Source organism: Ruegeria sp. HKCCD4884 (genome assembly GCF_013110855.1).
GTDB lineage: Bacteria > Pseudomonadota > Alphaproteobacteria > Rhodobacterales > Rhodobacteraceae > Ruegeria.
Window position 1 is genome coordinate 56,805 of sequence record NZ_WVRJ01000006.1, and the last position, 114,750, is coordinate 171,554.

A 114,750-nucleotide genomic window follows, 5' to 3' on the forward strand; every position below is an offset into this window, starting at 1 on the left:
AGATACCCAATCTAATTCGGAAGTTGATGGGACATACGGACATGGGTGTCTATGTCGAGGTGGCTAAAGGCGGAACGCTGAGCGTCGGCCAAACTGGGGAAATGTTAAGTTAAATGTTACTCACCCCGCCAAAGCGGCAGTCCCGGGCGGTTTGTCCCGCGTTCACTCAAATGATTTGTGTCCACTCTCTCGCCAGTTGTTTTCTTGCTCGCCCCGCGTAGCAAATGTAGCTCCTTCAAAAAACGATGCTCCAGTTGAAGCATGTTATTGACCGAACCTAGAAAATCTACCAACAACGTTGTTTGCGGATTTTTTAACCTCTTCTTGGGCTTGAGAAGAAAGATGAGCCTATGTGCACTGACTAAGCGATGGAAGGTCTTTGTGTCGTCAATGGCAGCTTTGTTGCGACCGAGTAAACTCAGTTGATGCAAAATCAATGACTTAGCCGTCATTGAAAGGCAACTCGACGCTGACCAAAGCGTCCTAACACAATATGCTGCGCTTGCTCCAAGGTCGGCTGTGAGCCCATTTTGACGAATTCTGCGCCTCGTACAAAAGGCCGTAGTCCGTGGAAACCAGAACTTCTACTACAAACGGTAAGAATGAACTTTGATTGTGATTGGCTCTGGGCTTTAAATTAGATCTCGAAATAATTTGTTAAATTTACAGAGCAACCGGAAACTTAAGCGTAATGCTCGCTCCTTTTTCGACTCGGTTGATTAAGACTGTTCCCCCGTGGCGCTGTGCAACTGCAGAGACGATAGACAGCCCTAATCCGCTACCTTCGGAATACTCCAACTGCGAAAACCGACTAAATGCTGCTTCGCTTTGGTCGGGCGAAAGGCCCGCTCCGTCATCGGCCACGGTCAAACTTACGTGTTCGTCGACACAGCGCAGCACAACTGAAATACGGCTCAACTTAGGGCCACCGTGTTTGACTGCGTTGTCCAACAGGTTCTTTATAGCCTCAATTAGGAATACCCGATCACCGGATACCGTGACCGCCGTCTCAGGTATCGTGACATCAAACTCGATACCTTTTGCAAGAATTTGAACGCCCATATCCATGCAGGCCTCTTCGACAACCGAGCGGAAATCAATATCAGCCATTTGATCTTGGTGCGTCGGCTGCCTGAGCCTTTCAAGTGACAACAGCTGTTCGGCCACTGTTGCTGAGTTTTTTGCCGCTACCACAAGCTCTGAGATGCGTTTTTCTCGATCGTCGTCCGTTTTCGCGTTCTGCAGCGCTTCGGCCATCGATTGCACGGCTGCCGCCGGATTTCGCAGCTGATGTGCTGCTTCGGATATAAACACCTGATGGGCATTTATACTTTTTTCAACCTGCCCAAACAGCCGGTTCAAGGTTCTGACAACACCTTGAACTTCGACCGGGACAGGTCGCTTGATTTCACTGAGATCATCCGGTGAACGCAGGTCGATCGCGTCCTGCAAATCCAACAAGGGCCTCAGGCCGCGAGCGACCCCGAACCATACCACAATGGCGAGAGTGGCCAGCAGAATTCCCATCAGAATTCCTGCGCGTAATGACAGTTCATTGGCGAACGCGTTGCGATCCGCCATTCGTTGCCAAACTGTGACCGTAGCATCTCCGATAAGATTTTCTAAAGTCACCCGTTCTGTCATTTTCAGAACGCGCACCGGTTCCTCACGGTAGAGTGCCTCGAAAAAAAACGGCTCGTACGCGTCTTGGACAAACGGGGTCGAGGACGCAGGAGGATACGCATAGCCTGTCACGTAGATGCCACCCGGACCCGTTACATGATAGAATATCTCCCCACCGGACGCATCGCGGATCAAGCTGCGTGTTGTGGGCGACAGAGCGTCACCGCCTGAGATCGCAACATCTCGCGAAATTGCAAGACCAGCAGATAGGAGGCTGTCGTCAAACAACTCCTGGGCTGTTTTCTGCGCGATCATGAAGCGCCAAAGTCCAAGCAGAACCGCAAGTAGCACCAAGGGGGTTAGGATAAGAATAAAAAGCCTTAGCCTGAGTGAGCCGTGATTGATCACTTCTGCACCTCAAGCAGGTATCCCAGGCCACGGGCTGTTTTTATTCTAATACCCAAATTCTGAAGACGTTTTCTCAGCCGCGACACATGAGGCTCGACGGCTGAGGCCTCGACATCGGCCCCTACGCCATAGACATAATCTGTAAGCTGGCCCTTGGGAACAATTCTGCCCCTGCGTTCCAACAAGCATTCAAGTACTGCAATTTCCCGCCGCGGAATATCCAAAACCTCGCCCTGTACACTGACCTGACGCGCAGCGCGGTCGAAATCTAACTTGCCAACGCTCTCTTTTGCTTCGTAGTCGAGATCTTTGCGTCGAGAAAGCGCTCGGATACGTGCTTCCAACTCGTCCATTTCGAATGGCTTAACCAGATAATCATCGGCTCCCATGTCCAACCCCGAAACCCGGTCGCTTGTTTCGGCACGCGCAGTAAGCAGGATCACTGGTACACCGTCGCCACGGTTGCGAAGAGATTTCAGGATCTCCAGCCCTGACTGTCCGGGTAAATTGATATCCAGAACAACCAAATCGGCGCCTTCTTGCGCAAGATACACGTCAGCCTCATCGCCATCCGCAAGCACTTCTGCTGCATGACCACGGTCACGCAGGCGGTAAGCGATGGCATTGGCGAGGGTCTCGTTGTCTTCGACGATGACGATCCGCATCGGGTCTCCTGCAAGTTTCGCGCAAGGTTGGCGCTCCATGATTGCCAGATGGGAGGGGGAATCAACCCCACAGTTCTATTTACGATCACGGTGGCGCAGAGGGCGCCGACGTGGTTGTCTGGTCTATAGGGAGGAACCAATGGCCATTTCCAACTTCACCCGTCGCGCCGTCGTGGGGCTGATCGCCGCCGCCGGAATCGCCGCACCTGCCGCTGCCGAGGTCGATTTCTCGGGCAAGACTGTTGAATGGGTGATCCCGTTCTCGGAAACGGGCGGGTCTGCCAAATGGGCCAACTTCTTTGCGCCGCTTCTTTCCGAAGCATTACCGGGTCAACCGACTGTTGTCGTGAAATTCATGCCGGGCGCTGGTTCGACCAAAGGCGCAAACTGGTTCCAAGAACAAAGTCACGACGATGGCACGCTGCTGTTTGGCACCTCTGGCTCTACCCAGTTCCCATATCTGCTAAGCGATCCACGCGTTCGCTATGAATACAATGACTGGATTCCGGTCATGGCGTCGGGAACAGGTGGTGTTGCCTATCTGAACGCCGAAGACGGAGCAAAGTTCGATGGCTCCGCCAACGCGCTGAAAGACACCAACTTCATCTACGGTTCGCAGGGTGCGACGCGTCTTGACCTTGTACCGCTGTTGGCCTGGCAAATGCTTGGCATGAATGTCGAGCCGGTCTTCGGCATCAAGGGTCGCGGAGACGGTCGTCTAATGTTCGAACGGGGCGAAGCTAATATCGATTATCAAACCTCGTCCGGCTATCTGGGTGGTTCCGCCCCGCTGGTTGAATCCGGTCAGGCTGTGCCGATGATGACATGGGGGGCACTGGACGCCGATGGCAACATCGTTCGTGACCCGACCTTCCCGGACATTCCGACCTTCAAAGAGGTCTGCGAGGCGACTGATGGCTGCGAAACAAGCGGTGAGGCATGGGATGCGTGGAAAGCGTTCTTTGTAGCCGGGTTCCCGGTCCAGAAGCTGGCCTTCCTGCCCGGTGATACACCTCAGGAAGTAGTCGACGCATACACCGCTGCGTTCCAGGCTGTGACCGAGCGCGGCGATTTTGCTGACATTTCCTCGAAGCGCGTGGGTAAGTATCCGGTGTTTGTAGGTGACGGCTCCAAGTCGGCGCTGCAAACCGCGACAAACGTCGACGACAACGCCAAGGCCTATGTCCTGAACTGGCTGAAAGAAGCCTACGGTGTCGAGCTGAACTAAGCCGACCATTCACAGCGCGTGCCTGCAGCAACGGGCGCGCGCTTTTTGAACCCTACCAAAATTGAATGAAAGGCGGCCGCTATGGAGGTTTTCGCCACCGCTCTTCCTGCGCTCAGTGACGCGTGGGGTCTGATCCTGCAACCCATTGTACTGGGATATCTTGTTCTCGGTGTCGTTATGGGTCTGGCTGTAGGTGTGTTCCCAGGGCTTGGCGGCATTGCTGGTTTATCCCTGTTGCTGCCATTCATGTTCGGCATGGACCCAATCCTTGGACTGGCGCTGATGATCGGGATGGTAGCCGTTGTTCCGACCTCTGACACCTTCGCGTCGGTTCTAATGGGCATCCCCGGCAGCTCTGCTTCGCAGGCCACCGTGCTGGACGGCTTCCCAATGGCTAAAAATGGCGAAGCAGCCCGCGCGTTGTCGGCCGCCTTCGCCTCATCGCTGTTTGGTGGGCTTGTCGGCGCAACTTTCCTGACCATGTTCATTCTGGTCGCCCGGCCCATCGTACTGGCATTCGGTTTGCCTGAGATGCTGATGATCACCATCCTGGGCCTGTCGATGGTTGCCATTCTGGCGGGGCGTATCCCATTGAAAGGTGTTGCTGCAGCCGGATTGGGGCTGATGGTCGGCACCATCGGAGAGGCCGACGCGGGCGGCTCTTTGCGTATGGCGACCTATGACATTCCCTATCTAACGGACGGTCTGAAACTGGTCATCGTGGGTTTGGGCATCTTTGCCGTTCCCGAAATCGTTTCACTGCTGCGGCAGGATCAATCTATCGCCAAAGGCGCCTCGCTGGGTGCCGGTTGGTTTGATGGGGTCAAAGACTGGGCTGCAAACATATGGCTTTCGGTTCGCTGTTCGATAATCGGGGTGGTCGTTGGCGTCATTCCCGGCCTCGGTGGCTCGGTCGTAGACTGGATTGCTTATGGCCACTCGGTGCAATCCACGAAAGACAAAAGCAAATTCGGCAAAGGCGAAGTGCGCGGTGTCATCGGGCCTGAAAGCTCGAACAACGCCAAGGAAGGCGGCGGGCTGGTGCCGACGCTGCTGTTCGGCATCCCGGGCTCCGGCTCGATGGCGATCTTCATCGGCGCGGTGGCTCTGTTGGGGTCGGGTGATATCGAAGTCGGTCCGAGCATGCTCAAGGACAATCTCGACATAACTTATTCGATCGTATGGCTGCTGGCATTGGCCAACGTGGTCGGCACCATCTTGTGCATCGCAGCCTCGGGCGGGATCGCTAAACTGACTACGATCCGTTTCACCTATCTGGCCCCGTTCCTGTTCATGTTGATCAGCTTCGCGGCCTTCCAGTCCGGTCAAAACTTCGAAGACCTTCTGGCCCTATTCGTGATTGGCCTGATCGGCATCTTTCTGCGCCGTTTCGACTGGTCGCGCCCGGCCTTTCTGATTGGGTTCGTTCTGTCGAACCCGGTTGAGAAATTCACCAACCAGGCTTTCCAGATCGCCTCATTCAGATTCCGAAAGAGCTTTGCTGAAGGCATGGAGTATGTCTTCAGCCCCATCGTAATTGTTCTAATCATCGTCACTGTGGTGTCCGTCATTCTTGGCATTCGGCAGGCCAAAATGATCATGTCCGAGGGTGAAGTCCAATCTGGTAGCAAGCGCGCGCCGCTGGTCTTCCTGCTGGTGATCATGGCTTATCTGATCGTGGCGTTGATCAATGCCAACATGATCCCTGACTACAATATGACTGATAAGATCATCCCACTGGTGATCGGCGGCGTGTCTTTGTTCTGCTGCGTGATCCTGTTGATCCAGATGATGCGGCGACCCGAGGGGGACGCGATCTTTGCTGACAAGGAGCTTGCTGGCGAGGACGCGAACGCGCCGCATGGACTTTGGTCAACGCTCGCGTGGTTTGCAAGTCTGATCGCGGCCACTTGGGTTGTGGGCTTCATCCTCGCCCTGATCGGGTTCCTGATCGCATTCTTCCGCATTCGCGCCGGGTCCAGCTGGCAGATGACCCTGATCCTGACCGCTTGCGGAGTCGGTTTCATGTGCTTCATGGCCGGGGCGTTGAACAGGGATTTCCCTCCGGGTCTGCTGCAAGACATGGTGACCCTGCCTTGGCCACTCAAGTAGGCGCACCACGATTACCCGGCCTGCCAATCTGGCGGTCCGGGCAGCGCTGAAATCAGAAATTTCAACGGTTCGTAAAGGAGGGTTCGAGATGACCCAGACAGCAATCCCGTATATTTTCATGCGCGGCGGCACTTCTCGCGGGCCTTACTTTCGTCGTTCTGATCTGCCAGAGGATTTAGAGACGTTGGCCGACGTGTTGGCTGCTGCCCTTGGGGCGGGTCAAGCGATTAACATCGATGGAATCGGTGGCGGTACAGCGGTGACGACTAAAGTTGCGATGCTTTCAGTCAGCGAGGATGACTGGGCCGATATCGATTATTTCTTCGCGCAGGTTTCGGTTGAGGAGAAATTGGTCGATTTTAAACCCACCTGTGGAAACATCCTTTCCGGAGTCGCTCCGGCTGCGATCGAGATGGGGTTGTTTAAGCCACAGGGCGATGAGACAGAAATTCGCATTCGCGCTGTAAACACGGGTGCGCGGGTCATCGCCCGAGTGCAGACCCCAGGTGGTGAACTGGCCTATGAGGGCGATGCGGAAATTGCTGGCGTTCCTGGCCAATCTGCGCCTGTGCAACTGAGTTTCATGGGTGTTGTAGGCTCGGCAACAGGCGCATTTCTACCTACTGGAAACCTGCGCGAAACAGTGCAGGGGATCGATTTGACCTGCATGGATGTTGCCATGCCAATGGTCATAGCGCAGGCCACAGAATTTGGCCTGACAGGGTATGAAAGCGCCGAAGAACTGGATGCCAACCGCGATTTCTTTGATCGTATGGAAGCGGTGCGGATCGAAGCCGGAAAGTTGATGGGTATGGGGGATGTATCAAAATCAGTGACCCCAAAATTCGGCCTCTTTGCGCCAGCCAAGGAAGGTGGAACCATTGCGGTTCGGTATTTTATGCCGTGGAAGACCCATCCAACAATGGCGGTCACCGGTGCGCAGTGTATGGCATCCTGCGCTTTGACGCCCGGCACGGTGGCTGACGGGCTATTGGATCGCCCCGATGCAAGCCCGGCGGAAGTTATATTGGAACACGCCTCAGGCAAGATCGACGTTTTGGTGGAATTCTCACATAATGGCGGGTTTAACGTAAACTCTGCCGGTTTGGTGCGGACGGCGCGAAAGCTGGCGGATGGACATGTCTATGTACCAGAATCTGTGTGGAACGGGAGTTGATATGGTAAACTCTGTTTAGTATACTATGGTATACATTATGAGGGTGCCACGATGGACGACTATTCTGAATGTCTTGATATCGCGCGTCAGGAACTCAGGCTGGCGTGGTCGGCTCTGCGGAGGGACATCGCAGACTACCCGACGCCGATTGCCGGATGTGATGAGCAATTCAACTATTTGCTGGATCAACGCGAAAGGGTTCGCAATGCGCTTGAAGCACTGGACACATGTCATTTCGTGCCGACGCCAAGAAAACTGAGCACCGAGCAGGGTATAGAAAGTCGATGAAAGTTCACGTTCTGGATGATTGGTTTGACACGCTGCAGTGCCTGCCCTGTTTTGAAAAGCTTTCTGACCACGACGTGAAGATCTGGACAGATCATGTCGAGGATACCGACGAGTTGGCCGCACGCTTGCAGGAGGCCGAGGCGCTGGTTTTGTTTCGCGAACGCACCAAGATCACCCGCGATCTAGTTGAAAAACTCCCAAACCTGAAATTGATCAGCCAGCGCAGTGTCTACCCGCATGTAGATGTGCAGGCATGCTCGGATAACGGAGTGCTGCTTTGTTCGAACATGCATGGCGGGACGCCCTCCTATGCCGCAGCCGAACTGACATGGGCGCTGATCATGGCCGGGATGCGTGATTTGCCGGCTCAAATGGCTTCGGTCAAAGCGGGGCATTGGCAGGCCGGAGTTGGCAAAACCCTTAGGGGGCGGCAACTGGGGCTGTATGGATATGGCCGTATCGCTCGTGCGGTTGCCGGCTATGCCGAGGCATTCGGAATGAATGTTGTCTGGTGGTCCTCGGATGAAGGCCGGGCGCGCGCGAAGGCAGATGGTGTTCAGGTCGCTGAAAGCCGCGAGGCATTCTTTGCGCTAAGCGATGTAGTCTCGGTTCATGTGCGTCTGAAGTCAGACACTCACGGTATTATCACAGCGTCTGATTTCGCGCAGATGCGATCGGGGGCGCTGTTTGTAAACACATCCCGTGCAGGTCTTATCGTGAAGGATGCATTGCTTGATGCTTTGAATGCCGGGCATCCCGGCAAGGCCGCAATTGATGTCTTTGACACAGAGCCACTTACCGACCCGAATGACCCGTTGCTTTCACATCCAAACCTGATTGCGACGCCGCATATTGGTTTTGTGACCGAGGATGAATTCGACCTGCAATTCTCTGACATTTTCGATCAGGTGAACGCCTATTCTGAAAACGCTCCCGTTCACATGATCAACCCCGAGGTTTGGACTAGCGCAAAATAAGGTTGGCGGCGATGGGCGCAAAGATGATTACCGGCAAAACTCTTGTCAGACTGTAAGTGATCACAAATCTAAGATTCGCCCCTGATACGTTGGTGATAATTCGCCTCAACAAATACCCACTTTGCCTAGCAAGCCGACATCGGTCCAATTGCAGAGAATGCTCGCGAAGTCCGCATTGCAGTCCTTCGCCGAACGGGTTTCGAATGGTACGATACTGCAAACACTTTATGATTAGTCAGATCAAAAGAAACTGCTAGCAGCGCTAAAGCGGTTTTATGCGAAGCGATCTCTGGTTGAGTTATGGCCGTTCTGTGAAACGATTATGAAAGGCTGCCTCGCGGACGAAGCAGACATCCGTTCTCCTGCGGCGACTACTAAATTTCTAGCCGTGAACGAAGTGCACGCTCGCAAAGTGACGGCGCCAGTCCGCCACTTTGGCGGCGATATCGTCGCCCTTAAGACCGCGCGCAATTAGAGAAGCCAGTCTGTCGGCGTGATGCGACGTCATACCCCATCTCACCAACTCGGGTGTACCGATGCGCAGTCCATTCATGTCACCTTCGATTTCCGGCACCGGCAGGCCAATACCGCACGCCAGGAACCCGGCTTTGCGCAGGGTCTTGGATGCAGCCTGTCCACCGCCAAACCTTTCTGCCAGAACGGCGAACTGGTGAGATGCAGTAAAGCCCTCGCGACCTGCAAAAACTGGAACACCTTGCGCATCGAGACTCTCGGCCATTGCGCGGGACATTGCGATCATCTCGGCAGCGTAGTCCCGTCCGTAGTCGCGCCAATCAAGCATTGTCACGGCAAGTGCGGCTGACTTTGCGGCATCGAAATTTGCCGTCATGCCTGGGAATGCAATGGCATCCAGAGCCTTTGCGATCTCCGCATCGTTTGTAACGATCAGACCACCGGCCGGGCCGCCGAGGCTCTTATACGTGCTCATCGTCATGAAATGTGCGCCCTCGACCAACGGGTTGCGCCAGGCTTTTCCTGCGATGATCCCGCATTGGTGCGCGGCGTCAAACATCACTTTGGCACCGACTTCATCTGCAACGGCACGTACTTCTTTGACCGGGTGCTCAAAAAGGTTGAGACTGCCGCCTATCGTGATCAATTTGGGACGCTCCTTGCGCGCAAGCGTGCGGAGTTGGTCGAGATCAACGGTGTAGCCATCGGCATCGGTTGGTGCATCTATGGTTCGCAAACCAAACAACCCGGCGCATCCTGCGATGTGATGCGTTACGTGCCCACCGATCGAGGCCGGTGGTGCGATGATCGTATCGCCAGCTTGGCAAGTGGTCATGAAACCATAGAGGTTCGCAATTGCACCGGAAGGTACGCGGATTTCTGCGAACTTTGCGTCGAAAATTTCCGCGCAAAGCTCCGCAGAGATGACCTCGATCTCTTCGATAGCTTCAAGACCCATCTCGTATTTTTCGCCCGGGTATCCAAGCGACGGGCGGGACCCAATTCCCGAAGACAGCAATGCTTCAGCTCTCGGGTTCATCACGTTGGTCGCAGGATTCAGGTTGAAGCATTCTTGCTCGTGGATTTCCCGGTTTCGGTGGGCTAAATGCTCAATCCGATCCAGCAGCGCCTTGGACGAGGTGCGTGACGTTTCGGTCGCGATCTTCTGGACCAGTGCTTCGCTGTCGGCTGGCACCCAGTTTCTCATTTCTATTGTCATCGCATTTCCCCTCTTGGCTGCACCCAGATTGGACAGATCGGAATGACAAGGCAAACCATTTTTGCTATTTCTGAGCGTAGAAAAACTAAGGCTGAGTTCTATGGCTGTTGCACCACGTCGTCCCAAGGGGCCACACCTTAATGCTCTGCGTGCCTTCGAGGCTGCGGCGAGGCTGGAAAGCTTCGTTTCCGCGGCCGAAGAGTTGGGCGTTACGGCCGGCGCGGTATCACAACATATAAAAGCTTTGGAAGTCTGGGCTGGCACTACCCTGTTTGAAAGAGGTGCCCACGGCGTTTCATTGTCCTCCTCTGGTCGCAAGCTAGCAGCAGAGTTCACACATGCCTTTGATCTTCTCGCGGCGGCGACGCAAAGTCTCCGAAACCTGGCACCCAACCCTGATATCCACATTGCGGCTTTGCCCTCAATCGCGCAGCTATGGTTACCATCGCGATTGGGCAAATTGCGCGAGAGGCGTCCCGACCTGAATATCTCGGTGACAGCATTGGAGAACCCTCCCAGCCTATCGAGAGAATTATATGATCTGTCGGTCTTCTTTTCCGTCCCGGCTGGAACACCGGATCAGATTGTGCTGGCGAAAGACGAAATCCTTCCCGTTTGTTCACCGAAAATGGCAGATGTTCTCGATCTAGAGGCCGTACAGTTGCTGCACGATCAGACTTGGGAAGATGACTGGTCTTTGTGGTCAGAGGCGACGGGTGTTTCAGTTGGTGATCCCCAAAAGGGGCCGCGATATTCGCTCTACGCCCTTGCCGTAGAAGAAGCGAAGTCCGGCGCGGGTGTGCTTATGGGGCACAGTTGTCTGGTTGAGCAGGCGCTTCATTCTGGGCAACTCAAAAAAGTTTCATCGGAGAGTATCGGAACAGGTCGGGTGTTGGCCCTCGAGCTTCCACATAGATCGAGACGCCATCCTGAGATTGATGAAGTCGTTAGTCTACTTCGAGAGGAAGGATGGCACTCAGACGGATGAGGCTTGCTGAGATGACGAGTGTGTCCGCGCTGGGCTTGAACCGCTCCACTGCTACGGTGCGATCTTGGGTCATATCTGGATTGGCGAACGGCAAGTACCGACCGCCAACATGGTTCAAACGTCGATTTGCTCGGCGATGCTCAACGCATCTTCAGGTTCGACACCAAGATATCTGATGGCGCTGTCAACCCTTGTGTGTCCGAGCGGCAGTTGAACAGCCCTGAGATTTACGGTTTTGATTTCGATCTCCGCCGCCTTGGTCCGGCGCGGCGAGTGGGTGCCGTAGCCGCCGGGTTCCCACCCAATCGCAGCGACTCTATCCCGCACAAGTCGGCCATATTGGCGAGTTGAGATATGTGGGCGGTCATGAAACCGCCAGGGAAAAGTGAAACTGCGGCCTATCCTTTCCGGCGACTTGGTCTGTGCGGCATTGGTGTCCCGCGTGTTGGGTGCATTTTGGTTCGAGGTTTCGGAGATAGTCCTTCCCCCAAAAAGAGCCCGGCAATAAGCCGGGCGAGATTGTGTCTGGGATCACCACACAGAAAGATCGTAGTTTAGGTGCAAGCTTAGACTTAGCTTAACGGGATATCTGCGATCAGCGTTTTACGTGTATCTGCCAGCCGGGTCTTCACCAGTTCGCGCACGGCATCGTAGATCGTTGTGCTCAGCGACAGGTTTTGCGCGGCCAGCCAGTAATCGAGCTCATTTTTACCCCAGGCAACAAAGAGAATATTCTGCTTTTGATCCTTGTAAGTGAAGTTGAAGGCCCCAAGCGCAATGTTGATCACATCTCCGGCTGCCTCAGCGGCACCAATCTGGAAATTGCCACCCTTCGTTTGCGAAGTTTCTAGGTCGAACAGTTTAATCTTTCCATCATCATTCGACAAACCGCGCAGGGCCTCGATCGCACTTTTGACAATCTCAAACTGATTTCCCGTTGCGACCTGGGCCAGAGTGGAAAGGATCACTTTGTCAAAGCTGCCACTCCCCTGCATTTTTTGACTGGTGGTAAAGGGTGCTTCTTCGCGGACCCAGCCAAGTAGGCTCAGTATCTCCATATACCGGGCAAACCATGCCTCGCGCTGATTGACCGGATCAAACTGACTGTCCGCAGCACGCTGCGCAAACAGCGTTGACAGCAGTACGTCCTCTTTCTGGCCCGGCGTCAGGTTTTCGACAAAAGAAATGACGCTGGACGCGCTGACAGCGGCCGCAAGGGTTTGCTGCTTTTCTGCAAGCTCAGAACTGGGGTCAAAGGCGTTAGAGGACCGGACAACCGGATCAGCAAATGCCGAGCTTGCGTTTTTGGACCGTCTTCCACGCATCGGGGCTAGTTCAAGGCTGTTCAGCATGGCCAGACGCTCGGTCAGGTTCCGCGGCCCTGCGGGTGCCATCGAGGTTGCGGCGGGCAAGGCGCTGTTGCGGAAGGCGGGCGGCCAGGTGGCATTGGTCCCGCGCGTGTCGACATGGGTAAAGCTGTTATAGCGCCCAATCCCGCCTTTGAACAAATGCTCACGGTCGCGCAACACACGCAGCGCCTGCGCCACATCCGGGGCCGACATGCCCCGAACCTGAAAATCAAGCGCGGTGAACTTCATGTGCTGGCTGCCGCTGGCGCCACCTATGCAGGCGTTATAGGCCGGTCCCCGATAGGCATTGGTTATCACGATGGGTTTGCCCAGACGTTCGCGCAGATGTTCCAGCACCCGGGCCGTTTCCGCGATATTTGTCCACAGCGCACGCGGCGGGTAGGTGTTCTTGCCCTGACAGTTACCGCCGGGTGTGCTGTGGGCGCCGCCCAAAATCAGAAACTCGTCAGTGGAAAAATGCCTGAGGCCAAGGGACCGTATGAAGGCGTCGAAGTCGGCATAGTCAGCCCAGGTCAGCGCCGCTTGCGAATCCCGGAACCCCGCGCCGCGATGTTTGGCGGACAGGATTGCGTCTGCCTGTGCCTGATCAATCTGATCCGCTTCTTCACCGTCGCCTTCGGTTTCATCCTCGACCATGGGGGCTGGTACGGTCGGGGTGTGTATGGCACTTGCGGCCCCTCCGGGACGCAGGGTAAAGGGTCTGTCGCCAGTAAAGTCTGGGTCGGATACCAGCTTTTCAAACAGTTGTGGCGTCTGGCTGGGGCTGTCGATTTCGGCGTCTATTTCGGCCCGGAATGCACGGTAATCCCCCGGGAATCGTCCGTTGTTCCAGACTTTTAACAAGGCACCGGTAAATGCGCCATATTGCGCGCCGTCCATTGCAAACTGCTCGTCCTTGCAGGCACCCAGATTGAGAACTGAGGCCTTGACTGGCGTCGACAGCGGATTTGTCATCACGCTTTCCTTGAGGGCCGAGTAAGATCGCGATGCCTCGCGATAGACAGCCTCATTCGCGCGCCAGACCCGGTCTTCGACGTTGAGAGGCATAGCGCGTACCCCAAGCGGTGCATCGATCTGACGTCCGAACAACATGGAGGGACCCGCCGGGCCGAACCTGACCATCGATCCCGAATGGCAGGTATCGGGCACCATCAGAACCCGCACGCCCACCCGGAATTCCGACCACAGCATGTAAAGCTCGTCATCGGCCAATTGGAAATCGTACAGGCACAGAGTTTCATCCATCTTGATGTCGCCATCATGATCTTCGTCTTGATTGAAATCGGGCAGGCGACCGCCGTGGCCCGAAACCGTCATCAGGAACATGTCGCCGCCTTTCAGGTCACGCGCCGCGCGGCGGATCTGTTCGATCACGTTTTCCCGCGTCGCATCCGAGGTCAGCAGGCGGGTCGGGGTAAAGCCTTCGGCGGTTGCAAGCGTCTCCATCGCTTGCGCATCGGCTTCGCAGGCGGTCAATCGGCCGTCCCACCCGTCATAGTGATCGGGATCGACCGTATTCAGCCCGACATGCAGCGACATACCGTTTGGCTGGCCTCCGGCAATGACCGGCGGAGCGGCCATTGCCCGTGACAGTTCCGACGCCCTGCCAAACGGGCCGCTGATGACCATTGACGGGCCGCTGCGGGAATTGGCAAGAACCTCGATCTCGCGGCGGAATTTCTTTGCCAAATCGCCATAGCCTTCGTCGGTCGGATGCAGGCCGTCATGCCAGCGGTGATCGCCCACTACGCCCCTGCAATCCAGATAGGTGACATGCGGCATCGCGTTTGCAAGCCGCCGCAGGCGGCGGTTGAAATTGTCCATCATCCGCGCCGCTATGGCTTTTTGCAAAGACCTGCTGCGGATGCCCCGGCTTTCCATCGGTTTGCCCAGCCAGCGGTCCTTGTTCGGCACCGGATAGTCGTAGCCGTGGCACAGTATCGAGACATGGGGGAATTTGGTCTGCACCTCACGGAACATGCGGCCGTAATGGTGCAGGGCATCGTCCAACAGGCGGTGGAAGGAAGGCAGCAGATAGTCTTCTGGCTGTAGTGCTGGATCGAACTCTTCCAGATGAGAGGCAAGCGCGCCACCGGCAACCAGATCGTTGCCACCGCCGGACAATAGCAGGATTTCCGCCCCTGTTGCCCGAAGGGCCGAGACATATTCACGTTTGTCCGCCATTCGCTTGAGCAAGTCGCCTGCTGCGCCCAGCGAAAACACGGCGTAGTCGTCCATAAGGTGATCAATCGTATCTTTCAGTAAAAGCGGGTACTGAAACCAGCTATCTCCTTCTGAAACGATGATCGGTCCGTCATACCCCTTTGACAGCGCCTTGCGGAACCGGGATTGCCGACGAAGGCGGGCGAACCAGTTGGCAGAATTCATCAAGGCCGCCGTGCGTTGGTCCGCATCGGCACCGCGCGGGGTCTGAACGGTGGACGGGTTGATCTTGAGCTGCGGCGCAAAAGCGCCCGAGGCATCCTGATCCACGGTGAAATACTGGGCCAGTTCGCTTTCTTCAATCGACGGGTCGGCCATTTTCGCCATAAGTTGTTCAACGGATATTTTTGCCATTCTCAGCGTCCTCCATGCTGATGCACCGGGTTACTTGCGTCGGTCCCGGATGGTTCTAAAAATGCTTTCAGTAATTGTGGGGTCCCGCATCAGGTCCGATTGCGTAACCGGATCACCGGATTCCGATTGCTTCGATATGCGGTTGAGTTGGAAAATTGCCGATTGGGCCGGAAAATCCCGATTGCCCGCAATGTCGGCCGCACCCAGAAAATCGCGATGCTGACCCCGCTGAACAGTACCGGTTTCCGACAGGACGTAGTTGGGATCTTCGAAGGCGTGCGCCACCAGATGCAGCAGCGGCTTGCTGTAACGGCCAAAGTGCAGGGTTTTCTCAAGGCTCGGGGCGGGCACGTAAATCCGACCCCGGATGCCTGACAGTTGCTTGTCCGACAAATCGACTCGCGGTGTGACGGTTGGGGTTTGCGACCGGCTGGGTGATCGGTCCTTCCCGGTTTGCTCGCCATTCATCGCCTCAAGGCAAGGTGTCAGGTACCGGCTGGCGCGCCGAAGGCCGATGACCGGGTGAACCAGATGCAACGTATCGAACAGGGTCGTGGCATCGTGGTTTGAAAGAAGCTGCCGTTTGGCCGGTCTTTTCTTGTCCTCGGCAATCAACAATAGCATCTCGTGCACGACCAACGCGCCAGCGCCTTCACAGACCAAATGAATTTCGCACTGCGTTTGGTCCTTCAATGCAATCAGATCGCGCAGAAAGCAGGTTACATAGCCCGGCCAGTCATCGTCGGTTTGCGGTGGCTCGGTCGGGTGTTCGGTTGGGCCGCGCAGGGTTTTCTTTGCGCTGGTTTCGATTTCGCGCCAAAAAGCCCGGCCAATGCCGCGCACGCGCTCTTCGATCAGCGCATCCAGATGCTGGGCGCGCTCCCCGGCCTGCTGCGCGCAATCGTCAAAGAGAACGTCAAAAACCTCTAGCGAGGTTTCCGCGAAGCTATTGCACCAGAAAACGGAATAAGGATACAGCTCAAGGTCCTTGATTGCGCGTTTGCGCGACACAGCGGCATCAAAGGCGGGTTTTATCCCCTCCAGACTGCCGGGTATCCAGACCAGCACACCCTTGTAGGGCTGTTCCGACTTCGCAAGCTTTTTTCGTTTGGATTTCAGCGTGTCTTTCAGATAGGCGCAGGTTTTCGCCCAGCCAGAAGGAAACGAGGGATAGGATCCTGTCGATACATGCAGACCATCGTCCAGATGCATGAAATGGCCGACCAGTTCGAAGCAGGGTGTCGAACCGGATTGAATGGGTTGGTACAGCCGGTTTAACCCTTGTTCGCCGATAGAGACGTCAAAGGCCTTTGGTGCAGGCACACCAAGCCGCAGAACCCAAGCGTCAATGATGTTTTTTGCCCAATCGGCATAAGACCAAAGTGCGATGCCCGCTTGTCCACGGTACCCGCCCCAGTCCGAACCCCAGGAATTCAAAACATGAAACCCGTTGCTGTCATATCCTGTCAGAACCACCGCATGATATCCAATCAGGCCTTCTTTGGGGGGCCAAGGGATGATGCCTCCGTTGGCTGCTGTCACATTCAGCCACCCGTCATGGATTTGGGTCGAGACCAATACAGCCTCGGCCTGGTTGAGCGCCGAATGATAGTGGTTGAGCGAAGATGCGAGGCGAAAATAGGCTCCTAACCCGATTTCACGCGCCTTTTTCGCCTGGGCGACAGACGGGTAGTAGGTTTGATTGTCTTTGCTTTGCGGGAAATAGCTTGTGCTTTGCCACCTGCTTTCTTCAGTGGCTTTAGTGTCCATGGGCCAGTCCAGACAGGCACCGTGATGGTAAAACCCCTTTATGGCAGAACGGAGCGAGCGTATGCCCGCGACTTCCTGCTGCTCGTTGTTGTCCGGGTAACGGTCATGGAAATAGGCCATCCTGTACAGCATGTCCGCGCTGGCGATATCCGTGCGAAGTGTATCCCTTTTCTGCTCCAACTTGGCCTGTCCGTCAGGGCGGCGCAGCAATTGCAAACAGCGTTGAATGTCGATCAGAGCGGCCAGCGAATATCCGACGCAACGCTGTGTGTGCTTTTGATTGCGGACGCCAAAGATCGGCTGCCTCAAATCCGTGCCGGGGATGGGATCCGTTAGTTTGTGGTCAAGTGACACACTGTCCAAAAGGATGGACAGGCCAGGCACAAACGGTTGATCCCTCAAATCGACCCAGTCCTTGCGGACACCGCGCGCTGTAATAAACTTTTTGTCTATACCACCAGACACAACTCTTTCTCCGGTCATCAGAATGCAGAACGAGGACCGTGGCGGTCCGGGAATATTCATTGTCCCTACGAGGCAGCAGGGTTTTTATTCAAAACAGCCTGATAGATAGCGATAAATTTGCCGTTCTATTCCTCGGGATTCACGTCGCCGGTTGGTATGCTGTTAATTCTGAACAATGTTTCAAGGTATTGAGATTGCCGTCTTTCCCCGAACCGCCCGTTGAACATCTGGGCAATCGTGCCGTCGGTGAACATGGAATATAGCGCCAGCGTGAAATCCTCGGGGAAGCCGCTGTTTTCGTTGGAAAGAACTAAGGCATAGGGTTCATAAGTTCCCTGGGAGGATCGCGTTTCATCTGCGGGGCAGTCATTGTCCGAGTTGTTGGCGCGATAGGCGTCGACCGACGCTCGAACCAGATCGACATCTCCGAAATAACGGTAAATCTTGCCGTTGCAGAACGCCTCGGTGGCCGAGGTATGGGATTCAAAAGCCTGTGTGCAAATGCCGATGGACGAAGGCGCCAATTCGGCGGCCTTGACAACTGACGGTCCGATGGTCGACCCGTCGAGGTATCCCCAAATCTCGAACTCAGGCTGTACCGGGTCCGGCTCCGGCCAAATTTGCGGAGGCCAAACTTTTCGCTTCTGATCTTCAGTAGAGTCTGGCAGCTCCAGATCAGTTGCCATGGCATTCAGGATAGCATCGCAGGCGGTTTTCCAGTCTATGCTTGGCTTTCTGCCAAACAACGACTTATCGGGTCTGCGAAGCCATTCCAAGCCGGTGGGGTTTTCACGCTTGTCACAAAAGACAGGGTCCAACCCCGGAAACTGAACGCATCGACGTTCCAGTTCTTTCGCAAGCTTTTCTCGAAAGACCCTTCTGGGATACCCCAGCTGAAAATACGACCCGTTTGCCAGATAAAGGATGGGTGAAAAAACAAACCGGTGCAAGCCTTCACCTGTTTGTTCGTCATCTATTTCCGTGAAAGTCTGCATCCGTTTCAGGTTTACGGTGGTCGGATCGCATAACAGATCCACTGTCCCAATCTCGGCGGTGCATGAATCGTAATTCTCGTTCTCATTTGTGCAGTAACTGCCATTGGACAAAAGGTCCGACCGCTGCCCGGCCGAGATTGGCACCGTGTCGAACGGGCGATCTGAACGCACGAGCGCCTCAACACAGATGTCCCAGAAAAGCCCGCGGTACTTTTGGCTCTTTTTGTCTTTCCAGATAAAGGGCGGTACATCGGTGCGCGCACCCATGATGATGCTTCGATCCTCGTTTACAATGGTCTCAGGCTGGGTATCTTGTCCGACTGCAAGCGCAGGCAAACAGATCAGGCTCAGCAGGGTGATCCGGGCAGTGGCTTTCATTTCTCAGCCCTCGCAACGTCAGAAGATATGCCGTCTGCGGTTTCTTTCGGGGCACGATAGAATGCACGACGGGTAAGAACCTCGGACAGGCAGAACATCACCAAAGCGGCCAGAACAACGGTATAAAGCGTCGCCCAGATCATCAGCCCAGCGTCAATATGGTCGAACGGTCGCGGATAATCCTGAGACGCAGCCAGAAACGACAGATAGCGCATGACAGGCGTTATGATCAGCATCATGATCACACCAATTGCGACCCAGGCTAGACTGTTCAGAAACGACAGTTCACGCCAGGTTTTGGCATTCGATTTCAGCTGGTCGCTAGAAGGAAGCCCCTTGCGCTGTCTCTGCTCGTACCGCCCGGCATCCGTCCACAATCGTTGCCTGGCATCCAAAAGCACGATCACAAGCACCGCCAGACAGGCAGCCCGGAAGGAAATCGGGCCCATGTATTCAAACCGCCAGCGGATCGAGGTCATGAACTCTTCGAATGTCATGCGCCAGGCTTCTGCTTCGGTGGTTCGGGTTTCTGTGAGCCATATCTGCACGGCGATGTTCAATGCCGTAGAAACCAGGAAAGAAATCAAAAATAGGCTCAAGGCCTGCGGCAGCCATCGCGTCCAGTGGTTGGGATAGCGCATGTTTTCCCACTTTCGCTGGCCGTCCTCAGCGACCGAGGTCATGCGGACCCAGCGAATGGTGATCGCAACGATTGTAGCGATGCAGTAGGTGTTGAATGCATTGATTGAATACAGCCTGATTCTCCAGTAGGTATCGCTGCTGAGCAAGCCCCAAGTCAGGTTGAATTCCGCCCGTCCCGGCCACAGTGCGGCCCATGCGACCGTCCAGATCAGCACAATTGTCAGCGTCCAGAACAGCGCCAGATTGTTACCACGACGCTGCATCAGTGGTTCGGTCTTGTTTTTGTAAAGGACGTCTACGAATTGCCTCAGTCTGGCCCTTGCGCGGCGCTGGCTTTCGGTCGGGGCAGGGCGCTGATCATAGGGTTGAATGACGTCCTGTTCGTCGTAAAGGGCGATCAGCACGCAGAAATCGCTGGCCAACTCATCAGCGGCGGTGGCCACGGCATCCCATCCTTCATGTGAAATATCGGGACTGTTCGCAGCACTGAACAACTCGTTCTTTCGGCGGCGCAGTTCATTTTCGATTTCTTCGAAGCGGTTTTTGTCACCAGCCCCGGTAATCCGCAGCTTTTCATCCAAAAACCAGGCTGACGCCACAAGGATGACTTCGATATTCAGAATGAAATCATCCAGATTGCCCAGAAAGGGCTTGGCCTTATTGTGCAGATCCATAACCCTTTTGCGTTCGGGTTCTGAAATCAGATATTCGCTGGAGTTGTCCTCTTCACCGTCCGTGAAAAACCGCAAAACCTTGGCGTTTGACCGCAATGCGTCTGAGGTATCGATGACCCAGGTCGGAATTCCTGCAACGCGATGCGCAAACATGCGCAACCATTCATCCACGCGAACCAGCGCCTTAATTGATGGTGCCAGCCCAACCATGACCAGGGCCAGCCCCATGGATACTTCGGGTGCGATATTAATGCCTGAACTAGTGTCCACAGGATCGGAGCTCACAGCGGGTTTAAGACTTTCTATCCAGAATTCGACGGCTGATGTTCCCATCGGCGCAAAACCCGTCGTCGGTTCGGCTGGGGTGTCTGACGCAGGCGACGTGCTTGTGGACGCCTCGGTTGGCAATGTGCTGGCCCCGATCTCGGGCAATAGGTTTTGACCGCCGATCAGAGGCAACAGGACCTCGGCATAGGCACACAGGATCAGATACAGGATGATCAGAGAAAGCGTGTAGATGAAATAGGCATATGTAACCTGCCGACGCGCGCGCAGTTTATCCGGCGTCAGGAACGAGACCAGCCGATCTAAGCGCTTGCCGGTCTCGTACGAAATCCGGTTAAAACGTTCATGGGAAAACGCGATAATTATGCCGACGCCAAAAATCAGCGCGACAATGTCGTGCATACCGTCCGTAGACATGATGTTACATCGCTATCTTATCGGCACGATTCGCGTGAAGGATCGCACCCCACCTGAGAATGCACCGCAGATGGGGATGCCGCAAACAGCGAAGCGAGCAAAACAACAAATACCAAAGTTAATTTCACAGCAGCAACTCCGTTAAGTCGGAGAAATAAATATTGTTTAATTTAGCTAATAATGCTGATTCTTTCAACTTTTGATTGCGTGTCGCGAATTAAAACCAGTGTGGAGTCAGTTTGTTTCACCTAGATCGGGTTTTATTTTATAGTGTTTTCAAATGGCTAAAAAGGCATACGCTTTGCGGCAATTGGGGTCGATTTGGCAATGGGATAGATCGCCCGGGTTATTTATCCCAGGAATCAATGCATCCGCATGGTGTAAATCCTGCTGATATGGTCGTCACTTATGGAGTTGAATTGGCTTGCGCATGGCGTTCGCAATTGCCTATCAGGTCAGACCATCGAAAAATAGCAGCAAATTGGCATCGTGGCGTTTCGTTTAACCTGATTTCCCGTTTTGGAAAATCAGGGCTGATTTGCAGACCAGAAAGCGCTTTACCCCTAACAGACAGGGGCGTTGGGCTTGTTGAAATCCCGCTGGCCCACAAACAGAAGCGGCTGGGCAATGCGCCGCCACCAATTGTAAACATTTAACTCTGTTGGGCGAAGTCTTACCAAGCGGGACAAACCAGCCCATCGCTGCGTGTGCAAAACCGGACCAGGTTGCCTGCAAGAGATTAGCCCAAAGATCGCATCGCTATCTTTATAACGAGCAATAAGGAGCTTTAGGAGGGAACACCGCTGCTGTCGCAGACATTCCTTTGAGAGACGTCCACGGTCGCGAGTCAACCCGTTCTAGTACGTCTTACTCTGGCAACCCAGCTTCACGCAGGTCGTTCAGCACGCGTTCCAGATCAGAAGCGACGACATATTTTCCTTCATAATTGTGAAGAACGTCCCGCAGGGAATATTCAGGATCGAAATTGATGAGTTGCCCGACCGCTTTTCTCGCCTCGTCTCGATCGCCCCGGCAAATCTGGATAATTGCCAGCACACGATAGGCCATTGGAGGTATCTCGGACATGCCGTTCATGGTCTCGAGCGCATCGTCGCAATTTCGTGTGTGCCATTGTACCCAGGCAAGGTTCCATTTGATCCAGTCCTCATGGAGTGGGTCCAGGCGGACGACGCGAAGCATTAGTTGTTCGGCCTCTTCTGCTCGCCCGCCATAGGTCAGAGCTTCGGCAAGTGCTGCCATCGCGCTTGTGTCGTTGGGATTTAGTTCCAGTGCCTTTCGAAAGCGCGCCACCGACTTGTCCAGCGCACCTTCCTGAATATGCATGTAGGCCATCGCCGTATGCGCGTCATAATACTCCGGCGCGACCTGAACGGCTTTGCGCGCGTAGCGCCGTGCGGCATCCAGTTCAACAATCGGGTCCTCGTCCGTCCAACTCCAGCGGTATCTGTTGATATGAACAAACGTCAACCCGACATACCCGTAGGGCTGCGTCGGATCAGCCTCGATCGCAGCCAGATTGGCCAGACGCGCTTTTTCATTGCCCTCAGGGGTAAAGGAAAAGAGATGTTGACGTGCCTTCCAATTCAAAAGCAAGGCGGTCAACTTCGCTTCGTCGGACTTGATCGCTTTCTGACCTTCGAAGTTGATAACTCTTTGTGCAACGGTCGCGACTGTTTTTTGCACGATCTCGTCCTGCATTGCAAAGACATCGCCAAGGTCGCTGTTGTAGACATTTGACCAAAGGCTGCGACCTTCGACAGCATCAATCAGCTGAACGGTGACGCGCAGCTGATCGCCACTCTTTTGCTGACTGCCCTCCAGCAGGTACCGAACGCCAAGCGCACGGGATATTTGGCTGACGTCAGAGGTGCTGTCGCGAAAGCTGAAGCTCGAGTTTCGGGCGATGACGAAGAGTTCGGAATAGCGGGACAAGTCCACGATGATGCCTTCAGCGATGGCATCGCTGAGGTAGTTGGCATCTGGGCCGACGCTAAGGTCTTGAAATGCCAGAACTGCAATGGATGGCTTGGAAGGCAAGGGCAGTTCTTCTGACGCAGTGTTCCGCCCCCACCCCAGACCCCAGACTGCACCAAGGGCCAGAACCATGACGCCAATGAGGCTGAAGACAGCAAGCCTAGGCCGATCGATGCGCGTGGCCGTTCGGCTCGCGGTTTCCGGCTGAAGCTCATCAGAAGAAACGGAAGTCGGAACCAGTCTGTAGCCTTTCTTGGGAATGGTCCGGACGATCCTGTGATCGGCATCGTTCAGGGTCCTGCGGATGTCAGCGATACACTGCGAAAGGCTGTCGTCCGTAACGGCGGTCTTGGCCCAGATGTTCTCAATCAAATCGTCCTTTGAAACCGTCTCGCTCATTCGATCAATGAGGTAGGCCAGAACTTCGGAACTTTGACGACGCAGGTGAACCGGGTTCCCGCGTCTATCCAGCAACTCCCGAGTCTCGACGGAAAACACAAAGGCTCCCAACTGTACCTTTCCTGATGATTTCAGATCTTTTTCAGGTCTTTCTCCAGACATTTCAGCCGCCTCCATGGCTCCATCAGCCTGCGAAGACTCTCACCCTGAGGCAAGAAATTTCTCATGCTTCTCAATTTTTCGAAAGGAAACACCATGACATCGATTGCCAGATTCTCAGTCACCGCCGCTGCCTTGCTTTGCGCGACGACAGCCTGGTCGGCGGATTTTCAGGTCAAACGGTCCCTTGAACTCCCGTCCTCAACACCTGAGGTTTGGCATATGATCGGCGACTTCTGCGATATTGATGATTGGCACCCCAATGTATCAGCATGTTCCCTGAAGGTCATGGATGGGTCGCTGGTTCGAGTCTTGAAGATGGATACCGGCGACCAGGTGACCCAAAAGCGCATCGCGCAAGAGGAAGGCCTTTCTTATACTTACGCGACGGTCAATTCCTCTTTGCCGATCGAGAGATATACGGCAACGTTGTCGATTCAGCCCGGGGAAAAGCTGCTCATTGAGTGGATTGCGAATTTCTCCTCCGATGATCCTGCGATGGAAAACGTTGTTGTAGACGAGGTCGAAACGGGATTGTCGGCGATAGGGAGCATGGTTGCGTCGCGCTGACATTGGAGGCGCAGGCTACAAGAGGAGTCAGGCGGAAGATGACAGAATTCCGACGCCTGACATTGCCAAGTGAATTTGTTCGACCGGATGGCAATTGTGGTCTGTTTCAAGAACTGTATTGAAGGTTTGCCGAAGTCCGGAAGCGATTTGGCCCGCAGCACGAAGTCTCAGTCCGTGAATTGATCCCCTCGGCTTGCTGCGCCCTGCACGAACGGTGCCTTTTCACATTGCGGCGCGGCGCGAATTTTCATGCGGTCGCAGAAAGATTTGTGCCGCTTGTGCACAGAGCAAAAGTCCAAGGCTTTTGCATTGGGTCCGAAACAGACGTTCTACGCGCGCAGGCTCAATGTTCGCGGCTTGTTGCAACACCTTCAATCATCCCGCGGCTGCGAAACCTGCTTTGCGAGGCTAGGCTCAGCGACAACCGCACTGCGGGTCAAAGCCAGCCTTCCCCATGCCTGCATCAATGGCCGATTTTGGTGTAGTTGATTGTCCAGATCGCGGATGCAAATTGGAAAGACCTGCGCCGTGATGCCAGTGGAATAGACAGTGCGCTATTCTCAGGTGGTAATATTCACCTCGCAAGCCAAACCACCTAATCTTCTGGAAGTTCCGAGTTCCAGCTTCCCACCATAGGCCGCCAATAAATCAACAGAAATTGACAGGCCCAAACCAGTTCCCATTACAGAGGTGTCTAAGCGGCTGCCAGAACGAATGGCTTCATCTCGGGCGCTCTCCGGAATACCGGGCCCGTCATCTTCAACGCAAAGTTCGATACCGTTGTCTGTACGCCTTGCAGTAATTTGGAAAGTCGTACGGCTCCACTTAAGGGCATTGTCGAGGAGGTTTCCGATCACTTCCTCAATATCCTGAGGGTCCATGCGGACGAGAAGACCACCCTCGCAATCCGAAACAAGCGTCTTCCCGTCGCGCTCTGCCATGACCGAGAACAGTCGGGACAGTCGTTCGACCGAATTCGACAAGTCTGTCCTCGAATGCGTTAGCTCTCCAGTGTTTGTTGCGCGCATACGCGCGAGTGAACGGCCAAGTTGCGCGTCAATTCGGGCAAGGGCTTCTTCCGCAGGCTCTGTATCTACGCCAGCATCTGACAATTCCGACAGCTCGTTTCGCAGGATGGTTGCCGGTGTTTTGAGGGCATGCGCCAAATCCGCAGCTTGCTTTCTTGAGCCGGAGACAATTGCGCGATTTCGATGCAGCAATTTGTTGAGATCTTCCACAAGAGGGGAAACCTCACTCGGATAGTCTTCAGGAACCAGATCATCGCCCTGATCCCAACGATGAGCTACATCGGCGCGCAATTTTCTGAGGGGACCGACAATAGCGGACATCAACAAAAGAGAACTGGCCACTCCGATCAAACCCACCAAACCGAAGACCGGTAACAAGTTTCTTTGTGCGGCGCTGCGTTCGTTGATCAACTCGCTTCTGCTTTCGGCGACAGTTACACCCCACTCCGTCCCGTCTTCGAACGTGATCTTTTGATAGGCGCTGCGTAGGGCTTCACCATCTGGACCCGAGGTGTTCCAAATGGTTGTTTCGCCACTTGCGTGCGGTGGTTCGGCGATCGTTTCATCGAAAAGCGAGGCAGATGTATAGATAGCCCCGTTACTGTCCGTTACCTGCCAATACCGTCCCGAGTAGGGCGTGCTATAGGCCGGGTCGAAGATCAACTCGCGCAAGGTTTCTGGGTCATCCGTCGCGACGCTGAGACCAACGACAAGCTGGGTATGGCGGTCCTGCAACGCTCCGTCGAACTGATCCAGAACGCGCGTATTGATGTAGGAAAATACCACCAGCGTGCCGACGCCTACTGACAAAGCACCCGAGGCGATACCTCCGAGTAAGGCCCGTTGGCGCAGCGATAGCATCAGGTAGGATCAATCATGTAACCGCGCCCTCTGACCGTGGTGATCAGATCGGAACCCAGTTTCTTTCGAAGGCGCGTGACGAATACGGCAATGGTGTTGGAATCCCTGTCACCATCATATTCGTAGATGTGTTCGGATAATTCTGTGCGCGACACCATGCGGCCAATGTTATGCGCCAGATAGGTCAGAACCGCGATTTCTTGCGCGGTCAGATCGACCGGTATGCCGCCAACACTAACCCGACCGTTTCGTGTATCCAATGATACATCCCCCATTTCTATCACGGGGTTCAACTGGCCGCTTTGTCGCCGCAAAATTGCGCGGACCCGTGCCGCCAATTCCGGCATGTGAAACGGCTTGGTCATATAATCATCCGCACCCGCATCCAGGCCGTCGACACGTTCGCTCCAGCCATCTCTGGCTGTCAGGATCAAGACCGGAGTTTTGACGCCAGAACTACGCCATTCACGTAATACCGATATACCGTCACGCTCAGGCAGGCCGATGTCGAGGATGATCATGTCGTAAGGCTCAGTTGCCCCCAAATGCAGGGCATCCGAACCATTGTTGGCTACGTCCACGACGTGGCCTTCCGCACCCAAAAGCTTTTTGACTTGCTCGCATAGATGGGGTTCGTCTTCAGCAAGTAGGATTCGCATATCAGAAGATTACAGCCAATTCGGGCTCAGCATCACTCTATTTTTTGCCGCCGCCGTTGCCGCCACTATTACCGCCGCCGTTGCCGCCACCATTACCGCCGCCGTTGCCGCCGCCATTACCACCGGCGTTGCCGCCACCGTTACCACCGCCGTTGCCGCCGCCATTACCACCGGCGTTGCCGCCACCGTTACCACCGCCGTTGCCGCCGCCATTACCACCGGCGTTGCCGCCACCGTTACCACCGCCGTTGCCGCCACCGTTACCACCGCCGTTGCCGCCACCGTTACCACCGCCGTTGCCGCCGCCACTACCACCACCGTTGCCGCCACCATTACCACCGCCGTTACCACCCGCGTTGCCACGGTTTCCGCTGTTGCCACGGTTGGAAGACGCGTTCTGACTAGTGTTGCTATTGGCATTGGTGGAATTAGAGCGCGCGGCCTTGGAAATCTCGCGCCCGACGCTGGAGCGGTTCGAGACGACAGTGCCAGTCCTCGCGTTTACAATGATACTCACGATCTTCCCGCCCGGCTTTTTGACCAGAATGCGGTAATATATTTCGTCCGTTTTAAAAGCACGTGCGTCGACCGGGGTTCCACCGAATGTTTTTTCCACGCCTTTTATGACACGCTTCAGCCGGATTGCGCTTCCAGACAACGTTGCCTTGCGCAGCTCAGCCTGTTTGAGTTCGCGTGCGTCTGCCTCCGCCTGTCCTGCGGACATTGCGGTCAAAAAAGCCGCAACCAACAAAAACACTTTGGCCTGCATAGGTCTCTCACACTCTTTCCAAGAAGACTACATGGCCGGAGGTGAACCGATGATGAACAATCAGTTAGCGCTGCGTTCAAGCCCCCTCAAGTCAAATGCTGGTAACGAGCGGCGATTCGAATTCGCTTCGACCCGATAGAACGCGACGGCCAGCTTCAGCGAACCGCTGTCGCAACGCCTGAGGAGATTGACATGAAAACAACCACTTGCGGACTAATCAGAGCCTCCACCATTGTGATTGCTTTGCTGGGATCAACGGCCATAGTTGCCACTGTCGCAACTCCTGATTTTGCTTATGCCAAGGAAGGTAAGGGAAATGGTGGTGGAAATGGCAATGGCGGCGGTAATGGAAACGGCGGCGGTAAAGGTGGCGGCAACGGCGGCGGCAATGGCGGCGGCAATGGAAACGGCGCCAAAGGGGACAGCGGAGATAGCAGCTCGGCCGGAAACAGTAGCCGCGGGAAAGGAGCCGACAAGAACCGCAGTGGTTCAAAGGCCGGGAAATCCGGGCATGGCACTTCAAAGTCTCAGTCGGCTCAGTCCGGTCAAAGAAAAGGTGGCGGATTTTCACTGAAAGGCCTGTTCAGTGGCAAGGGGAACGCGCGCAAATCGTCGTCCACTTCGAATAAAACCACAACAACCCGAACACAAAACAACAAGACTGCCCACCGGTCCAAGACTGTCGAAGAGTCTATACGTCCAGTTACCCGCCCTAGGGGCAATCGTATTGCGGAAGAACTTGAAGCGCATCCATCTGAACTCGGCGCGCTGAATGCAGCAAACGCAAGTCCAACTGCGCTGGCCAATGCCTCTCCGAATTCCCGAGTTGGTAAAATTGCCGCTTATCGGGATACGGTGCTAGCCGGGGAACCGCTGCGTGAGGACCTGGCAGAAGCGTGGGAGGAACTTGAAGGTTTGGAACCGCCGGAGCGGACCTTAACCGAGATCGAGAATGATCTGGAAGGCGCATTGCGTGATGTTCAGGACAATCGGGACAAAGTTGAAGAGCTTGAACAGGCACTGGAAGACGCTGGCGGCATGGACCCGGACATCGAAGCTGAGCTGGAAGAGGCAAAGGCTGACCTGGATAGCTCCATTGATGCCGCCGAAGAACTGAATGACGAGAAACAAGCGGCCATCGATTACAACGATGCCGTCGAAGACGTGGAAGATCTGACAGAACGCGTCGAAGAGCAAAACCTGGCTGAACGAGAAGCCCTGGAAGCTGCGGCGAACAAGCCCGTCACGGATACAGTTGAAGAGAAAGTCAAATCGCTTTTGGACCTGTAGTCCAAAGCGCGACAAGAACGCGATCACTGTGGGATGCAGTGAAAGACGGGTCAGGCGCTTTCGGGAATTCGAAGCGCCTGACCCAAGTTGGTTGGTCCATCAACGTTGGCTCCTGAACATCGTGGTGTTGAGCAAAAAGTAATCCCGCCCCAAGCCGGGGCGGGATGTAGATTACAATTCCCTATTTTAGGACAAATATCGAGAATTGTTCGTGGGTCTGCTTACTTGCCTTCAGACGTTGCTATGCGCCTCGGATAGCCGTTTGTTTTTTATGATCTCTGTCAGTGCATTTTCGATAGGAGGGAAGCGACCATTGCTCGATTTCATCGTGGTTTGCAGACGCTCTTCAGCAGATTTACCGGAGGTCCGCATCGCAGCTGTTGTGCTGCGGTCTTCAGTCACAAAGGCAGGCTTGATCATGCTATTCCCCATGTTTCCACCAAACGAATTGCGTTTCGTTTGATTTGACCTGATTACAATGACTCAGATTGGTTGAACGCACAGAGAATACATTGTTCATGTTCTGTTAATGTTGTTCACGAAACAAAAACAAAAGAGTTTTTATTGAGTGACATTTCTATTGCACGATTCCGATTTTGTGGTTTGGAAGGTCGGTTTATGAAAACATCGTGCCAAGTGAACCACCGTTTCGTAGTAAATGACGCTGGTCGTTGCCTATGCGCTAAAGCCCGACGGAGAGGTTAGCCGCGATATGAAGCTAAGGCTGGCAAGAAAAGGAAAACGCCTAAGGAATTATGGCGTCGTTATTCATCATGCTGACCGCACAGATTGCGAGTGTGAGTATTAACGCTTAACCTCATAAGCTTAGACAAGTTGTCGATACATACACAAAAATGCAGTCATTTCTTATGAAATCTAAATCCGGAAATAGCGCACCGCGATTGGCCAAGATATCAGTTCCACTCGTGCCGCGTGACCAAGCCAAACGATACCGGTTTGGGAATTACATTTGCGATGCGCATGTTCGTATCAACAATCCTAGCTGATATAGCTTGGGGAGAAACGGCTAATATGTGCTTGCCGGAGATTTTTTGCCAGGTGGGCAGAGAGACATACGAGCTTTTTGTGATACTGCGGTCTGTCACTAAAGTTGCAAGTGCCCTTAGCTTAAAGGGCACTCGAGTCACCAGCCATTTTCTCTTTGCCGTGCACCTTTTCCCTGAACCGCTGCGCAATGATGTAGAGGGACGGGATAACAAATATACCGACAAGGGCGGCGGTGATCATCCCTCCGAAAACCGGTGTACCGACGCCGCGACGGGCGAGCATCGAGGCTCCATCTGCCACCACAAGCGGATATAGCCCCGCGATGAAGGCAAAGCTGGTCATCATGACCGCACGGAAACGCGCGCGGGCACCCTGAATGGCAGCATCCACTGCGCTCAGACCTGTCCGATAACGGTCCATTGCAAATTCAACGATCAAAATTGCGTTCTTTGCAGCAAGCGCAATCAGAACAACCAGTCCGATTTGGGCATAAAGGTTGTTCTGGAGACCCAGCAACAACAGCGCGCCCAATGCGCCGCAGACCGCAAAGGTGACTGAGAACAGAACCGCAAGCGGTATCGTCCAGCTCTCGTACAGCGCGACAAGAAAGAGGTAGGCAAACAGCAATGCAAGCCCCAGAACGATGGGTGTTTTCCCGGCTGCCTCAATCTCTTGCTGCGCTGTGCCTGTCCAATCGTAACTATACCCCTCGGGCAGGGTTTTGGCGGCAATTTCCTCCATCGCGGCGATGGCCTCGCCCGTTGACGTACCAGGTGCTGGCCCGCCGTTGATGGTGACAGCCTGAAAGTTGTTGTAACGGGTCACCATTTGCGGACCCAATACAAGGTCTACATCGGCTACGGCGCGTACAGGTACCATATCTCCGTCGCTGTTTCGTACATGAATGCGGGCAATATCCCCGACATTCGCCCGATATTTCTCGTCAGCTTGCAGATTGACCTGCCACGTCCGGCCAAAGAGGTTCATGTCGTTCACATGATATCCGCCCAACGTAACCTGCAAGGCCCGGAACAGGTCATCCACATCCACACCAAGTGTCTGTAGCTTTTTACGATCGAGGTCGAGGTTCAGCTTTGGCGATTGTGCAGAGAATGTCGTGTAGACACCTGCCAATCGGGGGTCTGCGTTGGCGGTTGTGACCAGTCCCGTAGCCGCCGCGCTGAGATCCTGAACGCTGCCACCATGCAGGTCCAGAAGCTCGAATTCAAACCCGGCACCCGTACCAAGGCCAAGGATCGGCGGCAGGTTGAACGGAAAGGCGATGGCGTCTTCCAAACCAGCAAATTCACGCCGAACATGTCTGATCGAGGCTTTGACGGACAAAGCAGGATCAGTGCGGTCTTCGAACGGTTGCATGATTGCAATGCCAAATCCGCTGTTCGATTTGTTCAGGCCATCAACAAAGCTAAAGCCCGTGACCGTCATGACATCCTGCACCCCGGGCGCCGCTTTCATGATGGTTTCGACGTCTTCCATCACTTTGGTTGTACGGTTGATCGAAGACCCTTCGGGTAGCGCCACCTCAACAAAATAGGCCCCTTGGTCTTCGACCGGCAGAAAGCCTGAAGGTGCGGTTTTGAACAGCCAGCCTGCGCCGAAAAGGGCAAAGCCAAGCAGCAGCACAGCCAGAATTGCGCGACGGGCCAGAATTGTGACCACATAAGCATACCCGTCGCGCGCGTTGTCGATGCGGCGCGAGATCCAGGCGAGCGGGCCACGTTTGGGGCCGCTTTCCCGACGCAACAGTACTGCACACAAGGCGGGGCTCAGCGTCAGGGCGTTCAGTGCAGATATCAGCATCGAGAATGATACGGCAACCGCGAATTGCTGAAACATCGTTCCCGTAATGCCGGGTATGAAGGCAACGGGTACAAACACCGACAGCAGTACACAGGTTATCGCCAGAATAGGGGCGGTAATCTGTTTCATGGCTTCGCCGGTGGCGTCGGCCACGGACATCTCGGGGTTTTCACCCATAACCTTTTCGACGTTTTCGATCACGACGATCGCATCGTCTACAACGATGCCGATCGCAAGCACCAGCGCCAACAGTGAAACTGTATTGAGCGAGAACCCAAGTGCCAGAATGAATGCCAGGGCACCCACAAGCGAAACCGGTACGGCGATAAGCGGGATCAGGGCCATCCTCAGGCTGCCCAAAAACAAAAAGACAACGATAACGACCAGGCCAAACGCCTGTATCAGTGTTTTCACAACTTCATCGATACTCGCCCGGACAAAGGTAACCGAATTGTAGGGAACGCTCCATTTGACCCCATCGGGGAAGGCGCTTTGCAGCCCTGTCAGCGCATCGTTGATGCCCTTTGAAGTGTCCAAGGCATTTGCCCCCGGCTCAAGGTAGACACCGATCATCGCTGCTGGTTTGTTGTCAAAGGAGGCAAAGGAATCCCGTGTTTTTGCGCCAAGCTCGACCCGTGCGATATCGCTGACAAGAACGAAGGAACCGTCTGGAAGGGCGCGCACGACAACATTCTCGAATTCATCAATGCTGCTCAATCGACCCTGAGTCTGGATATTCAGCTGAAAGGTCGGATCATTTGCCATAGGCTGCGCGCCGACACGTCCCACCGCGGCCTGAACATTCTGGGCATCAAGCGCCGCGATCACATCGTCAACCGTCACGGAAAGACTGGTCATTTTGTCGATGTCGAGCCAGATCCGCATCGAATAATCCAACGCCCCGAAGAGGGTGGCATCCCCCACGCCGGGTGACCTTTTGATGCTGTCGAGCACGTTGATTGTCGCGAAATTCGATAGGAAAAGATCGTCATTCTTCGGATCGTCCGACGTTATGGCGACGACCTGCAGCAACGCCGACGACTTCTTTTTGGTGTTAACACCTGCGCGTGTTACTTCTTCGGGCAATGCGGACATCGCCAAACTGACACGGTTCTGCACGTTGACCGCGTTGATATCGGGGTCGGTCCCAGGCTCGAATGTGACTTGCAGGTTATAGCTGCCATCCGCACCGCTTGTGGATTTCATATAGAGCATGTCGCTGACGCCGATCACCTGTTCTTCGATGATCTGCGCAACCGTTGACTCGACAACTTCGGCTCCGGCTCCGGGGTAACTGGTTGTCACCTGAACCTGAGGCGGAACAATGTCGGGGAGTTGTTCTACCGGCAGCTGCGTAATTGAAATCAGACCAGCCATCGTAATCACGACCGAAATGACGATTGCAAACCGGGGGCGGCGGATAAACAGTTGTGAGATCATGAGATCAGTTTCCACCAGCCGTTGATGAGGTGTCTTTGGGCGTCGAAACACTCACCTCGACACCGGCGTGGACCTTCTGCAGCCCATCGGTGATGACCTGATCACCGTCGCTTAGACCACTTGAAACGACAGCTTCGGTCCCTTCGACCCGATCCAGTTGAATTTGCGTTTTCTTGGCTTTTGCGTCGCTTCCGACCGTGAACACAAAGTAACCAGACTGATCTTTTTGCAAGGCTTTGGCAGGGATCACCAGCGATTTTTCCTGTGAAGGATCGGTAACGACGACCCGCACCAGCTGGTTATCTATCAGTGCCCCATCCGGATTTGGAAAAGACCCACGGACCAGAACAGAATCCGTTCCAGACTGCACCTCGGAATCAATCACGTCGATGCTGCCCGTTTGTCCGTAGGTCGTGCCATCGGCAAGAACGAGCTGCAGGCTCAGAGGTTCGGAGGCCGACGCTTTGGCGCGGCGCGAGCGAAATTCAAGCAATTCCGCTTCGGTCACCGGAAAGGTTACATGAATGGGGTCGACACTGGACAGTGACAGCAGTGCTCCGCCTTCGGGGCTGACAAATGCTCCAACGGAAAGTTCTGTCAGTCCTACTCGGCCGTCAAAGGGTGCAGCTATCTTGGTGTAAGACAGGTTAAGCTGAGCGTTCTGCAGGCTGCCTTGCAATTCAAGAATTTGCCCGTCCGCCTGGCCTTGCTGCGCCTCTGCTTTCTGAACGACCGCTTGCGGTGTGTCACCTTTGGCAAAGAGCTTTTGTTGCCGATCAAGCTCGATATCGGCAAGCTTTTTTGCCGCTTGTGCAGCTTGGATCTGACCCTGAATTTCTGTGACGGCTGCCTTGTAAGAATCCGGTTCGATCTCGATCAGGACATCCGCTGCTTTGACGGCTGAGCCGTCCTTGAAATTGATGGATTTCACAAACCCTGGCACCCGCGCAATCAGGTCGACACGATTCACCGCTTCGACCCGGCCAGTGAAGATCTCGGTCAGTGATACAGGTTTCAATTGTGCCGCCGTCACAGAAACTTTGGGCTTCGTTTGGCTGTCCTGCGCAATCACATGAGAGGGATACAGACCGATGTGTAGAATCGTTGCGGCGGTTAACAGCCTTAATAACATGGATCATCCTATAGAAGAGTTGCGTCTGTGGGCTCGTTGAAGCCACGGTAACGAAATGCAGTAGAAAATCCAGCAATTGAAACAAAGCATTTTTCCTCGCAACTCAATCGCTTGGATGCCTTTACCAATTAAGCAAAGTGGCTGGGTTTCAAATTACTTTTGCTCATATGTCGAGAACGTTGAGCAACCTATGAGTTCAACAGGTCTTTGATCCTGCGGGTGTTGATCAAGTATTCTCTGAAGAGATTTACGAGAGCGCAGGTAAACCTTTGAGCATTTCCACGGCATGAAAGCCTGAAACAAGATGCCTCAACCAGATTGGTTTTTTTGATTTCAATCAGTTATATTTGAATATGATCACTTGAAGGTGGGGTGGGACGGGTGAACAGTTCTATTTCTGACGAGGCGATGGCGAGGCTCCCATTTTGGGTGACACCCCCGGGGGAGACAGACGGTTTTTTTATCGTTGTTGGGTTGGTTCTCGTCATGGTGCTGCTGGGATTTGGTGCACTCTACTTCACTGTGCAGGCCATTCCTGATCGCATGGCCGCCGGTGCTCACAAGGTACAAATGCAGTTGGTCGGCGTGCTTGGGTTGATCTCTCTCTTCACCCTAAACAACGCCTTTTGGATCGCGGCAATTCTGATCGCTGCCGTGCCGTTGCATGAAGTCTTTCCACTTAAGGCCGAAGTAGACGTCTCGGAGAGCGACGATGCTTGAGTTAGTCTTCTCTGCGCTGATCACAATCGTGCCTGACTATTTGTATCGCCGCTACAAACAGGGCAAGCGGTGGGGCCACGAAATAACTCTGTTCAACGTCTGGTATGAATTGCGGTGGGGTTTGACCGCCTGTGCAATACTGGCTGTGACGCTGATCACGGTGATCTTCTATTTCCATCCCTCAACGCGAAATGTCTCTGCTGCGTTTCGCACGGTTACCATTCTGTCGGATCGCGCGGGCCGGGTCGCGGAAGTCTACGTTGCCAATAATGACGACGTGAATGCTGGTGAGGCCATTTTCCGACTGGACACCACACGGCAGGAGGCAGCAGCGGAAACGGCTCAGCGTCGCATCGAAGAGATCGAGGCGGCTTTGGGTCTGATCGCAACAGAAGTCGCGAGCGCCACCGCTCGGGTTGAGGCGACGGAGGCAGATCTTGCTCAGGCCACGAGCGATTTGGGCCGACGTTTGGAGCTTGCGGAGCGAAACAACGCCGTTGTTAGTGAGCAGGAACTAGAACGTTTGCAAACAGCAGTATCCGGTGCGGAAAGTCAGCGCATGTCCGCTATTGCCGCGCTGGATGGCGCCAAATTGCGTCAGACCACTCTTCTGCCTGCCCAGCTTGAAACTGCACGCGCGGTTTTGAGAGAGGCCGAGAACGAGATATCAAAATCCACCGTATTTGCCGAGGTGGACGGAACGGTAACGCAGTTTCTCCTAAAGCCCGGTGACATCGTTAATCCAATTCTACGCCCTGCCGGGATTTTGGTGCCTGAGGTCACGGGGCAGGGGCGTTTTATCGCGGCTTTTGGTCAGATTTCTGCTAGTGTGCTAAAGCCGGGTATGCTGGTGGAAATTACCTGTGCGTCTAAACCGTTAACAATAGTCCCAATGGTTGTGGACGACGTGCAGGCCGCGATTGCTGCAGGGCAATTCCGACCGGGGGATGCATTGCTGGATCAGCAGGATCGAGCGCGACCTGGTACAGTTACAGCGTTCCTAGCACCTATTTTCCCAAAGCATCTTGAGAGCATCCCGCCCGGTAGTGCGTGCGTTGGAGTTGCTTATACGAGCCGAGCAAAGGAAATCGACGCCGGTGAGATCACCGGCCTGTCTGCTTTCATCGCAAGGATTGTGGATGGCATGGGTATAGCAAATGCAATTGTCTTGCGTGCACAGGCCATTCTGCTCCCTGTGAATACATTGGTATTCAACTAAGCCCTGAAAGGCGGAGAGGTAGAGTTTCGCTATGGGTTGCGACGCCATCTATATTTGCACGTTTATTTCGGTTTTCATTTACGACCTAATCTATCTGTCACCGATACTTGTTTTTTTATTGGTGCTGGTTTGCATGCTAGGGGTATCGATTGGTCGGATCGAAGGCTGGTCCACGGGATCGAGCCTCTACCATGCCTTCATTAACGCAACTACGGTTGGCTACGGTGACATAAAGCCGGAAAAGCCCGCGAGCCGGGCTTTGGCCGTTGTGAACGCATTTGTTGGGCTGATCTTTGTCGGAATTATTGTCGGCATAGGAGTCCATGCCGTTGAGACCGCGATGACAGCTGAGTTCTAACTTAAAAAGCTGAATCAGTCAGTTGAGATTGCTCAACCGTGGATTGCCGTTAGCCTAAGGTAGCGAGAAGCTACAGTCTTCTACTGGTGCGGCAGATTGCGGCTGGCTTGCATTTGCTGAACTTCGTCGGGCCAAGTGGAGCGTATGTAGGCCAGCACGTCCCATATGTCTTCGTCAGTCAGGGTGCTTTCAAAGCCGGGCATGCCACTGTTAAAGTCTTTAACACCGCGTGCTGCCAACGCGTCTGCCCCACTTAGTTTGGTATACTCGAACAGCAGCTGATTATCATGGTGCCATGTGTGCCCTGTCACGTCATGTGGTGGAGCAGGCAACACTCCGTAATCGTCGGGTGTCTGCCAGTTGGGTTGGCCTTCCAGATTAACTCCATGGCATGAGGCGCAGTGCTCTGCATAGAGTTCCTGCCCATTCGCAAGGTCTCTATCTAACAACTCATGGTCTGCAGCGACGCTGATACCAATGCAGCATATAGCAAGTGCGGAAAGGTGTTTTTCATCTCTGCCTACCTTAACTCGGAAGCGTTAGTACGCTCGTGAGTGTGGCTGTTGTCGCCAAAACCACTAATACGACTATTGCCTCACCCTCGATAGATCGGGCGAGGTGTCGCGCTGCTTTAGCATCTCCGCTTTGCATGGACGGAACAAATCGGAGCTTGTTCGCTGCGGCGAGGGTCAACAACAGCCCCACCAGCAACACTTTGAACAACAGTGCCTGCCCGTAGCCAGTGAACAAGAGCCCTTGGAGATTGCCAACAAGCAACCAAGCCATCCAGAGACCTGCCACGATCAAAGTCGGAACAATCAATGCAGCAGCTTGCCCAAACCTGTGCCCCAGTTCAGCAGCATCAGTCAGATGTTCAGGCATGAGAGCCAAACTCCGCAGCGGGCTAAATATGCCCACCCAGAAGGCTACACATAGCAGGTGCAATAGCAGCAAGAGCTGGATGCCGACACTCTCTAGCTCGGGTATCCCTTGCAGCCTTCCCAAGGCTTTGTTGACTGTACTTACTGATAGCGTTGGTAGACCGTGATCTTTTGCTGCTTGTACGGCTTCCCTAGGCGTTAGGCCAATCGTTTGCGGTAGTTTATTCCTGTTGCTTGGAAGCTCAATCAGGACATTCTTAAAGTCGCGTGCGTCTGTTTTCCTGTAGTCTAGAACCGGACGGTCGCCTTGCAATTCTATGAAGAGGTCTATCCAAGCTTGATAGTCGTTCAGCAGCTTGGCTGACCATTGACCTGTCTGTTCCGCCTCAGCTTTTCTCTCGGCAAACAGAACGGACAGGAGCGGGCTAGAAAGCGCCTGTGGGGGTTTCTTTGAAATTGTGACTGGGGCACTGCTGGGACTGGCGTGAGCGCATTCTGCGGCGCTTACAACCGCACTGGGCTTCGTGCTAAAATCGTATTTCTCAAAGGTCTTATCGTGTTCTAACATGGCTTTGTGGAAGCCAATCCAAGCCTTCCGAATTTCATCAAGGATGACCCAAGCATTTTCTCTAGTCTGTTTCTGGGGCACGCCAGTCGCGTTGCAGAAAGATCGGAACTGCTTAGCAACTTCATCCTTGCCCACTAAGTCCCAGTAGTCTTCGTTGTCCATCTCATAGAGTTGGATGGTGTCGTCTATGCGCTCTTTCTCAAGCTCGGTATAGGGGCCGAGTTCCTCCCTGCGCGCCTTTGCCCGTTCCAATACTCTCTTGAAATGCCCGTGCACCTTTGTGCGTAGTTCGCCGTAGTTCATGCCCGATCGTTCTATGTGCTTTGTTATTGTGTCGCCGCACACTGCAAGACGCCGTGCGAGAGTGCCAGCCTCTTTAGGGCATCTCGTTCGCAAAGACACCCGTATGGTCCCGCGTGTGGTGCTTGGTCTAGTGTGGGGTTTTGGTCTTGTGTCGGGTATTGGCCAACGGAAGTAATATATGCCGTGTCTGGACAGCGAGAGATACGCATGCAGCTTCATTTTGTGTCACACCTGTGTGTCACACCGCTCTAATGCTTGCTATCTAGTTGTATTGTTAGGTTTTGGTGGAGCCTAGGGGAGTCGAACCCCTGACCTCTTGCATGCCATGCAAGCGCTCTCCCAACTGAGCTAAGGCCCCATCATGGTACCGTCGATGCGGTGAGCGGACGTTTAGGAGACAGTGACGGCGAGTGCAAGTCAAAAATGGAAATCCCGGCAACTTTCCGTTCAGACACAAAGTCGAATGAAAAAGGCGACCCGCGGGTCGCCTTTTGCTTGATCAGCTGTCTTCGTCCGACGACATGTCGGTGATGTCGTCCAAAGATACATCATCGTTATTGTCATCATCATCGTCCAGCAGATCGTCATCCAGTTCGACATCGACATTGTCGTCATCGTCCAGAACCAGATCTTCTTCCGACGCGTTTTCACGCGCTTTGACCGAAGCTGCATCTTCTGAATCCGCCGCGATCATGCGGCTTTTGGATGTTTCAAGCTCCACGATCTCGCCAGTGTAGGGGCTGATGATCGGGTCCTTGTTTAGGTCGTAGAACCGCTTACCGGTTGTCGGGCAAACGCGCTTTACGCCCCATTCTTCCTTGGGCATGTCAATTCCCCTTGATATCAGGTGAGTCGTCTAAATGATTCAGTCCACGTGCCACAGCTGGCGGGTACTGTCAAAGTCTTTGCGCAGGAGGTGTCGCGATATGGGAGAGCACGCATTGCCAGGGACGCCGCCGGTACCATTGAGGCTGCGCAAATCGGCCCGGGCGCGGCGTATCAGTTTACGTATTTCCCAACTGGATGGGCGGGTTACGTTGACCTATCCGATCGGAGTACCTGAAACCGAAGCCCTGAATTTTGCACGCACCAAGGAAGAGTGGATCCGTCAGCATCTGCAGGATCGACCGGATATGGCCCGGGTTCAGTTTGGGCAAACGATCCCAATTGAAGGCATTGATCGGCGAATCGTTCCGGCAACTGGTCGTCGCGTTTTGCTTCAGGCACATGAAGTCGCGGTTCCGGAAGGTTCCGAAGCGCGGCGATTGGCCCGGTTTCTCAAGGAGCTGGCCCGTGACCGTTTGTCTGGTGCGTGTGATGACTATGCTGCGATGCTAGGACGCCCGTATACAACGCTCAGCCTGCGCGACACGCGGTCCCGCTGGGGATCCTGCAGCTCGCACGGTGGCTTGATGTTCTCGTGGCGTCTTGTACTGGCACCGCCTGAAGTGTTGCATTACGTGGCGGCCCATGAAGTGGCGCATCTGGCTGAAATGAACCATTCGCGCGCGTTTTGGGAACAGGTCGAGAAGATCTTTGGCCCGTATCAGAAACCCCGCCGCTGGTTGCGCGATAATGGGGCCGAATTGCATCGCTACAGGTTTGACGCTGATCCGAGTTGACCTTGCGCCATTTTGTGATCACATAAGTGGATGATAAGCGCGCGCTCTTCCGAAACCCAAACTGCCACACATGACCGGGTGTACCGGGCTCTGCGATCCAGAATCATGCATGGTGAGATGGCACCGGGTCAGGCTCTGACCTTGCGTGGAATTGGGAAGGAGTTCGGCGTCTCAATGACGCCAGCGCGCGAGGCGGTGCGCCGTCTGGCTGCTGAAGGTGCGCTGTTCCTGTCGACCTCGGGCCGCGTATCGACCCCTGAGCTGACAAATGACCGGATCGAGGAGTTGGCGGCGTTGCGTGCGTTGCTAGAGGTCGAGTTGGCCAGCCGGGCATTACCTCGCGCGCATATCGCACTGATTGATAGGTTGCAGAGCATCAATATGACCGTTGCTGAAATGGTGACCAAGCGGGATGCGGTTGGCTACATTCGGTCAAACCTGGAGTTTCACCGTACTTTGTACCTGCGTGCGCAAGCGCCTGCGATGCTGGCCATTGCCGAAACGGTCTGGTTGCAATTGGGACCAACAATGCGGGCACTGTATGGGCGTCTGCGGCGGACCGAGCCCCCGCACTATCACAAGCTGATCATTGCTGCGCTAAAGGCCGGGGACGAGCCCGGTTTGCGACTGGCGGTTCGCTCGGATGTAACGCAGGGGTTGCGTTTGCTGGTAAGCTGAGCGGCTTCCCGCCGACATCACAATGCTGCCCATTCACGGCATCACGCTTCTGGCTTGTGGGGTTCTGCTGAGGTACGCTTGTGCCAAATCACAAACAAGAGCAGACCCCAACCATGATTACACGCCGTGCCTTTTCTATTTGCCTTGGATCATCGCTATTGGCTGCCTGTTCGGGCGGCAGTGCTCCGTCAAGCGCCCCTGCATCGCGCATGCGGGCGGTTCCAAACGCTGGTTGGGACGCCTGGGTTGCCGGGTTCAAGACCCGCGCGTCATCGCAAGGAATTTCACAGACCACACTTGATCAGGCATTCCGCGGGGCAGGGTATCTGCCCGACGTGATTGAGCGCGACCGCAACCAGGTCGAGTTCAAGCGCTCGCTCGAGGATTATCTGGCCATTGCTGCATCGGATGAACGGATTGAAACCGGTCAAAAGATGCTTCGACAGTATAACGGCACCCTGTCGCAGATCGAAGCGCAGTACGGCGTGGACAAGGAAGTTGTCGTGGCTGTGTGGGGTCTGGAAAGTCGCTATGGCGCGCGTCGCGGCGATGTGCCCGTGATCTCAGCCACTTCGACGCTGGCCTATGACGGACGGCGCGGCGCGTTTTTTGAAAAGCAATTAGTGGCGGCATTACGTATTCTGCAAGAAGGCGACACAACACCCGCCAACATGACCGGCAGCTGGGCCGGGGCAATGGGGCATACGCAGTTCATTCCCACCTCATACCTTGCTTATGCTGTGGATTTCACCGGTGACGGGCGACGCGATATATGGTCCGAAGATCCGACGGACTCGCTGGCTTCTACGGCGTCGTATCTGGCGCGCGCCGGTTGGGTGCGGGGTCAACCTTGGGGTGGAGAGGCCGGGACCGTGTCCGGCACACCCGTCGCTATGTTGCAACCTCAGACGCCGGGGCCGCGCATTGCCTTGTTTCGCAATTTTCAAGTGATCAAGCGCTATAACAACTCGGACAGCTACGCGATTGGTGTGGGCCATCTGGCCGACAGGATCGCAGGTGGCGCGCCGTTTCAGGCCTCGTTTGGGCCGGACGCAAATGGTCTGACATTAGAAGACCGTAAAGAGTTGCAACGCCGTCTGACATCCGCCGGGTATGACACCAAAGGCGCAGATGGGGTGATCGGCAAGAACACCACATCCGCCATCAGCGTTTATCAAAGCGCAAATGGCTTGCCTGTCACGGGTGAACCCTCGGTTAGTTTGCTGCGTCGCTTGGGCGGCTGACGGTTACGCCGCCAGCCCTTTTGAACCGATATCCAGGAATTTCTGACGGCGGTCCTGAATCAGGGCCGCTGCATCCTTGCCGTCCAGCTCTTGCAGCATGGCGGTGATGGCCGAGCGTACGGCTTCCACGGCTGCCGGGCGGTCGCGATGCGCGCCGCCTTTGGGCTCAGTGATAATCCGGTCGCACACGCCCAGCTTATAAAGGTCCTGCGCGGTCAGACGCAGCGCTTCGGCCGCTTCGCGCATCTTTTCTGCGTCTTTCCACAAGATCGATGCGCAGCCTTCGGGCGAAATCACCGAATAGACCGAGTGTTCCAACATCGCGACGCGGTTTGCCGTCGCAAATGCCACAGCGCCGCCTGACCCACCTTCACCAATGATGACAGAAACCAAGGGCACGCCAATCTTCAGACACATCTCTGTTGAACGCGCGATGGCTTCTGATTGGCCGCGTTCCTCGGCCCCTTTGCCGGGGTAGGCCCCGGCTGTATCGATCAGGGTGATGACCGGCAGTCCAAAACGTCCGGCCATCTCCATCAGGCGAACGGCCTTGCGATACCCTTCTGGTCGGGCCATGCCGAAATTACGCTCAATCCGCGATTTGGTGTCCGAGCCTTTTTCGTGCCCAATCACCATCACCGGCTTATCGTTGAATCGTGCCAGGCCACCAATCACGGCCAGATCGTCTGCAAAGTTGCGGTCACCTGCCAGCGGCGTGAATTCAGTAAACAACGCATCCACATAGTCGTTACAATGCGGACGTTCCGGGTGACGCGCCACCTGGCATTTCCGCCAGGGGGTCAGATCGGCATAAAGCTCGTCCAGCAGCTTGGAGGCTTTGGCGTCCAAAGCGGCCGCTTCTTCAGCTACGTCCATTTCTTCGTTTGCGCGGGCCAGCGCGCGCAGCTCTTCAGCTTTGCCTTCAATCTCGGCCAGCGGTTTTTCGAAATCCAGATACTGGGTCATGACGCCTCTCAACGCGGAAGTTCTTTGCTATATGACCTGACGTTCGCCGGGATGCAACTCAGCAAGATTTGTGGGCTGGGGATATGCGACTACGGATTGGCAGCAAGAAGGAACGACACGGATGCCCACCAGCTATGAAGACCGCGTGTTGCGCGTACTGGCGTATATCCATGACAACCCCGCCGGGGACTTGTCGCTGGATGCGATTGCTGACGTGGCGGCGATGTCACGGTTTCACTGGCACCGGGTGTTTCGCGCCCTGACCGGTGAAACCTGTGCACAGGCGGTGCGCCGGGTGCGCCTGCACCGTGCCGCCACATGGCTGGTACAGTCAGATAGGGCGATTTCTGATATCGCGTTATCTGTCGGATATCCCAATCCAAGTTCCTTTGCGCGCGCCTTTTCCGAGGCTTATGGCAGCAGTCCCGCTGCCTTTCGCAAGGCGGGTCAATTTCGGCCTGCTCATCCTGATTTCAAAACCGGAGGATATCCGATGCATCCTGTTACCACACGTACTGAACCCGCCCGCCGCGTCGTCGCGCTGCCGCATAAAGGGGCCTATTCCGAGATCGGCAAAAGCTTTGAAGCGTTTGGGGCCATGTGCGAATCCCGTCAGCTATGGCCGCAGATTGGGCCTGTGCTTGCGTTGTATTTTGATAGCCCCGATGACGTGCCAGAAGATCAGCTGCGCAGCTATGCAGGGGCTGAGTTCCGGGGTGAAAACACCCCTGAAGGCCTGGACGAACTATCGATTCCGGGCGGCAAGACGGCTGTGCTGACCTACAAAGGGCCATATTCAGGGATCGCGGCGGCCTATCACAGCCTGTTCGGCAATTGGCTGCCGGAGTCTGGTGAAGAACCTGCGGATCAACCTTGCTACGAGATTTACCTCAACGATCCGCGCGATACAGCGCCCGAGGATTTGCTGACCGAGATCTGCTTACCTTTGAAGTGATCTACGACGATTCGGCAGGGTTCGTTCGGGACCCTGTCGGTTTCTCTTTATCGAAGTTGCGGGCATTTCACACCGAAACAGAAAAGCGCGGTAAAGGGGCTTCCTTAAGGCTTGTACCGTTAATCAGTCGACTGACCCCAAGCCTCCGGTCTTACGATGATCCGCCGCGCGGATACGATCCATCAGGGTTTGGTTCCATTCCAGATTTTCTTCAGGTGAGGCCAGTGGATAGACCTGATCAACTTCCAGCAGAAACGTCGCGCGCATCGGCATCAGGCCATCCACGACCACCATCTGCTCTTCTGTGGGTGCAATCGACAGCACCCCAGTCAAACGTACCGGTTCATGGTAGTAGGTCGGTGCCCAGTCGCCGTTCAGCAGCACGCGGATCATCTGGTTTGGCGGTGGCGGGGGCCTGTGGCTACACATTCCTGGCTCGGGCACCAGATAAGCGACAGGATGACCATCTGCATCTGGTGGCGCGGGAATCGCAAAACCGTCCAGTGTGATGGTTTGACCATCATGCAATGGGTTGCCGGCTGTTCCCGCAACTGTGCGCCTCTGGATGACAGCCTCGCGCTGGTTCAGCATCCAGTCGACGTCAATCTGATCTTGGGCCAGCGCGGTTTCTGTCTCGTTCAGCAACTCTTGCCATTTGGCGCGTTCTTCGGCGCTGCCGGCATTCTGTTGCAACCTGACCCGTAAGCGTACGGCAAACTGTAGGTCGTCCATCTGTTCGGCGCTGAGGTCGCGAAAAGGGTCTTCAAACACCTGCGCGGAGGGGTCAGGAAGGTCCGACCATTCAAGCGCAATTCCGGATGCCGCGGCCGAGGGTTGCGTTGCAAAGGCCAGCGCGGCCATGGTTGCATACCTGAGCCAGTTTCGCATGCACCTTCTCCGAAACGATCATCGTTAGAATAGTCTTAGGCCATTCCAGCGCAGTCTTGTAGGTCGCTTCGGTTTTTGTGATGTCGCTTGCCGCGCGCGTGGATCAGCGTTTTTCGGGGGGCTCGAGTATCAATTGGATACTTGCTGGAAACATCTATGCAATTCGGCTTGCAAAGGGAAATTGTCATGAAGCCTTTGACGCTGCAGCAAAACTTTGGGTGCACTTCACAGGGTTGTGATTCACATATGCAACATTCTCGTGAATGCTGCAATTCTGTCTCTTTTCCGCCGAAATTTGTGCTGATAAGCGTTGGATTAGTGTTGGGGTGGTAAAAAGTGCGAGTGGGCAGATGAGAGCCGGTGCAAACGGTCAAATAGCCATTTCATGGAAGCAGACAGAGCTTGATGAGCTCGAAGCGCCGCCTTGGGCGTTTCTGGTCGTTGGAGCAGCGTGGTCCTGGCGGGGTCAGGCCGTTTTCCTGACGAATGACGTCGAGCAGGCAATTGAGCGATCCGGCAGTGCAGGTGCGATCACATCTGTGACAAAGGATCGGTTTGCCGTTGTTCGTGATGTTACCGGAGACGTGTGCGGCTCAGTCGTGTTGACCAACGGTGCACAGCGGTTCAGAGCGGATCTGGTCGTACAAGAGGGCGAAATTGACCCGACATTTGTGTTTGTCGACGGATGTCCGCCACGGGATCAGGCATTTTGGGTCAGCGAAGTAAATGACTTCGCCGCATCAACATTTGCTCAGCCTACTTATGACTCGACAGTTGTAAGCTTTCCACGTCAGGCCGCATCGCGGCAGACCTAAGCCCAATCGCCACCCGGCTTTCCGCTGGCCGGTTACGGGCCGCACTCTTTTGATGCGTTTGCACTTAGCTACATCCCTTTCTGATTTCGCTTATTGACTCTGTGAACTCTGCGGATATAAGCGCGGCTTCATTGGTGTTGGTGGCCCCCGCAAGGGGATGCCTGTCATGGGGGAAACCTCAAGAGGACAACGCCCTTCATAGTGGCCCTTTAGGGCTTCGTTCAAAACGAAGGAGATCAGCCGTGACCAAACGCACGTCTGCCAAGTACAAAATCGACCGCCGGATGGGCGAAAACATCTGGGGTCGTCCGAAATCCCCGATCAACCGTCGTGAATACGGCCCCGGCCAGCACGGCCAGCGCCGCAAGGGCAAACTGTCGGACTTCGGTCTGCAGCTGCGCGCCAAACAGAAGCTGAAAGGCTACTATGGCGACCTGACCGAGAAGCAGTTCCGCCGCATTTATGCCGAAGCCGAGCGTGTCAAAGGCGACACCGGTGAAAACCTGATCGGTCTGCTGGAGCGCCGCCTGGACGCCGTTGTCTACCGCGCCAAGTTCGTTCCGACCGTTTTTGCTGCACGTCAGTTCGTGAACCACGGCCACGTCAAAGTGAACGGTAAGCGGGTTAACATCCCCAGCTACCGCGTCAAAGAAGGCGACGTGATCGAAGTGCGTGACAAGTCCAAGCAACTGGCCATCGTTTTGGAAGCTGCTGCTCTGGCCGAGCGTGACGTGCCCGATTACATCGACGCTGACCACTCGAAAATGACCGCGACTTTCGTTCGCGCACCGGGCCTGAGCGATGTGCCTTATCCGGTGATGATGGAACCGAACCTGGTCGTCGAATTCTACGCGAAGAACTAATCTTCGCCGACACCAAGAATTTCGAGGCCGCGCAAGTTGCGCGGCCTTTTTTTATGCCGCGCTTTGCGCTTTAAGGTCTTGCCGTGGAGAAACACCGAACTTGCGGGAGTACTCGCGGCTGAATTGGGTCGGGCTTTCATATCCCACGTCAAAGGCTGCTTGAGATACACTGAACGATCCATGCGACAGCAGGCGGCGCGCCTCCAGCAATCTGAGTTCTTTTTGGTATTGCAGTGGTGATCTGGCAGTCACCTCTTTGAAATGCGTGTGAAAGGCGGAAACGCTCATGCCGGCAATTTGCGCAAGCTCGGACACGGGCAGTGAGGTTTTGAAATCCGTCTGGATAACATCAATGACCCGCGCGATCCGGCTGGCTGCACTGTCGCGCCATAGCATTTGCCGCAGCATTCCGCCGTGATCGGCCTGTAGCAACCTGTAATGGATCTCACGGCTGATCATCGGGGCCAGAACCTTTGCCTCTGTTGGGCTCTGGCTGGCGCGAAACAGGCGGGTCATAGCGTCGATCAAATCGGGTGAGGCTTGGGATGCAGCCAGGCTATGCGCCGCTTCAATTTTTCCGGGGGTGGATCCGACCTCATCATATAGGCTGCGCAAGGTGGACAGATCGAGTGAAAGAACGAGGCCGACATAGGGTGCCTGACGGCTGGCTTCAGTGACGGCTGCCATGACGGGAACTGAATGGCTGACGATCAGGGAGTCCCCGGCTCCGAAATGGACAAGCCGATTGCCAATTCGTGTTTCTTTCCGTCCTTGTAGAACAAGGCAGACAATAGGTTCATAAACCTGCGCGTCGATGGACTTGGTTTTAACGTCGTGCAGAAGCGCAAAGCCTTCGAGCGCAGTCGGGTAAAACGGCGCGTCTTCTGCTTCTTTTGCCACAAAATTGCAGATTTCCGTGATCAGTTCGGATTGACTCAGGTTGGTCTGTCTCATGTGCTCAGTATACTTAGCGGAAAACTTGGCGGCCAGTAGAATTCCGAAAAGCTGGAGAATTAGGCAAGTAATGCGGAGAATTTGGCAGGCGCGGAATGGAAGAACAGCATATGTCTCGGGCAGGCTAATCACTTCGGAGAAAGATCATGGCACAGACCATCCTCATCACCGGCGCGTCGTCTGGTATCGGCAAAGTCACGGCTCAACTGTTTCATAAGCAAGGTTGGAACGTCATTGCCACCATGCGCAGCCCGGAAAAGGAAACCGAGCTATCGCAAATGGAAAACGTTCTGGTTACGCGTCTGGACGTAACCGACGAAGCCTCAATCACAACGGCCGTTGCAGACGGGATCGCGAGGTTCGGTCAGATCGATGTTCTGCTGAACAATGCAGGGTATGGGGCCTACGGGCCGTTGGAGGCGTTCCCGATGGACCGCATTCGTCGGCAATTCGACACCAACGTCATCGGTCTGCTGGCCGTAACCAAAGCGGTATTGCCGCATATGCGGGCAAACGGGTCTGGCTGCATCGTGAACATTTCTTCCATCGGCGGTCAGATCACCTTCCCGCTTGGGGCGCTGTATCACGGCACGAAGTTCGCAGTCGAAGGTCTGTCAGAGTCGCTGCACTACGAACTCGCTGCGGCTGGCATCAAGGTCAAGATTGTCGAGCCCGGGCTGATCGCCACAGATTTCGGCGGCCGCTCGTTTGATTTCGTTAATGATGAAAGTATGACGGAATACCAGCCGGTGGTTCAGGCCCTGTTCGGCACCTGGGGCTCTGAAGAGATGGCATCGCGCACCTCACCACCCAGCGTTGTGGCCGACGTGATCTGGGAAGCGGTGACCGATGGGACTGACACCTTGCGGTATCGCGCGGGCGAAGATGCGGTCGAATACCTCGACAACCGTAAGGCGCTGGACGATGCAACCTTCATCGGTGGTATGAAAACGATGCTCGGGCTGGCCTGAGGTCTAGATCGGCAGCGGTCGCCCTTCGGCGATCGCTTCCATCGCAAAATACGAGGTCACACTGTCCAGTTCGACCTTTTCGATCAGGCGTTGGTAGACCTTGTCGTAAGACGCCATATCTTCAGTGACGACTTTCAACTGGTAATCGTAGTCGCCGCCAATGCGGTGAAAATCCACGACTTCTGGGATTGTCAGAACATGGCTGCGAAACGCCTGAAGCCATTCGGCCGAATGATGCCGTGTGCGCAGCATGACAAAGACCACAAGGCTCAACCCCAGTTTCTCGCGTGCGATACGAGCGGTGGACCCAATCAGGACGCCATCTTCGTTGAGGGCCTTCAATCGCCGCCAGCAGGCATTTTGAGAAAGACCAACGCGATCTGCCAATTCCCGTTGGGATAGGGTGGCGTCCTTTTGCAGTTCTTTCAGAATGCGCGTGTCAATTTGATCTAATTTTGAAGTCATAATTGATCATATGACACAAAATTTTCGAAATCTACGCAAAGATAGGTGAAGTTTCCCCGGTGCGAATAAATCACATTGGTTGGGCAGTTAGGAGCCCATGCCATGACCCTGTCCAAATTTCGTGCGGATCTTTGTTCGACCACTCACAATTCCAACCTGCGCGATGGACTAATCGGAGAAAATGTTCTGATCCCGGGTCTGCTTGGGGACGTACCGCTTGTCTATGCGGATTACGTCGCTTCGGGCCGTGCCTTGCGGCAGGTCGAAGACTATGTCGCGCAGCATGTGTTGCCGTTCTACGCGAACAGCCATACCGAGGCCTCCTACTGCGGTTCTTACATGACACGTCTGCGTCGCGAGGCGCGCAATGAGATAGCCCGCCTTGTTGGTGCGAGGGGAGAAGACGCGGTGATCTTCACCGGGTCCGGTGCCACGGCGGGGCTCAACCGGTTGGTCAGTTTGATGGGAGTGGAAGAGGCTGACCAGCCGGTTGTTTTAATCGGACCTTACGAACACCATTCAAACATTCTGCCATGGCGCGAGAGCAAGGCGCAGGTCATCGAAATCCCTGAAGACGAAAGTGGGGGTGTGGATTTACAAGCGCTGGAATCTGCTCTTGAGGCTCATGCGGATGCCGATCTGTTAATCGGGTCATTCTCAGCGGCGTCCAACGTGACCGGCATCATAACTGACCCTGATCCCGTAACGCGCGTGCTCAAGGCACATGGGGCTTTGGCCGTGTGGGACTATGCCGGCGGTGGGCCGTATCTGCCGATGGATATGGGGCCAGCAGATGCGCGCAAGGATGCGATCGTGGTGTCGCCGCACAAGTTCCCGGGTGGTCCGGGCGCATCGGGTGTTTTGGTCGTAAACCAAACTGCTGTGCAGCGCGATTGCCCAAGCTGGCCCGGTGGCGGCACCGTCAGTTTTGTATCACCCTGGCGCCACGATTACAGCGCCGATCTGTCAACGCGGGAAGAGGCCGGAACGCCGAATGTGATCGGAGACATCCGTGCAGCGCTGGCGTTCATCGTGAAGGATGTTGTTGGAACAAAGGAAATTGCCGAGCGCGAGGCGCAGTTCAACCAGATGGCTCTGGAAGGTTGGCAGGACAACCCGCACCTTACGTTGCTTGGGGTCGATAACCCGCATCGCCTGCCGATCTTCTCGTTCCTTGTTTGCGACAAAGCTGGACAGCCGGTTCATCAGCAGCTGTTCACCCGGATGCTCAGCGACATCTATGGTATTCAGGCCCGTGGTGGCTGCGCCTGCGCGGGACCTTATGCGCATCGCTTGCTGGGTATTGATCGTAAAGCCTCAGAAGCGTTGCACGCGGCCTTGTCTGCGGGGGAAGAGATGAAGAAGCCCGGCTGGGTGCGGCTGAATTTCTCGTATCTGATGAGCGAGGAAACGGTTCAGTTTATCATCGACAGCGTCAATGACTTGTCCCGCCGGACCGAGGAATTTGCGCCGTATTATGATGCAGACCCGGCGACCGCGCGCTTCAAAGCCGCATGATGGAATTGCCGCTTTTCTCAACCCGTTGAGACAGGTATGAGAGGCCCATTCAACGGAGCCTCTCAATGACCAAGATCACCCCACAACCCGGTATTATGGACATCGCGCTGTATCAGGGCGGCCAGTCGCATGTGGCCGGGGTGGAGCACGTGATCAAGCTGAGCTCGAACGAAAACCCGTTCGGGCCAAGCCCCAAGGCGATTGAGGCGGTACGCGACAGCGCCGCAACTTTGCACCGCTATCCAAGCACGGATCATGCAAGCCTGCGCGCGGCCATCGGTGCACGCCACGGGCTGGATCCGGCGCGGATCATCTGCGGTGTCGGCAGTGACGAGGTGCTGCAATTCATCGCTCAGGCCTATGCGGGGCCAGGGGATGAGGTGATTTATACCGAGCACGGGTTCTCGATGTACCCAATCATCGCCCGGATGGCGGGCGCGACGCCGGTCATGGTGGCCGAACGTGACCGCAAGGTGGATGTGGATGCCATTTTGTCGGCAGTGACAGGGCAGACGCGGATCGTGTTTGTTACCAACCCGGGCAATCCGACCTCGAACATGATCTCGAATGACGAACTGGAACGGCTTGCACAGGGGCTGCCTGACACATGCCTGATGGTTCTGGACGGGGCCTATGCCGAGTTTGTGGATGGGTTCGACGGCGGTGCATCGCTTGTGGACGCCTATGAGAATGTCATCATGACCCGGACTTTTTCCAAAGTTTACGGGCTGGGTGGAATGCGGGTTGGCTGGGGCTATGCGCACCAATCAATTATCGATGTGCTGAACCGGGTGCGCCAGCCATTCAACCTGTCACTCACTGCTTTGGCAGCGGCAGAGGCTGCGGTGAACGACGTCGAGTTTCTGTCCTTTTGCCAGACAGAGAACGCGCGTCTGCGTGTGTGGTTGGCAGAGGAACTTGCCAAGATCGGCGTGCCCTCTGACCCGTCCTGCACTAATTTCATCCTTGCACGGTTTGCTGATCAGGACGAGGCAGAAGCCTGCGACGAGTACCTGAAAACCCAAGGTTTGATTGTCCGCCGGGTTGCGGGCTACAACCTTCCGAACGCTTTGCGGATCACCGTCGGCGACGAAGAAGCCTGCCGCCGAGTGGTTGCGGCGATCACTGCATTTAAGAAGGGCGCAGCATGAGCCAGATTTACGACCGTGTTGCGCTGATCGGGCTGGGCCTGATTGCTTCGTCCATGTTCTGGGCCATCAAAAGGGCAGGGCTGGCCGGTGAAGTCACAGGCTATGCCCGGTCCGAGGCCACGCGAGACACTGCGCGCAGGATCGGACTTTGCGACCGCGTGTGCGATACCGTGCAAGAAGCCGTTGAGGGCGCCGATCTGGTTGTACTCTGTGTCCCGGTCGGGGCGATGGAGGCTGTCGCAGAAGAGATTGCACCCGTTTTGAAACCCGGCGCGACAGTATCGGATGTCGGATCGGTCAAGCGCCACGTGATCGACGCTGTGCAGCCGCACATCCCCGAAGCCGTGCATTTTATCCCGGCACACCCGTTGGCAGGGACCGAACACTCCGGCCCGGAATCTGGTTTTGCAGAACTGTTTGACAACCGCTGGTGCCTGCTGGTCCCGGTCGAGAACTCGGACCCCGAGGCGATTGCCCGCCTACGTGCGTTGTGGGAAGGCATGGGGTCAAACGTCGATGAAATGGATGCAGGTCACCATGATCTGGTGTTGGCCGTGACCTCTCATGCGCCGCACCTGATTGCCTATACAATGGTTGGCGTGGCGGACGATCTGCGACGCGTAACCGACAGCGAAGTCATTAAATATTCGGCTGCCGGTTTCCGGGACTTCACCCGCATCGCAGCATCCGACCCGACCATGTGGCGGGATGTTTTCCTGTCCAACAAGGATGCGACGCTGGAAATTCTGGGCCGCTTCACCGAAGAGCTGTTTGCGCTGCAACGGGCCATCCGGACCGGCGACGGAGAGCATTTGTTTGACTACTTCACCCGCACCCGTGCTATTCGTCGCGGCATCATCGATGCGGGGCAGGACACGGATGCTCCGGACTTCGGACGAGGGAAAGCGGGTTCATGAAGCTAGGCTGGAGGCACGTTCTGATCGGGGTTTTGGCCGCTGCGGCTATGACGTCACAGGCTGCGCCTTTGGAACAATCCCTTGTGCCTTTGACGCGCCCGGCGTCGGACCAGACCGCATTGACAGCCGCTTCTCAACCCGCTGTGCGGCCGATGCCTCGCCCGATCGCGCCGCAGGTCACAGCCGCCGCAATACGCCCGTCGGATGTGCCGCTCAGACCCTTGATGCGCCCCAAATGGCTGGAACAAGAGGTGCTGTTCAAAAAGCGCAAGCTGCGGAAAAGCTCGGTTTGTGGCGACATCGCCATTCAGGGCAAACCCGTGGGTCGGGTCGGTAGTAAGAGCTCAGCTTGTGGCGTTAAAGATGCGGTGCAGATCACGTCGGTCTCGGGCGTCGTGCTCAGCCGTCCTTCGACAATGGACTGCGGCACCGCGATAGCGCTGAACAAATGGGTCGACAAAACTGTCAAGCCTACCTTCAAACGTCGTGGCCCTGTGATCGAATTGCAAGTGGCTGCCCATTACGCCTGTCGGACGCGTAACAATCGAAAAGGCGCGCGGATATCTGAACATGGCAAGGGGCGCGCGATCGATATATCTGGGTTCAAAATGGCAGATGGAGAGGTGGTGACCGTTCTAAACGGTTGGCGCAAGAACCCCTCGCAGAAACAACTCAAAAAAATCTGGCGCGGCGCATGCGGGCCGTTTGGCACCGTTCTGGGGCCGAATTCAGATCGCTATCACCGGGATCATTTCCATCTGGACACGGCCCGCTACCGCAGCGGACCTTACTGTCGCTAACGCAGGATCAGGCGAGGGGCAGGTCCCAAGGGCAAAGGCCCAAGTGCCACAAACCCGTCGCGGAAGTTTAACTGCAAGTCCAGTGCATTCGGGTTCCCACCTAGCCCAGCCATAAAGTTGAGCGCGCGCGTAACCGGATCGACGGCCTGATCCGGCAGGGCACCCGCTGCATTTGCCATGGCGATCATGTCCCGCCAATTTTCCGCTTTGACCGCTATCTCTCCTGTTGGGATTCCTTGCGCATCCACATCCAGTGCACCGGTCGCAAACAACCTGAGCCCACCCCACTTGGCCTCGGCGAGCTTTAGATCGATCCTGACCGGCTGAGGACGACCCTGTTCCAGCGCAGACCGGTCCCAGGGCTTGTCGAATGCTGCCACCATATCCAATTCCAGCGTATCGAAGGACTGCGGCAGCGAAGTGGCGGTTTCCATAAGGTTGCGCAGGTCATCACCGGGCGTGAAGCCATCCACGCGAACAACCATGCTATAAGCCTCGGGCGTTGCGGTTTGTTCCATCAGCAGTTCCAGCGTTCCGCCTGCGGCCAACGCCTGCGCGTTCTCGGTGATGGACCAGGGGCCTGCTGTCAGTGCCATTTTTTCCAAAACCAGCGCAACGCCGGGCCGCAATTGCAAGTGCGCCTGCAGCGCGTCTGCCTCGATCGTTGCGGTCTGGTCAAAGTAAGACAGGCGCTGCGGTGTATCGGCAAAGCGCAGGATCTGACGTCCGGGCCAGATCGCGGGGCTTTCAAATTCAACCCAATCTGCGCTCCAGGCGGTGCCCGTTACTGGGTCGGCAAGGGCTGGATTGTTCAACCGTGTCGTGTGGTGGGTCGGATAACCCGCCGTGGCAGCGTCCGAGAAGTCCGCTTGCCAGCCCAGCTCTTGCTGCTGATCAAACCAACCGGTGATGGCATTGCGCAACCCATATCCGGCAATGAACCAATATGCGCTCCACAGAACGGCGATAAAGATGAACACTCGTAATAGACGACGCATGAGCTTTGGCCCTTTTTCCTGCCTCGGATTTGATGTTTATAGGCCGAAACAGGCAAGGACCAGTGCAATGACGATGTGGGTATTCGGATATGGATCGCTGCTGTGGAATCCGGGCTTTCCGGTGGCGCGCAGCGAACGCGCAACGTTGCACGGTTTTGCCCGGTCCTTCTGCATGAGTTCCATCCACCATCGCGGGACCGAAGAAAATCCGGGTCTGGTGCTGGCGCTGGACGAGCAGGCAAACGCAAATTGCACGGGTCTGGCCCTGGCGGTTGAGGCTGGTCACGAAGACCGCACCCTGCACGAGTTGCGCGAACGAGAGTTGATTTCGTCGGCCTATGTCGAGCGGAAGCTGGATGTGCATCTGGAAACCGGAGACATCGTCAATGCCGTCACCTATGTGATCGATGCCGACCACGTACAGTATTGTGGTGGGATGCCGTTAGAGGAACAGGCCCAGATTATCGCCCACGCGATTGGTGGGCGCGGTCCCAACGACGAATACTTGTACAATACCGCCGAACATCTGGCCGAGATCGGTCTGCGCGACCCCGATCTTGAGTGGTTGGCGCAACGGGTGCGCAGCATCACCGCATAAACTCTTGGCGTCACCCGCGGAATTTCGCTAGATTCGCCGCAGAGCAGGCAAAGACCGGGAACCACGCGCATGGCGCAGGCACATCAGGGCGCGAGACCCCATTTCTCGCATCCAACACGACAAATCTTGTTGATGTTGATGGCAATCGGCCTGTCCGGGCTGGGTGTATTTCTGGCGCTGCCTTACGTGCTGCCGGTATTCTTCGCCAACCCGTATCTGAACGGATTCATCCTGCTGGTCTTCCTGATCGGCGTTTTTGCGTGTTTTTATCAAGTGACACAGCTGATTGGGTCCGTCCGCTGGATCGAGGCTTTTGTCGGTGGCGTGGTACGCGAAGACGCCCGCACACCGCAACTGCTGGCCCCCTTGGCGTCACTTCTGCGCGAACGGGGTGCCCGGTCTCAGATCAGTTCTACTTCGACCAGATCCATTCTGGATTCCGTGGCTGAACGGGTCGAGGAAGAGCGGGAAATTACCCGCTATATCACCAACGTCCTGATCTACTTGGGTCTTTTGGGCACGTTCTTCGGGTTGGCAACGACCGTTCCAGCCATTGTCGACACCATCCGCAGCCTGAACCCGCAGGAGGGCGAAGAAGGTCTGGCCGTCTTCAACCGACTGATGACCGGGCTTGAGGCGCAGTTGCAGGGCATGGGCGTGGCGTTCGGATCGTCGCTGCTGGGTCTGGCCGGGTCTTTGATCGTTGGTCTGTTGGAAGTCTTCGCGGGTCATGGGCAAAACCGATTTTACCGCGAGCTTGAGGAATGGTTGTCATCGATCACCCGCGTTGGATTTGCCAGCGGCGAAGAAGGCGGTGCCGAGATCGCCGTGCTGACACCTGTTCTGGATGCCATGTCCGAACAGATGGACGCGTTGCAGGATCTGTTTTCCGCTCAGGAAAGCGAGAGGGCGCAGGTGTCCGCCAAGCTTGGGCAACTGGTTGATGTGATCGGTGAGATGAATAATCGCCAAGCCAATAGCGAAAGTGTCACTTCGGCTTTGGAGCGCGTAGCCCTTGGGCAGGATGCGCTTTTGGATCACATGCGCGATCACGGCGCAGGTGAAGGCATCGATGCCGAAAGCCGGATGCGCTTGCGTTCGATGGATGTGCAATTGCTGCGGATTCTCGAAGAGATTTCAGCGGGTCGACAGGAAAGCATGAACGAGTTCCGCAAGGACATCGAACTTTTAGTCAAGGCCCTGACTCTGCCGCGCGGTGCGGTGCGTACCACGCCGGAAGGAGAATAATCCATGGCCCTGTCCCGCCGCACCGGTCAACGGTTCCAGGGCTCGGTCTGGCCCGGATTCGTGGATGCGATGACGGGGCTGTTGATGGTGCTGACCTTTGTCCTGACCATCTTCATGGTGATCCAGTTTGTTCTGCGCGAAACCATCTCGGGTCAGGAAGACGAACTGACCACGTTGGCCGACGAAGTTGCGGCGCTTGCTGGTGCTCTGGGTTTGGAAGAGCGTGAGAACAGCCGTCTGCAGGCCCGCCTCGGGGCGCTCAACACAACCTTGTCGCAGGCCGAGGACGATTTGGCCCAAGCGCAATCGCTGATCGCATCGCTGACCACCGAACGCGACCGGCAGGCCGCAGCGCTAGACCAAGCTCAGACGCGGATCACCGATTTCGAAGCACGGGTTGCTGCTTTGCTGGCTGAACAGGAACAGGCGCTGGATAATATTGCGGCGCTTGAGACGCAGCGCGAGCAATTGCTGTCCGAGCAGGAGGCATTGAACCTCGCTCTGGCCGAAAGCCGTGAAGAAATTGATGCGCAGACCGAAGCCGCCCGGCTGGCTGCTGCGCGTCGCGAAGCGCTGGAAGCTTTGGTCGCGGATCTGGAACAAAGCGGTGAGGAACGTTCAGCGCAAATCACGGCGCTTGAACAGCAATTGAGTGATGAAGAAGCCGCCCGCCTGGCCGAAGCTGCCGCCGCTGAGGCGTTGCGAAATCGGCTGCAAGACGCGGATGCTGAGCTGACAGCCATGACCCTTGCATTGGAAGCGCAACGCCAAGAGGCCGAAGACACACTGACCCTGCTGGCCGCCGCTCAAGCTGCGCAGGCCGAGTTGCAGCGCAGGTTCGGCGATCTGGATCCGGACGCGTTGAAGGCTCAGCTTGAAGCCGCGTTGCAGGCGCAGACGCAAGCGCAAGCTGATGCTGACGAACAACGCACTCTGGCTGAACAACGTCAGGCTCTTCTGGCATTGGCCGAGTCGACATTGTCTGATGAAAAAGAAATCTCGGCCGAGGCACAGCGCGAGGCGGCCTTGTTGAACCAACAAATCGCCGCCCTGCGCGGGCAGTTGGGGTCGTTACAGGCCCTGCTGGATGATTTTGAAGAGCGGAATGAGGCCGCAGAGATTCAGATCCAAACTTTGGGGCAGGATCTCAACGCGGCGCTGGCCCGTGCCGCATCTGAAGAACGCCGCCGCCGCCTGTTGGAAGAAGCCGAACGCCTGCGCCTTGAGGCCGAAGCCGAAGCACTGGCCGGTCAGAATGAAGAACTGGCAGCGCAGGCAGAAGACCTTCAACGCTATCGTTCGGAATTCTTCGGTCGTCTGCGGGATGTCCTTGGAGATCAGGAAGGCGTAAGGATCGAAGGCGATCGGTTTGTCTTCTCGTCCGAAGTTCTGTTCCCGACGGGTTCGGCCGTGCTGTCCACCGAAGGACGGCAAGAAGTTGCCAAAGTCGCAAACATCCTGCGCAGCGTTGCGGCTGAGATTCCGACCGGATTGAATTGGGTGATCCGCGTTGATGGCCACACCGACAACGTCCCGCTTGCTGGCAGTGGCCGATACCGCGACAACTGGGAGCTCAGCCAGGGTCGTGCGCTTTCGGTGGTACGTTACATGGTCGACGCGCTGGGCATCCCTCCAAACCGTTTGGCCGCCAATGGGTTTGGTGAGTTTCAGCCGGTCAATCCAGCTGACACACCCGAAGCCCGCGCGCAGAACCGCCGGATCGAACTAAAACTGACCGAGCGGTAATCCGGCCAATCCGTGACTTAGACGGGCCTGTCTTAACGGGATTTCATCTTTTGGCCGATGAAAAATGGCGCATGAACCCTATATCAAACCATAGGTTGATTGGAGTTGTGCGTGACAAACAAGGCGACAGATGTACACTTAGCGGTCCGTAACGCCCTGCGAGCCCCTTATCAGCGCGTAGCCTTGTGCCAAACCCCACAAGGAAACAGATTTTGGCTGAAACGCATCGAACGCTTCGCGCCCCATCTCTGGCTGGTGAAGGGCAAACCCGAACAAGCCTTCGACAGAGACCGATCTTCTCACCGGTTCCTGTGGAACTACGGTGCACCGGTCCCCAGAATCGTGGCTGAAGGCAAAGGATACTTCGCTGTCCAAGACGCCGGAGCCAGCTTGACAAAGGTTTGCGCTGACAAATCAGTTACCAGAACTGAAAAACTCAGAGCCTGTCGTGCTGCTGGTCAGGCGCTGGCAAGGCTGCATGCGATGGATCTGACCCATGGGCGCCCGGCGTTTCGGGATATGTGCTGGGACGGGCGTCAAATTCGCTTCATCGATTTTGAGTATTTTACGCCCACCAAAGCCGGTCGGCTTCGCAAAGCCCGCGACCTGTGTATTGCGACCCTGTCATCTCTGGCACAGGGCGGTATGGGCTTATACTACGCCTATAGTGTGCTGTCTGCTTACGTTGCGGCGCGGGGCAGGAAACCAAAAGCGCTGCCGGTGCCATATCCTGTGGCGGTGCGAAACAGTCACCCGCGTATTCGGTGACGGATGCGACAGTTCGCGTTACTGTCGTCCAAACTTAAAGTTTTGATCCGGTGTGCCCATGAAACACCGAGGCACCACAGGATAATCCTCGGTCAGGAAATAGGCATAGGTTCCGCTGGGATACTCGGCTGACACGGTGAAAGCGCCGTTGCATTGGTCCAAATTGCCGTGACCCTGAACATAGGTATAGTCTTCGTTGAACGTGCCGTCGTATCGCCCGTTTGGCTGGGAACCTCCGGGCCTGTTTCCGGACTTCAGGCGATAGGACGATTTCATTTCAGTAACTTTGCCATCGATTTTTCCAGTCATCGCATAGATCGGAAAACCATCAGCGGCATATCCTATCAGGGGTGAATGATCTGAGGGGGACCATCCCAACAGTTCGATCAGCCCGGTCGGCACACCGTGATAGTGGTACTTTCCGTTCGGCTGAACATGTGCGTAATTTGCATCCAAACCCAGCGCAATAGCACCGCCCAACGCGTTGTAGGACCAGCCCGATCCCGGGTCACCATGCCAGAACTCGGCAGCCAGTGGGTCGAACACGACCCCGTTGAGAGAGACGCCAAAATTCCACCCCATGCGCAGGGGCGTGAAGGTTCCATTGGCAGTAGGGTTCGCCGGAAGCTTGAGCTTGACCTTCTGCGTTTCAATTTGGTGTGGATTGCCCCGGTTCGGAAACTGGCCAACCAGATGATCAGGAATTCCGTTGCCTGTCACTTTGATCTTGCCGCCTTTCTCTTTCACCGAGGCAATGTTTTCCCCGGGATCAACAGTTGCAGATACCAATCGGAGAGGTTCAGTTGCCGTCTCGTCGTGATAGCGGAACCTGTGTTGTGCTGTTGCAATTGCCGCTACTGCAGACAGCGCAAAGGCAGCGCCCCAAAAAACTGAAATCTTGTTCATGAACCAAACCCTGCATTTTGCGTTCGTTATTGAGAGTTTCACGCAGCAAGACCGAAGTTCCGTCGAACTTTAAGGGAACAAACAGAAAAAAGCCCGACGATTTGGATCGCCGGGCTTTTTAAACACTTTGTTTTCGGGTCAATCTGCCGTCAGCAGCGGAGGCTTGTCACCGGGGATGCGCGGCTGATCCGGTCCCAGAATCTCCAGATCCAGATCGCCCTTTTTGACCGAGACACGAACCACGCCACCCTTGGCCAGCTTGCCAAACAACAGCTCTTCGGCCAGAGGTTTCTTGATGTGTTCCTGAATGACACGGCCCAGCGGACGCGCACCCATCTTGTCGTCGTACCCTTTGTCGGCCAGCCATTCGGCGGCTTTGGGTGTCAGATCAATAGTCACGCCGCGATCCAGCAATTGAGCCTCAAGCTGCAAGACGAACTTCTCGACCACTTGCAAGATGACCTCTTTCGGCAGCGGTGCGAACGAGATCACTGCATCCAGACGGTTGCGGAATTCCGGCGTGAACATGCGTTCGATCGCTGCGGTGTCTTCGCCTTCGCGACGGTCGCGACCAAAACCGATGGCTGCCTTGGCCTGTTCCTGCGCGCCCGCGTTCGAGGTCATGATCAGCACCACGTTGCGGAAGTTCACCGTGCGTCCGTTGTGATCCGTCAGCTCGCCATGGTCCATGACTTGCAACAGGATGTTGAATACATCCGGGTGTGCTTTCTCGATCTCATCCAGCAGCAATACACAATGTGGATGCTGGTCGACACCGTCGGTCAGAAGACCACCCTGATCGAACCCGACATAGCCCGGAGGTGCACCAATCAAGCGGCTGACTGCGTGTTTCTCCATGTATTCCGACATGTCAAAGCGCAGCAGTTCAACACCCAGCGTATCCGCCAGCTGCTTCGCAACCTCGGTCTTACCCACACCGGTCGGACCCGCGAACAGGTAGTTGCCGATGGGTTTCTCAGGTTCGCGCAAACCGGCACGAGCCAGTTTGATCGCGCTGGACAAGGCCTCGATGGCCAAATCCTGACCAAAGACCACGCGCTTCAGCGAAGCTTCTAGGTCCTTCAACACTTCAGCATCGTCTTTGGTGACGTTCTTTGGCGGGATACGGGCGATTTTGGCAACAACGGCCTCGATCTCTTTCACGCCAATGGTCTTGCGACGTTTACTTTCCGCCAGCAGATGTTGTGCGGCACCGGCTTCATCGATCACGTCGATCGCCTTGTCCGGCAGCTTGCGGTCATTGATGTAACGCGCCGACAATTCCACCGCGGTTTTGATTGCGTCAGCGGTGTATTTGATCGCGTGATGCTCTTCAAAATAAGGCTTCAGACCCCGCAGGATTTTCACGCTGTCTTCCACCGAAGGCTCATTCACGTCGATCTTCTGGAACCGTCGGCTCAGCGCGCGGTCTTTTTCGAAGTGTTGACGGAATTCCTTGTACGTAGTCGATCCCATGGTGCGCAGCTTGCCACCCTGAAGCGCAGGCTTCAGCAGGTTCGAGGCATCCATCGCCCCGCCTGATGTTGCACCTGCACCAATCACGGTGTGGATCTCGTCAATGAACAGAACCGCGTCGGGATGATCTTCCAGCTCGGTGACAACGGCCTTTAACCGTTCTTCGAAATCACCGCGATAGCGGGTTCCGGCCAGCAGCGCGCCCATGTCCAGTGAGTAGATCGTGGTGTTGGCAAGAACATCAGGTGCCTCTCCTGCCACGATTTTGTGCGCAAGACCTTCGGCGATGGCGGTTTTACCCACGCCCGGATCGCCAACCAACAGAGGGTTGTTCTTGCGGCGGCGGCACAGCACTTGGATACAGCGTTCTACCTCTGCCGAGCGTCCGATCAGCGGATCAACGTCCCCTGCGCGGGATTTCGCGTTCAGGTCGACGCAGTATTTCCCAAGCGCGCTTTCTTTCTGCTCGGCCTCGCCAGATGTTGTCTGAGCGTCTTCTTCCACCTGATCTGCGCCCGAAACCGAGCGGCTTTCGCCATAAGCAGGGTCCTTGGCCACGCCATGGGCGATGAAATTGACCGCGTCGTAGCGGGTCATGTCCTGTTCTTGCAGGAAATAGGCGGCATTGCTTTCGCGTTCGGCGAAAATGGCGACCAGTACGTTGGCGCCGGTCACTTCGGTCCGGCCCGAGCTTTGTACATGGATCGCAGCGCGTTGAATCACGCGTTGGAACGCGGCCGTTGGAACGGCTTCTGATCCGTCGATATCCGTGACTAGATTCGAAAGATCCTCGTCAATGAATTCCACCAGAGTGCTGCGCAAATCGTTCAGATCGACGCTGCACGCTTTCATGACGCGCACCGCATCGGGTTCTTCCAGAAGCGCCAGCAGCAGATGCTCTAGCGTTGCAAATTCATGACGCCGTTCATTCGCAGCCGCCAAGGCCGCGTGGATGGCTTGTTCCAGTGTGCTCGAGAATGAAGGCACGCGGGTGCTCCTCTGTCTTGGGTCAGAAGGGGGCGGGCTTGCGGCCGGAACCCCATCCCAACCATGTCCTCATACTATTAGAGTTTGGTTGATCGGCGTCCGGCTTCAAGGGTTTTCTTTCACTTGACAGTCACATTTGTTGTGACCGTGGCCGTGAAGAGGGTCAAATAGGCATCAGAACCGGTCTTTTCTACCCCGGATCTCCGCAAATACGGCCTCGGGCCTCGCGCCTGTCATGCCTAAATGGGCTTGAATCGCTGGGTCAGCCGCCCTCAGGAACGGGTTTGTGGCCTTTTCCAATGCCAGAATCGACGGAACCGTGGCCTCTCCGGCTGCTCGCGCCCGGTCAATGTCAGCGATGCGCGCCTTTAGGTCAGGGTTTTCAGGATCGACGGCAATGGCGAATTTGGCGTTGGATTGTGTATATTCGTGCCCCGAACATACCAGCGTGTCATCGGGCAGGGCGGCCAGTTTGCTCAAAGAATCCCACATCTGCTCCGGTGTTCCCTCGAACAGACGCCCACAGCCCAGCGCCATGAGACTGTCGGCGGTGAATACCGCGGCACTTTGAGGCATGTAGTATGCGACATGCCCCACAGTGTGGCCGGATACATCCAGAACCTGAACTGGTTCCCCTCCGATTTCAAAGCTGTCGCCCTCGGTCATCTGTAGATCCAGTGGTGGTAAGCGATGGGCATCCGCCGCGGCTCCTATAACCTGTGCAGGGTGTTTTTCCAGAATGCCTGCCAGCCCATCGACGTGATCCCAGTGATGATGGGTCAGCAGCACATGAGATAAGGTCCATCCACGCGCCTCCAGCGCCTTTAAAATCGGTGCGGCCTCGGGGGCGTCAATTAGCGCGGTTTGGCCACTTGCGGCGTCGTGGGCCAGAAAGGCGTAATTGTCGCTCAGGCATGGGATTGTAACGATCTCAAGAGGCATGGCTTTTTGCCCTTTCATTGCTAGACTGCGCCCAGCTAAGCCGATTGACCGGATGTCCGCAATGCATCTTGATGTGCAGGATCTGAGGAACTTTTACTACCGCAGCACGCTGGGGCGTGCAGCGCAGGCGGCCATTCGCGGGCGCCTGATTGAACTTTGGCCCGAAGCCAAGGGGCAGACAGTGGCCGGATTCGGCTTTGCTGTGCCGTTGTTGCGCCCGTACCTGGCAGATGCGCGCCGCGTCATTGGGCTGATGCCTGGACCTCAGGGCGTAATGCCCTGGCCTGCGGGGATGCCGAATGTCTCTGTTCTGACCGAAGAAACGCTTTGGCCAGTTGAAACCGGCCATGTGGACAAGCTTGTTGTGATGCATGGGCTGGAAACGTCAGAGAGGCCGAACCAGTTGCTGGATGAATGTTGGCGTGTTTTGGGACCCGGAGGTCGGGCCGTGTTCATCGTTCCCAACCGGGGTGGTCTGTGGTCACGCACTGACAAAACGCCGTTTGGCTTTGGGCGTCCTTACACAGCCACGCAGCTGGAAAACCAGCTTAAGGCGCATCACTTTCTGCCCGAGGCGCACTGTTCGGCGTTGTACCGGCCACCTTCGTTCCGCCGCTTTTGGCTGAAATCCGGAAGTTTGATCGAAAAAACCGGACAAAGAATTCCCACTGTGATGGCAGGCGGTGTGCTGATGGTTGAGGTCAGCAAGCACATACGCCCCCCCAGCGGAAGCGTGACCAAAGATGCAGTCAAAAAGCCGATTAAGGCACTGGACGGCTTGTTGAAGCCTGCGTGACAATCACGGGCTTTCCGACGCGGCAATAATGCGGGAAAAAAGTCACAGGAATCGCAAAAACCTGCATATTCGTAACATTTTTCAACTGAGCCAACGGGTTCAAACGGTCGCACTTGAGCTAAGTGCATGAAAAGTAACGTTTTGTGGATAAATATGTTACCGCTATAGCGTATTGCTTGGTTCGAACACCTCTGCTACATCCCCGGTGATTTTGATCCCCGCCCTTTATGGACGGGGTTTCTTCACGCCCCCGGGTAGCTGCCGCACGCGAATTCGGGGCCTCAAATATCGGAAGGGTGGACGTGTCCGAACCAGCTTCGATTTCCACGGGCATTGCCGAGCGCTATGCTACGGCGATCTTCGAGATCGCAAAAGAGAACAAAGACCTCGCAGGTCTGGAATCTGGCATCAATGATCTTGCAGCAGCACTGGGCGACAGCGCAGAGTTGCGCGACCTGATCGCCTCGCCGCTGGTTTCCCGCGCCGAGCAGGAAGGTGCAATCATCGCTATTGCCGACAAAATGGGTCTGAACGCGATTCTGCGGAATACGCTGGGCCTGATGGCGCAGAAGCGCCGCCTGTTTGTTGTGCCGCAGCTGGTTCAGGTTCTGCGCGACATGCTGGCTGACGAGCGTGGCGAAGTGACGGCCGATGTTGCCTCGGCCAAGGCGCTGACCAAAACACAACTGGAAAAACTGTCCAAGACGCTGTCCGAGCGTGTGGGCAAGACCGTGACTATCAATGCGACCGTGGATGAAAGCCTCATCGGCGGTCTTGTCGTTAAAGTGGGCTCGAAGATGATCGATAGCTCGATCCGTTCGAAGCTGAACTCCCTACAGAATGCAATGAAAGAGGTCGGATAAATGGGAATCCAAGCTGCAGAGATTTCTGCAATCCTGAAGGACCAGATCAAGAATTTTGGTCAGGAAGCCGAAGTGGCCGAAATCGGCCGCGTGCTGAGCGTCGGTGACGGGATTGCCCGTGTATACGGCCTGGACAACGTGCAAGCGGGTGAGATGGTCGAATTCCCCGGTGGCATCATGGGCATGGCCCTGAACCTGGAAAGCGACAACGTTGGTGTCGTTATCTTCGGTTCTGACCGTGACATCAAAGAAGGTGACACTGTTAAGCGCACCAACTCGATCGTGGACGTTCCGATTGGTGACGAGCTGCTGGGTCGCGTTGTTGACGGTCTGGGCAACCCGCTGGACGGAAAAGGTCCGATCAACGCGTCCAAGCGTGGCGTTGCAGACGTCAAAGCCCCCGGCATCATCCCGCGTAAATCGGTGCACGAGCCGATGGCAACCGGTCTGAAATCAGTTGACGCGATGATCCCGATTGGCCGTGGCCAGCGGGAACTGATCATTGGTGACCGTCAGACTGGTAAAACCGCCGTTGCTCTGGACACCATCCTGAACCAGAAAGTTTACAACGACGCAGCAGGCGACGACGAGTCGAAGAAACTGTACTGCGTTTATGTCGCGATTGGTCAGAAGCGTTCGACCGTTGCGCAGCTGGTGAAGAAACTGGAAGAGTCCGGCGCGATTGAATATTCGATCGTTGTGGCCGCGACCGCGTCCGACCCGGCACCGATGCAGTTCCTGGCACCTTACGCCGCGACCGCGATGGCTGAATACTTCCGTGACAACGGCCGCCACGCGCTGATCATCTATGATGACCTGTCGAAGCAGGCTGTGTCCTATCGTCAGATGTCCCTGCTGCTGCGTCGTCCGCCCGGACGTGAAGCGTATCCGGGTGACGTTTTCTACCTCCACTCGCGCCTGCTGGAACGTTCGGCGAAGCTGAACGAAGATTTCGGCGCAGGCTCGCTGACTGCTCTGCCGGTTATCGAAACTCAGGGTGGTGACGTTTCGGCGTTTATTCCGACCAACGTGATCTCGATCACCGACGGTCAGATCTTCCTTGAAACCGAACTGTTCTATCAGGGCATCCGTCCTGCTGTGAACACCGGTCTGTCGGTTTCTCGTGTGGGTTCGTCGGCCCAGACCAACGCGATGAAATCGGTTGCTGGCCCGGTTAAGCTGGAACTGGCTCAGTACCGCGAAATGGCGGCCTTTGCCCAGTTTGGTTCGGACCTCGACGCCGCAACTCAGCAGCTGCTGAACCGTGGTGCGCGTCTGACCGAGCTGATGAAACAGCCCCAGTACTCGCCGCTGACCAACGCGGAAATCGTCTGCGTCATCTTCGCAGGTACCAACGGTTACCTCGACAAGATCGAAGTCTCGGATGTTGGCCGCTATGAAGCCGGTCTTCTGGCACACCTGCGTGGCAAACATGCGGACCTGCTGAAGTGGCTCACCGACGAAGATCCGAAGATCAAAGGTGATGCGTCCGACAAGATCAAGGCAGCGATCGACGAATACGCCGCAACCTTCGCTTGATAGGAGGTTCCGATGCCTAGTCTGAAGGACCTTAAAAACAGGATCGAGTCGGTCAAATCGACCCGCAAGATCACTAAGGCCATGCAGATGGTCGCGGCTGCAAAACTGCGCCGCGCCCAGGAATCTGCCGAAGCCTCGCGCCCCTATGCCGAACGGTTCAATGCCGTGATGGCGGGGCTGGCGGCTTCGGTCGGGGGCAGCGACAGCGCCCCCAAGCTGCTCCGTGGTACGGGCAGTGATGATGTCCATCTGCTGGTTGTGATGACAGCTGAACGCGGCCTGTGTGGCGGCTTCAACGCGAACATCGCCAAGCTTGCCCGCGCCAAAGCGGAAGAGCTGCGCGGCAAAGGCAAGACGGTCAAAGTTCTGACCGTCGGCAAAAAAGGCCGCGACGCGCTCAAGCGTGACTTGGGCGATCTGTTCGTCGGACATGTGGATCTGAGCGAGGTCAAGCGTCTGGGTTATTCCAACGCGCAAGACATCGCGAAGGAGATCCTGTCTCGTTTCGACGGGGGTGAGTTCGACGTTGCCACGATCTTCTACTCGAAGTTCGTCAACGTTGTGACCCAGATCCCGACGGCACAGCAAGTCATTCCCGCGTCGTTCGAAGACGAAGCGGCGGGTGACGACAGCGGTGCAATTTTCGACTACGAGCCCAGCGAAGAGGCCATCCTGGCCGACTTGCTGCCCAAGGGGGTTGCGACCGCGATCTTCTCGGCTCTGCTCGAAAACGGAGCGTCTGAACAGGGTGCACGGATGTCCGCGATGGACAACGCGACACGCAACGCGGGTGAGATGATCGACAAGCTGACGATCCAGTTCAACCGCTCGCGTCAGGCCGTGATCACCAACGAGCTGATTGAAATTATTTCCGGCGCCGAAGCGCTGTAAGAAAACCGGAGACGAAACATGGCGAATGCAAAAGGCAAAGTCACACAGATCATCGGGGCCGTCGTCGACGTGCAGTTCGATGACGCGCTGCCTGAAATTCTGAACGCGCTGGAAACCACCAACAACGGCAAGCGCCTGGTGTTGGAAGTTGCTCAGCACCTGGGTGAAAACACCGTACGTACCATCGCGATGGACGCGACCGAAGGTCTGGTCCGCGGCGAGGAAGTAACCGACACCGGCGCGCCGATCTCGGTTCCGGTTGGTAACGCCACCCTGGGCCGTATCCTGAACGTTGTCGGCGAGCCGATCGACGAGAAGGGCCCGGTTGAAGCATCTGAGGCCCGCGCGATCCACCAGCCTGCACCGACCTTCGACGAACAGTCGACTGAATCGGAAGTTCTGGTGACCGGCATCAAGGTTGTTGACTTGCTGGCCCCATACGCCAAAGGCGGTAAGATCGGCCTGTTCGGCGGCGCCGGCGTTGGTAAAACCGTTCTGATCATGGAACTGATCAACAACATCGCAAAAGTGCACTCGGGCTTCTCGGTGTTCGCGGGTGTTGGTGAACGGACCCGTGAAGGGAACGACCTGTATCACGAGATGATCGAATCGAACGTTATCAAGCCGGACAACCTGTCGGAAAGCCAAGTGGCCCTGGTATACGGTCAGATGAACGAACCTCCGGGTGCGCGTGCACGTGTTGCTCTGACCGGTCTGACCCTGGCCGAGCAGTTCCGTGACCAGTCCGGTACCGACGTTTTGTTCTTCGTCGACAACATTTTCCGCTTCACACAGGCGGGTTCCGAGGTTTCGGCTCTGCTGGGTCGTATTCCTTCGGCGGTGGGCTACCAGCCGACATTGGCGACCGACATGGGCGCGCTGCAGGAACGCATCACCTCGACCAAATCGGGCTCGATCACCTCGGTGCAGGCGATCTACGTGCCTGCGGACGACCTTACCGACCCTGCGCCAGCAACCTCGTTCGCTCACTTGGACGCGACCACCGTTCTGAACCGTGCGATCTCGGAAAAGGGTATTTACCCTGCGGTTGACCCGCTCGACTCGACCTCGCGTCTTCTCGACCCGGCCATCGTTGGTGAAGAGCACTACGCGGTTGCGACCGACGTTCAGCAGATCCTCCAGCGCTACAAGTCGCTGCAGGACATCATCGCCATCCTCGGCATGGACGAACTGTCGGAAGAAGACAAACTGACCGTGGCCCGTGCCCGTAAGATCGAACGCTTCCTGTCGCAGCCTTTCGACGTGGCCGAAGTCTTCACCGGTTCGCCCGGCGTTCAGGTTCCTCTGGATGTCACCATCGCGTCGTTCAAAGCGGTTGTTGCTGGCGAATACGATCACCTGCCCGAAGCGGCCTTCCTGATGGTTGGCGGTATCGAAGAAGTGATCGCCAAAGCCGAGAAGATGGCCGCAGAAGCCGCCTAAGGAGTATCCCTGATGGCAAACACGATGCAATTCGACCTCGTCAGCCCCGAGCGGAGCCTTGCTTCGCTCAGCGCGACGGCGGTCCAGATTCCCGGCGCGGACGGGGACATGACGGCGATGCCCGATCATGCCCCTACCATCACCACGCTGCGCCCCGGTCTGCTGAAGGTTGAGGCACCCGAAGGGTCCAGCGAATACCTGGTCACCGGCGGGTTTGCCCAGATCAACGGCGACAGCCTTTCGGTTCTGGCCGAAAAGGCCATTCCGGTGTCAGAAGTGACCCGCGCGCATCTGGACGAGATGATCGAAGACGCCCGCGCCTCGCATGAGGCGGCCAAGGGTGGCGATGATCAGACCATCGTCGACGATGCCGCCAAGCTTCTGGCCGATATGGAAGCGCTTGGGACGCATATGAGCCTGTAATCGGCTCTATAGTCAAAGATTTGAACGGCCTCGCATTTGCGGGGCCGTTTTTTTGTCGTGCTTTTGCCGAATTGCCGGGATAACTTGCGGGAATTCAAGAATAATGATGACAAAATGAAAAAGTTCCTAACCCATCCAATTGGCATTGATCAGGGCGAAGATGTACTGTTTTCGGAATTTGCCGAAGGCGGTGAGATGTGGACGGGGCAGGGCCCTCGCGAGCGTCGCACGCCCATTCAGTTCAAAGAACCGTTTCGGACCCCGCCAATTGTTCAGATCGGAATTTCGCTTTGGGATGTCGACACGTCGTCAGCGCTGCGTGCTGAAGTGCAGGCTGAAAACATTACCACCGAAGGGTTCGAAGCAGTGTTTCGCACATGGTCCGACACGCGTATTGCCCGCATCCGGGCAAGTTGGACCGCGATTGGAGAGGTCGCGCACCCGGATGACTGGAATATCTCCTGATCCGGGTTCAGACCATCGCGCTTTAAGGAAGCGCGGTCGTCAGTCGCCCTGTGCTTCGATCATATCCACACGTGTGGCGTGGCGGCCGCCTTCGAATTCGGCCCCCAAAAACGCATCCACGATGTCCAGCGCCTGACCTTCGCCCACAACGCGCGCCCCGATGGACAGCATGTTGGCGTTGTTGTGCTGGCGGATCATCCGGGCCGAAAAGGCGTCTGAACAAACGCCGCAGCGAATGCCCGGCACTTTGTTTGCCGCCATCATGATACCCTGACCGGTACCACAAAGGATGATGCCCAAACCGCAATCACCGGATGCAACAGCCTGGGCTGCGGCTTTCCCATGCTTGGGGTAGTGGGTGCTTTCAGGTGTTGCCGGGCCGATATCGACCACCTCCCAGCCTTGTTGGGCGATGTGTTTCGCCACGGCCTGACGCAGATCGATCGCGGCGTGATCACTGGACAGAACAATGCGTTTGTTTGCGGACATCGGAGGTCACTTTCCTCTTTCGCGTATCCAAGCTCATGCCAGCGAAAGCAAGGCAGAGCAGATCAGTGTTTCAAAAAGCAAAAGGGCGGCTTGTTTGGCCGCCCCCTAGAGCTCAATCCATCTGGTACATGGATTCGTAGATCGGCGTCAGTGTCTTGTCTTCGAACAGCGAAGACACGCTGGTGCCGTTCCAGATGTTCAGGATCGCTTGGGTGAAGATCGGCGCGGTTGGTACGATGCGAATGTTCTTGGCTTTGGCAACTTCTTTGGTAGGTTGAATCGTGTCCGTCAGAACCAGCGATTTCATCACTGAATTGGTGACGCGTTCAACCGCAGGGCCGCTCATGACGCCATGCGTGATGTAGGAGTGAACCTCTTTCGCGCCGTTATCCAGTAGGACCTGTGCCGCCTTGCAGAGTGTGCCAGCGGTATCACACATGTCGTCCACAATCAGGCAGATCTTGTCTTTCACGTCACCGATCACCGTCATTTCGGCCACTTCACCCGCTTTTTCGCGGCGCTTGTCGACAATCGACAGCGGTGCACTGATCCGCTTGGCCAGCTCACGAGCACGGGCTACGCCGCCCACGTCTGGCGAAACAACCATGATCTCGTCCAAGTTGTCCTTGAACTGATGTTTCACATCCAGCGCGAAGATTGGCGAGGCATAGAGGTTGTCCACCGGGATATCGAAAAAGCCCTGAATCTGCGCGGCGTGCAGGTCCATGGTCAGAACACGTTCAATACCAGCACCGGTTAGCATGTTCGCCACCAGTTTGGCGCTGATTGGTGTGCGGGCCTTGGTGCGGCGGTCCTGGCGGGCATAGCCGAAATAGGGAATTACAGCAGTGATCCGCTGCGCTGACGAACGGCGCAACGCATCGGCGATGATCAGCAGTTCCATCAGGTTGTCATTCGCCGGGTTCGACGTTGGCTGGACGATGAACATATCCTCGCCCCGGACGTTTTCGAACACTTCGACAAAGATCTCGCCGTCATTGAACCGCTCGACCCGCGCATCGACCAGACCCTGGTCGACGCCGCGATACAGGCTCATGCGGCGGGCAATGGATTCGGCAAGCGGAAGATTGGCGTTCCCAGCGATAAGCTTGGGTTCGTGGAGTGTCGGCATCGGCTGAGGTCCCCGGGCAGCTTTGGCAATGTGACAGATTCGTGATGTTGACACCGCTTAGCACGGGTCTAACGTCCCGCAAAGGCAACGCAGCGGAGAAAGTGAACATGACCCAGATTGACTACTATTTTGCGACAATTTCGCCCTACACCTATCTGGCCGGAAACCGGCTGGAAGAGATCGCGGCGAAACATGGTGCGACTATCAACTACAAACCACTGGACATCATGGCCTTATTTTCGCGCACAGGGGGCACCCCGCCGAAAGACCGCCACACCTCGCGCATTGAATACCGTGCACAGGACTTGCTGCGTCAAGCCAAACGTCTCGGGGTGGAATTTAATCTGAAACCGGCGCATTGGCCAACCAATATGGCGCCGTCTTCATATGCGGTTATCGCTGCGACCAAGGACGGTTCAGGGGATGTGGGCAAGTTGTGCCAATTGATCCTGCGCGCTTGCTGGGCCGAAGAGAAAGACGTGGCCCAGGATGACGTGATCCGCGATTGCCTGGCAAATGCAGGATTTGATCCGGAATTGGCAAATAGCGGGTTGCTTGTTGGGGCGGAAACCTACGCTGCCAATCTGGAAGAGGCCGTGGAACAAGGAGCCTTTGGTGCACCATTCTACATCACGCCGGACGGGCAACGGTTCTGGGGACAGGATAGTCTGGATGATCTGGACCAGCATCTGGCTGAGACGAAGGGATGACAGCTTCGGCTGTCTCACCACAATCCGTCTTCGTCAGGCGGTTGGGAGAGGGCGCGCGCAAATTGCTCGCCCTCCATTGTACCATTGCGCATTCCGGGGCGTGGTCGGGATTGGCCAAGGCGTTGGACGGTAAAGTCTCTTTGGTCGCGCCAGATATGTTGTCTCATGGGCGCAGTCGAGATTGGGACGGGCAGGGGAACTTCTTTGATCACGTCACCAATAACGCTGCGGCTGAACTGACGGGGCAGATGGACGTCGTTGGCCATTCTTTTGGGGCGATTATTGCACTGAGACTGGCCTTGGAGCATCCCGAACGCGTCCGAAGCCTGACATTGATCGAACCCGTCTTTTTTGCCATAGCACACCGGGACGCGCCGGATTTGTTCGATCAGCATGAGAAAGATATTGAGCCGATAAACAGCGCCTTTAATGAGGGCGAAAACGCTCTGGCCGCACGTTTGTTCAACCGGATGTGGAGCACTGGCATCAGCCCGAAATGGCCCGATTTACCCGAACGGACGCGCGCTAATATGGTGCGTGGGATACATGCCGTTCCAGCCGTGCACTCGGTGCTTTATGATGATCAGGCCGGTTTGCTCAAAGCCGAGACGCTGGAACGTGCCGCCATGCCGACCCTGATCCTGAGCGGATCAGAAACCCATCCCGTAATCCCCGCCATCTGCGCGGGTTTGGAGCATCGCCTGCCGCAAGCGCACCATGCGGTGGTTCCGGGCGCAGGGCACATGCTGCCCATTTCGCACCCTCATGAAACAGCGGCGCTGCTTCAAGCGTTCTGGCAATCCAGTCCTACAGAAGATTGAGAAACTGATCGATCTGGGATGTTCCAATAGACCAGTCGCAGACCAACCGGCACGCCAGGCTTTCACCGTCATCCTCACCCTCCAGCTCATCCCCCCAAAGGTGATAGATCGCACCGGCGTTATGCAGTTGCTTGTGCTTGGCGCGCGAGAAAGAGGCAAAGACCATGTTGGCTTGCGGTTCATGCAGGAATTCAGCGCCCTTGGCGCGCAACCCGTCGGCAAGACGGGCGCAGTTGGCGTTGGCCTGACGCGCCAGTTTCAACCACAGATCATCTTCAAGGTAGGCGGCCATCTGCGCTGACAGATAACGGTGTTTCGAGAACAGATGCGCCCCGCGCTTGCGTCGCAGTTCAAATTCCCAAGCCTTGCTTTCATCGAAAAACACAACCGCTTCGACCCCCATCAGGCCATTTTTTGTGCCGCCAAAGCTGACAGCATCCACGCCCGATTTCCAGGTCATCTCAGCCGGGGAGCAATTCAACGCGACCAGCGCATTGGTAAAACGCGCACCGTCCAGATGCACCGGAAGGCCGTATTCCTTTGCCACCCCGCACAGTGCCTGCAGTTCCTCCAACGAATAGACTGATCCGCGCTCAGTGACCTGAGTGATCGACACAGGCCCGCGTTGCGGTCCATGCACACCGCGTGTTTCTTCACCCAGGATCGATCCGCGTAATGCTTCGGGTGTCATCTTGTCACCGCCAGGCACAAGGGTCAGCTTGGCACCGCTGTAAAATTCAGGCGCGTTGCACTCATCCTCGTGGATATGGGCAACCGGAGAGCAGAAGACCGACTCCCACGGGTTCGACAGCGTCGCAAGAGCCAGAGAGTTCGCCGCGGTCCCGGTGGCCACAAGATACACAGCAGCGCCCGGTGCTTCGAAAATGCTGCGAATGCGGTCGCGCACCTCGTTCATCAGCGCGTCAGCACCATAGGCCATCTGATAGCCCTGATTGGCCTCGGCCAGTTTTGCCATGACCTGAGGGTGTACCGGGCCGGAATTGTCAGAGGCGAAATACATCAGGATGCTTCCTCAATAATATAGTCTTCCCACTCTTCCATGGGGGTTTCGAACTCGGACACTGTACGTCCCTGAACCGACATGCCTGCCGCGTGCACGCTGTCGGGCGTACCAGATATCAAAGGATGCCAGTCGTAAAGGGGCTTGCCTTCCCACAACAGGCGATAGGCGCAGGTTTGCGGCAGCCAATAGGCATGTTCGTCTATGTTGTCGGGGGTCATCACAATACATTCGGGCACGAACTGGTGCCGGATATCGTATTGCGTACAGCGGCAGCTTTCATCGTCCAGCAGCCGGCAGGCGACACAGGTCAGTGCAACCTCGCCGGTGTCTTCGTCTTCCAGCTTGTTCAGGCAGCACTTGCCGCAGCCATCACACAACGCTTCCCATTCGCGCTGGTTCATCTTCCGCAGAGGTTTGCGTTCCCAAAAACGGGCGGGCAGGCCGGTGCGCTCGATCGGATCCGTGCTCATAAGGCGGCCAGAATGCCGCGGGCTTTTTCGCAATCTGCATCCATCTGGGCAATCAGCCCGTCCAGCCCATCAAAGGTAAGTTCTGGGCGCAGGAAATCGATCAGGCCGACAGACAGGGTTGCGCCATAAAGATCGCCGGAAAAGTCGAAAAGGAAGGTTTCGACATTGGGCACTTCACCCTGAAACATTGGTCGAACTCCAATCGAGGCCGCACCGTGGTAACTGCCCTGATGCGGGCCATCCAGTACGTCGACCAGAACGGCGTAGACACCAAATTTCGGCAGGTGAAGACCTTCAATGGACATGTTTGCAGTGGGAAACCCCAGCTCGCGCCCACGCTGTTCACCGCCGACAACTTCGCCTTCGATCCTGTGCCAATGGCCCAGCATCGCCGCTGCATCACGCGGGCGGCCTTCGCTTAACGCGGTCCGAATTGCAGTTGACGAGACCACGTTCTCGGACCGCTCCATCAGTGGGGCGATCGTCACGCCAAACCCCATCTCTTTCCCAAATCGGACCAGGTCATCGGCTGAACCGCTGCGGCCTTTGCCAAAGCAGAAATCAGCCCCCACCACCACATGCGAAAGGCCCAGCCCGTCACAAATCACGGTGCGCGCGAACTCTTCCGGTGAAAGCCCGGCCAGCGCTGCATTGAAGGGCAGCTCGTAGAGCTTTTCTACACCCAGTTTTTCCAGCCGGTGCGCTCGTGCATTACCGCGCATCAGGCGGAACGGAGGCGAATCCGGCGCAAAGTATTCGCGCGGATGCGGTTCAAAGGTCATGACACCCAGCGGCGCGTCAGGAGCTGCTTGGCGGGCCATTTCGATGACCGACCGATGCCCCACATGTACGCCGTCAAAGTTGCCGATCGCTACGCTGGCGCCGCGATCTTCTGGCTCGACAAACTGGAAATCCCGGATGATGTGCATAAGCGATTGCGTAGCGTCGCGTCGCGATGAGTTCAAGCGGCAGTTTGAATTCTGCAAATGCCTCGGTCTGAATTCCCCCGAACCCAACAAAACGCCCAACAACAACGCCAAAGCATCCACCACATGGCATTATGCGCAAAGCCAACTGCTTGATTCAAAAAAATACCTGCGTGTAGACTGAACATCCGGATCTCAGGATGCGCTGCGACCCGGTTCAGGCCCGGCCAGGTTCAATAGAACCCAGCACAGGAGGCAGACCATGTATCGATTGCGACTGTTCGCGATTCGCCATGCCCGCACATTCGAGTGGATTTACAAGTGCGTCGAACGCGGCATGGTCGCGATGGATCCGCTTTTTGCAAAGATCGGCTACAACCGCGTCGAACGCCCCATAGCGTTGGTTGAAAAGGGCGTCAAAACCCTGTTGTTCGACTGCAAGATGTGCGGTCAATGCGTGTTGTCATCGACCGGCATGTCCTGCCCGATGAACTGCCCAAAGCAGTTGCGAAATGGTCCGTGTGGTGGCGTGCGTCCAGGCGAGTTCTGCGAAGTGAAGCCTGACATGAAATGCGTGTGGGCCTTGGCCTGGGACGGAGCCAGCCGCATGCGGCACGGGGGCGAAAAGATAAAGGAAGTTCTGCCGCCAGTGGAACACACTTTGAAGGGATCCTCATCGTGGTTGCGGGTCAGCCGCGAGATTGCCGCACAGGAACGCGAGGCCCGCGATGCCGCGCGTGTAACCCTTGCCGAAGCCTTCCCGGAGGCACGTGAAAACGAACCTTCCTCAGCGCCGCTGGCCACCGAGCCGCCCAATGCAATGAACCGGGAACTGAAGAAATGAACGATCCACATCGCAGCGATGTAGAGCCAATCGGCTATGTTCCTGTTCCTGACGGGTATGTATCGCACAGTCGGTTGGAAAGGGTCTTGCGCTCGGGTCGGTTTGCGGTGACGGCCGAGTTGAACCCACCCGACAGCGCTGACCCCGAGGATGTTTTTCAGGCCGCGCAACCGCTTGGAGAGGTGGCAGACGCAATAAACGCAACCGATGCTTCGGGCGCGAATTGCCATATGTCTTCGATTGGAATTTGCGCATTGCTAACGCGCGCTGGCTATTCTCCGGTGTATCAGATTTCCTGCCGGGACCGGAATCGCATTGCCATTCAGGGCGATGTGCTTGGGGCTGCAGCGCTGGGCGTGAGCAATGTTCTGTGTCTGACCGGTGACGGCGTTGGCGTGGGGGATCAACCGGGGGCAAAACCGGTATTCGACTTTGATTCCCTGACCTTGCTGCGAACAATCCGAACCATGCGCGATCAGGGAAAATTCCTCTCGGGCCGCAAGATCACACGTCCCCCTCAGCTGTTCTTAGGTGCGGCAGAGAACCCTTGCATTCCGCCTTATGACTGGCGTCCTGATCGTCTGGCGAAGAAGGTTGAGGCAGGGGCCGAATATATTCAGACCAACTATATCTACGACATTCCGCTTTTTGAGAAATTCATGGATCGGGTGCGGGATGTCGGTCTGGACAAGAAAGTCTTCATAATCGCTGGCGTGGGGCCGATTGCTTCGGCGCGCGCGGCGCGTTGGATGCGCAGCAATGTGCCCGGAATTCACATCCCGGATCAGGTTATTGAGCGGATGGAGAAGGCCGAAAAACCTGCTGAAGAAGGCAAAAAAATCTGTATCGAGCTGATCCAGCAGATCCGCGAGATCGCGGGAGTCTCGGGCGTTCATGTGATGGCCTACAGACGCGAACACTTGGTGTCAGAAATCATTCTGGAATCCGGTGCATTGAAAGGGCGCAGGCGCGCGCGTCCTTCTTCAGGACTTCGTGCAGGAAACTAGATTTGGTGAGCTCCAAAACAAAAAGGCGCCCGTCAGCGGATGCCTTTCTTTGGTCTGAGTTGGCACGCAGATCAGTCGAACTTGCGCGACGGTGCCAGGACCATGGCCTCTCCGATCAGAACCTTCTTGCCTTCGACCGAGCAATGGCAATCCAGCTTGACCCGGCGCTTGGAAAAATCGATGTCGACAACCTTTACTTCGGCGTAAACCATGTCGCCGGGGCGCACAGGTGCCAGAAATTTTAGCGACTGACCCATGTAGACAGTGCCATGGCCGGGCAGTTGTTCGCCAATCACGGCCGAGATCAGACCCGCTGTCAGCATCCCGTGGGCGATACGGCCCTCAAAGATCGTGTCGCGGGCATAATCGTCATCCAGATGCACCGGATTACGGTCGGTTGAAACCTGCGCGAACATCTCGATGTCTTCGTCCGTCACCACTTTGCGCAGGTAGCGGGACATGCCCATTTCGATGTCTTCAATACAGATCGTTCCGCGTGGAAGATTGTCCAACATGTTGCCCTCACTCGAAATCGGCCGTGAAAGAAAAAACCATCTTTAGGCCAAGGTTGGCAACTTTATTACTTCGCAACTGCAGAAAATCAAGTCTTTTCTGACTACCGCAAGCGACCGATTGTAAAGGTCGGGTTGATCTTTTCCCTTTTGATATAATCGGTTAGCGATTCATGATGCGGGTGGTGCGACGTTTTTGTCTCGGCTGCGGCCAGACCGCCTGAAATAAACAGGGAATCAATGCCCTCTCCCATGCCGCCCAGAATGTCGGTATGGGGTCCGTCGCCGATCACCAGAATGTCGCCATCTGGAACATCATGCCCCAGCTCCTGCAACCTGCGGCGGGCCAGATCATAAATCGGCGGATGCGGTTTGCCGAAATACAGGCTTTCACCACCCATTTCGGTATAGAGCTTTGCCAACGCCCCCGCGCACCATTCCCGGACCTCTCCTCGGTCAACAACAATGTCGGGATTGGCGCAAAGCAGTTTCATTCCCATCTGCTTGGCATAGAGGAAGTCGGGTCGGTTCACATCCGGGTCTGCCATTGGATCGAACGGGCCACAGCAAACGATGCCTTCGGCCTCTTTAAGCGGCACACGTTCAATGTGAACGGGGTGATGCAGCAGTTTCAAAGGTTCGAAAAAACCCGCATCCCTTTGCCATTCCCCCATGAAGTAGACCTTGTGTCCGACAGCGCCCCTGAACATCGCTGAACGCGCGGAATCTCCGCTGGTCGCAATGGTGTCATAGGCATCGGCGGGCACATTGAACTGACCCAACTGTTCAGCCACGCCTGCCCGAGGCTTCGGTGAGTTCGTCACAAGTACAACAACCCCGCCTTTTGCACGATAGGTCTGCAATGCCGCAACGGCTTCGGGGAAGGCGGTGATGCCGTTGTGCACACAGCCCCAAAGGTCGACAAACAGCGCCTTATAGCGGTCAGAGATCTCGGCAAGCGAGGAAACGATCTGGGTCATTGGGGCCTCTGTAAGTAAATTCGCGGTTGCGACAGCTATGGCAAAGCTGAGACCCAAACACCATCCCGCATTCCCTTTTGCGCCGAGGATTTGGTGAATCTACTAGTCGTCTTCAGTAACGTCCGTAACATCCGGGGCCTGCTGGACGTTTTCAGTTCCCAAAATGATCTGTGCTCCAATTCGGGTCTGGTACCGAATAACGGCCAGATATCCGGGCCCGAGTTCCTCCTGCAATACATCAACAAGGGGGGGATCACGCAGGTTTTCAGGCAGTAACCCTGCAACGGAAGAAACTTTGAACTGTGCTTCGACAGGCAGGTCGACGATCAGCCAGACCTCGACCCGTTTGCGCTGGGCGTTGACATCTACCCGAATGATTTCAACTGAAACTGGATCGGCCCATTCTCTGATGGCTTCGGCCAGTTGGGCCTCGGTGCGCGTTTCAAGATATCGATTGTATGTGGACTTCCCGAGTTGCAGCACCACGACGACCAGGAATGCCAGTGCAACAAACACGCTTGCTGTAAAATTCAGTTTGCGCTTGCCCTTGCTGAAAACCACCGACCGTGCCGCATAGACCAGATAAACGGCGCAGGCCGAAAGAATAATTGCGCCAAGATTTGTTGCGAACAACAAGCCCGCCTCGTAGGCCTCGGCAGGCTCGCCAAAATACAACAAAATACCTGCTGCTGAGAGAGGCGGCACAAGAGAAACGCCAATGGCTGCGCCGGGCAATAGACTCAGCTCGGATTTGTTGATTTGAACATAGGCACCGGCAACGCCAGCCGCGAGCGCAACGATCAGGTCTTCGGTTCCGGGATCTGTACGTGCAAGGACCTGATCGGGGATCAGAATACCGCGTGGGACGTCTGCGACATAGACCATGAACCATGCCATCAGCACACAGGCACATGCCGCCAAGCATACCGTTAGGGCCAGAGCAACTGCGCGCTTTAGCCAGCCCATGACCATCGCGGCAGCCACCCCCAGGATTGGAGTCATAAGGGGCGCGACAAGCATGGCCGCAATGACAACGGCCCCGGAATTGCGCAGCAATCCCATGGTGGCAATCACAACAGACAGGGTAAGCAGCATCGCAAAGCGCCGCCAATATGCGGCTTTGTCTGTCCCCTCAAATCGGAGGATGCCTTTGGTCGTACTGAGGCTTCGAATAACGATGGTGTGTGCCTGACCTAATTTGAGTTCCGTACCCAAAGACAGATTAACAATCGTTACCGTTTCCGCAAATGGCCGAACAAAAAGAAAAAAGGCGCCCGATTGGACGCCTTTCTTTTGACTTCAATTGCCGATCAAACCTTCAGGTTTGGAATGATCTGCTTTTTACGGCTCATTATGCCCGGCAGAACAACGGCATCGCCATCAACGGCGGCACCAAAGCTTTTCTCGGCAACAGATTTGACCAGATCGTTCGGAACCAGCAGCGTGGCCTCTTCGTTCAGAATGTCGACGACGAACAGAAGAACCTGGTCGACACCGTCTTCAGCGGCCACGTCAACCATCGATGCAGCCAGGCTGGCTTTGCGATCCAGCACGACGCCGGGGGCTGTTGTTTCCAGAACCGAGACGCGGAACTTGGTGCCGTCCACTTCGTATTCCTTGCTGTCCATGCGGATCAGCTCGGCGTCAGAAAAGGACGAGACGTCTGATTTCGCAGCAAACATGTCGGCTGCATAGGCCGAGATGTCCAGCTCCAGCTCAGCGGCCAGCTTTTCCGCCACCGCACGGTCATGCGCTGTGGTGGTAGGCGAGCGGAATTCCAGCGTGTCCGACAGAATGCAGGTCAGGGCCGCGCCCTTGATGGCGTCGGGCATCTTGGCAGCGTCGTCGCCCATGAGGTCGACCATGATGGTCGCGGTGCAGGCCAGCGGGCGCACGGTGATGTCGATCGGACCTTTAGTTTCCAAGCCACCGACCAGCTTGTGGTGGTCGATGATGGCGCGGATATCAGCGTCGTTGATGCTGGCGGGCAGTTCCGCCGGGTTATTGGTGTCGACGATGACAACGGGAGTGTCCGCAGCCAGATCTTCGATGATGCGCGGCTTGGGCAGGTCCCAGTTTTCAAGCATAAAGGCCGCCTCGGTGTTGGGCTCACCCAGCAGAACCGGCTCGGTCTGCTCACCTTTGATCTCGTTCAAATACCACGACCACAAGATCGGCGAGCCGGTGGAGTCGGTATCAGGGGATTTGTGGCCAAATACTAGCGTTGTCATGTCAGCGTCCTGCGGATTGGAAATTTGCGCGCCTTATAGGGCGAGCAAACGCGGTTGTCACGACACAGTCGATAATGTGCGACCGTTGGTCTGAAAATGGCCCAGCGGTTCAGAATTCCGCCCGCGTCAGGCTGTATCCTGCCTGCTCTAACTGGTTCAGCAGACCATGTTCATCGCTAAAGTGGCCGACGCCTACCGCAATGACGGCAGTTTGATCTTTGATCTCAAGAATATGCGTCATCCAGTTGGCATTGCGTTCAATCAACAACTGCTGTTCGAACTCTGCCCATTCGGCCTCAAATTCTGCTTCGGTCAAACCTGAAAGCTCTTGCCCCAGCATTCTGCCCAATACAAAGACTTCCGCGTGTTTTTCTTCGAAATACGAGCTCGCCATGGTGGCGATCTGGTCTTCGATGTTTTGGAAGGTTCCGGCCATCCGAGCGAGTGATTGAGCCTGTTCTTCGATCGAGTAAGCGTCGAACATGGTCATCAGGTCTTCGATGCTTTCCAGCGAATATTGCGGGATACCGTGCTCTTTTGCCAACTGTGTCAGACGCGCGTCCAATCCGTTGGTTCCGTTGGGATCCTGTATGATGCAAGCCGGCAAAGCCAAAGTCATACTCAGGAACCATGGGCGCATCTTGGCGCCCATCCAGCTGGGAATGCCGCGATCAGCCATCTCTGATGAAAGAGTGGCCCAATCCTCTTCGGAAATCAGATCCACAAGTGTGGGCCCCGATGTGATCAGGACAGGGCTTGGGTCAGCTGCAAGTTTCTGCTCCCAATCTTTCATTTCCTCCTGAAGGATTTCGAAATAGAACGCATCAGCCTGCGTGAGCGTTGGAGTCAGACGCTCGACGATTGCGTCCATCTGCGGGTAGTTCAGGTGCATGGTGCCCACAAGATGCAGCACAGTGTCGTCTTTGGTCGCAATCCAATGATTGCCTTCGGGATACAGAATGTCTGCTAAAGCGTCCTGCAGGTCGGCTTGGACCGCAGGGGACAAATCGCCTCTCAGGTCGCGTCCCTCGCAGCCAGCCTGCACTATGGCGGGCCACAAAAGGCCGAGGAAGAAAAGAAGCACGCGCATCGTTGAATTTCCTTTGAAATCAGAGTTGCTGCAACACTGTACTGGCGGATGGGATGTTGCAAGTTCGATTGCGTTTTCCGATCGGCGGGCTGGTAATCCACCGCAGTTTGCGTAGCATAAACCCATGACCCGCGAGCAGGACCTCTATCCCCCGATCAAAGCACTGTTGGAGCGCCAGGGGTACACCGTAAAAGGCGAGGTGGGTGCGGCTGATGTTGTTGCGGTGCGCGAGGGTGAGGAACCCGTGATCGTCGAACTGAAACTAAGGTTCACGCTGTCGCTGTTCCACCAGGCGATCACACGGCTGAAATTGACAGATCAGGTTTATGTGGCTGTTCGTAAGCCCACGGGTCGAAGCGCGCGACGGGCGCTCAAAGATAATCTGGCGCTGTGCCGACGTTTGGGCCTGGGCCTGATCACAGTGCGCGCTGACAATGCGGTCGAAGTACAGTGCGATCCCGGCCCCTATGCGCCGCGCAAGAACAAAGCCATGACCACGCGGCTGCTGCGTGAATTCGATCGGCTGGAAGGGGACCCGAACGCGGGTGGCGCCACGCGTCATGGCATCGTGACCGCCTATCGACAAGACGCGCTGAAATGCGCGGCCTTTCTGGCCGAAAAGGGCGCAACCAAAGGTGCAGAGGTTGCAAAATCGGTGGGCGTTCCGGCTGCGACTCGGCTTATGCGAGAAAACCACTACGGGTGGTTTGAGAAGGTTGAAAAAGGCGTCTACGGCCTTACTTCTCAGGGAAGCGAAGGGCTGAAGCACTGGGCTTACAGCTGGGAACAGCAGGACTGATCCGATCCGCGAAAAAAATCCCTCACAACTTGTTGACTCGGGGTTTTAGACTCCCTAGCTATGCGTCGTTATCACTCACATACCCTGAGTGCTAACGCCCCGTCGGAAGACGAGGGGAGGATTAACAACTTTGAGCCCAAGGAGCTGCAAAGATGGCATTGAAACCGCTTCATGACCGTGTGCTGGTTCGCCGTACCGAAAGCGAAGAGAAAACCGCAGGCGGCCTGATCATTCCTGACAGCGCAAAAGAAAAGCCCAGCGAAGGCGAAGTCGTCGCAACCGGCGAAGGCGCGCGCAAGGACAGCGGCGAACTGATCGCGATGGCGGTCAAAGCTGGCGACAAGATCCTGTTCGGCAAATGGTCGGGCACTGAGGTTCAGGTCGACGGCGAAGAGCTGCTGATGATGAAAGAAAGCGACATCATGGGGATCATCGAGTAAGCCAAAGCGCTTTCTCTGATCTTCATTACAAACTTATTTCTCAAGGAGAAACGACATGGCTGCAAAGGACGTCAAATTCGACACCGATGCCCGTAACCGCATGCTGGCAGGTGTGAACATCCTGGCCGATGCTGTTAAAGTGACCCTGGGCCCCAAAGGCCGCAACGTGGTTCTGGACAAATCCTTCGGCGCACCGCGCATCACCAAAGACGGTGTTTCGGTTGCCAAGGAAATCGAACTGGAAGACAAGTTCGAAAACATGGGCGCGCAGATGGTGAAAGAAGTCGCCAGCCGCACCAATGACGAAGCCGGTGACGGCACCACCACCGCGACCGTTCTGGCCCAAGCCATCGTTCGCGAAGGTCTGAAGCAGGTTGCAGCGGGCCTGAACCCGATGGACCTGAAGCGCGGCATCGACCTGGCAACCTCGAAGGTTGTTGAAGGCATCAAGTCGGCCTCGCGCGAAGTCAAAGACTCGGCAGAAGTTGCTCAGGTTGGCACCATCTCGGCCAACGGCGAAGCAGAAATCGGCCAGCAGATCGCAGATGCGATGCAGAAGGTTGGTAACGAAGGCGTTATCACCGTCGAAGAAAACAAAGGTCTGGAAACCGAGACCGATGTTGTCGAAGGTATGCAGTTCGACCGTGGCTACCTGTCGCCTTACTTCGTGACAAACGCAGACAAGATGATCGCAGAACTCGATGACTGCATGATCCTGCTGCACGAAAAGAAACTGTCCTCGCTGCAGCCGATGGTTCCGCTGCTGGAGCAGGTGATCCAGTCGCAGAAACCGCTGCTGATCATCGCGGAAGACGTTGAAGGCGAAGCGCTGGCAACTCTGGTTGTCAACAAACTGCGCGGCGGCCTGAAAATTGCTGCTGTCAAAGCACCGGGCTTCGGCGATCGCCGTAAAGCCATGCTGCAGGACATCGCGATCCTGACCGGCGGTCAGGTCATCAGCGAAGACCTGGGCATGAAGCTCGAGTCCGTCACCATGGACATGCTGGGCACCGCCAAGAAGATCGAAATCACCAAAGACGAAACCACCATCGTCGACGGTGCTGGCGAGAAAGCAGAGATCGAAGCCCGCGTTGGCCAGATCCGCACTCAGATCGAAGAAACCACCAGCGACTACGACCGTGAGAAGCTGCAAGAGCGCGTTGCCAAACTGGCAGGCGGTGTTGCCGTTATCCGCGTCGGCGGCATGACCGAAGTTGAAGTGAAAGAGCGTAAGGACCGTGTGGACGATGCTCTGAACGCAACACGCGCTGCCGTTCAGGAAGGCGTTGTTGTGGGTGGCGGTGTTGCTCTGGTTCAGGCCGGTAAAGCACTGGACGCTCTGGAAGGTGCAAACGCTGATCAGAACGCAGGCATCAACATCGTTCGCAAAGCCATCGAAGCGCCGCTGCGCCAGATCGCCGAGAACGCAGGTGTTGACGGTGCGGTTGTTGCGGGCAAAGTCCGTGAGTCTTCGGATGCTGCATTCGGCTTCAACGCGCAAACCGAAGAATATGGCGACATGTTCTCGTTCGGTGTCATCGACCCGGCCAAAGTTGTCCGCACCGCTCTGGAAGATGCGGCATCGGTTGCTGGCCTGCTGGTCACCACCGAAGCTATGGTTGCTGACAAGCCTCAGAAAGACGCACCTGCTGCAGGCGGCATGCCCGACATGGGCGGCATGGGCGGCATGATGTAACCACGTCGAATTCGCTGCGGCGAATTCTGACGGCCCCGACAGGTGATTGGCTGAATGGCCGAGCTACCGAGAGGGGGTGCCATAGTGCTTGTTTTCGGGGTCGCCTTCGGGCGGCCCCGTTTTTGTTGCCAATAGCCGCTATGCGGCTATGCCTCCGGCGGGAGTATTTTGGAAAAGATGAAGAACGGGCCGCATGTCCAAGGATTGTGAGTGTCCATATCGCTTGCAACCGGATATGCGGGTTCCATGCAACTGTTTGTTCTGACCGCCCTGACCATGTGCGCCTTTGCGGCGAATTCCATCCTGAACCGGTTGGCTATCGACAGCGGCGCCAGTGATCCGGCCGGTTTCGCGGTTATGCGGGTGCTGGCGGGCGCGCTGGTTTTGACCGCGTTGGTTTTGGCGCGTGGCGGGCACTTGCCTTTGCACAACCGTCGGCGGGTCATTGGGGCGGGATCACTGTCTCTGTACATGATCGGGTTTTCCCTGGCGTACCTGACACTGGATGCAGGTCTTGGTGCGTTGGTTTTGTTTGCCGTGGTGCAAATCACGATGTTTGCCTTCACTGCCGTCAAGGGTACGCTTCCAACCCGGCAACAGTTGGCGGGCGCGGCCATGGCCTTGGCTGGGTTGGCCTATGTCCTTTGGCCATCGGGTACGGTGCGGGTTGACCCGGCGGGCACCGCCCTGATGATTGCCGCAGGTGTCGGATGGGCTGCTTATTCTTTGGCAGGGCGATCTGAACCAGATGCTTTAAAGGGCACGGCTGCAAATTTCCTTATCGCTTTGCCTGTGACCGGATTAACGCTGCTGATCACAGGGGCAGAATGGAACATGACTGGTATGGGCTATGTGCTGGCAGTTGTGTCCGGGGGTATTACGTCAGGGTTGGGTTACGCTTTGTGGTATCGCGTACTGCCGAACCTTGCACCAACAGTGGCGGCCGTGGTTCAACTCAGCGTACCTGTCATTGCGATCCTGGGGGGTGTTGTGCTGCTTGGTGAAACGGCCAGCGCCCGGCTGGTCTTTGGCACGGCGGTGGTTCTGGGCGGTATTGCGCTGGCCGTGCTGCAACGTCAGCGGAGCTAGGGCTTTCATCGGCGTCTCATAGGCTTTATCTGGCGCGTATGAGACTATTGATTGCCCTGCTGTTTTTCATTTTCCCTGCTGCCGCCAGCGCGAAATGCGTGATCCTTTTGCATGGGCTGGCGCGGACCGAGGCTTCGTTTGCCGTGATGGAGGAGTTGTTCGAGGCACATGGCTATAAGGTCGTGCGCCCCGGGTACCCATCGACCGAAATTGGCATTCCGGAACTTGCTGAACAGACCCTGCCTGATGCTTTCGCTGCTTGCGGAGAGGATAAAGTCAATGTCGTTGCGCATTCCATGGGCGGCATCCTGCTGCGGTATTGGCTCAAGGATCATCACCCCGCCAACATGGGCCGCGCTGTCATGCTTGGCCCTCCGAACCAAGGCAGCCAGCTGGTTGACGAGCTCAGCGCGTGGGAGGTGTTCGGGTATCTGAACGGCCCAGCAGGGCTGCAACTGAGCACAGGGCCCGAAGGCATCCCTCGTCGTCTGCCACCGGTGGATTTCGAACTGGGTGTTATCGCAGGAAGTGAATCTCTGAACCTTGTGTTTTCCTCGATTATCGATGGTCCCGACGATGGCAAGGTTTCGATTGAAAGCACCAAGGTCGAAGGTATGACCGATCATCTTATCTTACCGGTGACGCATACTTTCATGATGAACAACCCGCAGGTCATGGCACAGGCACTGCATTTCATCGAATTCGGTCGGTTTGATCCGCAGATCACTTGGCTCGATGGCGTGATGGACATAATAGACGAGATCTGTATCGGGCAGGACTGCCCAGACCCGGACTCGGAGCGTTCACGATGACTGCTTTGAACCTGACATTGACCGGGGCAGAGGTTCTGTTGCCGGGTGAGGGTTTGGCTCGTGCTGATCTGACCATAGCAGAAGGTGCGATACAGGCAGAACCAACCGGGCGCCGGGTTGATCTGAGCGGCTATCTTGTCTTGCCCGGCATTATCGATCTGCACGGGGACGGGTTCGAACGCCATATCGCCCCGCGTCGCGGTGCGATGAAGCAGATGAACGAAGGCATTCTTTCGGTCGAGGCCGAGTTAGCTGCAAACGGCATTACCACCGCAGTGCTGGCTCAGTTTTACAGCTGGGAAGGCGGCGTGCGAGGACCGGACTTTGCGGCGCAGGTGTTTCAGGCCATTGCCGCCGTAAAAGACAGCACCGTCACGGACCTGATCCCTCAACTGCGGTTTGAGACCAATATGTTGGAGGACTATGCCGGATTGGCCCGTCGCATCGCTGATTGGCAGGTGCCTTATGTAGTGTTCAATGATCATCTGCCGCATGATCGCTTGGCGCAGGGTAAAAAGCCTCCACGCCTGACCGGGCAGGCGCTGAAGGCCGGGCGCAATCCAGATGCGCATTTTGAGATGTTGCTCAGCATGCATGCACGTCGAAACGAGGTGCCAGCGGCGGTCGAGGCGCTGTGTGCTGACCTAGGGGAGATGGGCGTACGTCTGGGCAGCCATGATGACGCCACCGCTGAAGCAAGGGAATGGTGGCACGATCAAGGTGTCCGTATTGCCGAATTCCCGGAAACGCTTGAGGCTGCCGAGGCGGCACGTTCAGCCGGGGATCACATCATCCTTGGTTCACCCAACGTGGTGCGGGGTGGATCGCATAAAGGAAACGCCAATGCGGTTGAGTTGATCGCCATGGGGCTCTGCGATGCGTTGGCGTCGGACTACCACTACCCCAGCCCGCGCCGGGCTGCATTGATGCTGTTCAAAACCGGTTTGCTTGATTTCGAAGGCGCGTGGAGCCTGATTTCTTCGGGTCCGGCCAAAGTGCTGGATCTGCCGGACCGGGGCACACTTACCCCCGGCAAACGGGGTGATTTGGTCATTCTCGATGCGGCTACCCACCGGGTCGCAGCGACCATGGCCGGTGGGCGTATCAGCCACATGTCAGGGGACATTGCGGCACGCTTTCTGAACGGAACGAGGCCGTAAATAAAGTGCTACTTTATCGCTTGATCCTGTTGAAATGCCCCATCTTGCGTCCTGCTTTGACCTCGGCTTTGCCGTATAGATGAAGCGCGACATCCCGTTCACGGGCCAATTCGGGCACACGATCCATGTCGTTGCCGATCAGATTCTCCATCACCACATCCGAATGGCGCTGCCCGTCGCCCAAAGGCCAGCCCGCCACGGCGCGAATATGCTGTTCGAACTGATCAACAGCACAGCCGTTCTGCGTCCAGTGGCCCGAGTTGTGCACGCGCGGTGCAATCTCGTTCACTATCAAACCAGCGGGCGTGACGAACAGTTCTACCCCCATGACACCCACATACTCCAACGCATTCAGGATGTTGGCCGCCAGCAGGATTGCATCTGTGCGCTGGGCAGGGGACAGGCGGGCAGGGATCGTGGTGGTGTGCAGGATACCGTCGCGATGTACGTTTTCGCCCGGATCGAAACAGGCCACCTGGCCGTCCAACCCTCGTGCTGCAATGATCGACACCTCGTGTGAGAAGTCTACGAACCCTTCCAGAATAGCAGGCGCGCCCGCCATGTCGGCCAAAGCAGCCTCGGCGTCCTCGGGGCTGCGCAACCGCGCCTGCCCTTTTCCGTCATAGCCAAAGCGGCGGGTTTTCAGGATGGCCGGTGTCCCGATTTGTTCAATTGCCGTACTCAGGCTGTCCAGATTGGAAACATCCGCAAACGGGGCCGTTTTCAGGCCCAGGTCTTGCAGGAAATTCTTCTCGGTCAAACGATCCTGGCTGACCCGCAGCGCTTCGCGCCCCGGACGGATCGGCCGGTGGGCTTCCAGAATGTCCAGCGCCTCGGTCGGGATGTTTTCGAACTCATAGGTGATCACATCCACCGCGTCGGCAAATGCTTTCAAGGCATCGATGTCGTCGTAGGCTGCCGTCGTGACACGATCCGCGACTTGCCCGGCGGGTGGGTTTGCGCCCGGTTCATAGATATGTGTGACAAAGCCCAGCCTTGACGCTGCCACTGACAGCATCCGGCCCAGTTGACCGCCCCCCAGAATTCCGATCACCGCGCCTTGGGCAAGCATTTCTGCCATCTTCAACTCTCCAAACGTTTGCCAATTGCACTCAACGCCGAATGCAGCGCGTCATGCGCGCCCTGATCCTTCAGGGTTTCTGTCATCTGCAAGCTCAATGTGCCTTCTGTCGCCAGAGCGTCACGCTCTTGCGCTAGCCGACCTGCGTTGCCTTTTTCCATCGTTGCCAGGAAGCCCGACATCAACTGGGTCGTATAGAACTCGGCCTTATCGGCTTCACCAGTTACATCGCCTAGCCACTTGGCACCAGTGGCCATCAGATCCAAAATGCCGGGAACCATGGCGCAAATTGCGAAATGTGCGTTCAGCGCGGATTCGTCCGCAACCTTGACCACAGGGTTCTCGGGCTCAAAAAGGTCGGCCAACAACCGATCGTTGCCAAAAGCAGCCATTGGGCAGCCTCCGGTTTCCAGAAAGCCCAGAGGAATGGTCTGCACGAAATCTGCCGCCGGTGCGCAAAGCCGAGCAAGTTGCTCAGCGGAAACCGCAGCCATGACTGAAACGATCTGCTGGTCCGCGCGAAAGGTTAGAGGGGTCAGAACCTCAGCCGCGATATGCGGGCGCAGGCACAGGAACACGATGTCCGAGGCGTCGAGCACTGCCTGGGGTTCAGCAATCGTCACGCCCAACTCGGCCTTCAAAGCGGCTGATACTTCGGTATTGCGCTCAGTCACGCAAATGTCGTGCCCTTTGGCAGCCATCAGCCGCGCGATTGGGGCGGCGATATGGCCCGTGCCGATAAGACCGATGCGGCTCATCCCTGCGGTTCCTCAGGGATTGAAGCCGACAACGCCTCGCGCCAGCTGTCCAGCCGTTCTGCCAAAGCCTCGTCTTGCAGAGCCAGAATGCCGGCTGCCATCAAACCGGCGTTGGCTCCTCCAGCGGACCCGATTGCCATGGTCGCAACGGGAAAACCCTTGGGCATTTGCACGATGGAATACAGCGAATCCACGCCTGACAGGGCACGTGTCTGTACGGGAACTCCGATCACAGGCACCCGCGTTTTCGATGCCATCATGCCGGGCAGGTGCGCAGCGCCGCCAGCGCCCGCGATGATCACGTGCAATCCACGCGATACGGCGGTCTTGCCATAGTCCCACAGCCGGTCTGGTGTGCGGTGGGCCGATACGATGCGCGCTTCATAAGCGACGCCCAGTTCGTCCAGAATATCTGCGGCTTCTTTCATCGTGGGCCAGTCAGATTGGCTGCCCATGATGATCCCGACTTTCACTTCGCTCATCCGCTTTTGTCCCTGCGCTCAGAAAGAGCGCGCACTATAGCCAAATCCGGTTCTCTGGCAATGCGCTACAGGGCGTTCAGGCAATGATATCGGGGGTCAGGCGGTCTTCGATGATGCGGATGATGTCTTTCAGACGCAGTTTCTCTTTTTTCAGTCGTCGTAACGTCAACTGATCCGCAGTTCCCCGGTCATGCAGCGCTTCAATCGCTTCGTCCAGATCGCGGTGCTGACGGCGGAAAACTTCCAGTTCAACCCGCAGAACTTCATCAGTTTTCATGGAAAGATCAGTGGGCGCGTTCATTGGCGACTCGGGGTTGTTGTGGTGCTTGCCCAACAAGATAGTGTGTCAGACGTTATCGCGCCAGACCTTGTGGACATCCTGGTTTCTTCCCATATTCTATTACAGGCGGTTGCCAGAACGGGGCCGCACACCACGTCGCTTTGACAATAAAGGACGAAAATACGTGTCGAAACTTACTCTTGGCTCATACCCGCATCTTTTGGGGTTCGAGCAACTGGAACGCCTTCTGGAACGGTCTGCAAAGGCTGGCAACGAAGGATACCCGCCCTATAACATCGAACAAACTTCGGACTTTTCCTATCGCATCACTCTTGCGGTTGCGGGGTTCGCCGAAGAGGATCTGTCGATCACGATCGAGGATCGCCAGCTGGTGATCCGGGGCCGTCAACGCGACGACAGCGAGGGGCGTATATTCCTGCATCGCGGCATTGCGGCGCGCCAGTTTCAGCGCATGTTCGTGCTGGCTGACGGTGTCGAAGTGGGCGAGGCGATCATGGAAAACGGTCTGCTGCATGTGGATCTGACCCGCGCCGTGCCGGAAGCTGTGGTGCAGACCATCAACATACGCAAGGGGTAAGAGCAATGAATACACCGATAGAACTCAACACCGAAGGCGACCGTATCGTTTATGTCAAAACGGTCGAGGTTGCCGATCTGCCGCGTGATCTGCGCGATCAGGCAGGGGATCTGGACCAGCTTTACGCTGTGCATGATTCCGATGGGCAGCAGCTGGCGCTGGTGGCCGACCGCAAGCTGGCTTTTGTGCTGGCCCGCCAGCATGACTTGTCCCCGGTGGCCGTTCACTGAACGGCCTCTCTGCGCCTATTGGGGCGTGACAATTCCCGCAACACAAGCGACACATACGAACTGGCGGACTATGCCGCTTTCACCTGTCACCGGGATATAATCGCATGAGCTGGTTCGAATTCGATTGGGTAGACGCCTTCAGTGACCGCGCCTTTGGTGGCAATGGATGTGCTGTGGTTCATGACGGTGCACATCTGCCCGAGCAGGTGTGCATGGCCTATGTGCGCGAAACCTCTCTGGTCGAATGCACCTTTACCGACCCATCCGACGTGGCCGATATCCGCGTACGGTACTTTCTGGCCAGCCGGGAAATTCCCTTTGCCGGGCATCCAACAATTGCCACTGTCGCTGCCATGCGGTCGCGTGGGATGATCGAAGGCGAAAGCCTGACGCTGGAAACCGGGGCAGGGGTCGTCTCGATTCGGTTGACAGGTGATGAGATCGAAATGACCCAGGTCGCACCTCAATTTGGTGCACATGTTCCGGTGGATCTGGTGGCTTCGACTATCGGCCTTCCTGAAAGCGCTATAATCTCTCCGCCTCAGTTTGTTTCAACCGGTCTGCCGTTCTGCATCACCGTTCTGCGCGACCATGAGGCCTTGCGCGCGGCTCAACTGGTCGAGGGTCCTTTGAGAAAAGTAGCCGAGGCCGCCGGATTTTCGGGTTCGGATATGGCTGAACCCTTTCTGGTCACGCTGGAAGGAGCCACCGATGCAGGTGATACGTTCTCGCGTCTGTTGCTCGCCCCTCCCAGCCCGCCCGAAGACCCGTTCACTGGGTCTGCTACGGGCGCCATGGCGGCGTATCTTTGGAAATATGGATTGATGTCCAAAGACAGTTTCATCGCGGAACAGGGCCACGACATGGGACGTCCCGGACAGGCCACTGTCACGCGAGTTGGCCCGACAGATGGAATGACCGGGATCAAGGTCGCTGGACGAGGGCATGTGTTGATGCGCGGGCAGGTCGATCTGCCGACGGATAAATAGACAGGAACCGGGATTTCGCAATTTTGAGCGGAACGTCTGATCAACAGAACCTCCGCTGAACTGGCCGCGCATGGCCACGCCGCGATGTGAAATCGCACACTATACTGTCTTTACCGCCTTGGCGCAGGTCGCATCCAGTCCAGTGGCTTGATCGACGCGGACCGAGGGTCGATTCCATGTCGGGCGCAAAGCGCATCGAGATATGATCCCGGTATCGGTAGTCCGGCCAGTTGGGTTGCCAACAGCTTTTTCTGATGACCGTAGACATGAACCGAATGCGTAACTTCGCCCTCGATCTCGTCCAGCGCCACGTTCGGGTCATGCAACTTCCAAAGCTCGGCAGGTGCCAGCGGATAGAGGGTCTCGGCCGCCATCGCGTACTTGTCTTCACCGGTTTGGCGCAAGAAATGCCCAAAGGCTTTTGGGCCAGAGCTGCCCCAGGGCAGGCTTTCTATACCCCAACTTTCACCGTTTGCGATACGCTCACGATTATGCCGTCTTGCACGCCGACCACGCCATGGTTGGGTTGGGTTTGCCGACATCACGAAATCCTGCATCAGCCCAAGCGTTTGGGAGTTATTGGGCAAGCGTAGAACCCCGGTTGGAAAGTCGTCGGCTTTGGAACGCGCGAACACCCAATCAGACGCAAAGTCGAAGGCTTTCACGCAATATGCGTCGAGATCGACCCAGATGACCTCGCTTTGATGAATCAGATGCAATCTGAAGATATCTGAAAATACGGCTACGCCCTGTCGGTCTCCGGGTTGCAGGGGAAAGGGCGGGGGCCAGAAGACGTCGCTGGCAGGGCGCGTCTGGACACCTGCGGGGATGCCTTGTGTCTCGTGCGGGAGATACAGAACAAACGCATGCCCTTGGTCCAGAAAGGATTGAATGCAAATCTGCTCAAGCCAGGTCAGATCGGACCCGAACCAGAAACTGGCAATGGTTGGCAAAGTGCGAGTCATGGTTCGTGTCTACCCGGCATCCCGCCACACAGCACCAACCCGTGCAGCGCTTGTCAATCAGGACAAACAAAAACGGCCCCCGGAAACCGGAGGCCGAAAGGTCTTGGTGCGCTGGTGTCAGCTTGCAGCGATCAGGCCCATGCTTTCCAGTTTCAACAGCACCTGATGGGCACAGTTGTCAACGTCGACATTCTCTGTCTCGACGGACAACTCTGGGTTCTGGGGCACGTCATAGGGGTCAGAGATGCCGGTGAACTCTTTGATCTTGCCCTCGCGCGCCAGCTTGTACAGCCCCTTGCGGTCACGGCGTTCGCATTCCTCAATCGAGGTCGCAACATGCACTTCACAGAAGGCACCGAACTGTTCGATCTCTTCCCGAACCGCCCGGCGGGTGGTCGCATAAGGTGCGATCGGTGCACAGATGGCGATACCACCGTTTTTGGTGATCTCACTTGCCACATAGCCAATGCGGCGGATGTTCAGGTCGCGGTGCTCTTTCGAGAAACCCAGTTCTGACGAAAGGTTCTTACGCACGATGTCTCCATCCAGCAGCGTCACGGGACGGCCACCCATTTCCATCAGCTTGACCATGAGCGCGTTGGCAATGGTCGATTTGCCCGAGCCTGAGAAGCCGGTGAAGAACACGGTAAAGCCCTGTTGGCTGCGTGGCGGCTTGGTTTTGCGCAGTTCGGCCACAACCTCGGGGAACGAGAACCATTCCGGGATTTCCAAACCCTCGGCCAGACGGCGGCGCAGTTCTGTGCCGCTGATGTTCAGGATGGTGACATCATCTTTATCGAGAATCTCGTCATTCGGCTCGTATTGAGCGCGTTCCTGCACATAAACCATGTGTTTGAAATCAACCATCTCGACGCCAATTTCATCTTGGTATTGGCGGAACAAGTCCTGCGCGTCATAGGGGCCATAGAAATCTTCCCCGGCTGAATTCTTGCCCGGACCGGCATGGTCGCGCCCGACGATGAAGTGCGTGCAACCGTGGTTGGCGCGGATCAGACCGTGCCAGACCGCCTCGCGCGGGCCCGCCATGCGCATCGCCAGGTTCAACAGCGACATTGAGGTGGTGGATGCCGGGTATTTGTCCAGAACGGCCTCATAACACCGCACGCGGGTGAAGTGATCCACGTCTCCGGGCTTGGTCATGCCGACCACAGGGTGGATCAGCAGGTTGGCCTGTGCTTCCTTCGCGGCGCGGAAGGTCAGTTCCTGATGCGCACGGTGCAGCGGGTTGCGGGTCTGGAAGGCCACGATGCGGCGCCAACCCAGCTTGCGGAAATAAGCGCGTAGTTCGTTCGGTGTATCGCGGCGGGCGCGGAAGTCATAGTGAACGGGCTGCTGAACGCCCGTCACCGGACCGCCGAGATAGACCTTGCCAGCCACGTTGTGCAAGTAGTTGACTGCCGGGTGTGCGTCGTCATCGGCACCAAACACCTTCTCGGCTTCGCGCGCCTTGTCCGGCGTCCAGCGGTCGGTCACGGTCATGGTGGCAAGGATCACGCCTTCCTGATCGCGCAGGGCGATGTCCTGGCCCAGTTGGATGCTGTCGGCAAAGTCTTCGCTGACATCCAGCGTGATCGGCATTGGCCAGAGCGTGCCATCGGCCAGGCGCATATTCTCCACCACGCCGTCATAGTCGGCCTCGGTCAGGAAGCCCTTCAGAGGGTTGAACCCGCCATTCATCAGCAGTTCCAGATCGCAAATCTGGCGTGGGCTCAGGTCATGGCTGGTCAGATCCGCCGCCTCAACCTTCAGTTTCTGGGCGGACTCGTAGGACACATAAAGTTCTGGGATCGGGGCCAGATTGCTTAACATCGTCATTGGAATACTCTTATCGCAGTGTTGATTAGCCAGTGGGTATCAGGCGTTTTCGGGGCATTTGCACTGACTGTTGGGCAAAGTCCACCGGCGTCAATGAAACAAAGGAGGATATGCGCTGATTTTTTCCGAATTGGAAGGAATTTCTAACTTGAAAGCACGCCGTGTGACACGGTTCTTCGGAATGGAATGAATCCCCTTAGGCAGAGTATGACTGTTCCTGTTTTTGTCCGTTTGGCTCTAGTTGCGAGGCGCGCATCACTGGCAGGGCGGGAATCGGCTCTGAGACACCGCGCAGTTCGAAAGCTCTGATCTCTGCTTGTGCCACATCCACACCTGCGGCGCGCAGCAATTCGTCAGAAACCAGCAGTTCGACACCCAGCGCTTTGGTTTCGCTTTCCAGGCGGCTGGCCACATTGACTGCATCACCGATGATTGTTTTTGCGGCGTGGCCTTGCGCGCCGATTTCGCCCACGACCAGATCGCCAAGATGCAATCCCATACCGATGCGTATTCCGGGGCTTCCTTCAGCCTCAAGCTGTTCGTTGAACAGATCCAGCGCCCGGCTGATCGCGATCGCCGCATTTAACCCGGCGCGGGCCGAGGTTGCCGCATCGCGTTTTTCAAAAACCGCCAGCAGCCCGTCGCCCATATATTTATCCACGATTCCGCCTTCGCCTGTAATGGCGGGCACCACCGCATCAAAAAACCGGTTCAGTAAAAACACGATGTCATAGGGCAGCTGCCCCGTTGTGCGGGCGGTAAAGCCTCGCATATCCAGAAACAGAACCGCCAATTGACGTTCCTCTCCCTGGCTGGCGTGTCCACGAATGCGTCCTCCATCTGGTCGGAAGACACGGAAAACGGTGGTCGGCTCTGTGGGGCGGATCTGGCATGCCAGCCGCGTCTGGGGCGAAGCGCCAACCGCAGCCAGACTGCGCGCCTCGACCTCGCTGGGTGGCGGCAACGCGTTGCCGCCGTCTTCGACTATGACACGGCATGTTGTGCAGCGTCCTTTGCCACCACACAAGGCCGCATGGGGGACGCCGTTGGCTTGGGAAATCTCAAGCAATGTCATGCCCTTTTCCGCGACCACTTCGGGTCCTCGGGCATAGGAGACACGTACGGAATGCCTGCGCCGCCATAATTTACGCCCAATGAACACGAGGCCCGTTACGCCCAAAGCCATCCAAAAGGCCATCAGGGCGTTGTCTTTGACGCTGAACAGCGTCTGAAAGGCTTCGGGGGACGGCCAGTTATAGTGCTCGATATACTGCTCGCGCAGGAATTCGTCAGAAAAATCGGCCCAGATGCGGCGCCCTTCGGTCAGCAGGCCAGCCAGTGCGAACAGTGGAACAAAGACCGCGACGCCGATCAGATAAGGTACGGAACGCGACCACCATTTGGTCAGTCGCAGCCACATATGCAGGCCGATGCACCCATGCACCCAGACGATCAGAAGCAGCGCACTTTGCATCCAGACCGCAATGCTGGGCCACATCAGGATGATAATGTATCCCATCTCGTCATTGACGTCATAAACCTCATGCGCGACCCGTGTGTGAATAATGTGCGAGATCAGTTGCAAAGGGATCAGCAGGCCCAGCACGACTTGAAGTGCTGTGCTGAATGGCATGCGCAATGTCCTGCGCTGCGCGATAGACACGAGGGCAAGACCGGCATGAACGAACAGCGCCGCGTAGAGAAGTACGCTCATGGCGTCGTGGCGCGTCACCTCTTTCCGGCCATCCTGCATACCGTGCAGATAATCGGTATGAAACAGGCCCAGGCCGATGTTGATGAAGTGAAAAAACGCAAAGACAAACAGGATCAGGCCGCTGCCGATCCGAAGTCGGGTTGCCCACCCGCCGCGCCAAAGAGCGTTGTTCAAAAGCTCACCCGTTTTTCGCCTGTCTTTCGACAATCCTGATACGGCACTGTGACAGGGTCAAGGCGGCACGGCGTGGTCCCCAACCCGTGTCGAGGACCAAAGATCGCTATTATTCGTTTTCGGCCAGGAAACGTTCGGCATCCAGCGCGGCCATGCAGCCCATACCGGCACTAGTGACGGCCTGACGGTAAACGTGGTCTGTCAGATCACCTGCCGCGAATACACCCGGAACCGAAGTCTCAGTAGTGCCCGGCTTGGTAACGACATAGCCGCCCATATGGGTTTCCAGCGTGTCTTTTACCAGCTCGTTCGCCGGGGCGTGACCGATGGCAACAAAAACACCTTTGCACGGAATCTCTGTGATCTCGCCGGTTTTGACATGTTTGACGCGCACGCCTTCCACACCCAAAGGCGCGTCAGTGCCGATCACTTCGTCCAACTCGTGGAACCACAACGGTTCGATCTTTTCGTTTTTCATCAGCCGGTCTTGCAGGATCTTTTCCGCCCGCAACTCATCCCGGCGGTGGATCAAAGTGACCTTGCTGGCGAAGTTGGTTAGGAAAAGGGCCTCTTCCACAGCAGTGTTGCCGCCGCCGATCACCACGATTTCCTGCCCGCGATAGAAGAACCCGTCACAAGTGGCGCAGGCCGATACCCCAAAGCCTTTGAATTTCTCTTCGGACGGTAGGCCAAGCCATTTGGCGCGCGCGCCAGTGGCCAGGATAACCGCATCTGCGGTGTATGTTGTGCCACTGTCGCCTTTGGCGGTGAAGGGGCGTTGGCTGAGGTCCAGATCGCTGATGATGTCGCCGATCACTTCACAACCCATCGCCTTTGCATGGTCCTGCATGCGCACCATCAGGTCCGGGCCCTGAACCTCGGTATCGCCGGGCCAGTTTTCAACTTCGGTAGTCGTGGTTAATTGGCCGCCGGGCTCGATCCCCTGAACCAAAATGGGCTCCAGCATGGCACGGCTTGCATAAACCCCTGCGGTGTATCCTGCGGGCCCTGACCCGATGATCAGAACCTTGGTGTGTCGTGTGTCGGCCATGCTAACCCCGCTCGAATTGCCTGAATTGGGCCGTTAGCCCGTTGCCCCGATATAGCGCCCGACCGACCCGGCTTAAACCCCCATCCTGATCATGGCCCTGTGCACTGCACTGGAAGGAATTGAGCGATTTGAAAACAAAGAAAATTGCGCATGTGCGAAACATTATTGCGCGCGCTTAGGGGGCTGATATAAGAACCGCAAAAATCAGGAGCATTTTATGGTCACGACTCGGCTGGATGAAATTGATCGCAAGATTCTGGCGGAATTGCAGGCAGACGGTCGCATGACCAATGTCGAACTGGCCAAAAGGGTTGGCATCTCGGCTCCACCTTGCTTGCGCCGGGTGCGCACACTGGAAGAATCCGGCTATATCACCGGCTATCATGCCGAGGTCAATTCACGTGAGCTTGGATTCGAAGTGCAGGTGTTTGCCATGGTCGGGCTGGACAGCCAGGCCGAAACCGAACTGCGCGCGTTCGAGGAACGCTGCCGCGAATGGCCGCTGGTTCGGGAATGCCACATGCTAAATGGCGAAGTGGACTTCATCCTGAAATGCGTCGCACCCGATCTTAGCAGTTTCCAGCAGTTTTTGACCGGCGAACTGCTGACCACGCCGAACGTGGCCAGCGTCAAGACTTCGCTGGTTATCCGCGGCGCAAAAGACGAGCCAGGCGTGCCGTTCGACGTCCTGGAAGACCGTATGAACCGGATGGCGTAACGCCGACACGTTTCGGATGTGCGGTGTTTGGTGGCAGCATCGCAGCCACCGCAAGGGATAGAACCCAACTTAGTACCAGCTGCATGATGCCCCCCATAATGCAGTACCTATTATCACACTCAGGCTGACATCGCGTCGATCTCACCATCTCCGGCGCGCGGCATCAGCAGCGGACCAAAATCGTTGAGCGACTCGATGTGAGCGAACAGGTTCAAATAAATCGACCGCAACGAATGGCTGATCATGCGAACCGCGTTCACACCTGGGTGATATGTCTCGAACTGTAAACCATCTACACGAATAACGGAATGCCGTTTGAGGCAAATGTGAAACAGTTCGACTGGTGTTGGTGGCATTGTTTCAATCACACCCATCCCATCCTGAAATTCAGAGACCGGTGTCAGAATCGGTTCACCCCCATGCAGGTGCCGCAAATGCCCCGGAGACCCGACGATTCGCGCCGCAGGTCCGGCAATTACGCCCGACATCGGCTTTTGCATCCCAAACGTGTCAGCCATGATCCGAGTCAGCGGGCGGGTCCGCCCACGTGAATCCTCACGCCCCGGGATCAGAGTGACAGACCCCTTCCACAATACAGTTTGCGAACTGCCATCCTGCGTCAGAACCGTGTCGCCTGGCATCAGGTCCTCGATCGCAATCGGTCCGTGTTCCGTTTCAACCAGCGATCCGCGCGAAAAGGCGCAAAAGGCGTCTTCAAACATCGGCAGAGCGGGTGCGATGTGACGGGTTTGAGCCACGTCTCCGTTTGGCAGCAGGCTGCTGACTTCGTAGCGGCGCAGTTGCGCTTTGGGTTTTGCGACCGGTCGCGGTGCTTCCCGCAACATGGCCGACGTTTCGATGGCATTTCTGGCCGCACGGGCCAATGAATTAGGAATAGTCATAAATATTCCGTCCCCTCAAATGTCCGAACAGGCCTGGCGTACCCCCGTACAGGCCCACCTGACGAACAGGTTCTTTGTCTTGAAACGAATGGAAGACCCTTGGACGGTGACCGTTCTGGCCCCGCATGACGACAAAATCTCGCTTTCCAATGGTCAACACATTGACCCCCCAGACAAACTCGTACTTCACGGGCGGCAATTGCCCGCACACACACAAACTCCTGAAAAAAGACGTAAATTTTTACTTACGACTTACGCGACATCGGGCCGGAGCCTGCCCGTTGCACGTTTACCCCGTATTTAGACCGGCAGCTTGGTCTTGGGGTTCTCCTGCTTCACCGCCGGGGCGCAATACGGCTGGCAACCCTGGCAGAATGGCTTGATACCCGTTTCCACGGCATTTCCAGCTTATGGTCCCGAGTGGCGGCTACCATGGCCTTGAGAAAGCGGGATTTGGGTTTCATGTTTCTGGTCCTGCATTGCGCGGGAAGGTATTTCCCGCATCCTTCATGAACCTTTTGTGACGGCGATTTGCGGCACGGATAAGGCTTAACAGGGATGTTTTGCAGACAAGAAATAAATATGCACAGTCCTTTCACTCAACGAGCCAGCGTTCAAAACACGAACGTCAGATACCCATCTGATAGCTGGCAAAACTCGTCACGAATCTTGAGTCCGGTAAACACAAAAAATGTGGCGGAAAAGTGGCGAGGTGCCTAAATCTGGACCTGAATCACAATCTTATGACCGAGATCAGCCTGCCGTAATCGGCCTCGTTCCTGTGCGTTGCACGGCGATAGGAATAGAACCGATCCGGGTCGGAATAGGTACAATGTCGGGTCCACTCTGACTGCCCAACGCCAGCCTGCCGCAGCCTGTGCAGGCCAAAAGAAGGCAGGTTGAATTGCAGCCGGTCATCCTGTCCGTTTGCAAAGAACCGCGTGTTTTCTGGAGAATCGGCGATGAATGCGTCCAGAAATTCGGGGCCCACTTCATAGGCGCGTTGCGAAATGCTGGGGCCGATCACGGCACGGATGTCGTTTCGATTGGCACCAAGCGCTTCCATGGCATCCAGCGTGGCTTCTAACACACCGTCCAACGCACCGCGCCAGCCCGCATGGGCAGCACCGATTACCTGAGCATTTGGGTCCGCAAACAGAACTGGCTGACAATCCGCAGTGAGAATCGTCAACGCGAGGCCAGGGGTCGCGGTGACGATGGCATCCGCCTTGGGCCGTTCGCCCTGAACCGGGCCTTCAACTGTCAGAACTGTCGGAGAATGGACCTGATGCACACCGATCATCGCCTCGGGTGTAACCTCCATTGCGTCCGCCACCCGCTTGCGGTTCAGCGCCACGACCTCAGTCTGGTCAGACGAGCCATAGCCGCAATTCAAACCGCCAAAGATGCCGGACGAGGCCCCGCCGCGACGGGAAAAGAACCCATGACGCATTGGCGACAGCAAGTCTGAGGTCAGAATTTCCAGTGTCATGGCTCTAGTCCTGGCGGTGGGGCGGCATAGGCCGGGAAAAGGCCCATCACTTTGAACAGATTTCCCATTTCATCCGGGTGCGTCAACCGGCGATGCGCGGCAATCAATACATCCAGCTCAGAACCGCTCAGCGCCTTGGACAATGCCTGCGCGCGCGCTGTGATTCCAAGCCGCTCCAGAAACACGCCCTGAGGTGTCACGCGTGTATGGCGACACCCACAGGCACGGGTTGCTTCGGCCAAAGGCTCAAAATCCACATGTGCAGTCAGATCGGCCTGACCCGGTGCCGCCAGAGGTTCAGTGCGTTCGTGGTTTTGCAGGGCCTGCAACGTGTCGCCCAGCGAATGCCAGTCGCCATAATCGACGATCAGAGCCGCACCACCATGGCTGGCGATCCGGCCAGCAATCACGGTCAAAATGGGAATCGCTGCCGCACATAGCTCGATCAGATCACCGTCTATAGTGTCTGCAAGCCTGTCCTTCAACGCTGCTTGCGGCCCGATTGGGCCCCGCCCAAACAGCAGCGCGCCGTCCCGCTCACCCACCAAGCGTTCACTCCACCCGTCGCCATCACGCAGAAACTGACGAATAGGCAGGGCATCAAAGAACTCGTTTGCCACCAAGAACAGAGGCTGGTCCGGCAGGTCTGAGACGCTGTCTATCCAGGTCGGCGCGTAATCCTTCAGGGTCTCGGCCTGCACCTGTTTCAACGCCGGTGAGACCTCGACCAGTGTCACTCTTGCTGCATCGTGGAACCCGGGTACACCCCGCGTCGCGCGTAGAATGTCGGCCATAAGTGTGCCGCGCCCCGGACCCAGCTCGCATAAGGTAAACGGCGCAGGCTTTCCCTGATCCATCCAGCATTGCGCCAAAGACAACCCAACCAGTTCTCCAAACATCTGACTGATCTCAGGCGCGGTGGTGAAATCCCCCTTGGACCCGAGTGGATCGCGGGTTGTGTAATAGCCCAGCGTGGGGTGCAACAGGCATTCGGCCATGTAGTCTGCCACGCTCATCGGCCCATCCTGCCGGATGCGGGCGACCAGATGATCGGTCAGGGTCATGTCGCTCGCCGCGCGCGCAGGGCGAACCAAAGGCCAATCGCGATCATCGGCAGCGACAGGATTTGACCCATGGTCAGGCCATAGCCGCCCACATGCCAGGCCAGCCCCAGCGGGTTGCCGGGTGACACGAACTGAGCATCCGGTTGACGGAAGAACTCGACAATAAAACGCGACGCGCCATATCCCGCCAGAAACAGGCCCATGATCATGCCCGGTTTTTTAAAGGCCCCTCTGCGATAGACCAGCCACAGCAGCAATGTGCCCAACAACACGCCCTCAAGCGCGGCTTCATACAGTTGTGACGGGTGCCTTGCGCACATTCCCGCAACCACGCCGGGACAATCCTGTGCGGCGAAGCCGGGGAAAATCACGGCCCAAGGTAGCTCACTTGGTCGGCCCCACAGTTCTGCATTGACGAAGTTGGCCAGCCGCCCCAACAGCAGGCCGGGCGGAACGGTGTAGGCGACCAGATCACCCAGCGACAGGGCGGGGATCTGATGTCGGCGGGCAAACATGTAGGACGCGAGGATAACGCCCAGCAGGCCGCCATGAAACGCCATGCCGCCTTGCCAGACTTTCAGAATCTCTAACGGGTTCGATAAGTAATAGGCTGGCTGATAAAACAGCACAAAGCCAAGCCTGCCACCCAGAATCACGCCCAGAATGATCCAGGTGACCAGATCCTCCAGCTGATCCGGTTTCATCGGAGGGGTATCCGCGGGCCATAGGGCAGGGCGCCGCAGCGCCACAGCGGCAAGTCGCCAGGCGATTAGAATCCCGGCAATATAGGCCAGCGCATACCACCTTAACGCGAACTCCATCCCGAACAGTGAGATCGAGAACAATTCGGGCGACAGATCGGGGAAGTTCAGAACAGCCTGCATGTGCGTCTCATTGCCCGGGGTTTGCAGGGCAAGTCAACCTTGAGCCTGCGCCATTCTTTGCCCATATACAGATAAACTGTGAGACCGGAGTGTACACATGCAGACCCGCAACAAGATCCTGGACGACGTGTCCCAACTGATGACCAACGCCATGGGCGTGGCGCAAGGCGCGCGGGAAGAGGCCGAGAACGCGATGAAGTCGATGATCGACCGCTGGCTGGCCGACCGCGATTTCGTTACCCGCGAAGAATTTGACGCTGTCCGCGCCATGGCCCAGAAAGCGCGCGAAGAAAATGCAGCGCTTGAGGCGCGTATTGCTGCGCTCGAGGCGAAACTGGAAAAATAACGCCCGGGCGTTTTCCGTTTTCAAATTGTCTGGACAAAGCTTAAAGCCGCGCAATCCAGCCCGGATTGTGCGGTGACGTGTATTTTGGCGCGTCGCAGAATTTAATCAAGACAAAGCTGGTGCGACTGCCAATATTTTGATCGCCGTTGCCGACTGTCCACAACTTATTGCTGTTATCCCCAAGAAATAGGGTTGCCAGAACTCACGCCACATCGCACCATATTTAGTACAGGCCCACGGGGGAAGCCCGGCTTGTAGAGCAGGCAACTAGCGCTGGGGCGCTGCCAGCCCCAAAATGCTAGAGATTAGTGAGGTGGCATTATGGCCCTTTCCGAGCAGTATCTCGAAGAAGACATTCATCCGATCGACATTGTTGAACATCTGGCCGAACATCACGACTGGGATTTTGATCGCATTGGGGACGATCAGATTGCCATGGCCGTCGAAGGCCAGTGGCGGACATATTCGATCACTCTGGCCTGGTCCAACTATGACGAAACGCTGCGCATGGTGTGCTCGTTCGAAATGGAGCCGCCGGCCGAGCGTGAAATGCAGCTTTATGAGCTGCTCAACAAGATGAATGACCAGTGCTGGGCAGGCGCCTTTACCTATTGGGCAAACCAAAAGCTGATGGTCTACCGCTATGGGCTGGTCCTTGCAGGGGGACAGACAGCCAGCGCGGATCAGATCAACACGATGATCACCGCCGCTGTCATGAGCGCCGAGCGGTATTATCCGGCGATCCAACTGGTGACTTGGGGTAATCGAGAGCCAGAAGAAGCCATGCAAGTGGCCATTGCAGAGGCCTACGGCCGGGCGTAAAGCTTTGCCCCAAACCGATATGTAACGCGGGAGGGGCAAATGGACATGACGCGTGTGGCCGAACAGGGGCTTGTGCTTCTGGGGTGCGGAAAGATGGGGTCCGCAATGCTGGCGGGATGGCTGGAACACGGCCTTCCGCCAGCGTCCGTTTGGGTGATCGATCCGTACCCGTCAGACTGGTTGAAAGCGCAGGGTGTCAACATCAACACCCCACTGCCCGAAGCGCCCGCTGTGGTACTTGTCGCCGTTAAACCGCAAATGATGGGCGAGGCATTGCCAGCCATTCAGGCGCTGGGCGGTGGTAAAAGCCTGTTTGTTTCGGTGGCAGCAGGCACATCGATTGCCACATTTGAAACCGTTCTGGGCAACGACACTCCGATCATTCGCGCGATGCCCAACACGCCTGCAGCGATCCGCCAGGGTATCACGGCACTGATCGGCAACAACCAAGCCTCAGGAGATGATCTGACACTGGCTGAAAGCCTGCTGTCGGCGGTGGGCGAGACCGTTCGTCTGGACAATGAAGCGCAGATGGATGCCGTGACCGGCCTCAGCGGCTCTGGCCCGGCTTATGTTTTCCACCTGATCGAAACTCTGGCCGCAGCGGGTGAGGCGCAGGGTTTGCCTGCAGAACTGGCGATGAAACTGGCCAAGTCCACGGTCGCGGGGGCCGGTGCGTTGGCCATGGCGGCTGAGGATGATCCAACGCAACTGCGCGTCAACGTAACTTCCCCGAACGGAACAACACAAGCTGCGCTTGAGGTGCTAATGCATGATGAACAGGGGTTCCCTGACCTGCTGCACCGTGCCGTCAAAGCCGCAACTGACCGATCCAAGGAGCTGTCACGTGAGTGAGATTTCTTTCGACGACTTTCTCAAGGTCGACATCCGTGTGGGCGAGGTGATCCGCGCCGAACCCTATCCCGAGGCCCGCAAGCCTGCGATCAAGATGTGGATCGACTTTGGTGACGAAATTGGCGAGCGCAAAACCTCGGCTCAGATCACGGCGCATTACGAACCGTCGGCTCTGGTGGGCAAACAGATCATGGCGGTTGTGAATTTCCCACCGCGCCAGATCGGCAAGTTCATGTCCGAAGTTCTGGTGCTGGGCCTGCCCGATGAAAACGGTGAGATCGTTCTGATCGGACCGGATGGCAAAGTTCCAATTGGCGGACGGATGCACTGATGAAACTGCTGATCACGCGCCCAATGACACCGGCGGTCGAGGCCCGCGCCCGTACAGAGTTCGAAGTAGAGATACGTGAAAACACTCTGCCCTTGTCGCAGCGGGAAATGCTGTCTGCTTTGTCGGAATTCGACGTTGTTGTACCAACACTGGGCGATTTGTTTTCAACGCAGGTTTTTGCAGATGCGGGTACAGTGCGCTGCAAGCTGTTGGCCAATTTCGGCGTTGGCTACAATCATATCGACGTCGAAGCCGCGCGCGCAAAAGGGGTCGAGGTGACGAACACGCCTGGCGCTGTAACCGACGCGACGGCAGATATCGCTATGACCCTGCTGCTGACCACGGCGCGTCGCGCAGGCGAAGGCGAGCGGCTGGTCCGATCGGGCCAGTGGCAGGGGTGGCACCCGACGCAGATGCTGGGACATCACGTTACCGGCAAGCGCGTCGGCATTGTTGGGATGGGCCGCATCGGGCAGGCCATTGCCCGGCGTTGTCATTTCGGGTTCGGAATGCAGGTGGCATACCAGTCCCGCAGCGCAAAGGACTTGGACTTTCCGGCAGAGTTCATCCCCGATTTGCAGGCTCTGGCCGCCTCGGTCGACTTCCTTGTGCTGGCGGTTCCTGGCGGGGCCGACACTCGCCATCTGGTCAACTCTCAGGTCCTTGAAGCGATGCGCGCTTCGGCCATCCTGGTCAACATTGCGCGGGGCGAGGTCGTGGACGAAATGGCCCTGATCTCGGCGCTTCAATCCGATCAGATTGCAGGGGCGGGGCTGGACGTCTACGAGTTTGAACCCAAAGTACCCCAGGCCCTCTGCGATATGGAAAACGTCACCTTGCTGCCCCATCTGGGTACGGCCACCGAAGAAGTCCGCAGCAACATGGGGCACATGGCGCTGGACAACATCGCGGCCTTTGTCGCAGGCAGGGCGCTGCCCAATCCGGTTTAGTCGCCCATCGCCTCACGCCAGTGCTTGCGGCAGAGCGAGACATAGGTCTCGTTGCCGCCGATCTGTACCTGAGCACCCTCGGTGATGGCATTCCCGTTTTCGTCCTGACGAATCACCATTGTGGCCTTACGGCCGCATTTGCAGATTGTGCGCACCTCGCGCATCTCGTCTGCAAGGGCCAGCAAGGCGGCTGATCCGGGGAACAGTTTTCCCTGAAAATCCACCCTTAACCCATAGGCCAAAACTGGCACTTTCAGATCATCGACTGCGCGTGCCAACTGCCAGACCTGTTCTTCGGACAGGAACTGGGCCTCGTCGATGAACACGCACGCCACCTCGCCTTTGTTCAGGCGATTCTGAATCATAGTGAATACATCGTCGTCAGGAGTGAAGGTGTCGGCTTGCTCCGAGATGCCGATACGCGAGGCTATCCGACCGGCACCCGCACGCCCGTCAATAGCAGCAGTCATCAGATAGGTCTGCATCCCGCGCTCGCGATAGTTGTGCGAGGCTTGCAGCAACACGGTCGATTTGCCCGCGTTCATGGTCGAATAGTTGAAATACAGCTTTGCCATGGCGCGGGTCTAAATCGCTTGGTGGAAAGGAACAAGACAGCAATCAATTTGATGGAGCGACGTCGCCGTTGTTTCTGCAGAGGCCGAGCTACGCTCTAGGGGATGGAACCCCCGCATCTGCAACAGCGACGCCGTCGGCCAACATGTGGCCAAAACGCAGCGAGGCCAAACAATACCACCTCGCAATCACTCATTACCGGCTTGAACTGCCGCCACTCACTCACAAAATCCCCCGCTTATCTGAGGGATAGTCAATGTATGACATTTCAATTATGACTCAGTTATGGGAAATTTCCCGACGCTTTCCCCCGTTTGGACATCGGGCGGGCGTTTGCAGGTAACAAAGGTAAAAAAATGGCAGATATCGGGGCCTATCTGAAGAAGCACACTGAAGCATTGGTCAAGGACGTCGGAATCGAGGCCGCATGTGAAATTACGGGGAAATCGAAGGCCACATTAGGGCGATATTACTCCGACAATGCTGAACATGCGGACAGATTCATGCCTGTGGATGCAGTGGCTCGCCTTGAAAATGCAGCGTCTTATCCGCATGTGACATCTGCTTTGGCTGACCTGAAGAACATCACTCTTTCATATGGTGATCGCAACTCGGACGAACCACGCACAGGTGGTGTAAATTCGGACGTGATCGCGCTCAGCCAGCGGTTTGCGATGCTGATGACAGAATATCAGGCTGCTATCGAAGACGGAATAATTACCGTGAACGAGGCCAAACGGCTGCTGAAAGAAACCAGTCTGTTGCAACAGGTCCTGATCGAGATGAAGCTGCATCTCGAAGAAGAAAGCGTCAGCTGAGCCTATCGTCTTAGGTGAGTTCTCGCGCACTGGCTGAAAACCGCCGGTTGCTTTGGCATCATGGCGTGACACTGATTTTCGGTCAAAACATGGTCCCACATGGTGCAGCGTGCCTCAATTCAGTCACGCCCATGCGATAGAAGTCTGGCGCAGACAGTGCTGTCGAGGATCAAAAAGCATGCAGACATTGCAAAAGCGTTATAGCAGTTGCGCCGACCCGGTGGTTCGGTGGGCTTTCCTGTGCGCCTTTGCGATGCTGGTGGTCCTAATGACGCTCAGCGGCCACTACGAAGGGTCTGACGATGTGATGCGTTGGGTTGGTGTGCGCGACCTTTTGGCGGGGCAGGGCTGGTTTGACCCCTATCAGCATCGGTTGGGACCCGACGACGGCACCTTGATGCATTGGTCGCGTTTGGTCGATGCCCCGATTGCCGGGCTCTATAGTGTGCTGAGCGCGTTCATTGCTCCGGAAATCGCCTTTCAGATCACGGCCTTTGCTTGGCCTGCGCTGTTGGCCTCGCTAACCCTTTGGGCTTTTGCAGTAACAGGCGGTGTGTTGGGTGGACGTGAGGGCGCTATCTCGGCTTTGGTTATCGGAGTTCTGACACTCGAACACTCTCGCAAGTTCGATTATTTCTCGTTCGATCACCACAATCTTCAGATCCTTCTTTTTGCAGCGGCGCTTGCGTTTTTTGTTCTGCGAAAAGACAGGTCTTACGCGGCAGGGCTGCTAGGCGTTTGCCTGGGGCTTTCAGTGTCCGTCGGTACCGAGTCGATCCTTCAGGTCGCCCTTGTCGCTGTTTTCTGCGCCATCGACTGGATTGCCAATGGTGCCTCTTCTCGTCAGCGCACAATGACCTTCGCGACTGCGTTGACAGCGACACTTGTGCTGACCAGCTTTGCCACAACCGGTCGAGAAGGGTTTTTCTACCCGAGCTGTGACGCACTGACCCTGAGCGTGGCCTTGCCCGCAAGTGTTGCCGCGCTTGGACTATTGGCTGCGGCCTGGATCGGCTCTGGCTGGTCGGTTCCGGGTCGGTTCGGGGCCTGCATGACGCTTGCTGTGGTGACACTTGCCGTTGCGTTTGCGTTTGCCCCCCATTGTCTCAGCAATCCAATCGACGCTCTGCCCCAAGACATGCGGGATTACTGGTTGAGCCAGGTGGCTGAGGCTCAGAATATCTCAGTCGTGCTCGAGCGACACAGAGGTGAAGCCGTGGCTTTGATCGCCATGTCCATTCTTTCGATGGGCGCGGCACTTGCCTTCGCTTTAAGATCGCAGGCCAGATTGGACTACACCTTGTTTCTGGCCTTGATTGCTGCCGGATTCGTTGTGTTCCTCTACCAGAGCCGAATGATGACCTTCCTGAGCGTTTCGCTTGTTGCGGTTCAGGCACAGATTCTCCGCGTGCTTTATGTGTCTTACGCACGGGATCGCCGAATGGCTGCCGGTCTGGCGATGGTGGCGTTTGTAATCTGCGCCTCGCCCAAAGTCGGCATCAGTTTGGAAAAACAGATCGGCGCGCTTTCGCGACCCTCGTTCACCGCTTCGACCGCCGCTGTTGGGCAGGATACGTCAGAAACAGGTGCCTCTTGCCGCACACCTCAAGCTTACGCCGCTTTGCAAAGTCTGCCCAGCGGCATGATTCTGGTTGATTTCGACTTCGCCGCGCATGTGTTGCGATTTACGGACCATTCGGTTCTGGGCGGAAACTACCATCGGAATCAGGCCGGAATTCTGGCGCAAATTGACCTGTTCCGGGTCGAAGCCTCGCAAGCCGCGCCGCGCTTGGCTGAGCTGGGTGTCGACTTCGTTATGCTCTGCACGTCAGCGCCAAGGGCTGAGTTCTGGGCATGGGCGTCGGAAGGGCGTGGCCTACAAACTCGGCTGGTCGAAGGCGAGGTGCCTGATTACCTCAGCAGTATTCAGGGCGCACCCGGCGCTGCGTTCCAGATTTTCAAGGTGACGGCCGAAAATTAGGCGTTGTTCAGGCGTGGCGCTTTACAATCACCGAGCCCACCGAATACCCGGCCCCGAAAGAACAGATCAAACCCAGATCGCCCTCTTGCAGGTCATCCGAATACTTCGAAAATGCGATGATCGACCCAGCGGATGAGGTGTTGGCATAATCCTGAAGGATGTTGGGTTGTTCATCCGCCTCTGGCGTGCGGCCCAGAACCTTTTTACCGATGAAATCGTTCATGGTTTTGTTCGCCTGATGCAACCAAAGGCGTTTCAGGTCGGTGTTCCCGACCCCTTCTGCTTCCATGTGATCACTGATGTGTTTGCTGACCATCGGCAGCACTTCCTTGAACACTTTTCGACCGTTTTGCATGAATTGCATGTCGCGTCGATCAATCATCCCATCCGGACGCGAGCGGCGCAGGAATCCGTTGTTGTTGCGGATATTGTTCGAAAACGCAGTCGCGCAGCGCGTTGACAGGATTTCGAAATGCGGGCCTTTGGCCTCATCAATCCGTTCGATCAGGGTCGCCGTCGCCACGTCGCCAAAGATGAAGTGACAGTCTCTGTCCCGCCACTCCAGATGGCCCGAACAGATTTCGGGATTGACCACCAGCGCCGCGCGCACCGATCCGGACCGCACCATGTCCGCCGCTGCCTGTATGCCGAACGTTGCCGAAGAACAGGCGACATTCATGTCAAAGCCGAAACCATCGATGCCCAGTTCCTGCTGTATTTCGATTGCTATCGCTGGATAGGCACGCTCGTGGTTTGAGGCGGCGCAAATCACCAGGTCGACATCCGCGGCCGTACGCCCGGCTTGCGCCAGCGCTTTCTTGCAGGCATCAACCGCCATCTCGGTCATAATCCCGGGTTCTTCATCGCTACGTTGGCGCAGGGCTGGATGCATGACGTCGGGGTCCAGCACACCAGCCTTGTCCATCACAAAACGATTCTCGATCCCCGATGCCTTGACGATGAACTCTTCCGAGGAATGCTGCATCGGCTCGATCTGACCGGCCGCGATGGCCTCGGCGTTCTTTTCGTTTTGTTTGTCGGCATAGGCGTTGAACGCTTGGACCAGTTCGGCATTGGTGATGACGTTCTGAGGCGTAAAGACACCGGTACCGGTGATGGCGGGGGTATACATGGCGAGCCCTGAATGTTTCGGATCTGCCCAAAATGCAGTCATGGTGTGATTTGATCAAGGTATGTTGACTTAAGGGAATGTGTTCACAAGTCTAACTTCATATCTTGAATAGTTCAGAATTCGAAGTATATGGCCCCCAGACTCGCGCGGAGACTACTTATGCAAGATGACACCAGCGTCCGGCTAAATCGCCTCAGCCCCGAGATTCAGGCGATCATGGGGGTGTATGCCCTATACTGGAAGCTTGAAGAAACCTTTGACTGTATCGAAACAGATCTGAGCCATCCAGAATGTCACATGTTGATCAAACTGGATCAGCCGAAACGCATGGGGGTGCTGGCCGCCGATATGCTGAGCGTCCCGTCCACGATCACTGCCACAGCCGACGCTTTGGAAAAGGCTGGCTATCTGACCCGCGAACGCGACCCCGAAGACCGCCGGGCCTGGCTTTTGGTGCTGACCGAAAAAGGTGAAGAGGCGCGCAACATGCTGGTCAATGAGGCCGGAGGACTTTTCCACAGAGCCTCTGGTCTGAACAAAGAAGAAACTGCCGAATTCGCGCGCCTGGCGCGCAAGATCCGTGACAACGTTTTGAAAACGGGAATTCCCGAGGGATTGAAGAAATGAAACTCCTGACCTCTATCGGCCTTGCTCTGGCCGTTCTGGCAAGCCCCATTGCCGCGCAAGACACTCCGAAACCAGTAAAGCTTATGCAGGTGCACGAAACGGCGCCGGGCTTTACCCGCCAGTTCTTTGGTCGCGTCGCCGCACGTCAAACCGTCGATCTGGCCTTTCAGGTTGCAGGCCAGATCGTCGAGATGCCTGTCAACGAAGGGTTCGTGATCCCGAAAGACGGCCTGATCGCACGTTTGGATCAGGAACCGTTTGAACTGCGTCTGAATCGGGCGCGGTTACAAAAGGAACAGGCAGATCGCACCGTTGCGCGCCTCTCACGTCTGCGGGGTACAGCGGCTAGCCAGGTGGCCGTCGATGATGCTGAGACCGAGGCGCAATTGGCTGCGATTGCCCTGCGCGATGCGGAATATGATCTGGAACATGCGACACTGACCGCACCTTTTGATGCGCTGGTCTCCAGCCGTGCGGTCGAGGCCTTCACCACCGTCTCGTCGGGTTCCCCCATCGTTCGCATTCACGACATGTCCGAATTGCGTATCGAGGTAGACGTTCCTGAAATCTTGTTCCAACGCTCGAACCAGAACGAAGACATCGCGATCACCGCAAAGTTCCCGGTTAGTGAAGAGGTCTTCCCGCTGGAGATTCGCGAATTCGACGCGGAAACCTCGAGCGTCGGACAGACTTTCCGCATCCAGTTCGGCCTGACACCACCCGAGGGCCTGCAGATCCTCCCTGGCTCGTCGGTCACCGTAAACGTTCATGTAAAGGACGAACGTAAAGGTATTGTCGTCCCGGCAACGGCTATTGTCGTTGATGCCACCGGTGAGCTGAGCGTCATGGTGTTCTCGCCGACCGGCGCTGATGAAGGCTTCGTTCGCCGTGTACCTGTGACCATCGAACCCACGCAAACCGGCGATATACGGGTTCTAACTGGACTTTCTGATGGTGACGAAGTTGTCGTCGCCGGAGGTGCTGTGTTGACCGACGGCCAAGCGGTGCGCCGGTTTACAGGTTTTGCGAATTAAGGGGCTGACGGATGAACATCGCTCGTGGCTCAATTGATCGGCCTCTGTATACTTGGCTGATCATCCTCATTGCCCTGTTTGGCGGCATCTGGGGTTTCCTGTCCTTGGGCCGGTTAGAAGACCCGGCCTTCACAATCAAAAACGCGGTTATCGTAACACAATACCCTGGCGCTACGGCGGAGCAGGTGGCGCTTGAGGTATCCGAGCCGCTTGAATCTGCCATTCAGCAGATGGGTGAAGTTGACGTTATCACCTCGGTCAACCAGCCCGGACAGTCTCTGATCGAGGTTGAGATCAAATCAACTTACGATGGAAGCGAATTGCCCGACATCTGGACCCGGCTCAGGGCCAAGGTGCGCGATGCCGCGCGTGGGCTGCCTTCCGGTGTTGGCCAACCTTACGTAAATGATGGTTTCGGCGACGTGTTTGGCCTGTTCTACGCCGTCACTGCCGAAGGGTTTTCCGACGCTGAGAAACATGAGCTGGCAACATTCCTTCGGCGCGAGCTGTTGGCCGTAAACGGTGTGGCGGACGTTGAGGTGCAGGGTCTGCCGAACGAGGCCATCTTTGTGGAACCGGATTTGGCGATCTCGGTCAACCAGAACGTTCCGCTTCAGGCGATCAACGAAGCCATCGCCAATGCGGATTCGGTGAACTCCTCGGGTTCATTGCGTTCGGACAGCGACAGGACAACCATACTGACCGCAGAAGGCTCGGACAGCGTATCAGCCATCGCAGGTCTTTCGGTTGGCTCGCAGGGGCAGGTGATCAACCTGTTCGACATGTCCAACGTCTATCGTGCCCGCCAGAACGACCCCGACATCATGATAAGATACAATGGGACAGAAGCCTTCACACTTGGCATCGCCGGGCTGTCCACGGAAAATATCGTTGAAGTGGGCAAACGGGTTGATGCCAAATTCGAAGACCTGAACACGGCCATTCCCTTTGGCGTCGATATCTTGCCGATCTATCAGCAGCACGTGGTGGTCGAGAAGGCTTCGAACGACTTTCTTGTAAATCTTGCCATGTCCGTGGCCATTGTGGTTGCCGTACTGGGTATCTTCATGGGGTGGCGAGCCGCCATCGTAGTTGGCTCGACCCTGCTGCTTACCGTGGTTGGTACGCTCCTGTTCATGTCGTTATTCTCGATCGAGATGGAGCGAATTTCGCTTGGGGCCCTGATTATTGCCATGGGGATGTTGGTGGACAACGCTATCGTGGTAGCCGAGGGGATGCAGATCGCGATGTTGCGCGGCAAGTCCTCGCGCGATGCCGCCGAAGATGTGGCTTCGAAAACTCAAATCCCGCTGCTGGGGGCCACCGTAATCGGTATCATGGCCTTTGCAGGCATCGGTCTCAGCCCTGATGCAACAGGTGAGTTCCTGTTCTCGTTGTTTGCGGTGATCGGTATTTCTTTGCTGCTGAGCTGGGTGTTGGCCATCACCGTCACGCCGTTGTTGGGCCACTACTTCTTCAAGCAAGGCAAAGAAGGTGAGATCGACGCCTACGGAGGCATACTGTTCCGCATCTATGGCGCGATCTTGCATTTTGCACTGCGGTTCCGGTGGCTGGTCGTTGCGGGCCTCATTGCCGTGACTGTTGCGTGCTACGCCGGGTTTGGACTTATGAAGCAGCAGTTCTTCCCCAATTCGAACACGCCTTTGTTCTTTGTGCATTACAAACTGCCGCAAGGCACGCCGATTGCACGTACGGCGCAGGACATGGCGGTGTTCGAGGACTGGCTGGCCGAACGTGAGGATGTGGTTTCGGTCACAACTTTCGTGGGGCAGGGTGCAACGCGATTCATGCTGACCTATTCGGCAGAAAAGCCGAACCCAAGCTACGGACACATGATTATCCGCACCGAAAGCCTTGAAGACATACCGGCTTTGCAGGCGGATCTTGAGGCGTTCGGATCTGTTCAGTTTCCCGAAGGTGAGTTTGGAACCAAACGTCTGATCTTTGGTCCTGGCGGCGGTGATCCGATCCAGGCTCGGTTCTCGGGGAGTGATCCGGTTGTGTTGCGTCAGCTTGCGGACGAGGCGGTGCAGCGTATGGCTGCAGCATCGCCGAACGCGCTGCTTGTCCATCACGACTGGCGTGAACAGGAGCTGGCAGTACAACCGATCTATGCCACCGAACGTGCGCAAACTGCCGGCGTCACGCGTGAAGACATCGCCGCGACACTGCAATTCTCGACCGACGGCATCACCGGTGGCGTGCTGCGCGAACGTGATCGTCAGATCCCGATCATTCTGCGCCGCCCAGCCGATGGCGATTATTCGATTGTCGATCAGGTGGTTTATTCGGATCAGACCGAGCGGTTTGTCCCAATCGAACAGATGGTTGATGGGTTCGAGTACAAGTCGCTCAACACACTTGTTCACCGCCGCGACCGTGTTCTGACGATCACCGTCGGAGCAGACATTCCGCCCGATCTGACGGCGGCACAGGTCCATGCCGAAGTTCGCGACGCCATCGAAGCCATCGAACTGCCCCCGGGCTACAAGATGGAGTGGGGTGGAGAGTTCGAAGACTCGCGCGATGCGCAGGAAAGCTTGGGCAAGCAATTGCCGCTGAGCCTGCTGATCATGGTGCTGATCTCGGTCCTGCTGTTCAATGCGATCCGTCAGCCGATCATCATCTGGCTGCTGGTGCCGATGTCAGTGAACGGCGTGGTCATCGGCCTGCTGGGAACAGGGCTGCCGTTCACGTTCACCGCGCTGCTGGGTCTGCTCAGCCTGTCAGGTATGTTGATCAAAAACGGCATCGTTCTGGTCGAAGAGATCGACCTTGTCCGCGCCACTGGCAAACCTCTGCGTGAGTCCATTGTCGAAGCTTCGGTCTCTCGTTTGCGTCCTGTGATGCTGGCGGCAATCACGACCATTCTGGGTATGGCACCATTGCTGACCGATGCGTTCTTCGTTTCGATGGCCGTGACGATCATGGGCGGGCTGGCATTCGCCACCATTCTGACAATGGTCGCAGCACCCGTCTTTTACCTGCTGTTTTTCAAGCGG

The 114,750-nt window shown here is 56.4% G+C and carries 108 protein-coding genes, 1 tRNA gene and 1 pseudogene (2 of these 110 running past the window's edge); 59 read left to right on the top strand and 51 right to left on the bottom strand.

Features of this window, described 5'->3' with window-relative positions; translation table 11 throughout:
* On the top strand, positions 1-113 hold the end of the coding sequence (locus GS636_RS10550; protein WP_171669431.1) for an MOSC domain-containing protein. It extends 667 nt beyond the left edge of the window; the window shows 113 of its 780 coding nt (coding positions 668-780); the start codon falls outside the window, past its left edge; it ends in the stop codon at positions 111-113.
* A gap of 550 nt (positions 114-663) precedes the next feature.
* Here GS636_RS10550 and GS636_RS10555 read toward each other — a convergent pair.
* Both GS636_RS10555 and GS636_RS10560 read right to left on the bottom strand, forming a co-directional pair.
* Positions 664-2,031 carry a sensor histidine kinase gene (locus tag GS636_RS10555; protein ID WP_371808721.1) on the bottom strand — a complete coding sequence of 456 codons (1,368 nt, stop codon included), beginning with the start codon at positions 2,029-2,031 and terminating at the stop codon, positions 664-666.
* Positions 2,028-2,696 (bottom strand): response regulator transcription factor, encoded by a 669-nt coding sequence (locus GS636_RS10560; RefSeq protein ID WP_171669432.1) that lies wholly within the window; start codon positions 2,694-2,696, stop codon positions 2,028-2,030. Before GS636_RS10560 ends, GS636_RS10555 begins: the two co-directional genes overlap by 4 nt.
* A gap of 139 nt (positions 2,697-2,835) precedes the next feature.
* On the opposite strand from GS636_RS10560, the gene GS636_RS10565 reads away from it, so the two are divergent.
* From GS636_RS10565 to GS636_RS10585, 5 genes are all read left to right on the top strand, one after another.
* Complete coding sequence (locus tag GS636_RS10565; RefSeq protein ID WP_171096714.1) at positions 2,836-3,924, top strand: tricarboxylate transporter; 1,089 nt, start codon at positions 2,836-2,838, stop codon at positions 3,922-3,924.
* 81 nt (positions 3,925-4,005) lie between these two features.
* Positions 4,006-6,036: a tripartite tricarboxylate transporter permease gene (locus GS636_RS10570; RefSeq protein ID WP_171669433.1), complete on the top strand. Its 2,031-nt coding sequence runs from the start codon at positions 4,006-4,008 to the stop codon at positions 6,034-6,036.
* A gap of 88 nt (positions 6,037-6,124) precedes the next feature.
* On the top strand, positions 6,125-7,213 hold the full coding sequence (locus GS636_RS10575) for a 4-oxalomesaconate tautomerase (protein ID WP_171186535.1): 1,089 nt from the start codon (positions 6,125-6,127) through the stop codon (positions 7,211-7,213).
* Between the two features lie 51 nt (positions 7,214-7,264).
* Complete coding sequence (locus GS636_RS10580) at positions 7,265-7,501, top strand: hypothetical protein (protein WP_171186533.1); 237 nt, start codon at positions 7,265-7,267, stop codon at positions 7,499-7,501.
* Positions 7,498-8,478 (top strand): D-2-hydroxyacid dehydrogenase family protein, encoded by a 981-nt coding sequence (locus GS636_RS10585; protein ID WP_171669434.1) that lies wholly within the window; start codon positions 7,498-7,500, stop codon positions 8,476-8,478. Before GS636_RS10580 ends, GS636_RS10585 begins: the two co-directional genes overlap by 4 nt.
* Before the next feature lie 382 nt (positions 8,479-8,860).
* Here the strand turns inward: GS636_RS10585 and glyA are convergent, their stop codons facing one another.
* The gene (glyA, locus tag GS636_RS10590; protein WP_171669435.1) at positions 8,861-10,171 is read right to left on the bottom strand and encodes a serine hydroxymethyltransferase; all 1,311 of its coding nucleotides are present in this window, start codon (positions 10,169-10,171) and stop codon (positions 8,861-8,863) included.
* A gap of 61 nt (positions 10,172-10,232) precedes the next feature.
* Between glyA and GS636_RS10595 the strand changes: the two genes are divergently transcribed.
* Positions 10,233-11,159: a LysR family transcriptional regulator gene (locus GS636_RS10595; protein ID WP_253762734.1), complete on the top strand. Its 927-nt coding sequence runs from the start codon at positions 10,233-10,235 to the stop codon at positions 11,157-11,159.
* Between the two features lie 114 nt (positions 11,160-11,273).
* Here GS636_RS10595 and GS636_RS22685 read toward each other — a convergent pair.
* From GS636_RS22685 to GS636_RS10615, 5 genes and pseudogenes are all read right to left on the bottom strand, one after another.
* Positions 11,274-11,606: pseudogene (locus GS636_RS22685) on the bottom strand (integrase); the annotation flags it as partial.
* A 125-nt stretch (positions 11,607-11,731) separates the two neighbouring features.
* Positions 11,732-15,106, bottom strand: a complete 3,375-nt coding sequence (locus GS636_RS10600) for a D-Ala-D-Ala carboxypeptidase family metallohydrolase (protein ID WP_171669436.1) — start codon at positions 15,104-15,106, stop codon at positions 11,732-11,734.
* 30 nt (positions 15,107-15,136) lie between these two features.
* Positions 15,137-17,341, bottom strand: a complete 2,205-nt coding sequence (locus GS636_RS10605; RefSeq protein WP_171669437.1) for a C1 family peptidase — start codon at positions 17,339-17,341, stop codon at positions 15,137-15,139.
* Positions 17,342-17,466: 125 nt separating this feature from the next.
* Positions 17,467-18,714 carry a hypothetical protein gene (locus tag GS636_RS10610; RefSeq protein ID WP_171186522.1) on the bottom strand — a complete coding sequence of 416 codons (1,248 nt, stop codon included), beginning with the start codon at positions 18,712-18,714 and terminating at the stop codon, positions 17,467-17,469.
* Complete coding sequence (locus tag GS636_RS10615; RefSeq protein WP_171669438.1) at positions 18,711-20,732, bottom strand: hypothetical protein; 2,022 nt, start codon at positions 20,730-20,732, stop codon at positions 18,711-18,713. Before GS636_RS10615 ends, GS636_RS10610 begins: the two co-directional genes overlap by 4 nt.
* A gap of 239 nt (positions 20,733-20,971) precedes the next feature.
* Here GS636_RS10615 and GS636_RS10620 point away from each other — a divergent pair, with 239 nt between their 5' ends.
* On the top strand, positions 20,972-21,388 hold the full coding sequence (locus GS636_RS10620) for a hypothetical protein (RefSeq protein WP_171669439.1): 417 nt from the start codon (positions 20,972-20,974) through the stop codon (positions 21,386-21,388).
* A gap of 211 nt (positions 21,389-21,599) precedes the next feature.
* Here the strand turns inward: GS636_RS10620 and GS636_RS10625 are convergent, their stop codons facing one another.
* Entirely contained in the window at positions 21,600-23,288 is a 1,689-nt protein-coding gene (locus GS636_RS10625; protein WP_171669440.1) for a winged helix-turn-helix domain-containing tetratricopeptide repeat protein, read from the bottom strand.
* 93 nt (positions 23,289-23,381) lie between these two features.
* On the opposite strand from GS636_RS10625, the gene GS636_RS10630 reads away from it, so the two are divergent.
* Positions 23,382-23,855: an SRPBCC family protein gene (locus GS636_RS10630; RefSeq protein WP_171669441.1), complete on the top strand. Its 474-nt coding sequence runs from the start codon at positions 23,382-23,384 to the stop codon at positions 23,853-23,855.
* A 560-nt stretch (positions 23,856-24,415) separates the two neighbouring features.
* Here GS636_RS10630 and GS636_RS10635 read toward each other — a convergent pair.
* The 3 genes from GS636_RS10635 to GS636_RS22585 are packed head-to-tail and all read right to left on the bottom strand — an operon-like array spanning position 24,416 to position 27,172.
* On the bottom strand, positions 24,416-25,744 hold the full coding sequence (locus GS636_RS10635; protein ID WP_171669442.1) for a HAMP domain-containing sensor histidine kinase: 1,329 nt from the start codon (positions 25,742-25,744) through the stop codon (positions 24,416-24,418).
* Positions 25,744-26,403 carry a response regulator transcription factor gene (locus tag GS636_RS10640; RefSeq protein WP_171669443.1) on the bottom strand — a complete coding sequence of 220 codons (660 nt, stop codon included), beginning with the start codon at positions 26,401-26,403 and terminating at the stop codon, positions 25,744-25,746. Before GS636_RS10640 ends, GS636_RS10635 begins: the two co-directional genes overlap by 1 nt.
* 37 nt (positions 26,404-26,440) lie before the next feature.
* Complete coding sequence (locus tag GS636_RS22585) at positions 26,441-27,172, bottom strand: PepSY domain-containing protein (RefSeq protein ID WP_216602877.1); 732 nt, start codon at positions 27,170-27,172, stop codon at positions 26,441-26,443.
* A gap of 192 nt (positions 27,173-27,364) precedes the next feature.
* Between GS636_RS22585 and GS636_RS10650 the strand changes: the two genes are divergently transcribed.
* Positions 27,365-28,462, top strand: a complete 1,098-nt coding sequence (locus GS636_RS10650; RefSeq protein WP_171669395.1) for a hypothetical protein — start codon at positions 27,365-27,367, stop codon at positions 28,460-28,462.
* A gap of 231 nt (positions 28,463-28,693) precedes the next feature.
* On the opposite strand, the gene GS636_RS10655 is transcribed toward GS636_RS10650, so the two are convergent.
* From GS636_RS10655 to GS636_RS10665, 3 genes are all read right to left on the bottom strand, one after another.
* Positions 28,694-28,882: a hypothetical protein gene (locus GS636_RS10655; RefSeq protein ID WP_171186508.1), complete on the bottom strand. Its 189-nt coding sequence runs from the start codon at positions 28,880-28,882 to the stop codon at positions 28,694-28,696.
* Between the two features lie 708 nt (positions 28,883-29,590).
* On the bottom strand, positions 29,591-32,731 hold the full coding sequence (locus GS636_RS10660) for an efflux RND transporter permease subunit (RefSeq protein ID WP_171669444.1): 3,141 nt from the start codon (positions 32,729-32,731) through the stop codon (positions 29,591-29,593).
* A 4-nt stretch (positions 32,732-32,735) separates the two neighbouring features.
* Positions 32,736-33,863: an efflux RND transporter periplasmic adaptor subunit gene (locus GS636_RS10665; RefSeq protein ID WP_171669445.1), complete on the bottom strand. Its 1,128-nt coding sequence runs from the start codon at positions 33,861-33,863 to the stop codon at positions 32,736-32,738.
* Between the two features lie 381 nt (positions 33,864-34,244).
* Between GS636_RS10665 and GS636_RS10670 the strand changes: the two genes are divergently transcribed.
* The 3 genes from GS636_RS10670 to GS636_RS10680 are packed head-to-tail and all read left to right on the top strand — an operon-like array spanning position 34,245 to position 36,160.
* Positions 34,245-34,583 (top strand): hypothetical protein, encoded by a 339-nt coding sequence (locus GS636_RS10670; protein WP_171669446.1) that lies wholly within the window; start codon positions 34,245-34,247, stop codon positions 34,581-34,583.
* Positions 34,576-35,802, top strand: a complete 1,227-nt coding sequence (locus GS636_RS10675) for an HlyD family secretion protein (RefSeq protein ID WP_171669447.1) — start codon at positions 34,576-34,578, stop codon at positions 35,800-35,802. Before GS636_RS10670 ends, GS636_RS10675 begins: the two co-directional genes overlap by 8 nt.
* Positions 35,803-35,833: 31 nt before the next feature.
* Positions 35,834-36,160 (top strand): potassium channel family protein, encoded by a 327-nt coding sequence (locus GS636_RS10680; protein WP_256369064.1) that lies wholly within the window; start codon positions 35,834-35,836, stop codon positions 36,158-36,160.
* A gap of 80 nt (positions 36,161-36,240) precedes the next feature.
* Here the strand turns inward: GS636_RS10680 and GS636_RS10685 are convergent, their stop codons facing one another.
* From GS636_RS10685 to GS636_RS10700, 4 genes are all read right to left on the bottom strand, one after another.
* Positions 36,241-36,648, bottom strand: a complete 408-nt coding sequence (locus tag GS636_RS10685; RefSeq protein WP_171669565.1) for a c-type cytochrome — start codon at positions 36,646-36,648, stop codon at positions 36,241-36,243.
* A 37-nt stretch (positions 36,649-36,685) separates the two neighbouring features.
* Complete coding sequence (locus GS636_RS10690) at positions 36,686-37,912, bottom strand: copper resistance D family protein (protein ID WP_253762735.1); 1,227 nt, start codon at positions 37,910-37,912, stop codon at positions 36,686-36,688.
* A 282-nt stretch (positions 37,913-38,194) separates the two neighbouring features.
* Positions 38,195-38,270 (bottom strand) — tRNA-Ala (locus tag GS636_RS10695).
* Between the two features lie 141 nt (positions 38,271-38,411).
* Positions 38,412-38,738, bottom strand: coding sequence for a TIGR02300 family protein (locus GS636_RS10700; protein WP_171091794.1), 327 nt, complete (start codon positions 38,736-38,738; stop codon positions 38,412-38,414).
* Between the two features lie 100 nt (positions 38,739-38,838).
* Here GS636_RS10700 and GS636_RS10705 point away from each other — a divergent pair, with 100 nt between their 5' ends.
* The 3 genes from GS636_RS10705 to GS636_RS10715 all read left to right on the top strand — a co-directional run bounded on the left by GS636_RS10705 (position 38,839) and on the right by GS636_RS10715 (position 41,456).
* Positions 38,839-39,534 (top strand): M48 family metallopeptidase, encoded by a 696-nt coding sequence (locus tag GS636_RS10705; RefSeq protein WP_253762737.1) that lies wholly within the window; start codon positions 38,839-38,841, stop codon positions 39,532-39,534.
* A gap of 30 nt (positions 39,535-39,564) precedes the next feature.
* Positions 39,565-40,212 carry a GntR family transcriptional regulator gene (locus GS636_RS10710; protein ID WP_171091790.1) on the top strand — a complete coding sequence of 216 codons (648 nt, stop codon included), beginning with the start codon at positions 39,565-39,567 and terminating at the stop codon, positions 40,210-40,212.
* Positions 40,213-40,325: 113 nt separating this feature from the next.
* The gene (locus GS636_RS10715) at positions 40,326-41,456 is read left to right on the top strand and encodes a lytic murein transglycosylase (protein WP_171669450.1); all 1,131 of its coding nucleotides are present in this window, start codon (positions 40,326-40,328) and stop codon (positions 41,454-41,456) included.
* Positions 41,457-41,459: 3 nt separating this feature from the next.
* Here GS636_RS10715 and GS636_RS10720 read toward each other — a convergent pair whose 3' ends face one another.
* A complete protein-coding gene (locus tag GS636_RS10720) occupies positions 41,460-42,422 on the bottom strand; it encodes an acetyl-CoA carboxylase carboxyltransferase subunit alpha (protein WP_171669451.1) in 963 nt (320 codons plus the stop codon).
* 121 nt (positions 42,423-42,543) lie between these two features.
* Here GS636_RS10720 and GS636_RS10725 point away from each other — a divergent pair, with 121 nt between their 5' ends.
* Positions 42,544-43,377: a GyrI-like domain-containing protein gene (locus GS636_RS10725; protein ID WP_171669452.1), complete on the top strand. Its 834-nt coding sequence runs from the start codon at positions 42,544-42,546 to the stop codon at positions 43,375-43,377.
* 123 nt (positions 43,378-43,500) lie between these two features.
* Here the strand turns inward: GS636_RS10725 and GS636_RS10730 are convergent, their stop codons facing one another.
* Positions 43,501-44,265, bottom strand: a complete 765-nt coding sequence (locus tag GS636_RS10730) for a DUF3299 domain-containing protein (protein ID WP_253762739.1) — start codon at positions 44,263-44,265, stop codon at positions 43,501-43,503.
* 350 nt (positions 44,266-44,615) lie between these two features.
* Here GS636_RS10730 and GS636_RS10735 point away from each other — a divergent pair, with 350 nt between their 5' ends.
* Positions 44,616-45,080, top strand: coding sequence for a hypothetical protein (locus GS636_RS10735; RefSeq protein ID WP_171669453.1), 465 nt, complete (start codon positions 44,616-44,618; stop codon positions 45,078-45,080).
* Positions 45,081-45,322: 242 nt separating this feature from the next.
* Positions 45,323-45,943: a 30S ribosomal protein S4 gene (gene rpsD, locus GS636_RS10740; RefSeq protein WP_171091779.1), complete on the top strand. Its 621-nt coding sequence runs from the start codon at positions 45,323-45,325 to the stop codon at positions 45,941-45,943.
* 51 nt (positions 45,944-45,994) lie between these two features.
* Here the strand turns inward: rpsD and GS636_RS10745 are convergent, their stop codons facing one another.
* Entirely contained in the window at positions 45,995-46,897 is a 903-nt protein-coding gene (locus GS636_RS10745; RefSeq protein WP_171669454.1) for an AraC family transcriptional regulator, read from the bottom strand.
* Positions 46,898-47,043: 146 nt separating this feature from the next.
* On the opposite strand from GS636_RS10745, the gene GS636_RS10750 reads away from it, so the two are divergent.
* Positions 47,044-47,868, top strand: a complete 825-nt coding sequence (locus tag GS636_RS10750; RefSeq protein ID WP_171669455.1) for an SDR family oxidoreductase — start codon at positions 47,044-47,046, stop codon at positions 47,866-47,868.
* A gap of 3 nt (positions 47,869-47,871) precedes the next feature.
* On the opposite strand, the gene GS636_RS10755 is transcribed toward GS636_RS10750, so the two are convergent.
* Positions 47,872-48,333 carry an Lrp/AsnC family transcriptional regulator gene (locus GS636_RS10755; protein WP_171091768.1) on the bottom strand — a complete coding sequence of 154 codons (462 nt, stop codon included), beginning with the start codon at positions 48,331-48,333 and terminating at the stop codon, positions 47,872-47,874.
* 102 nt (positions 48,334-48,435) lie between these two features.
* On the opposite strand from GS636_RS10755, the gene GS636_RS10760 reads away from it, so the two are divergent.
* The 4 genes from GS636_RS10760 to GS636_RS10775 all read left to right on the top strand — a co-directional run bounded on the left by GS636_RS10760 (position 48,436) and on the right by GS636_RS10775 (position 52,719).
* Positions 48,436-49,851 carry an aminotransferase class V-fold PLP-dependent enzyme gene (locus GS636_RS10760; RefSeq protein ID WP_171669456.1) on the top strand — a complete coding sequence of 472 codons (1,416 nt, stop codon included), beginning with the start codon at positions 48,436-48,438 and terminating at the stop codon, positions 49,849-49,851.
* A 65-nt stretch (positions 49,852-49,916) separates the two neighbouring features.
* On the top strand, positions 49,917-51,002 hold the full coding sequence (hisC, locus tag GS636_RS10765) for a histidinol-phosphate transaminase (RefSeq protein WP_171669457.1): 1,086 nt from the start codon (positions 49,917-49,919) through the stop codon (positions 51,000-51,002).
* A complete protein-coding gene (locus GS636_RS10770) occupies positions 50,999-51,919 on the top strand; it encodes a prephenate/arogenate dehydrogenase family protein (RefSeq protein WP_171669458.1) in 921 nt (306 codons plus the stop codon). Before hisC ends, GS636_RS10770 begins: the two co-directional genes overlap by 4 nt.
* Positions 51,916-52,719, top strand: coding sequence for an extensin family protein (locus GS636_RS10775; protein ID WP_171669459.1), 804 nt, complete (start codon positions 51,916-51,918; stop codon positions 52,717-52,719). The genes GS636_RS10770 and GS636_RS10775 overlap by 4 nt, the downstream gene beginning before the upstream one ends.
* Here GS636_RS10775 and GS636_RS10780 read toward each other — a convergent pair.
* Positions 52,716-53,717: a DUF2125 domain-containing protein gene (locus GS636_RS10780; RefSeq protein ID WP_171669460.1), complete on the bottom strand. Its 1,002-nt coding sequence runs from the start codon at positions 53,715-53,717 to the stop codon at positions 52,716-52,718. The two genes, GS636_RS10775 and GS636_RS10780, sit on opposite strands and share 4 nt — an antisense overlap.
* 67 nt (positions 53,718-53,784) lie before the next feature.
* Here GS636_RS10780 and GS636_RS10785 point away from each other — a divergent pair, with 67 nt between their 5' ends.
* From GS636_RS10785 to GS636_RS10800, 4 genes are all read left to right on the top strand, one after another.
* Positions 53,785-54,315: a gamma-glutamylcyclotransferase gene (locus tag GS636_RS10785; protein WP_171669461.1), complete on the top strand. Its 531-nt coding sequence runs from the start codon at positions 53,785-53,787 to the stop codon at positions 54,313-54,315.
* Positions 54,316-54,384: 69 nt separating this feature from the next.
* A complete protein-coding gene (locus GS636_RS10790; protein WP_171669462.1) occupies positions 54,385-55,563 on the top strand; it encodes a biopolymer transporter ExbB in 1,179 nt (392 codons plus the stop codon).
* 3 nt (positions 55,564-55,566) lie between these two features.
* The gene (locus GS636_RS10795; RefSeq protein ID WP_171669463.1) at positions 55,567-57,309 is read left to right on the top strand and encodes a peptidoglycan -binding protein; all 1,743 of its coding nucleotides are present in this window, start codon (positions 55,567-55,569) and stop codon (positions 57,307-57,309) included.
* 111 nt (positions 57,310-57,420) lie between these two features.
* Positions 57,421-58,077 (top strand): phosphotransferase, encoded by a 657-nt coding sequence (locus tag GS636_RS10800; RefSeq protein ID WP_171669464.1) that lies wholly within the window; start codon positions 57,421-57,423, stop codon positions 58,075-58,077.
* An 18-nt stretch (positions 58,078-58,095) separates the two neighbouring features.
* Here the strand turns inward: GS636_RS10800 and GS636_RS10805 are convergent, their stop codons facing one another.
* From GS636_RS10805 to gloB, 3 genes are all read right to left on the bottom strand, one after another.
* The gene (locus GS636_RS10805) at positions 58,096-58,983 is read right to left on the bottom strand and encodes a YHYH protein (RefSeq protein ID WP_171669465.1); all 888 of its coding nucleotides are present in this window, start codon (positions 58,981-58,983) and stop codon (positions 58,096-58,098) included.
* Positions 58,984-59,121: 138 nt separating this feature from the next.
* A complete protein-coding gene (gene clpA, locus GS636_RS10810) occupies positions 59,122-61,446 on the bottom strand; it encodes an ATP-dependent Clp protease ATP-binding subunit ClpA (protein WP_171669466.1) in 2,325 nt (774 codons plus the stop codon).
* Between the two features lie 174 nt (positions 61,447-61,620).
* Positions 61,621-62,388 carry a hydroxyacylglutathione hydrolase gene (gene gloB, locus GS636_RS10815; protein ID WP_171669467.1) on the bottom strand — a complete coding sequence of 256 codons (768 nt, stop codon included), beginning with the start codon at positions 62,386-62,388 and terminating at the stop codon, positions 61,621-61,623.
* Between the two features lie 61 nt (positions 62,389-62,449).
* Here gloB and GS636_RS10820 point away from each other — a divergent pair, with 61 nt between their 5' ends.
* The 7 genes from GS636_RS10820 to GS636_RS10850 all read left to right on the top strand — a co-directional run bounded on the left by GS636_RS10820 (position 62,450) and on the right by GS636_RS10850 (position 68,808).
* Positions 62,450-63,184: a class I SAM-dependent methyltransferase gene (locus GS636_RS10820; protein WP_171669468.1), complete on the top strand. Its 735-nt coding sequence runs from the start codon at positions 62,450-62,452 to the stop codon at positions 63,182-63,184.
* Positions 63,185-63,486: 302 nt separating this feature from the next.
* On the top strand, positions 63,487-64,047 hold the full coding sequence (locus tag GS636_RS10825; protein WP_171669469.1) for a F0F1 ATP synthase subunit delta: 561 nt from the start codon (positions 63,487-63,489) through the stop codon (positions 64,045-64,047).
* A complete protein-coding gene (atpA, locus tag GS636_RS10830) occupies positions 64,048-65,586 on the top strand; it encodes a F0F1 ATP synthase subunit alpha (protein WP_171091738.1) in 1,539 nt (512 codons plus the stop codon).
* Positions 65,587-65,598: 12 nt separating this feature from the next.
* Positions 65,599-66,477, top strand: a complete 879-nt coding sequence (locus GS636_RS10835) for a F0F1 ATP synthase subunit gamma (protein WP_171186434.1) — start codon at positions 65,599-65,601, stop codon at positions 66,475-66,477.
* Between the two features lie 18 nt (positions 66,478-66,495).
* Positions 66,496-67,920 carry a F0F1 ATP synthase subunit beta gene (gene atpD, locus GS636_RS10840; RefSeq protein ID WP_171091734.1) on the top strand — a complete coding sequence of 475 codons (1,425 nt, stop codon included), beginning with the start codon at positions 66,496-66,498 and terminating at the stop codon, positions 67,918-67,920.
* A gap of 12 nt (positions 67,921-67,932) precedes the next feature.
* Positions 67,933-68,343, top strand: coding sequence for a F0F1 ATP synthase subunit epsilon (locus tag GS636_RS10845; RefSeq protein WP_171669470.1), 411 nt, complete (start codon positions 67,933-67,935; stop codon positions 68,341-68,343).
* 114 nt (positions 68,344-68,457) lie between these two features.
* Positions 68,458-68,808: an H-type lectin domain-containing protein gene (locus GS636_RS10850; RefSeq protein ID WP_171091731.1), complete on the top strand. Its 351-nt coding sequence runs from the start codon at positions 68,458-68,460 to the stop codon at positions 68,806-68,808.
* A gap of 39 nt (positions 68,809-68,847) precedes the next feature.
* Here GS636_RS10850 and rpiB read toward each other — a convergent pair whose 3' ends face one another.
* Together rpiB and GS636_RS10860 are read right to left on the bottom strand one after the other, a co-directional pair.
* On the bottom strand, positions 68,848-69,297 hold the full coding sequence (gene rpiB, locus GS636_RS10855) for a ribose 5-phosphate isomerase B (RefSeq protein ID WP_171186432.1): 450 nt from the start codon (positions 69,295-69,297) through the stop codon (positions 68,848-68,850).
* A 112-nt stretch (positions 69,298-69,409) separates the two neighbouring features.
* The gene (locus GS636_RS10860) at positions 69,410-70,429 is read right to left on the bottom strand and encodes a ribose-phosphate pyrophosphokinase (RefSeq protein WP_171091728.1); all 1,020 of its coding nucleotides are present in this window, start codon (positions 70,427-70,429) and stop codon (positions 69,410-69,412) included.
* A gap of 107 nt (positions 70,430-70,536) precedes the next feature.
* Here GS636_RS10860 and GS636_RS10865 point away from each other — a divergent pair, with 107 nt between their 5' ends.
* Entirely contained in the window at positions 70,537-71,139 is a 603-nt protein-coding gene (locus tag GS636_RS10865) for a 2-hydroxychromene-2-carboxylate isomerase (protein ID WP_171091726.1), read from the top strand.
* Entirely contained in the window at positions 71,136-71,960 is an 825-nt protein-coding gene (locus GS636_RS10870) for an alpha/beta fold hydrolase (RefSeq protein WP_171669471.1), read from the top strand. Before GS636_RS10865 ends, GS636_RS10870 begins: the two co-directional genes overlap by 4 nt.
* Here GS636_RS10870 and GS636_RS10875 read toward each other — a convergent pair.
* The 3 genes from GS636_RS10875 to GS636_RS10885 are packed head-to-tail and all read right to left on the bottom strand — an operon-like array spanning position 71,947 to position 74,383.
* Entirely contained in the window at positions 71,947-72,981 is a 1,035-nt protein-coding gene (locus GS636_RS10875; RefSeq protein WP_171105590.1) for a low specificity L-threonine aldolase, read from the bottom strand. The genes GS636_RS10870 and GS636_RS10875 overlap by 14 nt on opposite strands.
* The gene (locus GS636_RS10880) at positions 72,981-73,454 is read right to left on the bottom strand and encodes a YcgN family cysteine cluster protein (RefSeq protein WP_171669472.1); all 474 of its coding nucleotides are present in this window, start codon (positions 73,452-73,454) and stop codon (positions 72,981-72,983) included. The genes GS636_RS10875 and GS636_RS10880 overlap by 1 nt, the downstream gene beginning before the upstream one ends.
* Positions 73,451-74,383 carry a bifunctional riboflavin kinase/FAD synthetase gene (locus tag GS636_RS10885; RefSeq protein WP_171669473.1) on the bottom strand — a complete coding sequence of 311 codons (933 nt, stop codon included), beginning with the start codon at positions 74,381-74,383 and terminating at the stop codon, positions 73,451-73,453. The genes GS636_RS10880 and GS636_RS10885 overlap by 4 nt, the downstream gene beginning before the upstream one ends.
* 259 nt (positions 74,384-74,642) lie before the next feature.
* Here GS636_RS10885 and GS636_RS10890 point away from each other — a divergent pair, with 259 nt between their 5' ends.
* Entirely contained in the window at positions 74,643-75,224 is a 582-nt protein-coding gene (locus tag GS636_RS10890; RefSeq protein WP_171186424.1) for a methylenetetrahydrofolate reductase C-terminal domain-containing protein, read from the top strand.
* Positions 75,221-76,231: a methylenetetrahydrofolate reductase gene (locus GS636_RS10895; protein WP_171669474.1), complete on the top strand. Its 1,011-nt coding sequence runs from the start codon at positions 75,221-75,223 to the stop codon at positions 76,229-76,231. Before GS636_RS10890 ends, GS636_RS10895 begins: the two co-directional genes overlap by 4 nt.
* A 71-nt stretch (positions 76,232-76,302) precedes the next feature.
* Here the strand turns inward: GS636_RS10895 and GS636_RS10900 are convergent, their stop codons facing one another.
* The 5 genes from GS636_RS10900 to GS636_RS10920 form a co-directional block, all read right to left on the bottom strand.
* Positions 76,303-76,746 (bottom strand): MaoC family dehydratase, encoded by a 444-nt coding sequence (locus GS636_RS10900; protein ID WP_171091711.1) that lies wholly within the window; start codon positions 76,744-76,746, stop codon positions 76,303-76,305.
* 101 nt (positions 76,747-76,847) lie between these two features.
* Complete coding sequence (locus GS636_RS10905) at positions 76,848-77,723, bottom strand: TIGR01459 family HAD-type hydrolase (protein ID WP_171091709.1); 876 nt, start codon at positions 77,721-77,723, stop codon at positions 76,848-76,850.
* A 102-nt stretch (positions 77,724-77,825) separates the two neighbouring features.
* Positions 77,826-78,818, bottom strand: coding sequence for a DUF389 domain-containing protein (locus tag GS636_RS10910; RefSeq protein WP_171669475.1), 993 nt, complete (start codon positions 78,816-78,818; stop codon positions 77,826-77,828).
* A gap of 215 nt (positions 78,819-79,033) precedes the next feature.
* Positions 79,034-79,954 (bottom strand): manganese-dependent inorganic pyrophosphatase, encoded by a 921-nt coding sequence (locus GS636_RS10915; protein WP_171091705.1) that lies wholly within the window; start codon positions 79,952-79,954, stop codon positions 79,034-79,036.
* Between the two features lie 109 nt (positions 79,955-80,063).
* Positions 80,064-81,044 (bottom strand): TraB/GumN family protein, encoded by a 981-nt coding sequence (locus GS636_RS10920; protein WP_171669476.1) that lies wholly within the window; start codon positions 81,042-81,044, stop codon positions 80,064-80,066.
* Positions 81,045-81,168: 124 nt separating this feature from the next.
* On the opposite strand from GS636_RS10920, the gene GS636_RS10925 reads away from it, so the two are divergent.
* From GS636_RS10925 to GS636_RS10950, 6 genes are all read left to right on the top strand, one after another.
* The gene (locus GS636_RS10925) at positions 81,169-81,843 is read left to right on the top strand and encodes a DUF2161 domain-containing phosphodiesterase (protein WP_171669477.1); all 675 of its coding nucleotides are present in this window, start codon (positions 81,169-81,171) and stop codon (positions 81,841-81,843) included.
* 152 nt (positions 81,844-81,995) lie between these two features.
* Positions 81,996-82,283 carry a co-chaperone GroES gene (gene groES / locus GS636_RS10930; RefSeq protein WP_170352338.1) on the top strand — a complete coding sequence of 96 codons (288 nt, stop codon included), beginning with the start codon at positions 81,996-81,998 and terminating at the stop codon, positions 82,281-82,283.
* Between the two features lie 55 nt (positions 82,284-82,338).
* Positions 82,339-83,979 carry a chaperonin GroEL gene (groL, locus tag GS636_RS10935; protein ID WP_171186411.1) on the top strand — a complete coding sequence of 547 codons (1,641 nt, stop codon included), beginning with the start codon at positions 82,339-82,341 and terminating at the stop codon, positions 83,977-83,979.
* Positions 83,980-84,225: 246 nt separating this feature from the next.
* A complete protein-coding gene (locus GS636_RS10940; RefSeq protein ID WP_171669568.1) occupies positions 84,226-85,068 on the top strand; it encodes a DMT family transporter in 843 nt (280 codons plus the stop codon).
* A gap of 38 nt (positions 85,069-85,106) precedes the next feature.
* The gene (locus tag GS636_RS10945) at positions 85,107-85,880 is read left to right on the top strand and encodes a triacylglycerol lipase (protein WP_171091697.1); all 774 of its coding nucleotides are present in this window, start codon (positions 85,107-85,109) and stop codon (positions 85,878-85,880) included.
* Entirely contained in the window at positions 85,877-87,040 is a 1,164-nt protein-coding gene (locus GS636_RS10950) for an alpha-D-ribose 1-methylphosphonate 5-triphosphate diphosphatase (protein WP_171669478.1), read from the top strand. Before GS636_RS10945 ends, GS636_RS10950 begins: the two co-directional genes overlap by 4 nt.
* Positions 87,041-87,053: 13 nt before the next feature.
* Here the strand turns inward: GS636_RS10950 and GS636_RS10955 are convergent, their stop codons facing one another.
* From GS636_RS10955 to GS636_RS10970, 4 genes are all read right to left on the bottom strand, one after another.
* Complete coding sequence (locus GS636_RS10955) at positions 87,054-88,121, bottom strand: 5-(carboxyamino)imidazole ribonucleotide synthase (protein WP_171238343.1); 1,068 nt, start codon at positions 88,119-88,121, stop codon at positions 87,054-87,056.
* Positions 88,122-88,123: 2 nt separating this feature from the next.
* Positions 88,124-88,879 carry an NAD(P)-binding domain-containing protein gene (locus GS636_RS10960; protein WP_171181403.1) on the bottom strand — a complete coding sequence of 252 codons (756 nt, stop codon included), beginning with the start codon at positions 88,877-88,879 and terminating at the stop codon, positions 88,124-88,126.
* Positions 88,876-89,361 carry a 5-(carboxyamino)imidazole ribonucleotide mutase gene (gene purE / locus GS636_RS10965; RefSeq protein WP_171669479.1) on the bottom strand — a complete coding sequence of 162 codons (486 nt, stop codon included), beginning with the start codon at positions 89,359-89,361 and terminating at the stop codon, positions 88,876-88,878. The genes GS636_RS10960 and purE overlap by 4 nt, the downstream gene beginning before the upstream one ends.
* 76 nt (positions 89,362-89,437) lie before the next feature.
* Complete coding sequence (locus tag GS636_RS10970; protein ID WP_050604880.1) at positions 89,438-89,662, bottom strand: YdcH family protein; 225 nt, start codon at positions 89,660-89,662, stop codon at positions 89,438-89,440.
* A gap of 163 nt (positions 89,663-89,825) precedes the next feature.
* Here GS636_RS10970 and GS636_RS10975 point away from each other — a divergent pair, with 163 nt between their 5' ends.
* From GS636_RS10975 to GS636_RS10985, 3 genes are all read left to right on the top strand, one after another.
* Complete coding sequence (locus tag GS636_RS10975; RefSeq protein WP_171091687.1) at positions 89,826-90,239, top strand: Hsp20 family protein; 414 nt, start codon at positions 89,826-89,828, stop codon at positions 90,237-90,239.
* Positions 90,240-90,244: 5 nt separating this feature from the next.
* A complete protein-coding gene (locus GS636_RS10980; RefSeq protein ID WP_171186401.1) occupies positions 90,245-90,469 on the top strand; it encodes a DUF1150 family protein in 225 nt (74 codons plus the stop codon).
* 104 nt (positions 90,470-90,573) lie between these two features.
* A complete protein-coding gene (locus GS636_RS10985) occupies positions 90,574-91,458 on the top strand; it encodes a PhzF family phenazine biosynthesis protein (RefSeq protein ID WP_171669480.1) in 885 nt (294 codons plus the stop codon).
* A 110-nt stretch (positions 91,459-91,568) separates the two neighbouring features.
* Here the strand turns inward: GS636_RS10985 and GS636_RS10990 are convergent, their stop codons facing one another.
* From GS636_RS10990 to trxB, 4 genes are all read right to left on the bottom strand, one after another.
* On the bottom strand, positions 91,569-92,423 hold the full coding sequence (locus GS636_RS10990) for a hypothetical protein (protein WP_171669481.1): 855 nt from the start codon (positions 92,421-92,423) through the stop codon (positions 91,569-91,571).
* A gap of 117 nt (positions 92,424-92,540) precedes the next feature.
* A complete protein-coding gene (locus GS636_RS10995) occupies positions 92,541-94,259 on the bottom strand; it encodes a bifunctional sulfate adenylyltransferase/adenylylsulfate kinase (protein WP_171669482.1) in 1,719 nt (572 codons plus the stop codon).
* Positions 94,260-94,455: 196 nt separating this feature from the next.
* Positions 94,456-96,147: an adenylate/guanylate cyclase domain-containing protein gene (locus tag GS636_RS11000; protein WP_171669483.1), complete on the bottom strand. Its 1,692-nt coding sequence runs from the start codon at positions 96,145-96,147 to the stop codon at positions 94,456-94,458.
* Between the two features lie 109 nt (positions 96,148-96,256).
* A complete protein-coding gene (gene trxB / locus GS636_RS11005) occupies positions 96,257-97,198 on the bottom strand; it encodes a thioredoxin-disulfide reductase (protein ID WP_171091675.1) in 942 nt (313 codons plus the stop codon).
* 217 nt (positions 97,199-97,415) lie between these two features.
* Here trxB and GS636_RS11010 point away from each other — a divergent pair, with 217 nt between their 5' ends.
* Positions 97,416-97,916, top strand: a complete 501-nt coding sequence (locus GS636_RS11010) for an Lrp/AsnC family transcriptional regulator (RefSeq protein ID WP_171091673.1) — start codon at positions 97,416-97,418, stop codon at positions 97,914-97,916.
* Positions 97,917-98,035: 119 nt separating this feature from the next.
* On the opposite strand, the gene GS636_RS11015 is transcribed toward GS636_RS11010, so the two are convergent.
* The 4 genes from GS636_RS11015 to lgt all read right to left on the bottom strand — a co-directional run bounded on the left by GS636_RS11015 (position 98,036) and on the right by lgt (position 102,258).
* Positions 98,036-98,818: a Hint domain-containing protein gene (locus tag GS636_RS11015; protein ID WP_171091671.1), complete on the bottom strand. Its 783-nt coding sequence runs from the start codon at positions 98,816-98,818 to the stop codon at positions 98,036-98,038.
* A 733-nt stretch (positions 98,819-99,551) separates the two neighbouring features.
* Positions 99,552-100,310 (bottom strand): peptidoglycan editing factor PgeF, encoded by a 759-nt coding sequence (gene pgeF / locus GS636_RS11020; RefSeq protein ID WP_171669484.1) that lies wholly within the window; start codon positions 100,308-100,310, stop codon positions 99,552-99,554.
* Positions 100,307-101,374, bottom strand: coding sequence for a class I SAM-dependent methyltransferase (locus tag GS636_RS11025; protein ID WP_171669485.1), 1,068 nt, complete (start codon positions 101,372-101,374; stop codon positions 100,307-100,309). The genes pgeF and GS636_RS11025 overlap by 4 nt, the downstream gene beginning before the upstream one ends.
* Positions 101,371-102,258, bottom strand: coding sequence for a prolipoprotein diacylglyceryl transferase (lgt, locus tag GS636_RS11030; RefSeq protein ID WP_171669486.1), 888 nt, complete (start codon positions 102,256-102,258; stop codon positions 101,371-101,373). Before lgt ends, GS636_RS11025 begins: the two co-directional genes overlap by 4 nt.
* A gap of 97 nt (positions 102,259-102,355) precedes the next feature.
* Here lgt and GS636_RS11035 point away from each other — a divergent pair, with 97 nt between their 5' ends.
* The 5 genes from GS636_RS11035 (at position 102,356) to GS636_RS11055 (ending at position 105,562) form a co-directional block, all read left to right on the top strand.
* Complete coding sequence (locus tag GS636_RS11035) at positions 102,356-102,604, top strand: accessory factor UbiK family protein (RefSeq protein WP_171669487.1); 249 nt, start codon at positions 102,356-102,358, stop codon at positions 102,602-102,604.
* A 321-nt stretch (positions 102,605-102,925) separates the two neighbouring features.
* Complete coding sequence (locus tag GS636_RS11040; RefSeq protein WP_171091662.1) at positions 102,926-103,426, top strand: YbjN domain-containing protein; 501 nt, start codon at positions 102,926-102,928, stop codon at positions 103,424-103,426.
* Positions 103,427-103,465: 39 nt separating this feature from the next.
* Positions 103,466-104,281: a pyrroline-5-carboxylate reductase gene (gene proC / locus GS636_RS11045; RefSeq protein ID WP_171669488.1), complete on the top strand. Its 816-nt coding sequence runs from the start codon at positions 103,466-103,468 to the stop codon at positions 104,279-104,281.
* On the top strand, positions 104,274-104,612 hold the full coding sequence (locus GS636_RS11050) for a tRNA-binding protein (RefSeq protein ID WP_171091657.1): 339 nt from the start codon (positions 104,274-104,276) through the stop codon (positions 104,610-104,612). The genes proC and GS636_RS11050 overlap by 8 nt, the downstream gene beginning before the upstream one ends.
* On the top strand, positions 104,612-105,562 hold the full coding sequence (locus tag GS636_RS11055) for a D-glycerate dehydrogenase (protein ID WP_171669489.1): 951 nt from the start codon (positions 104,612-104,614) through the stop codon (positions 105,560-105,562). Before GS636_RS11050 ends, GS636_RS11055 begins: the two co-directional genes overlap by 1 nt.
* On the opposite strand, the gene GS636_RS11060 is transcribed toward GS636_RS11055, so the two are convergent.
* Positions 105,559-106,137 carry a thymidine kinase gene (locus GS636_RS11060; protein WP_171091653.1) on the bottom strand — a complete coding sequence of 193 codons (579 nt, stop codon included), beginning with the start codon at positions 106,135-106,137 and terminating at the stop codon, positions 105,559-105,561. The two genes, GS636_RS11055 and GS636_RS11060, sit on opposite strands and share 4 nt — an antisense overlap.
* A gap of 354 nt (positions 106,138-106,491) precedes the next feature.
* Here GS636_RS11060 and GS636_RS11065 point away from each other — a divergent pair, with 354 nt between their 5' ends.
* Positions 106,492-106,953 carry a hypothetical protein gene (locus GS636_RS11065; protein ID WP_171091651.1) on the top strand — a complete coding sequence of 154 codons (462 nt, stop codon included), beginning with the start codon at positions 106,492-106,494 and terminating at the stop codon, positions 106,951-106,953.
* A 178-nt stretch (positions 106,954-107,131) separates the two neighbouring features.
* On the top strand, positions 107,132-108,934 hold the full coding sequence (locus tag GS636_RS11070; RefSeq protein ID WP_171669490.1) for a hypothetical protein: 1,803 nt from the start codon (positions 107,132-107,134) through the stop codon (positions 108,932-108,934).
* Positions 108,935-108,941: 7 nt separating this feature from the next.
* On the opposite strand, the gene GS636_RS11075 is transcribed toward GS636_RS11070, so the two are convergent.
* Entirely contained in the window at positions 108,942-110,066 is a 1,125-nt protein-coding gene (locus tag GS636_RS11075) for a beta-ketoacyl-ACP synthase III (RefSeq protein ID WP_171669491.1), read from the bottom strand.
* A gap of 159 nt (positions 110,067-110,225) precedes the next feature.
* On the opposite strand from GS636_RS11075, the gene GS636_RS11080 reads away from it, so the two are divergent.
* The 3 genes in view from GS636_RS11080 to GS636_RS11090 are tightly spaced (at most 11 nt apart) and all read left to right on the top strand, a layout consistent with a single transcriptional unit that may run on beyond the window.
* Entirely contained in the window at positions 110,226-110,693 is a 468-nt protein-coding gene (locus GS636_RS11080) for a MarR family winged helix-turn-helix transcriptional regulator (protein ID WP_171091646.1), read from the top strand.
* The gene (locus GS636_RS11085; protein ID WP_171669492.1) at positions 110,690-111,727 is read left to right on the top strand and encodes an efflux RND transporter periplasmic adaptor subunit; all 1,038 of its coding nucleotides are present in this window, start codon (positions 110,690-110,692) and stop codon (positions 111,725-111,727) included. The genes GS636_RS11080 and GS636_RS11085 overlap by 4 nt, the downstream gene beginning before the upstream one ends.
* Positions 111,728-111,738: 11 nt before the next feature.
* Positions 111,739-114,750, top strand: partial view of an efflux RND transporter permease subunit gene (locus tag GS636_RS11090; RefSeq protein WP_171669493.1) — the 5' portion only. It continues 30 nt past the right edge of the window; only the first 3,012 of its 3,042 coding nucleotides appear in the window; the start codon lies at positions 111,739-111,741; its stop codon lies beyond the right edge, outside the window.

Coding starts and splice junctions, on each gene's coding strand:
- GS636_RS10985 (WP_171669480.1), top strand. CDS start 90,574: ATGAGCTGGTTCGAATTCGATTGGGTAGACGCCTTCAGTGACCGCGCC.
- pgeF (WP_171669484.1), bottom strand. CDS start 100,310: ATGACACTGGAAATTCTGACCTCAGACTTGCTGTCGCCAATGCGTCAT.
- GS636_RS10990 (WP_171669481.1), bottom strand. CDS start 92,423: ATGACTCGCACTTTGCCAACCATTGCCAGTTTCTGGTTCGGGTCCGAT.
- GS636_RS10680 (WP_256369064.1), top strand. CDS start 35,834: ATGGGTTGCGACGCCATCTATATTTGCACGTTTATTTCGGTTTTCATT.
- GS636_RS10805 (WP_171669465.1), bottom strand. CDS start 58,983: ATGAACAAGATTTCAGTTTTTTGGGGCGCTGCCTTTGCGCTGTCTGCA.
- GS636_RS10970 (WP_050604880.1), bottom strand. CDS start 89,662: ATGAACGCGCCCACTGATCTTTCCATGAAAACTGATGAAGTTCTGCGG.
- atpA (WP_171091738.1), top strand. CDS start 64,048: ATGGGAATCCAAGCTGCAGAGATTTCTGCAATCCTGAAGGACCAGATC.
- GS636_RS10675 (WP_171669447.1), top strand. CDS start 34,576: ATGCTTGAGTTAGTCTTCTCTGCGCTGATCACAATCGTGCCTGACTAT.
- GS636_RS10640 (WP_171669443.1), bottom strand. CDS start 26,403: ATGCGAATCCTACTTGCTGAAGACGAACCCCATCTATGCGAGCAAGTC.
- GS636_RS10755 (WP_171091768.1), bottom strand. CDS start 48,333: ATGACTTCAAAATTAGATCAAATTGACACGCGCATTCTGAAAGAACTG.
- glyA (WP_171669435.1), bottom strand. CDS start 10,171: ATGACAATAGAAATGAGAAACTGGGTGCCAGCCGACAGCGAAGCACTG.
- GS636_RS10780 (WP_171669460.1), bottom strand. CDS start 53,717: ATGCGTCGTCTATTACGAGTGTTCATCTTTATCGCCGTTCTGTGGAGC.
- GS636_RS11085 (WP_171669492.1), top strand. CDS start 110,690: ATGAAACTCCTGACCTCTATCGGCCTTGCTCTGGCCGTTCTGGCAAGC.
- GS636_RS11040 (WP_171091662.1), top strand. CDS start 102,926: ATGGCCCTTTCCGAGCAGTATCTCGAAGAAGACATTCATCCGATCGAC.
- GS636_RS11075 (WP_171669491.1), bottom strand. CDS start 110,066: ATGTATACCCCCGCCATCACCGGTACCGGTGTCTTTACGCCTCAGAAC.
- GS636_RS10820 (WP_171669468.1), top strand. CDS start 62,450: ATGCATCTTGATGTGCAGGATCTGAGGAACTTTTACTACCGCAGCACG.
- GS636_RS10580 (WP_171186533.1), top strand. CDS start 7,265: ATGGACGACTATTCTGAATGTCTTGATATCGCGCGTCAGGAACTCAGG.
- GS636_RS10785 (WP_171669461.1), top strand. CDS start 53,785: ATGACGATGTGGGTATTCGGATATGGATCGCTGCTGTGGAATCCGGGC.
- GS636_RS10745 (WP_171669454.1), bottom strand. CDS start 46,897: ATGAGACAGACCAACCTGAGTCAATCCGAACTGATCACGGAAATCTGC.
- GS636_RS10945 (WP_171091697.1), top strand. CDS start 85,107: ATGAGACTATTGATTGCCCTGCTGTTTTTCATTTTCCCTGCTGCCGCC.
- GS636_RS10920 (WP_171669476.1), bottom strand. CDS start 81,044: ATGCGCGTGCTTCTTTTCTTCCTCGGCCTTTTGTGGCCCGCCATAGTG.
- GS636_RS10690 (WP_253762735.1), bottom strand. CDS start 37,912: ATGAACTACGGCGAACTACGCACAAAGGTGCACGGGCATTTCAAGAGA.
- GS636_RS10655 (WP_171186508.1), bottom strand. CDS start 28,882: ATGATCAAGCCTGCCTTTGTGACTGAAGACCGCAGCACAACAGCTGCG.
- GS636_RS11055 (WP_171669489.1), top strand. CDS start 104,612: ATGAAACTGCTGATCACGCGCCCAATGACACCGGCGGTCGAGGCCCGC.
- GS636_RS10995 (WP_171669482.1), bottom strand. CDS start 94,259: ATGACGATGTTAAGCAATCTGGCCCCGATCCCAGAACTTTATGTGTCC.
- GS636_RS11025 (WP_171669485.1), bottom strand. CDS start 101,374: ATGACCCTGACCGATCATCTGGTCGCCCGCATCCGGCAGGATGGGCCG.
- GS636_RS10895 (WP_171669474.1), top strand. CDS start 75,221: ATGAACGATCCACATCGCAGCGATGTAGAGCCAATCGGCTATGTTCCT.
- proC (WP_171669488.1), top strand. CDS start 103,466: ATGGACATGACGCGTGTGGCCGAACAGGGGCTTGTGCTTCTGGGGTGC.
- GS636_RS10925 (WP_171669477.1), top strand. CDS start 81,169: ATGACCCGCGAGCAGGACCTCTATCCCCCGATCAAAGCACTGTTGGAG.
- GS636_RS11080 (WP_171091646.1), top strand. CDS start 110,226: ATGCAAGATGACACCAGCGTCCGGCTAAATCGCCTCAGCCCCGAGATT.
- GS636_RS10795 (WP_171669463.1), top strand. CDS start 55,567: ATGGCCCTGTCCCGCCGCACCGGTCAACGGTTCCAGGGCTCGGTCTGG.
- GS636_RS10650 (WP_171669395.1), top strand. CDS start 27,365: ATGAAAACAACCACTTGCGGACTAATCAGAGCCTCCACCATTGTGATT.
- GS636_RS11010 (WP_171091673.1), top strand. CDS start 97,416: ATGGTCACGACTCGGCTGGATGAAATTGATCGCAAGATTCTGGCGGAA.
- GS636_RS10610 (WP_171186522.1), bottom strand. CDS start 18,714: ATGAAAGCCACTGCCCGGATCACCCTGCTGAGCCTGATCTGTTTGCCT.
- GS636_RS10615 (WP_171669438.1), bottom strand. CDS start 20,732: ATGTCTACGGACGGTATGCACGACATTGTCGCGCTGATTTTTGGCGTC.
- GS636_RS10725 (WP_171669452.1), top strand. CDS start 42,544: ATGCCCACCAGCTATGAAGACCGCGTGTTGCGCGTACTGGCGTATATC.
- GS636_RS10760 (WP_171669456.1), top strand. CDS start 48,436: ATGACCCTGTCCAAATTTCGTGCGGATCTTTGTTCGACCACTCACAAT.
- GS636_RS10575 (WP_171186535.1), top strand. CDS start 6,125: ATGACCCAGACAGCAATCCCGTATATTTTCATGCGCGGCGGCACTTCT.
- GS636_RS10790 (WP_171669462.1), top strand. CDS start 54,385: ATGGCGCAGGCACATCAGGGCGCGAGACCCCATTTCTCGCATCCAACA.
- GS636_RS11060 (WP_171091653.1), bottom strand. CDS start 106,137: ATGGCAAAGCTGTATTTCAACTATTCGACCATGAACGCGGGCAAATCG.
- GS636_RS10570 (WP_171669433.1), top strand. CDS start 4,006: ATGGAGGTTTTCGCCACCGCTCTTCCTGCGCTCAGTGACGCGTGGGGT.
- GS636_RS11070 (WP_171669490.1), top strand. CDS start 107,132: ATGCAGACATTGCAAAAGCGTTATAGCAGTTGCGCCGACCCGGTGGTT.
- atpD (WP_171091734.1), top strand. CDS start 66,496: ATGGCGAATGCAAAAGGCAAAGTCACACAGATCATCGGGGCCGTCGTC.
- GS636_RS11035 (WP_171669487.1), top strand. CDS start 102,356: ATGCAGACCCGCAACAAGATCCTGGACGACGTGTCCCAACTGATGACC.
- gloB (WP_171669467.1), bottom strand. CDS start 62,388: ATGCCTCTTGAGATCGTTACAATCCCATGCCTGAGCGACAATTACGCC.
- GS636_RS10585 (WP_171669434.1), top strand. CDS start 7,498: ATGAAAGTTCACGTTCTGGATGATTGGTTTGACACGCTGCAGTGCCTG.
- groL (WP_171186411.1), top strand. CDS start 82,339: ATGGCTGCAAAGGACGTCAAATTCGACACCGATGCCCGTAACCGCATG.
- GS636_RS10735 (WP_171669453.1), top strand. CDS start 44,616: ATGAGAGCCGGTGCAAACGGTCAAATAGCCATTTCATGGAAGCAGACA.
- GS636_RS10715 (WP_171669450.1), top strand. CDS start 40,326: ATGATTACACGCCGTGCCTTTTCTATTTGCCTTGGATCATCGCTATTG.
- GS636_RS10635 (WP_171669442.1), bottom strand. CDS start 25,744: ATGCTATCGCTGCGCCAACGGGCCTTACTCGGAGGTATCGCCTCGGGT.
- GS636_RS10835 (WP_171186434.1), top strand. CDS start 65,599: ATGCCTAGTCTGAAGGACCTTAAAAACAGGATCGAGTCGGTCAAATCG.
- GS636_RS10665 (WP_171669445.1), bottom strand. CDS start 33,863: ATGTTATTAAGGCTGTTAACCGCCGCAACGATTCTACACATCGGTCTG.
- GS636_RS10850 (WP_171091731.1), top strand. CDS start 68,458: ATGAAAAAGTTCCTAACCCATCCAATTGGCATTGATCAGGGCGAAGAT.
- GS636_RS10880 (WP_171669472.1), bottom strand. CDS start 73,454: ATGAGCACGGATCCGATCGAGCGCACCGGCCTGCCCGCCCGTTTTTGG.
- GS636_RS10730 (WP_253762739.1), bottom strand. CDS start 44,265: ATGCGAAACTGGCTCAGGTATGCAACCATGGCCGCGCTGGCCTTTGCA.
- GS636_RS10875 (WP_171105590.1), bottom strand. CDS start 72,981: ATGTATTTCGCCTCTGACAATTCCGGCCCGGTACACCCTCAGGTCATG.
- purE (WP_171669479.1), bottom strand. CDS start 89,361: ATGAGCGAAGTGAAAGTCGGGATCATCATGGGCAGCCAATCTGACTGG.
- GS636_RS10940 (WP_171669568.1), top strand. CDS start 84,226: ATGCAACTGTTTGTTCTGACCGCCCTGACCATGTGCGCCTTTGCGGCG.
- GS636_RS10870 (WP_171669471.1), top strand. CDS start 71,136: ATGACAGCTTCGGCTGTCTCACCACAATCCGTCTTCGTCAGGCGGTTG.
- GS636_RS10905 (WP_171091709.1), bottom strand. CDS start 77,723: ATGACCCAGATCGTTTCCTCGCTTGCCGAGATCTCTGACCGCTATAAG.
- trxB (WP_171091675.1), bottom strand. CDS start 97,198: ATGGCCGACACACGACACACCAAGGTTCTGATCATCGGGTCAGGGCCC.
- GS636_RS10700 (WP_171091794.1), bottom strand. CDS start 38,738: ATGCCCAAGGAAGAATGGGGCGTAAAGCGCGTTTGCCCGACAACCGGT.
- GS636_RS10705 (WP_253762737.1), top strand. CDS start 38,839: ATGGGAGAGCACGCATTGCCAGGGACGCCGCCGGTACCATTGAGGCTG.
- GS636_RS10720 (WP_171669451.1), bottom strand. CDS start 42,422: ATGACCCAGTATCTGGATTTCGAAAAACCGCTGGCCGAGATTGAAGGC.
- GS636_RS11015 (WP_171091671.1), bottom strand. CDS start 98,818: ATGACTATTCCTAATTCATTGGCCCGTGCGGCCAGAAATGCCATCGAA.
- GS636_RS10625 (WP_171669440.1), bottom strand. CDS start 23,288: ATGTCTGGAGAAAGACCTGAAAAAGATCTGAAATCATCAGGAAAGGTA.
- GS636_RS10600 (WP_171669436.1), bottom strand. CDS start 15,106: ATGGCAAAAATATCCGTTGAACAACTTATGGCGAAAATGGCCGACCCG.
- GS636_RS10660 (WP_171669444.1), bottom strand. CDS start 32,731: ATGATCTCACAACTGTTTATCCGCCGCCCCCGGTTTGCAATCGTCATT.
- GS636_RS10750 (WP_171669455.1), top strand. CDS start 47,044: ATGGCACAGACCATCCTCATCACCGGCGCGTCGTCTGGTATCGGCAAA.
- hisC (WP_171669457.1), top strand. CDS start 49,917: ATGACCAAGATCACCCCACAACCCGGTATTATGGACATCGCGCTGTAT.
- GS636_RS10565 (WP_171096714.1), top strand. CDS start 2,836: ATGGCCATTTCCAACTTCACCCGTCGCGCCGTCGTGGGGCTGATCGCC.
- GS636_RS10845 (WP_171669470.1), top strand. CDS start 67,933: ATGGCAAACACGATGCAATTCGACCTCGTCAGCCCCGAGCGGAGCCTT.
- GS636_RS11065 (WP_171091651.1), top strand. CDS start 106,492: ATGGCAGATATCGGGGCCTATCTGAAGAAGCACACTGAAGCATTGGTC.
- GS636_RS10910 (WP_171669475.1), bottom strand. CDS start 78,818: ATGCTGCTTACCCTGTCTGTTGTGATTGCCACCATGGGATTGCTGCGC.
- GS636_RS10770 (WP_171669458.1), top strand. CDS start 50,999: ATGAGCCAGATTTACGACCGTGTTGCGCTGATCGGGCTGGGCCTGATT.
- lgt (WP_171669486.1), bottom strand. CDS start 102,258: ATGCAGGCTGTTCTGAACTTCCCCGATCTGTCGCCCGAATTGTTCTCG.
- GS636_RS10885 (WP_171669473.1), bottom strand. CDS start 74,383: ATGCACATCATCCGGGATTTCCAGTTTGTCGAGCCAGAAGATCGCGGC.
- GS636_RS10775 (WP_171669459.1), top strand. CDS start 51,916: ATGAAGCTAGGCTGGAGGCACGTTCTGATCGGGGTTTTGGCCGCTGCG.
- GS636_RS10950 (WP_171669478.1), top strand. CDS start 85,877: ATGACTGCTTTGAACCTGACATTGACCGGGGCAGAGGTTCTGTTGCCG.
- GS636_RS10955 (WP_171238343.1), bottom strand. CDS start 88,121: ATGGCAGAAATGCTTGCCCAAGGCGCGGTGATCGGAATTCTGGGGGGC.
- GS636_RS10960 (WP_171181403.1), bottom strand. CDS start 88,879: ATGAGCCGCATCGGTCTTATCGGCACGGGCCATATCGCCGCCCCAATC.
- GS636_RS10900 (WP_171091711.1), bottom strand. CDS start 76,746: ATGTTGGACAATCTTCCACGCGGAACGATCTGTATTGAAGACATCGAA.
- GS636_RS10860 (WP_171091728.1), bottom strand. CDS start 70,429: ATGCCGACACTCCACGAACCCAAGCTTATCGCTGGGAACGCCAATCTT.
- rpiB (WP_171186432.1), bottom strand. CDS start 69,297: ATGTCCGCAAACAAACGCATTGTTCTGTCCAGTGATCACGCCGCGATC.
- GS636_RS10980 (WP_171186401.1), top strand. CDS start 90,245: ATGAATACACCGATAGAACTCAACACCGAAGGCGACCGTATCGTTTAT.
- GS636_RS10865 (WP_171091726.1), top strand. CDS start 70,537: ATGACCCAGATTGACTACTATTTTGCGACAATTTCGCCCTACACCTAT.
- GS636_RS10890 (WP_171186424.1), top strand. CDS start 74,643: ATGTATCGATTGCGACTGTTCGCGATTCGCCATGCCCGCACATTCGAG.
- GS636_RS10560 (WP_171669432.1), bottom strand. CDS start 2,696: ATGCGGATCGTCATCGTCGAAGACAACGAGACCCTCGCCAATGCCATC.
- GS636_RS22585 (WP_216602877.1), bottom strand. CDS start 27,172: ATGCAGGCCAAAGTGTTTTTGTTGGTTGCGGCTTTTTTGACCGCAATG.
- GS636_RS10915 (WP_171091705.1), bottom strand. CDS start 79,954: ATGACAACGCTAGTATTTGGCCACAAATCCCCTGATACCGACTCCACC.
- GS636_RS10630 (WP_171669441.1), top strand. CDS start 23,382: ATGACATCGATTGCCAGATTCTCAGTCACCGCCGCTGCCTTGCTTTGC.
- groES (WP_170352338.1), top strand. CDS start 81,996: ATGGCATTGAAACCGCTTCATGACCGTGTGCTGGTTCGCCGTACCGAA.
- GS636_RS10710 (WP_171091790.1), top strand. CDS start 39,565: ATGATAAGCGCGCGCTCTTCCGAAACCCAAACTGCCACACATGACCGG.